General features: G+C 54.4%; 93 protein-coding genes, 1 pseudogene and 1 other annotated feature (1 of these 95 only partly in view). Of the genes and pseudogenes, 53 read left to right on the top strand and 41 right to left on the bottom strand.

From position 1 onward, the window contains the following. The 3 genes in view from potG to potI are tightly spaced (at most 12 nt apart) and all read left to right on the top strand, a layout consistent with a single transcriptional unit that may run on beyond the window. Nucleotides 1-1069, top strand: partial view of a putrescine ABC transporter ATP-binding subunit PotG gene (gene potG, locus ABRZ28_RS11950; RefSeq protein ID WP_319602790.1) — the 3' portion only. The gene continues 65 nt to the left of window position 1, outside the view; the window shows 1069 of its 1134 coding nt (coding positions 66-1134); the start codon falls outside the window, past its left edge; it ends in the stop codon at nt 1067-1069. Between the two features lie 12 nt (nt 1070-1081). After that, the gene (gene potH, locus ABRZ28_RS11955) at nt 1082-2047 is read left to right on the top strand and encodes a putrescine ABC transporter permease PotH (RefSeq protein ID WP_413556067.1); all 966 of its coding nucleotides are present in this window, start codon (nt 1082-1084) and stop codon (nt 2045-2047) included. Further along, a complete protein-coding gene (potI, locus tag ABRZ28_RS11960; RefSeq protein WP_319602789.1) occupies nt 2044-2889 on the top strand; it encodes a putrescine ABC transporter permease PotI in 846 nt (281 codons plus the stop codon). Before potH ends, potI begins: the two co-directional genes overlap by 4 nt. Here the strand turns inward: potI and ABRZ28_RS11965 are convergent. Further along, on the bottom strand, nt 2886-3068 hold the full coding sequence (locus ABRZ28_RS11965; RefSeq protein ID WP_330520395.1) for a hypothetical protein: 183 nt from the start codon (nt 3066-3068) through the stop codon (nt 2886-2888). The genes potI and ABRZ28_RS11965 overlap by 4 nt on opposite strands. Between ABRZ28_RS11965 and ABRZ28_RS11970 the strand changes: the two genes are divergently transcribed. Beyond that, nucleotides 3046-3465, top strand: a complete 420-nt coding sequence (locus tag ABRZ28_RS11970; protein ID WP_330520390.1) for a YbjO family protein — start codon at nt 3046-3048, stop codon at nt 3463-3465. The genes ABRZ28_RS11965 and ABRZ28_RS11970 overlap by 23 nt on opposite strands. Before the next feature lie 332 nt (nt 3466-3797). Beyond that, nucleotides 3798-4934 carry a 23S rRNA (uracil(747)-C(5))-methyltransferase RlmC gene (rlmC, locus tag ABRZ28_RS11975; RefSeq protein ID WP_330520349.1) on the top strand — a complete coding sequence of 379 codons (1137 nt, stop codon included), beginning with the start codon at nt 3798-3800 and terminating at the stop codon, nt 4932-4934. Between the two features lie 57 nt (nt 4935-4991). Here the strand turns inward: rlmC and artJ (ABRZ28_RS11980) are convergent, their stop codons facing one another. From artJ (ABRZ28_RS11980) to artP, 5 genes are all read right to left on the bottom strand, one after another. Then, nucleotides 4992-5723 (bottom strand): arginine ABC transporter substrate-binding protein, encoded by a 732-nt coding sequence (gene artJ / locus ABRZ28_RS11980; RefSeq protein WP_319602787.1) that lies wholly within the window; start codon nt 5721-5723, stop codon nt 4992-4994. 89 nt (nt 5724-5812) lie between these two features. Then, on the bottom strand, nt 5813-6481 hold the full coding sequence (gene artM / locus ABRZ28_RS11985) for an arginine ABC transporter permease ArtM (protein ID WP_319602786.1): 669 nt from the start codon (nt 6479-6481) through the stop codon (nt 5813-5815). Beyond that, on the bottom strand, nt 6481-7197 hold the full coding sequence (gene artQ, locus ABRZ28_RS11990; RefSeq protein WP_319602785.1) for an arginine ABC transporter permease ArtQ: 717 nt from the start codon (nt 7195-7197) through the stop codon (nt 6481-6483). Before artQ ends, artM begins: the two co-directional genes overlap by 1 nt. Before the next feature lie 11 nt (nt 7198-7208). Then, entirely contained in the window at nt 7209-7940 is a 732-nt protein-coding gene (gene artJ, locus ABRZ28_RS11995) for an arginine ABC transporter substrate-binding protein (protein ID WP_319602784.1), read from the bottom strand. A gap of 20 nt (nt 7941-7960) precedes the next feature. Beyond that, nucleotides 7961-8689: an arginine ABC transporter ATP-binding protein ArtP gene (gene artP, locus ABRZ28_RS12000; RefSeq protein ID WP_319602947.1), complete on the bottom strand. Its 729-nt coding sequence runs from the start codon at nt 8687-8689 to the stop codon at nt 7961-7963. Nucleotides 8690-9006: 317 nt separating this feature from the next. Between artP and ABRZ28_RS12005 the strand changes: the two genes are divergently transcribed. Both ABRZ28_RS12005 and ABRZ28_RS12010 read left to right on the top strand, forming a co-directional pair. Further along, entirely contained in the window at nt 9007-9330 is a 324-nt protein-coding gene (locus tag ABRZ28_RS12005; RefSeq protein WP_330520350.1) for a heavy metal-binding domain-containing protein, read from the top strand. 55 nt (nt 9331-9385) lie between these two features. Continuing rightward, nucleotides 9386-10225 carry an N-acetylmuramoyl-L-alanine amidase gene (locus ABRZ28_RS12010; protein WP_330520351.1) on the top strand — a complete coding sequence of 280 codons (840 nt, stop codon included), beginning with the start codon at nt 9386-9388 and terminating at the stop codon, nt 10223-10225. 83 nt (nt 10226-10308) lie between these two features. Here the strand turns inward: ABRZ28_RS12010 and hcp are convergent, their stop codons facing one another. Both hcp and ABRZ28_RS12020 read right to left on the bottom strand, forming a co-directional pair. Beyond that, on the bottom strand, nt 10309-11961 hold the full coding sequence (gene hcp, locus ABRZ28_RS12015) for a hydroxylamine reductase (protein ID WP_330520352.1): 1653 nt from the start codon (nt 11959-11961) through the stop codon (nt 10309-10311). 176 nt (nt 11962-12137) lie between these two features. Continuing rightward, nucleotides 12138-13037, bottom strand: coding sequence for a LysO family transporter (locus ABRZ28_RS12020; RefSeq protein WP_330520391.1), 900 nt, complete (start codon nt 13035-13037; stop codon nt 12138-12140). Nucleotides 13038-13210: 173 nt separating this feature from the next. On the opposite strand from ABRZ28_RS12020, the gene ABRZ28_RS12025 reads away from it, so the two are divergent. Further along, entirely contained in the window at nt 13211-14875 is a 1665-nt protein-coding gene (locus ABRZ28_RS12025) for an ATP-dependent endonuclease (protein WP_330520353.1), read from the top strand. 196 nt (nt 14876-15071) lie between these two features. Here ABRZ28_RS12025 and cspD read toward each other — a convergent pair whose 3' ends face one another. Continuing rightward, a complete protein-coding gene (gene cspD, locus ABRZ28_RS12030; protein ID WP_319602780.1) occupies nt 15072-15296 on the bottom strand; it encodes a cold shock-like protein CspD in 225 nt (74 codons plus the stop codon). Nucleotides 15297-15640: 344 nt separating this feature from the next. On the opposite strand from cspD, the gene clpS reads away from it, so the two are divergent. Together clpS and clpA are read left to right on the top strand one after the other, a co-directional pair. Beyond that, nucleotides 15641-15961, top strand: coding sequence for an ATP-dependent Clp protease adapter ClpS (gene clpS, locus ABRZ28_RS12035; protein ID WP_319602779.1), 321 nt, complete (start codon nt 15641-15643; stop codon nt 15959-15961). Between the two features lie 29 nt (nt 15962-15990). Continuing rightward, the gene (gene clpA / locus ABRZ28_RS12040) at nt 15991-18267 is read left to right on the top strand and encodes an ATP-dependent Clp protease ATP-binding subunit ClpA (protein ID WP_319602778.1); all 2277 of its coding nucleotides are present in this window, start codon (nt 15991-15993) and stop codon (nt 18265-18267) included. Nucleotides 18268-18527: 260 nt separating this feature from the next. Here the strand turns inward: clpA and infA are convergent, their stop codons facing one another. The 5 genes from infA to trxB form a co-directional block, all read right to left on the bottom strand. Then, nucleotides 18528-18746, bottom strand: coding sequence for a translation initiation factor IF-1 (gene infA / locus ABRZ28_RS12045; RefSeq protein ID WP_002211347.1), 219 nt, complete (start codon nt 18744-18746; stop codon nt 18528-18530). A 119-nt stretch (nt 18747-18865) separates the two neighbouring features. Further along, nucleotides 18866-19567, bottom strand: a complete 702-nt coding sequence (gene aat, locus ABRZ28_RS12050) for a leucyl/phenylalanyl-tRNA--protein transferase (RefSeq protein ID WP_330520392.1) — start codon at nt 19565-19567, stop codon at nt 18866-18868. 50 nt (nt 19568-19617) lie between these two features. Then, entirely contained in the window at nt 19618-21339 is a 1722-nt protein-coding gene (gene cydC / locus ABRZ28_RS12055; RefSeq protein WP_330520393.1) for a heme ABC transporter ATP-binding protein/permease CydC, read from the bottom strand. 22 nt (nt 21340-21361) lie between these two features. Beyond that, entirely contained in the window at nt 21362-23128 is a 1767-nt protein-coding gene (gene cydD / locus ABRZ28_RS12060) for a heme ABC transporter permease/ATP-binding protein CydD (RefSeq protein ID WP_330520354.1), read from the bottom strand. 216 nt (nt 23129-23344) lie between these two features. Next, nucleotides 23345-24307, bottom strand: coding sequence for a thioredoxin-disulfide reductase (gene trxB / locus ABRZ28_RS12065; RefSeq protein WP_319602776.1), 963 nt, complete (start codon nt 24305-24307; stop codon nt 23345-23347). 529 nt (nt 24308-24836) lie between these two features. On the opposite strand from trxB, the gene lrp reads away from it, so the two are divergent. The 6 genes from lrp (at nt 24837) to ABRZ28_RS12095 (ending at nt 33768) form a co-directional block, all read left to right on the top strand. Further along, a complete protein-coding gene (lrp, locus tag ABRZ28_RS12070; protein ID WP_172288140.1) occupies nt 24837-25331 on the top strand; it encodes a leucine-responsive transcriptional regulator Lrp in 495 nt (164 codons plus the stop codon). Between the two features lie 116 nt (nt 25332-25447). Continuing rightward, nucleotides 25448-28756: a DNA translocase FtsK 4TM domain-containing protein gene (locus ABRZ28_RS12075; protein ID WP_330520355.1), complete on the top strand. Its 3309-nt coding sequence runs from the start codon at nt 25448-25450 to the stop codon at nt 28754-28756. A 174-nt stretch (nt 28757-28930) separates the two neighbouring features. After that, the gene (lolA, locus tag ABRZ28_RS12080) at nt 28931-29542 is read left to right on the top strand and encodes an outer membrane lipoprotein periplasmic chaperone LolA (RefSeq protein WP_319602942.1); all 612 of its coding nucleotides are present in this window, start codon (nt 28931-28933) and stop codon (nt 29540-29542) included. A 7-nt stretch (nt 29543-29549) separates the two neighbouring features. Further along, the gene (locus ABRZ28_RS12085; protein WP_330520356.1) at nt 29550-30893 is read left to right on the top strand and encodes a replication-associated recombination protein A; all 1344 of its coding nucleotides are present in this window, start codon (nt 29550-29552) and stop codon (nt 30891-30893) included. Nucleotides 30894-30998: 105 nt separating this feature from the next. Next, nucleotides 30999-32294 carry a serine--tRNA ligase gene (serS, locus tag ABRZ28_RS12090; RefSeq protein ID WP_319602773.1) on the top strand — a complete coding sequence of 432 codons (1296 nt, stop codon included), beginning with the start codon at nt 30999-31001 and terminating at the stop codon, nt 32292-32294. A 322-nt stretch (nt 32295-32616) separates the two neighbouring features. Further along, nucleotides 32617-33768, top strand: a complete 1152-nt coding sequence (locus ABRZ28_RS12095; protein WP_319602772.1) for an MFS transporter — start codon at nt 32617-32619, stop codon at nt 33766-33768. A 72-nt stretch (nt 33769-33840) separates the two neighbouring features. Here the strand turns inward: ABRZ28_RS12095 and pflA are convergent, their stop codons facing one another. From pflA to ycaO, 4 genes are all read right to left on the bottom strand, one after another. Further along, the gene (pflA, locus tag ABRZ28_RS12100; RefSeq protein WP_319602771.1) at nt 33841-34581 is read right to left on the bottom strand and encodes a pyruvate formate lyase 1-activating protein; all 741 of its coding nucleotides are present in this window, start codon (nt 34579-34581) and stop codon (nt 33841-33843) included. A gap of 261 nt (nt 34582-34842) precedes the next feature. Beyond that, nucleotides 34843-37128 (bottom strand): formate C-acetyltransferase, encoded by a 2286-nt coding sequence (gene pflB, locus ABRZ28_RS12105; protein ID WP_319602770.1) that lies wholly within the window; start codon nt 37126-37128, stop codon nt 34843-34845. A gap of 56 nt (nt 37129-37184) precedes the next feature. Next, on the bottom strand, nt 37185-38042 hold the full coding sequence (gene focA / locus ABRZ28_RS12110) for a formate transporter FocA (RefSeq protein WP_319602769.1): 858 nt from the start codon (nt 38040-38042) through the stop codon (nt 37185-37187). A gap of 448 nt (nt 38043-38490) precedes the next feature. Next, the gene (gene ycaO / locus ABRZ28_RS12115) at nt 38491-40254 is read right to left on the bottom strand and encodes a 30S ribosomal protein S12 methylthiotransferase accessory factor YcaO (RefSeq protein WP_330520357.1); all 1764 of its coding nucleotides are present in this window, start codon (nt 40252-40254) and stop codon (nt 38491-38493) included. Nucleotides 40255-40503: 249 nt separating this feature from the next. Between ycaO and serC the strand changes: the two genes are divergently transcribed. The 5 genes from serC (at nt 40504) to ihfB (ending at nt 46194) form a co-directional block, all read left to right on the top strand. Continuing rightward, nucleotides 40504-41589 (top strand): 3-phosphoserine/phosphohydroxythreonine transaminase, encoded by a 1086-nt coding sequence (gene serC / locus ABRZ28_RS12120; protein WP_319602767.1) that lies wholly within the window; start codon nt 40504-40506, stop codon nt 41587-41589. A gap of 282 nt (nt 41590-41871) precedes the next feature. After that, nucleotides 41872-43161, top strand: a complete 1290-nt coding sequence (aroA, locus tag ABRZ28_RS12125) for a 3-phosphoshikimate 1-carboxyvinyltransferase (protein ID WP_330520358.1) — start codon at nt 41872-41874, stop codon at nt 43159-43161. A gap of 191 nt (nt 43162-43352) precedes the next feature. After that, entirely contained in the window at nt 43353-44030 is a 678-nt protein-coding gene (gene cmk, locus ABRZ28_RS12130) for a (d)CMP kinase (RefSeq protein WP_330520359.1), read from the top strand. Nucleotides 44031-44150: 120 nt separating this feature from the next. Then, nucleotides 44151-45824, top strand: a complete 1674-nt coding sequence (gene rpsA, locus ABRZ28_RS12135; protein WP_319602941.1) for a 30S ribosomal protein S1 — start codon at nt 44151-44153, stop codon at nt 45822-45824. 85 nt (nt 45825-45909) lie between these two features. After that, nucleotides 45910-46194 carry an integration host factor subunit beta gene (ihfB, locus tag ABRZ28_RS12140; RefSeq protein ID WP_009113215.1) on the top strand — a complete coding sequence of 95 codons (285 nt, stop codon included), beginning with the start codon at nt 45910-45912 and terminating at the stop codon, nt 46192-46194. A 116-nt stretch (nt 46195-46310) separates the two neighbouring features. Here the strand turns inward: ihfB and ABRZ28_RS12145 are convergent, their stop codons facing one another. From ABRZ28_RS12145 to hisG, 14 genes are all read right to left on the bottom strand, one after another. Further along, on the bottom strand, nt 46311-46958 hold the full coding sequence (locus ABRZ28_RS12145) for an aspartate/glutamate racemase family protein (RefSeq protein WP_330520360.1): 648 nt from the start codon (nt 46956-46958) through the stop codon (nt 46311-46313). A 34-nt stretch (nt 46959-46992) separates the two neighbouring features. Then, on the bottom strand, nt 46993-47688 hold the full coding sequence (gene pepE, locus ABRZ28_RS12150; protein ID WP_330520361.1) for a dipeptidase PepE: 696 nt from the start codon (nt 47686-47688) through the stop codon (nt 46993-46995). Nucleotides 47689-47707: 19 nt separating this feature from the next. Continuing rightward, entirely contained in the window at nt 47708-48382 is a 675-nt protein-coding gene (locus tag ABRZ28_RS12155) for an AroM family protein (protein WP_330520362.1), read from the bottom strand. 11 nt (nt 48383-48393) lie between these two features. Next, nucleotides 48394-49323 (bottom strand): DUF1177 domain-containing protein, encoded by a 930-nt coding sequence (locus ABRZ28_RS12160; protein ID WP_330520363.1) that lies wholly within the window; start codon nt 49321-49323, stop codon nt 48394-48396. A gap of 46 nt (nt 49324-49369) precedes the next feature. Next, nucleotides 49370-50998 carry an OPT/YSL family transporter gene (locus ABRZ28_RS12165; protein ID WP_319602760.1) on the bottom strand — a complete coding sequence of 543 codons (1629 nt, stop codon included), beginning with the start codon at nt 50996-50998 and terminating at the stop codon, nt 49370-49372. Between the two features lie 45 nt (nt 50999-51043). Beyond that, entirely contained in the window at nt 51044-51796 is a 753-nt protein-coding gene (locus tag ABRZ28_RS12170; protein ID WP_319602759.1) for an IclR family transcriptional regulator, read from the bottom strand. A 294-nt stretch (nt 51797-52090) separates the two neighbouring features. Beyond that, nucleotides 52091-52702, bottom strand: coding sequence for a bifunctional phosphoribosyl-AMP cyclohydrolase/phosphoribosyl-ATP diphosphatase HisIE (gene hisIE / locus ABRZ28_RS12175; protein WP_319602940.1), 612 nt, complete (start codon nt 52700-52702; stop codon nt 52091-52093). An 11-nt stretch (nt 52703-52713) separates the two neighbouring features. Continuing rightward, nucleotides 52714-53490: an imidazole glycerol phosphate synthase subunit HisF gene (gene hisF, locus ABRZ28_RS12180; protein WP_319602758.1), complete on the bottom strand. Its 777-nt coding sequence runs from the start codon at nt 53488-53490 to the stop codon at nt 52714-52716. Beyond that, nucleotides 53472-54209, bottom strand: coding sequence for a 1-(5-phosphoribosyl)-5-[(5-phosphoribosylamino)methylideneamino]imidazole-4-carboxamide isomerase (gene hisA / locus ABRZ28_RS12185; protein ID WP_330520364.1), 738 nt, complete (start codon nt 54207-54209; stop codon nt 53472-53474). The genes hisF and hisA overlap by 19 nt, the downstream gene beginning before the upstream one ends. Nucleotides 54210-54215: 6 nt before the next feature. Next, nucleotides 54216-54806, bottom strand: coding sequence for an imidazole glycerol phosphate synthase subunit HisH (hisH, locus tag ABRZ28_RS12190; protein ID WP_319602756.1), 591 nt, complete (start codon nt 54804-54806; stop codon nt 54216-54218). Further along, a complete protein-coding gene (hisB, locus tag ABRZ28_RS12195) occupies nt 54806-55873 on the bottom strand; it encodes a bifunctional histidinol-phosphatase/imidazoleglycerol-phosphate dehydratase HisB (protein WP_319602755.1) in 1068 nt (355 codons plus the stop codon). Before hisB ends, hisH begins: the two co-directional genes overlap by 1 nt. A gap of 15 nt (nt 55874-55888) precedes the next feature. Then, nucleotides 55889-56959 carry a histidinol-phosphate transaminase gene (hisC, locus tag ABRZ28_RS12200; RefSeq protein ID WP_319602754.1) on the bottom strand — a complete coding sequence of 357 codons (1071 nt, stop codon included), beginning with the start codon at nt 56957-56959 and terminating at the stop codon, nt 55889-55891. Next, nucleotides 56956-58281, bottom strand: a complete 1326-nt coding sequence (gene hisD / locus ABRZ28_RS12205) for a histidinol dehydrogenase (protein ID WP_319602753.1) — start codon at nt 58279-58281, stop codon at nt 56956-56958. The genes hisC and hisD overlap by 4 nt, the downstream gene beginning before the upstream one ends. Nucleotides 58282-58286: 5 nt before the next feature. Next, nucleotides 58287-59186, bottom strand: coding sequence for an ATP phosphoribosyltransferase (hisG, locus tag ABRZ28_RS12210; RefSeq protein ID WP_319602752.1), 900 nt, complete (start codon nt 59184-59186; stop codon nt 58287-58289). Between the two features lie 123 nt (nt 59187-59309). Then, nucleotides 59310-59431 (bottom strand) — a sequence feature (His leader region). Between the two features lie 191 nt (nt 59432-59622). On the opposite strand from hisG, the gene ABRZ28_RS12215 reads away from it, so the two are divergent. The 3 genes from ABRZ28_RS12215 (at nt 59623) to ABRZ28_RS12225 (ending at nt 63372) form a co-directional block, all read left to right on the top strand. Continuing rightward, nucleotides 59623-60450, top strand: coding sequence for an SDR family oxidoreductase (locus ABRZ28_RS12215; RefSeq protein WP_319602939.1), 828 nt, complete (start codon nt 59623-59625; stop codon nt 60448-60450). 277 nt (nt 60451-60727) lie between these two features. Further along, nucleotides 60728-61483 (top strand): flagellar brake protein, encoded by a 756-nt coding sequence (locus ABRZ28_RS12220; protein ID WP_319602938.1) that lies wholly within the window; start codon nt 60728-60730, stop codon nt 61481-61483. 524 nt (nt 61484-62007) lie between these two features. Continuing rightward, the gene (locus tag ABRZ28_RS12225) at nt 62008-63372 is read left to right on the top strand and encodes an APC family permease (RefSeq protein ID WP_330520365.1); all 1365 of its coding nucleotides are present in this window, start codon (nt 62008-62010) and stop codon (nt 63370-63372) included. Nucleotides 63373-63430: 58 nt separating this feature from the next. Here the strand turns inward: ABRZ28_RS12225 and sbcB are convergent, their stop codons facing one another. Then, nucleotides 63431-64858 (bottom strand): exodeoxyribonuclease I, encoded by a 1428-nt coding sequence (sbcB, locus tag ABRZ28_RS12230; RefSeq protein ID WP_330520394.1) that lies wholly within the window; start codon nt 64856-64858, stop codon nt 63431-63433. Between the two features lie 253 nt (nt 64859-65111). Here sbcB and ABRZ28_RS12235 point away from each other — a divergent pair, with 253 nt between their 5' ends. The 11 genes from ABRZ28_RS12235 (at nt 65112) to ABRZ28_RS12285 (ending at nt 76665) form a co-directional block, all read left to right on the top strand. Continuing rightward, nucleotides 65112-66065, top strand: coding sequence for a siderophore ABC transporter substrate-binding protein (locus tag ABRZ28_RS12235; RefSeq protein ID WP_319602936.1), 954 nt, complete (start codon nt 65112-65114; stop codon nt 66063-66065). Between the two features lie 21 nt (nt 66066-66086). Then, nucleotides 66087-67046 carry an ABC transporter permease gene (locus ABRZ28_RS12240; RefSeq protein WP_319602750.1) on the top strand — a complete coding sequence of 320 codons (960 nt, stop codon included), beginning with the start codon at nt 66087-66089 and terminating at the stop codon, nt 67044-67046. Then, a complete protein-coding gene (locus tag ABRZ28_RS12245; RefSeq protein ID WP_319602749.1) occupies nt 67036-68040 on the top strand; it encodes an iron chelate uptake ABC transporter family permease subunit in 1005 nt (334 codons plus the stop codon). Before ABRZ28_RS12240 ends, ABRZ28_RS12245 begins: the two co-directional genes overlap by 11 nt. Further along, nucleotides 68037-68795: an iron ABC transporter ATP-binding protein gene (locus ABRZ28_RS12250; RefSeq protein ID WP_330520366.1), complete on the top strand. Its 759-nt coding sequence runs from the start codon at nt 68037-68039 to the stop codon at nt 68793-68795. The genes ABRZ28_RS12245 and ABRZ28_RS12250 overlap by 4 nt, the downstream gene beginning before the upstream one ends. Nucleotides 68796-68895: 100 nt before the next feature. Beyond that, on the top strand, nt 68896-69213 hold the full coding sequence (gene tmaR / locus ABRZ28_RS12255) for a PTS system regulator TmaR (protein WP_048639190.1): 318 nt from the start codon (nt 68896-68898) through the stop codon (nt 69211-69213). A 273-nt stretch (nt 69214-69486) separates the two neighbouring features. Beyond that, entirely contained in the window at nt 69487-71766 is a 2280-nt protein-coding gene (locus ABRZ28_RS12260; protein WP_330520367.1) for a ComEC family protein, read from the top strand. A gap of 37 nt (nt 71767-71803) precedes the next feature. Beyond that, complete coding sequence (msbA, locus tag ABRZ28_RS12265; RefSeq protein ID WP_319602935.1) at nt 71804-73552, top strand: lipid A ABC transporter ATP-binding protein/permease MsbA; 1749 nt, start codon at nt 71804-71806, stop codon at nt 73550-73552. Then, complete coding sequence (lpxK, locus tag ABRZ28_RS12270) at nt 73549-74532, top strand: tetraacyldisaccharide 4'-kinase (RefSeq protein WP_319602746.1); 984 nt, start codon at nt 73549-73551, stop codon at nt 74530-74532. The genes msbA and lpxK overlap by 4 nt, the downstream gene beginning before the upstream one ends. Nucleotides 74533-74634: 102 nt before the next feature. Further along, nucleotides 74635-74817 carry a Trm112 family protein gene (locus ABRZ28_RS12275; RefSeq protein WP_048639188.1) on the top strand — a complete coding sequence of 61 codons (183 nt, stop codon included), beginning with the start codon at nt 74635-74637 and terminating at the stop codon, nt 74815-74817. After that, on the top strand, nt 74814-75566 hold the full coding sequence (gene kdsB / locus ABRZ28_RS12280) for a 3-deoxy-manno-octulosonate cytidylyltransferase (protein WP_330520368.1): 753 nt from the start codon (nt 74814-74816) through the stop codon (nt 75564-75566). Before ABRZ28_RS12275 ends, kdsB begins: the two co-directional genes overlap by 4 nt. Before the next feature lie 205 nt (nt 75567-75771). Further along, nucleotides 75772-76665, top strand: a complete 894-nt coding sequence (locus tag ABRZ28_RS12285) for a YcbJ family phosphotransferase (RefSeq protein ID WP_330520369.1) — start codon at nt 75772-75774, stop codon at nt 76663-76665. Between the two features lie 13 nt (nt 76666-76678). On the opposite strand, the gene elyC is transcribed toward ABRZ28_RS12285, so the two are convergent. After that, nucleotides 76679-77467, bottom strand: a complete 789-nt coding sequence (gene elyC / locus ABRZ28_RS12290; protein WP_319602743.1) for an envelope biogenesis factor ElyC — start codon at nt 77465-77467, stop codon at nt 76679-76681. Between the two features lie 227 nt (nt 77468-77694). On the opposite strand from elyC, the gene cmoM reads away from it, so the two are divergent. From cmoM to ABRZ28_RS12330, 8 genes are all read left to right on the top strand, one after another. After that, nucleotides 77695-78480, top strand: a complete 786-nt coding sequence (gene cmoM / locus ABRZ28_RS12295; RefSeq protein WP_319602742.1) for a tRNA uridine 5-oxyacetic acid(34) methyltransferase CmoM — start codon at nt 77695-77697, stop codon at nt 78478-78480. Further along, the gene (mukF, locus tag ABRZ28_RS12300) at nt 78477-79802 is read left to right on the top strand and encodes a chromosome partition protein MukF (RefSeq protein ID WP_319602741.1); all 1326 of its coding nucleotides are present in this window, start codon (nt 78477-78479) and stop codon (nt 79800-79802) included. Before cmoM ends, mukF begins: the two co-directional genes overlap by 4 nt. Then, the gene (gene mukE, locus ABRZ28_RS12305) at nt 79783-80511 is read left to right on the top strand and encodes a chromosome partition protein MukE (protein ID WP_319602740.1); all 729 of its coding nucleotides are present in this window, start codon (nt 79783-79785) and stop codon (nt 80509-80511) included. The genes mukF and mukE overlap by 20 nt, the downstream gene beginning before the upstream one ends. Next, the gene (mukB, locus tag ABRZ28_RS12310) at nt 80508-84947 is read left to right on the top strand and encodes a chromosome partition protein MukB (RefSeq protein ID WP_330520370.1); all 4440 of its coding nucleotides are present in this window, start codon (nt 80508-80510) and stop codon (nt 84945-84947) included. The genes mukE and mukB overlap by 4 nt, the downstream gene beginning before the upstream one ends. A gap of 582 nt (nt 84948-85529) precedes the next feature. Next, complete coding sequence (ldtD, locus tag ABRZ28_RS12315) at nt 85530-87164, top strand: L,D-transpeptidase (RefSeq protein WP_502880472.1); 1635 nt, start codon at nt 85530-85532, stop codon at nt 87162-87164. Between the two features lie 287 nt (nt 87165-87451). Then, nucleotides 87452-88000 (top strand): peptidoglycan L,D-endopeptidase MepK, encoded by a 549-nt coding sequence (gene mepK, locus ABRZ28_RS12320; RefSeq protein ID WP_330520372.1) that lies wholly within the window; start codon nt 87452-87454, stop codon nt 87998-88000. 69 nt (nt 88001-88069) lie between these two features. Then, a complete protein-coding gene (locus ABRZ28_RS12325) occupies nt 88070-88705 on the top strand; it encodes an MBL fold metallo-hydrolase (RefSeq protein WP_319602736.1) in 636 nt (211 codons plus the stop codon). Nucleotides 88706-88917: 212 nt separating this feature from the next. Beyond that, the gene (locus ABRZ28_RS12330; RefSeq protein WP_442878687.1) at nt 88918-90642 is read left to right on the top strand and encodes a type III effector HrpK domain-containing protein; all 1725 of its coding nucleotides are present in this window, start codon (nt 88918-88920) and stop codon (nt 90640-90642) included. 75 nt (nt 90643-90717) lie between these two features. Here the strand turns inward: ABRZ28_RS12330 and ABRZ28_RS12335 are convergent, their stop codons facing one another. The 4 genes from ABRZ28_RS12335 to pncB all read right to left on the bottom strand — a co-directional run bounded on the left by ABRZ28_RS12335 (nt 90718) and on the right by pncB (nt 97055). After that, nucleotides 90718-91908, bottom strand: a complete 1191-nt coding sequence (locus tag ABRZ28_RS12335) for an amino acid aminotransferase (protein WP_330520374.1) — start codon at nt 91906-91908, stop codon at nt 90718-90720. A gap of 879 nt (nt 91909-92787) precedes the next feature. Next, a complete protein-coding gene (locus ABRZ28_RS12340) occupies nt 92788-93879 on the bottom strand; it encodes a porin (protein WP_330520375.1) in 1092 nt (363 codons plus the stop codon). Nucleotides 93880-94171: 292 nt separating this feature from the next. After that, nucleotides 94172-95572: an asparagine--tRNA ligase gene (gene asnS / locus ABRZ28_RS12345; RefSeq protein WP_319602732.1), complete on the bottom strand. Its 1401-nt coding sequence runs from the start codon at nt 95570-95572 to the stop codon at nt 94172-94174. 277 nt (nt 95573-95849) lie between these two features. Next, complete coding sequence (pncB, locus tag ABRZ28_RS12350; RefSeq protein WP_330520377.1) at nt 95850-97055, bottom strand: nicotinate phosphoribosyltransferase; 1206 nt, start codon at nt 97053-97055, stop codon at nt 95850-95852. 233 nt (nt 97056-97288) lie between these two features. Here pncB and pepN point away from each other — a divergent pair, with 233 nt between their 5' ends. The 3 genes from pepN (at nt 97289) to ABRZ28_RS12365 (ending at nt 101959) form a co-directional block, all read left to right on the top strand. After that, the gene (gene pepN / locus ABRZ28_RS12355) at nt 97289-99904 is read left to right on the top strand and encodes an aminopeptidase N (RefSeq protein WP_330520378.1); all 2616 of its coding nucleotides are present in this window, start codon (nt 97289-97291) and stop codon (nt 99902-99904) included. Between the two features lie 298 nt (nt 99905-100202). Then, complete coding sequence (gene pyrD, locus ABRZ28_RS12360) at nt 100203-101213, top strand: quinone-dependent dihydroorotate dehydrogenase (RefSeq protein WP_330520379.1); 1011 nt, start codon at nt 100203-100205, stop codon at nt 101211-101213. Between the two features lie 176 nt (nt 101214-101389). Further along, nucleotides 101390-101959, top strand: a complete 570-nt coding sequence (locus ABRZ28_RS12365; RefSeq protein ID WP_330520380.1) for a cell division protein ZapC — start codon at nt 101390-101392, stop codon at nt 101957-101959. Between the two features lie 11 nt (nt 101960-101970). On the opposite strand, the gene ABRZ28_RS12370 is transcribed toward ABRZ28_RS12365, so the two are convergent. Further along, entirely contained in the window at nt 101971-103074 is a 1104-nt protein-coding gene (locus ABRZ28_RS12370) for a YcbX family protein (RefSeq protein WP_330520381.1), read from the bottom strand. A 97-nt stretch (nt 103075-103171) separates the two neighbouring features. On the opposite strand from ABRZ28_RS12370, the gene rlmKL reads away from it, so the two are divergent. The 7 genes from rlmKL (at nt 103172) to ABRZ28_RS12405 (ending at nt 112506) form a co-directional block, all read left to right on the top strand. Next, on the top strand, nt 103172-105289 hold the full coding sequence (gene rlmKL, locus ABRZ28_RS12375; protein WP_330520382.1) for a bifunctional 23S rRNA (guanine(2069)-N(7))-methyltransferase RlmK/23S rRNA (guanine(2445)-N(2))-methyltransferase RlmL: 2118 nt from the start codon (nt 103172-103174) through the stop codon (nt 105287-105289). A 5-nt stretch (nt 105290-105294) separates the two neighbouring features. After that, nucleotides 105295-107208: an ABC transporter ATP-binding protein gene (locus tag ABRZ28_RS12380; protein WP_330520383.1), complete on the top strand. Its 1914-nt coding sequence runs from the start codon at nt 105295-105297 to the stop codon at nt 107206-107208. Between the two features lie 61 nt (nt 107209-107269). Then, complete coding sequence (pqiA, locus tag ABRZ28_RS12385) at nt 107270-108541, top strand: membrane integrity-associated transporter subunit PqiA (RefSeq protein ID WP_319602723.1); 1272 nt, start codon at nt 107270-107272, stop codon at nt 108539-108541. Further along, nucleotides 108528-110171 (top strand): intermembrane transport protein PqiB, encoded by a 1644-nt coding sequence (pqiB, locus tag ABRZ28_RS12390; protein ID WP_319602722.1) that lies wholly within the window; start codon nt 108528-108530, stop codon nt 110169-110171. Before pqiA ends, pqiB begins: the two co-directional genes overlap by 14 nt. Next, nucleotides 110168-110731: a membrane integrity-associated transporter subunit PqiC gene (gene pqiC / locus ABRZ28_RS12395; protein WP_330520384.1), complete on the top strand. Its 564-nt coding sequence runs from the start codon at nt 110168-110170 to the stop codon at nt 110729-110731. Before pqiB ends, pqiC begins: the two co-directional genes overlap by 4 nt. A gap of 258 nt (nt 110732-110989) precedes the next feature. Further along, complete coding sequence (rmf, locus tag ABRZ28_RS12400) at nt 110990-111157, top strand: ribosome modulation factor (RefSeq protein WP_319602720.1); 168 nt, start codon at nt 110990-110992, stop codon at nt 111155-111157. Between the two features lie 515 nt (nt 111158-111672). Then, nucleotides 111673-112506 carry an MBL fold metallo-hydrolase gene (locus ABRZ28_RS12405; protein ID WP_319602933.1) on the top strand — a complete coding sequence of 278 codons (834 nt, stop codon included), beginning with the start codon at nt 111673-111675 and terminating at the stop codon, nt 112504-112506. A gap of 104 nt (nt 112507-112610) precedes the next feature. Here ABRZ28_RS12405 and artJ (ABRZ28_RS12410) read toward each other — a convergent pair whose 3' ends face one another. Both artJ (ABRZ28_RS12410) and ABRZ28_RS12415 read right to left on the bottom strand, forming a co-directional pair. Further along, the gene (artJ, locus tag ABRZ28_RS12410; protein WP_330520385.1) at nt 112611-113339 is read right to left on the bottom strand and encodes an arginine ABC transporter substrate-binding protein; all 729 of its coding nucleotides are present in this window, start codon (nt 113337-113339) and stop codon (nt 112611-112613) included. A gap of 82 nt (nt 113340-113421) precedes the next feature. Continuing rightward, nucleotides 113422-113505 (bottom strand): annotated as a pseudogene (locus tag ABRZ28_RS12415) (arginine ABC transporter ATP-binding protein ArtP); the annotation flags it as partial. Nucleotides 113506-114051: the final 546 nt, after the last annotated feature.

Raw genomic sequence — 114051 nt, forward strand, 5'->3', positions numbered from 1 at the left:
TCGTAACCTGACTAAATCATTCGATGGCCAGGCCGCCGTCGACGACGTGAGTCTGACTATTTACAAGGGTGAAATATTTGCGCTGCTGGGCGCTTCCGGTTGTGGAAAATCCACGCTGTTGCGTATGCTGGCAGGGTTTGAACATCCTACACAGGGCCAGATTGTGCTGGATGGACAGGATCTTTCTTTGGTCCCGCCTTACCAGCGCCCCATCAATATGATGTTTCAGTCATATGCGCTGTTCCCCCATATGACAGTGGAAAAGAATATTGCTTTCGGTTTGAAGCAAGACCGGCTATCGCGTTCCGAGATAAAAGATCGCGTGGAAGAAATGCTGACGCTGGTGCATATGCAGGAGTTTGCCGGACGTAAACCCCATCAGCTTTCCGGCGGTCAGCGTCAGCGCGTGGCGCTGGCGCGCAGTCTGGCCAAACGTCCCAAGCTATTGTTGCTGGATGAACCCATGGGCGCGCTGGATAAAAAACTACGCGATCGCATGCAGCTTGAGGTCGTCGATATTCTGGAGCGCGTCGGGGTGACCTGCGTCATGGTAACGCACGATCAGGAAGAAGCGATGACGATGGCCGGCCGCATCGCCATCATGAACCGCGGCAAGTTTGTGCAGATTGGCGAGCCGGAAGAGATATACGAGCATCCGAATACCCGCTTCAGCGCCGAGTTTATCGGTTCCGTCAATATGTTTGAAGGCGTGCTGACCGAGCGCCGGGATGACGAGTTGATTATACGCAGCCCCGGACTGGTTCATCCGCTGAAGGTCGATTCCGATGTATCCATCGTTGACGGCGTGCCGGTGTATATCGCGCTCCGGCCGGAGAAAATCATGCTTTGCGATCGGACGCCGGCCGACGGCTGTAATTTCGCCGTCGGGGAAGTGGTGCACATTGCTTACCTGGGCGACCTGTCGATTTATCACGTCAGACTGAACAGCGGGCAGATTATCAGCGCGCAGTTGCAGAATGCCGACCGCTATCGCAAAGGCTCGCCGACCTGGGGCGACGAAGTGCGGTTGTGCTGGGACGCTGATAGTTGCGTGGTGCTGACGGTGTAGCGGGGAGTGATAATGACAATGTTTTCTGGACATAACGCCGCCGTACCGCCGGAAGAGCAAAGAGGGCGATTCGCCCTGCTGATTGCGCGCTGGCGCCAGGAGCACGGCCGTAAGCTGGTGATTGCGTTGCCGTATTTCTGGCTGCTGCTGCTGTTTTTGCTGCCGTTCCTGATTGTATTCAAGATCAGCCTGGCGGAGATGGCGCGCGCGGTGCCGCCTTATACCGACCTGATTTCCTGGGCGGATGATAAGCTGGATATTTCGTTGAATCTGGCGAACTATCTGCAATTGCTCGGCGACCCGCTGTATGTCGATGCCTACCTGCAATCCTTGCAGGTTGCGGCGATATCGACGCTGGGCTGTCTGTTGATCGGTTATCCGCTGGCCTGGGCCGTGGCGCACAGCAAGCCTTCCACCCGAAATATTCTGCTGTTATTGGTTATTCTGCCGTCCTGGACATCGTTTCTTATCCGCGTGTATGCCTGGATGGGGATTTTGAAAAATAATGGTATTTTGAATAACTTTCTTTTGTGGTTGGGCGTTATCGATCAGCCGCTGGTGATTCTGCATACCAATCTGGCGGTGTATATCGGCGTGGTGTACTCCTATCTGCCCTTTATGGTCTTGCCGATCTATACCGCGTTAACGCGGCTGGATTATTCACTGGTTGAAGCCTCGCTCGACCTGGGCGCCCGGCCGTTGAAAACCTTTTTCAGCGTTATCGTGCCGTTGACGAAAGGCGGCATCATCGCGGGGTCGATGCTGGTGTTTATCCCCGCCGTGGGCGAGTATGTGATCCCGGAACTGTTGGGCGGACCGGATAGCATTATGATTGGCCGTATTTTGTGGCAGGAGTTCTTTAATAATCGTGACTGGCCGGTAGCTTCCGCGGTGGCGATTATCATGCTGCTGTTGCTGATTATGCCGATCATCTGGTTCCACAAGCATCAAAGCAAAACCGCGGAGGGCGAGCAATGAATAATCTGCCGGTAGTGCGTTCGCCGTGGCGCATTGTGATTTTGGTGCTCTGTTTTACCTTTCTCTACGCGCCGATGCTGATGTTGGTGATCTATTCCTTCAATAGCTCCAAGCTGGTGACGGTATGGGCGGGATGGTCAACGCGCTGGTATGCTGAGCTGTTCCATAATTCGGCGATGATCAGCGCGGTCGTCCTCAGCCTGACGATCGCGGCGGCCTCGGCCACCATGGCCGTGGTGCTGGGAACGCTGGCGGCGGTGGTGATGGTGCGTTTCGGCAGTTTCCGCGGGTCAAACGGCTTTGCATTTATGCTGACCGCGCCGTTGGTGATGCCGGATGTAATCACCGGGCTGTCCCTGTTGCTGCTGTTTGTCGCATTGGGGCATGCCATCGGCTGGCCGGCGGAACGCGGAATGTTCACCATCTGGCTGGCCCATGTGACGTTTTGCACCGCCTATGTCACGGTGGTGATCAGCGCGCGCTTGCGGGAGCTGGATCGTTCTATTGAAGAGGCGGCGATGGATCTGGGCGCCACGCCGTTAAAAGTGTTCTTCATTATTACGGTGCCGATGATTGCGCCGGCGTTGATCTCCGGCTGGCTGCTGGCTTTTACCCTGTCGCTGGACGATCTGGTTATCGCCAGTTTTGTTGCCGGGCCGGGCTCCACCACGCTGCCGATGCTGGTGTTCTCCAGCGTAAGGATGGGGGTTAATCCACAGATTAACGCGCTGGCTTCTTTGATATTGTTGGTCGTCGGCATTATTGGTTTTATTGCCTGGTGGTTTATGGCCAGGGCCGAGAAACAGCGTCAGCGTGATTTGCAGAAAGCCAGACGGGGTTAATTCGCCGCCGTTTGTTTTTTAGCTGCCGGCCTCGCTGTTAATAACAACGCCACCTTCGTCTGGTGGCGTTGTTGTTCTATATGAAGGGAGAAACTGGCGATTTTGTACAGTAAAAGCAAACGCATACCGCGAAAAAAATATGCGCCCGTGCCGGTAATGGTGGCCGGCATCGCCATCATTGCGCTCCGCGTTGTGGGAATTTTACTGCTGGCCTGGGAGTTGGGCCTGAGTGAACTGGGCGGATGGATAGCAAGCAGCGTGCAGCAATGGGACTCGGGGCTGATCCTGCTGCTGTCGCTGGCGGTGATCGGCACGGAAATCCGCTGTGGTTTGGCCGTACTGGCAGGGGCTAACTGGGGTCGTTGGGGATATGTGATCTGCCAGTGTCTGGTGGCGTTCTATATGCTGCTCGCGTCCTTGAGCGAACATTTTCCGGCGATATTCCATATTTCCGGCGATAATCACCTCGCGGTATTGCACCAGCTGTTATTACAGCAGATCCCCGATCTGCTGGTCATGATATTGCTTTTTTTGCCGCGCCGCTCCAGGCGTTTTTTTACTCGTCTTCGTCCCTGAGACTCGCCCTGCGGGCCGCCGCAAGCGGCGTTGAAAAACGCTCCAGGCGTTTTTTTACTCGTCTTCACCCCTGAGACTCGCCCTTCGGGCCGCCGCAAGCGGCGTTGAAAAACGCTCCAGGCGTTTTTTTACTCGTCTTCATCCCTGAGACTCGCCCTTCGGGCCGCCGCAAGCGGCGTTGAAAAACGCTCCAGGCGTTTTTTTACTCGTCTTCGTCCCTGAGACTCGTCCTGCGGGCCGCCGCAAGCGGCGTTTTTTTCTGCGGCGGAAATGACGGCGCGGTGGTGGTACAATCCGCGTCATTCTGTTTTCACCTGATAGTTAGATTTTTTATGCATTGTGCGCGGTATAGCGCGGGAACCTGTCGTTCCTGCCAGTGGCTGGAAAAAACCTATCCACAGCAACTCGCTGATAAACAGCAACATCTTACCGACTTACTACAGTCACGCCCGGTTGAACAATGGCTGCCCGTTTGTCCTTCGGCTCAGTCTGCTTTTCGCAATAAAGCGAAAATGGTGGTCAGCGGCAGTGTTGAGCGACCGTTGCTGGGCATGCTGCATCGCGATGGCGAGGCGGTCGACCTGTGCGACTGTCCGCTTTACCCGGACAGTTTCGCGCCGGTGTTTGCCGCCCTGAAGATATTTATCGCCAGAGCCGGGCTGACGCCCTATAACGTCGGCCGTCGGCGCGGCGAGCTAAAGTATTTGCTGCTGACGGAAAGCCGCTGGCGCGGCGCCTTTATGCTGCGCTTTGTTCTGCGCTCAGAAAAAAAACTCGACCAGTTGCGGGCGGCATTGCCCTGGCTGCAACAGCAGCTCCCCCAGCTTGAGGTGATCTCGGTCAATATTCAGCCGGTGCATCAGGCGATTATGGAAGGGGAGACGGAAATTATCCTCAGCGACGCGTCATCGCTGGCGGAACGGCTTAACCATGTCCCGCTCTATATTCGTCCGCAAAGTTTCTTTCAAACCAATCCGCAGGTGGCCGCCGCGCTGTACGCCACCGCCCGCGACTGGGTGGCGGAATTGAATATCCGCAGTATGTGGGATTTATTCTGCGGCGTCGGCGGTTTTGGTCTGCATTGCGCCTCGCCGACCATGCGCTTGACCGGTATTGAGATCAGCGCCGAGGCCATCGCCTGCGCGCGTCTGTCCGCCGAGCAGCTCGGTCTGACGCAACTCGCGTTTCAGGCGCTGGATTCAACGCAGTTCGCCGTCGCTAACGCCCGGATCCCGGATCTGGTGCTGGTCAACCCGCCGCGCCGGGGTATCGGCCGCGAGCTGTGCGACTATCTGAGCCGTATGGCGCCGGACTATATCCTTTACTCCAGCTGCAACGCCGAAAGTATGGTGAAAGATATGGACGTTATGACCAACTACCGTGCCGTACGGGTACAGTTGTTCGATATGTTCCCGCATACCGCGCATTATGAGGTATTGACGCTGTTGCAAAGAAACGCGCGGGACTGAGCGAGGGGAAAACGGTGAACTACGCGGTATGCGCTACCGCGTAGTGCAAGCGGGGATTTATTGCGGGAACCACTTATCGTTAATCGATTGGTACGTGCCGTCGGCTTTGATGGCCTCCAGCGCGTTATTCAGTTTTTCCAGCAGCGCCTTGTCATTCGGGCGAACGGCAATGCCTAACCCGGTTCCGAAGTACTCCGGATCCGTAACGTGTTGGCCGACGGTGGCCAGCGTCGGGTTGGTTTTGATCCACTCGTTCACCACGGCGGTATCGCCGAATACGCCGTCAATACGGCCGTTTTTCAGATCCAGCACCGCATTTTGATAGCTGTCGTAAGCCACGGTTTTCACTTCCGGATGCTTGTCGTTCATGTATTTTTGGTGGGTTGTACCGTTTTCCATACCGATACGTTTCCCCTTCAGAGCGGCAAAATCACTAAATTTGCCTTTCTGTGCGATAACCACCGCCGAGTTGGCATAGTAAGGCTGGGTGAACGCCACTTGTTTGCTGCGCTCCGGGGTGATATCCATCCCGGAAATCACCGCGTCATAGCGACGGAATTTCAGCGCGGGGATCAGGCTATCGAACGCCTGATTCGTGAATGTACAACTGGCCTGCATCTGTTTACACAGCGCTTTCGCCAGATCCATATCGAAACCCACGATTTCGTTATTCGCATCCAGAGACTCGAACGGCGGATAAGTCGCCGATGACGCGAAGCGGATGGTGTCTGCGGCTGCGGCGCTGAATGTCATCCCTGCCAGTAATGTGGCGATCAACAATTTTTTCATGTACATACTCCAGTCTGTTTCTTTTACTCGTACGGCGCGTTATCCGTACGGCAATGCCGGCTCAATGGCGGATACACCAGAAAACCCTGTCAGTTCCTGCGTTCAAACGCCAGCGCGCGTCGCTCGATCAAGCGCATCAGCAACGTCAGTATGCCGTTGACGCAAAGATAGATAACGCCCGCCGCGCCGAATACCATGACGTCATAGGTGCGGCCATACATCAGTTGGCTATACCCCATGACTTCCATCAGGGTAATGGTGTAGGCCAAAGAGGTGCTTTTAAACACCAAGACCACCTCATTTGAATAGGATGAAAGCGCCCGTTTAAAAGCAAACGGCAGCAGAATATGCAGCGTTTGTTTCTTCGACATGCCCAGCGCCGCACAGGATTGCCATTGCCCGTCAGGGATGGCTTTTATCGCACCATAGAATAGCTGGGTAGTGTAGGCGGCGCTATTGAGCGCCAGCGCGACCATGGCGCACAGCCAGGGTTGCGACAGCAGGCGCCATAGCCACGGAATTTGCTGAATAGCGGTAAACTGACCGGGACCGTAGTAGATCAGGAAGATTTGCACCAGCAGCGGCGTGCCGGTAAACAGCGTGATGTAGCCTTTCGTCAGCGCAGACAACACCGGGACTTTTAACGTCAGCACGATGGTCAGCAACAGCGACAGCGCCAGCGCCACGAGGATAGCCACCACGGTCAGCGTCAGGCTGGTGTGCAGACCTTTAAGCAGCTCAGGTATATAAGCGAGCATCAGGAAGGCCTCCGTTCAAAACGGGTGGTTCTCTGCTCAATGCGCTTGAGAACGTACTGGCTTAATAGCGTGATCGCTAAATAGACTGCCGCGGCAACCACATACCAGGTAAAGGGTTCCTGTGTCCGGGTGGCGATGCTCTTTGTCTGCAACATCAGATCGTTTACGCTGATGAGCGACACCAGCGCCGTGTCCTTCAGCAATACCAGCCACTGGTTACCCAGGCCGGGCAGGGCATGACGCCACATCTGCGGCATAATCAGGCGGATAAAAACGGCCGATTTGCTCAACCCCAGCGCCTGACCGGATTCCCACTGGCCTTGCGGTACGGCTTTCAGCGCGCCGCGCAGCGTTTGCGAGGCATAAGCGGCGTACAGCAGCGCCAGCGCGATAACGCCGCACAGGAACGGGCTGACCTCAAACGTTTCGATGTTCAATTGAATCGGTATCTGCGCCAGATACAGATTCAGGGTAAAGCCGTCCGCCAGCATCATCAGTAGCTGGGAAGAACCAAAATAGATAAACAGCACCACCAGAATTTCCGGCAGGCCGCGCAATAGCGTCACCAGCATCGTCCCACACCAGCCGAGCGCTCTCCACCGGGCGGTTTCCCAGACGGCGAACAGCATGGCGAGTATAAGCCCCAACGCCAGCGCGGAAAGGGCAAGGCCGACGGTCATGCCGGCGGCGCTTGCAATAGGTTGAAATTCAGTCATTGAGAGTCGGATTACTGCTGAAACCATTTTTGGTAGATGGTCTGATAGGTACCATCCTGCTTGATTTTGTCGAGGGCGTCGTTGAATTTTTTCAACAGCGCCTCGTTATTCTGACGAACGGCGATCCCCAGACCAATGCCGAAATAGTCTTTGTCCGTGACGTTGTGACCGACAGCCGACAGGTTGTCGTTCTGTTTCAGCCATTCATTGACCACGGCGGTATCGCCGAACACCGCGTCCAGACGGCCGTTTTTCAGATCCAGCACCGCGTTCTGGTAGCTGTCGTAGGGTACGGTGTTAATCTCGCGGTGTTTATCCATCAGGTATTTCTGGTGGGTCGAGCCGTTTTGCACGCCGACGCGTTTTCCTTTCAACGCGGCGACATCGGCGATTTTGCCCTTCTGGGCAATGAACAGCGCGGAGTTGTCATAGTAGGGCTGGGTAAACGACACCTGCTGCTGACGTTCCGGCGTAATATCCATTCCGGCGATAACGGCTTCAAAGCGGCGGAATTTCAGACCGGGGATCAGGCTGTCGAAAGCCTGATTGCTGAAAGTGCAGGTAGCCTGTATTTCTTTGCAAAGCGCGTTAGCCAGATCGATATCGAAGCCTTGAATGTTATTGGCGGCGTCGACGAATTCGAACGGCGGGTAGGAGGCTTCGGTGGCGAAACGGATGGTGTCCGCCGCGCTGGCGGAGGTGCCGACGGCAGCGAGCAGGGCGGCAACGATTAATTTCTTCATTGTTATTTTCCTATCATTAATCAGTGGGATAAATAGCCGGCAAACTCTTTGGTCTGGGGCCGGGAGAAATGACTGGCGTCGCCTTGCTCCACAATGCGTCCATTTTCCATGTACACCACTCTGCTGGCCGTTTTGCGCGCAAATTCAACCTCGTGGGTCACAATCGCCTGAGTAATGCCGGTTTGCGTCAGTTCCTGGATAATGCCGACCACCTGAGCGGTAATTTCAGGATCCAGCGCCGCGGTCGGTTCGTCGAACAGCAGCACCTGAGGCTCCATCATCAGCGCACGGGCAATGGCGACGCGCTGTTGCTGGCCGCCGGAAAGATGAAGGGGGTAACGATCGGCGAAATCATTCAAACGCAAACGGGTCAGCAATTTATCCGCTCGCGCTCTGGCCTCGTTTTTTCCCAAACCGAGTACGCGGCAGGGCGCTTCAATCAGATTTTGCGTCACCGTCAGATGGGGCCAGAGATTATATTGCTGGAAGACCATCCCCACGTTTTGGCGTAGTTCGCGAATCGCGTTTTCTGCGGGCGGCTGATTGAAATCAAACTGCTTGCCGGCGATGGATAACGTACCGGAGCGCGGCATTTCCAGCAGGTTGAGGACACGTAGCAGAGAACTCTTCCCGGCACCGCTGGGCCCAAGCAAAACCAGCGTTTCGCCCGCAGGACAGTTGAGTGAGATATCGAACAACGCCTGGTGTGCGCCATAAAAACAATTGATGCCGTCTAGTTGAATACTCATGCGTAAGAATTGAATAGCCATTGATGCCGCGAATGTTAACGTCGGCAGAATAGTTATGCAATCGCCGTAGGTTAAAATTTGCTGATAAGCGGTTTGTTGCTTAAATAATAGCACAAAACACTGGTTTCTCCGCTCACGGACGGACAGGGTCGGCGGTGACGGAAATTATCCGGTCAGATAATTTGCTTATGGCGAAAGCCGCTGCGCGCGATGACGAAAAGCGGCTATGTTAATACCGTCGGTTTTGATACAGCCGTTGCCGTCTAAACGCGCGTTAATATAGGCTGTTACGTTCATCCATCATGCAGGAGCTCATTATGCAATTATCTACCACCCCGAGTCTGGAAGGGTTCACCATTACGGAATATTGTGGCGTCGTGACCGGCGAAGCGATTCTGGGCGCGAATATTTTCCGTGATTTTTTCGCCGGCATTCGCGACATCGTAGGGGGGCGCTCCGGCGCTTATGAAAAGGAATTGCGTAAAGCCAGACAGATTGCGTTCAAAGAATTGCAGGAACAGGCGGCGGATCTGGGCGCCAATGCGGTGGTCGGGATCGATATCGACTATGAAACCGTGGGCAAGGACAGCAGTATGCTGATGGTGTCAATCAGCGGGACTGCGGTGAAAGTCCGCCGTTAATCAATGCGTTATCACTTCAGACAGCAAACTGGCGAGAAATCACAGTGGGAACGTCATGATCAAATGCCTCGTTATTCTGATGTCGCTATTGCTGGCCGGGTGCCAGTCGGCGTCTTCGTTGAAGGATCTGGGCCGTTATAAAGTCGATAGCGCGCATCATGCGCAGGCTCAGGAATCGCGTATCCGTTTTCTGGTGATCCACTATACGGCGGAGGATTTTTCCTCTTCGCTGAGTACGCTGACGGACGAACACGTCAGCGCGCATTACCTCATCCCGGCGCATCCGCCGCTTGATCAGGGTAAGCCGGTGGTATGGCAACTGGTGCCTGAATCGCAAGCCGCGTGGCATGCCGGGGCTAGCGGCTGGCGTGGATTTACGCGTCTTAATAATTCGTCGATTGGCATTGAACTGGAAAACGCCGGCTATCGACGCACGCTGACCGGCGTAAAATGGGCGCCGTTTCCCCCGCCTCAGATTGCGGTATTGACGGATATGGCCCGACAAATCGTTGCGCGTTATCAGATTGCGCCGCAAAACGTGGTCGCCCATAGCGATATCGCGCCGCTGCGCAAGTTGGATCCGGGGCCGTTGTTTCCCTGGGAGCAACTGGCGCGGGCGGGGATAGGCGCATGGCCGGACGCGAATCGGGTGACGTTCTACCTCCGGGGACGGAAACCGGACGAACCGGTTAACGCGGCGAGTCTGTTGAATAAATTGGCGCGCTACGGCTATCCGATGGCGAATGACATGACCGAACGCCAGAAACAGCAGGTTATCGCCGCTTTCCAGATGCACTTCAGGCCCCGGAATTATCAGGGGAGCGCGGATGCGCAGACGGAAGCGATTGCGGACGCGCTGCTTGAGAAATACGGCTCCGCTGCGGTAACCCGGTAACGGATGGCTACAGGCCGGCGCATCGCACTGGGCGATGTGCCGGCCTTGCAGCTTGCGCATCCGTCCGTGCGGCAGGCGGCGGCTCAGGCGGCCAGAATGTTATTCATGTCTTGTTCTACCGTGGTGATGGCGCGCATGCCGAACTTCTCATTCAGTATCGCCAGCAGATTTTCGCTCAGGAATCCCGGCGCCGTCGGGCCGGTATAGATATTCTTCACGCCGAGGGACAGCAGGGTCAGCAGGATGACGATCGCCTTCTGTTCAAACCATGACAGCACCAGACTGAGGGGCAGATCGTTAACGCCGCAGTCCAGCTTTTCCGCCAGTTTGACCGCCAGCATAATGGCGGAATAGGCGTCGTTGCACTGACCGACGTCCAGCAAGCGCGGCAGGCCTTCCAGCGTGCCGAAGTCCAGTTTGTTGAAACGGTATTTGCCGCAGGCCAGCGTCATAATCAGACAGTCGTCCGGAACCCTGACGGCGAAGTCGGTAAAATAGCTGCGCGTCTGACGGCTGCCGTCGCAACCGCCCACTAAAAAGATATGGCGAAGTTTCTTTTGCGCGACCAGATCGATAAGCGTGTCCGCGGCGCTCAGCAAGGTTTCCCGTCCGAAACCGACGGTAATCGGATGTTCTATCTCGCTGTAAGGGAACCCGGCCAACTGTCGCGCCTGATCGATAACCGGGCTGAAATCATCTCCCGCCAGGTGGTTGACGCCCGGCCAGCCGACAATGCTGCGCGTCCAGATGCGATCGCCGTAGTTGCCGACATTGGGATCGATAATGCAATTGGACGTCATGACGATGGCGCCGGGGAAGCCGGCGAATTCCGTTTGCTGATTCTGCCAGCCGCTGCCGTAGTTGCCGACCAGATGTTTGAATTTCTTCAATTCAGGGTAACCGTGCGCCGGCAGCATTTCGCCGTGCGTATAGACATTAACGCCGCTGCCTGCGGTCTGTTCCAGCAGCATGCGTAAATCCTTCAGGTCATGGCCGGAGATCAAAATCGCTTTGCCGGCGACGGGGCGGACGTTAACCGTCGTGGGTTGCGGATGCCCATACGCCTCGGTTTCGCCGCGATCGAGGATCGCCATCACGTTAAAATTCATCGTGCCGATAGCCATCGCGTTGTTCAGCAGCGTGTCCACGTCGGCCGGCCAGGTGCCTAACCAGGCCATAAAAGTGTGGTATTGCGTATAGATAGCCTCATCATATTGGCCCAGAACATGAGCATGTTCCATGTAGGCGGCGGCGCCTTTCAGACCATACAGACACAGCATACGCAGGCCGTGAATGTCGTCGCCGACGCTGGTTTTATCATGGTCCAGCGCAAAGTCGGCCGCCTGCCGCAACAGCGCCGGCATATCGTCGCCGGCCAGTTGGATCGCCGCCATAGGATGCGTGACGGCCACGCCCGAATCCAGCAAACGACAGCGCGTAGCCAGCGACTGACGCAACGTAATGGCTTCCCGCGCGTAGCCGATAATCCGCTGCGAGTCGAAGTTGACGTTGGTTAACGTGGAGAAAAAGGCGCGCGGGGCGAAGCTGTCGATATCATGATCGACGATACCCAACTGGCGGGCTTGCAGCGCCCAGGCGGATAGCCCTTGTAATACGGCGACCAGAAGGTCTTGCAGGTCGGAGGTTTCCGCGCTTTTGCCGCACATTCCCCGCGCGTAAGCGCAGCCATTTCCGGACGGGGTACGAATGGTTTGTTCACATTGCACACAAAACATCATCACATCCTTTTTTAAGGTGTATTAAAAATACATGTTTAAAAGCATAGAGGGTGACGACATATCGAAGAAGGCTTTTTTAATGCGACATGAGATAAATTTGATTTAGCGCAATTTCAATGCGTTGCAATGAAAATGAGTCTCAATTGCTCTTCGCCAAAAAGCGACCCGCGCGGCTATGCGGAAAAAAACGCCATCAGGATCGGCGCCGCCAGACTCAGCAGAAAACCATGCACAATGGCCGCCGGCACCATATCCAGCCCTGCGCTGCGCTGTAGCACCGGCAAGGTGAAATCCATGGAGGTTGCGCCGCACAAGCCCAACGCGCAGGCGCGGTGGCGCTGAATCAGCGCCGGGATCAGCATGATGGCCAGCAGTTCACGCAACAGATCGTTAAAAAAGGCCGCGCTGCCGATAACGGGGCCGAAAGCGTCGGTCAACAGAATGCCGGACAGCGAATACCAGCCGTAGCCGGAAGCCATCGCCAGCCCGGTTTTCCACGGTAAGTCGAGCGCCCAGGCGGCCAGCAAACCGCCGACCAGCGCGCTGAAGGCGACGACCAGCGCGACGATCATACCGCGACGATTCAATACGATCTGACGTAACGACATACCGCTGTTGCGTAGCTGTACGCCGACCAGAAACAGCAGCAGGATCAGCGCATATTCGCTACCCTTATTGGCATAAGACAGTCCGGGCCATTGGGTTAGTCCCAGTAAAAAACCGCCGAATACCACGCCGCACAGCTTGAGCGACTCCAGAAGCATCCGCAGCCGGGATGGCAGGGCTTCCCGTTGCTGAGCGCCATGCCAGGCATGGCGTTTTTCCAGTAACCACAACGCCGCCAGATTGACCGTAATGATGCAGATGGCGCAGATGAGGGTGTAGCGAAAAATCAGCAACAGATTACTGGCGATATTATCCAGAAATGCCAGACTGACGCCCATTAAAAACAGAATGATATAAACCATCCCGCTCAGCGCCTGATTGATTGTCTGCAATGTTTTTGGGGTTCGAAGCGTCACCAGATAACCGAGGAGAAGCGGCAATAAAATGATTAATAAGCCCGAATACATCACAGATTTGGCGTCCTTAGCAAGAAAAGCCGCAGGTGGGAGAGGAGAATGACATAATCTATTAAAATCAAACAAATTATCATCTTGAGCCAAGTATCGCTTGGCGGCGGAACTTATGCAACAGGGTGTTTTATTATGACGTCCGTATCAGCGGGACGACAAAGGAGAGGCGGATGTATCTGGAGAGTGTCGAGATTCTGGGATTTCGGGGCATCAATCGCCTGTCATTGACGCTGGATGATAGCACGGTGCTGATCGGCGAGAATGCATGGGGTAAGTCAAGCCTGCTTGACGCTTTATCTTTGCTGCTATCGCCGACGCTGCCGCTCTATCATTTCGACTTACAGGATTTTCATTTTCCGCCGGGGGATGAAACCAGCCGGGAACATCATTTACAGGTGATTTTCACTTTTTGCGAAACCGGGCCGGGGCATCATCTTGCGCCGCGCTATCGCACGCTGGAAGGGGTATGGGTCGAAGGGAATGGGGGATTGCGGCGGATTTTTTATCGCCTGGAAGGGGAGGTCGATGAGAGTCAGTCGGTGTGTACCTGGCGAAGTTTTCTCGACGCCGACGGACACCCGCTGGCGCTGAATAATATTGATGAACTGGCGCGCGAGGTGATTCGTCTGCATCCGGTGCTGCGTCTGCGCGATGCCCGCTTTATGCGGCGTTTACGTGCTGGAACCCTGGACGCGACCGTGGAGAACAGCAATGAAAAACTGGCTCAACAGTTTGAGACCTTGATGCGGGAACTGGCGCGGAATCCGCAAAAGCTGACCGATAAAGATCTCCGTCAGGGATTGGCGGCCATGCGCCAATTGCTGGAACACTATTTTTCCGAGCAGAACGCCGTCTTGCGCGAGCGGCGTCATCACAAGGATGCCCGGATTCACAACGGTAAGTCCTGGCGCGCGCTGGATAATATCAATCGTCTGGTTGCCGGGCCGAACAGCCGTAGCCGGCGCATTATCCTGCTGGGATTATTTTCCACCCTTCTGCAAGCCAAAGGGGACGTGGCGCTGGATCCGCACGCGCGTCCGCTGCTGTTGATCGAAGACCCGGAAACGCGATTGCATCCCATCATGTTGTCGGTGGCGTGGGGACTGTTGATGCAACTGCCGTTGCAGAAACTCAGCACGACCAACTCCGGCGAACTGTTGTCGCTGGTTCCGATGGAGCGGGTTTGCCGTCTGGTGCGCGAATCATCGCGCGTGGCGACCTATCGTATCGGTCCACAGGGGATGAATGCGGAAGACAGCCGACGTATCGCTTTCCATATCCGCTTTAATCGGCCTTCGTCGCTGTTCGCCCGCTGCTGGCTGCTGGTGGAAGGCGAAACGGAAGTTTGGATGCTGAATGAACTGGCGCGTCAATGCGGACATCATTTTGAGGCGGAAGGCGTTAAGGTGATCGAGTTTGCGCAGTCGGGACTGAGGCCGTTGCTGAAGTTCGCCCGTCGGATGGGCATAGAGTGGCATGTGCTGGTCGACGGTGATGACGCGGGGAAAAAATATGCCGCGACGGCGAAAAGTCTGCTGACCGCGCAGGGTGAGCGAGAACGGGATCACCTGACGGTTCTACCGGCGCTGGATATGGAACACTATATGTATCGCGCGGGGTTCGGGCATGTTTATCATCGCGTGGCGCAGCTTCCCGAAAAAGTGCCGTTATCAATGCATAAAATTATCGTTAAAGCGATTCACCGTTCATCAAAACCCGATTTAGCCATTGAAGTGGCGATGGAGGCCGCAACAATGGGGAGCGACGCGATCCCGCCGTTAATCCGCGGTATGTTTTCCCGCGTCTTGTGGCTGGCGCGCGGGCGCGCGGATTAAGCGCCGCCGCTTTCACAAGACGAGTGAAAAAATGAATGAGGCGGTTGGGCTTGATTTATTTTTCGCCGCCCCAAAATTGTTGTAAAGAGGGGAGTGTCGGGGCCGGAATAAAATGCCGGTCGATGAGACCAGCATTTAGAGGTATTAACCTGTGTAGAGGGTAAGAGGTTTTGGGGTAAAGCGCAGACAGTCGGTGTCAGGCAACGGTTTCTTCGCTGACCAGTGGCACGATCAGACTTGCATGATTACCTTTCGGTCCTTGGTGAACATCAAACCTGACAACCTGTCCCGCCTTTAGCGTTCGGTATCCGTCCATTTGAATTGTTGAGTAGTGAGCGAAGATATCTTCACCGCCACCTTCAGGACAGATGAAACCAAAACCTTTGGCGTTATTGAACCATTTAACAGTACCTGTCTCCATGCATGACATCCTTCGCAAGAGTATTTTTATAAGTAAGGTGAGGTTATTTGGTTTACGTGAATACGAATTGATTAAAACCTCATCAATTCAACACTACACTTTAGTTAAATCGATCCCGTCGTCAAGCGATCCCCATTCAAGGCCTGGGTCAGTTTGTCAAAATATGATACAGCTAACGCTATTGATGGCTTTTGCCGGGCGTCATGCAGTCGATTCGAGGGATAAAAGACGGTGAGTCCTGTCAGCGAACAATGATTTCAGTCACTGGATGGTAAAACAAAAAGCAGACGTGGTACTGTAAATATAACTCGGTACGATGATATTCAGATGATGTTGGATAGACAATGGGAAACGACAAGACGTGGTCGCAATCAGAGAACCTGACGGCAGATCAATACAAAGAAAAACTGCAACCGCCATCGATGTATAAGGTGTTGTTGAACAACGATGATTACACGCCGATGGAATTTGTTATTGACGTTCTGCAAAAGTTCTTTTCTTATGATATTGAACGTGCAACGCAACTGATGTTGACAGTTCATTATCAGGGAAAGGCGATCTGCGGCGTGTTCAGCGCTGAAGTCGCTGAGACCAAAGTCGTACAAGTCAATCGTTACGCCAGAGAAAATGAGCACCCGTTGCTCTGCACGCTGGAAAAAGCCTGAAGTCAGGCAATTTATTGGGGGAGGTGCCTATGCTCAATCAAGAACTGGAACTCAGTCTCAACATGGCTTTCGCCAGAGCGCGTGAGCACCGACACGAGTTTATGACCGTGGAGCATTTGTTATTGGCTCTGCTCAGTAATCCGGCCGCCCGAGAAGCGCTGGAAGCCTGTACGGTGGATTTAGCCGCGTTGCGTCAGGAGCTTGAAACCTTTATTGAACAAACCACGCCGACGCTGCCGCAGGGCGATGATGAGCGCGAAACTCAGCCGACGCTCAGCTTTCAGCGGGTGTTGCAGCGCGCGGTTTTTCATGTCCAGTCATCCGGTCGCAGCGAGGTTTCAGGCGCGAACGTGCTGGTCGCCATTTTCAGCGAGCAGGAATCTCAGGCCGCCTACCTGCTGCGCAAACACGATGTCAGTCGTCTGGACGTGGTGAATTTTATTTCGCACGGAACGCGTAAAGAAGAGTCCGGGCAGGCGCCAAACCCGGAAAATCCAGTCAATGAAGAGCAGACCGGAGGGGAAGACCGTATGGAAAACTTCACCACCAATCTGAACCAGCTTGCACGCGTTGGCGGGATTGACCCGCTGATCGGCCGGGATAAAGAACTGGAGCGAACCATTCAGGTATTGTGCCGTCGCCGTAAGAATAATCCGCTGCTGGTCGGTGAGTCCGGCGTTGGTAAAACGGCGATTGCGGAAGGGCTTGCCTGGCGTATCGTGCAGGGCGACGTGCCGGACGTGATGGCGGATTGCACGCTGTATTCGCTGGATATCGGCTCTTTGCTGGCGGGTACAAAATATCGCGGCGACTTCGAAAAACGCTTCAAGGCGCTGTTAAAGCAGTTGGAACAGGATCAGAACAGCATCCTGTTTATTGATGAAATTCATACCATTATCGGCGCGGGCGCCGCTTCCGGCGGTCAGGTCGACGCCGCGAACCTGATTAAACCGCTGTTATCCAGCGGCAAGATCCGCGTGATCGGTTCCACCACGTATCAGGAGTTCAGCAATATCTTTGAAAAGGATCGGGCGCTGGCGCGTCGTTTCCAGAAAATCGATATCACCGAACCGAGCGTGGAAGAGACGGTGCAGATCCTCAACGGATTGAAACCGAAGTATGAAGCGCATCATGACGTACGCTACACGGCGAAAGCGGTGCGCGCCGCCGTCGAGTTAGCCGTGAAATACATCAACGATCGTCATTTGCCGGATAAAGCGATCGACGTCATTGATGAAGCGGGCGCCCGCAGCCGTTTGGTGCCGATCAGCAAGCGCAAGAAGACGGTTAACGTGGCGGATATCGAGTCCGTGGTGGCGCGTATCGCCCGTATTCCGGAAAAAACGGTTTCCGCCAGCGATCGCGATGTGCTGAAAAACCTGAGCGACCGGCTGAAAATGCTGGTGTTCGGTCAGGATAAGGCGATTGAGGCGCTGTCCGAATCCATCAAGATGAGTCGGGCCGGGTTAGGGCAAGACCGCAAACCCGTCGGGTCTTTCCTGTTTGCCGGGCCGACAGGCGTGGGTAAAACGGAGGTGACGCTGCAACTGGCGAAAGCGTTGGATATCGAGCTGTTGCGTTTCGATATGTCCGAGTACATGGAGCGCCATACCGTCAGTCGTCTGATCGGCGCGCCTCCGGGCTATGTCGGCTACGATCAGGGCGGTCTGCTGACCGACGCGGTGATCAAACATCCGCATTCGGTGCTGCTGCTGGATGAAATCGAGAAGGCGCACCCCGATGTGTTCAACCTGCTGTTGCAGGTGATGGATAACGGCACCTTGACGGACAATAACGGCCGTAAAGCCGACTTCCGCAACGTGATCGTGGTGATGACCACCAACGCCGGCGTACGGGAGACCCAGCGCAACTCTATCGGCATTATCCAGCAGGATAACAGCACCGATGCGATGGAAGAGATCAAGAAGGTGTTTACGCCGGAATTCCGTAACCGCCTTGACGGCATCATCTGGTTCAACCATCTGTCTACGGACGTTATTCAGCAGGTGGTGGATAAATTCATCGTTGAGTTGCAGGCGCAACTGGATGCGAAAGGCGTATCGCTGGAAGTCAGCGACGAGGCTCGCGACTGGCTGGCCGAGAAAGGATACGACAAAGCGATGGGCGCGCGGCCGATGGCGAGAGTCATACAGGAAAACCTGAAAAAACCGCTGGCGAATGAACTGCTGTTCGGTTTATTGGTTGACGGCGGTTCCGTCAAGGTTGAACTGGATAAAGAGACTCAGAAGCTCACTTACGGCTTCCAGAGCGCCCAGAAGCGTAAAGCGGAAGGCGCCGTTCATTAGGCTCGCGGCACCTCCTCCCGGCCTCCCCTTGTCAGGGTGAGGTGCAACTCCCTCCTCTGACAAGGGGAGGGTTGGGTTGGGGTCAACCGGCAAGGCTCGATCAAGGGTGATGCGCAAGCATCGCCCTTTTTTACGCATAAAACGGTTGACGCCGACAGGCGAATTACCGCCCGAAACGCAAAAGCCCTTGCCGGTAACGGAAAGGGCAGCAGAGGTGGAACATCCTCGGATATCGCTGTTGTCAGCGACGGGCGAGCCGGTTAACGGCTGCGGAAGACAATGCGGCCTTTGCTCAGGTCGTACGGGGTCAGCTCTACAGTGACTTTGTCACCCGTCAGGATGCGGATATAGTTTTTACGCATTTTACCGGAGATATGAGCGGTAACCACGTGCCCGTTTTCCAATTCAACGCGGAACATGGTATTGGGCAGCGTATCAAGCACGGTGCCTTGCATTTCAATGTTGTCTTCTTTGGCCATCGAATCCTCTAGGTGTAACTACCTTTGTTTTTAACCGGCAAGATAATGCCGAAAAACCCACATTATGTAAAGGCGCGTTCATCAACTGATGATTATTTATAAACGGCCGCTGTCTATTATCACTGTGGCTGAGCCAACGTTTGCGGCTGCCAACAGCTATCAGCCACCGGGTTATCCCGTAGCTGAAAAAGAAATTGCAAAAAGCGATCACGGGGAATTTCGCACACGCCCAATGAAGCGGTATGCGCGTTCAGTACCTGACAGTCGATCAGATACCCGCCATGATGAATAAAATGCTGCTGAAATGTCAGCAGCGCATATTTAGATGCGTTGTCGGTGCGGCTGAACATTGACTCGCCGCAGAACAGGCCGCCTTGCGAAATACCGTATAGCCCGCCGACAAGCGTGCCATTCTGCCACACTTCGACGGAATGTGCTTGTCCTGACTGATGAAGTTCACCATAAGACAGAATAATTTCCGGGGTAATCCAGGTTCCGCCCTCACGTTCATCGGCACAAGCGCGAATCACGTCATGAAAGGCATGATTGATGGTGACCTCAAAATCGTGTTTGCGCAGAAACTTCTTCATGCTGCGGCTGATATGAAATTCTCCGGGAAACAATACCGCGCGCGGATTGGGCGACCACCATAAAATCGGTTCGCCGGGCGAATACCAGGGAAATATGCCCTGGCGATAGGCGGCTTTCAGCCGGGCGGGGGAAAGATCGCCGCCGATCGCCAGCAGCCCGTTTGGTTCGTCCAGCGCATATGCCGGGTCAGGAAAGCGGAGCGAATCGGCGGCAAGCTGATACAGTTTCATAATATCCGGATGATTGGTAAACGTCGGCCCGTGCAACAGGCCGCCGATGATTAAATGCGCTGGTGAAATTGCCAATAGCGCCCCTGCAATGCCATCAATGCATGATGATTTCCTTGTTCAACGATCTGCCCGCCGTCCATAACGCAAATTCGATCCATTGATTCTAACTCATATAGCCGGTGTGTAATCACAATCAGCGTTTTTCCTTCGCAGTGCTGCCGCAATAGCCGCAAAATACGCCGTTCGGTTTCGGCGTCCAGGCCTTCGGTCGGCTCATCCAGCAGCACCAGCGGCGCAGAGTGCAGTAACGCGCGCGCCAGACCGATACGACGCTGTTCGCCGCCGGAGAGCTGACGTCCGCCTTCGCCCAGCCAGGCATTCAGCCCTTCATTTTCCAGTAGTTTATCCAACCCCACCTGTTGTAACACTGTCGCCAGTCGCTCGTCGTGCGCATCGGGCGCGGCCAGCAGCAGATTGTCGCGCAGCGTGGCGCTGAAAATGTGGACGCGCTGCGGCACGACGCTCATCATGCCGCGCAGTTCATCTTCGCGCCATGCGCTAAGCGGATGGCCATTCAGCGTGATGTCGCCTTGCCGGCAATTCCACGCGCGGGTAATTAATTGCAGCAGGGTGGATTTACCGCAGCCGGTCCGGCCAAGCAGCGCCAGGTGTTCACCCGCGCGAATATTCAGCGAAATATCATTCAGCACCGGCAATGGCTGCTCCGGATAGGTGAAACTGAGGTTATTTACAGCAATCGCGGCCGTCGTAGATCGCGCCGGACCTTGTTCGGGGAAAGTGACTTCCGGCGGTTGCCGGATAATCTGGTCGATGCGGGCGGCGGAAGCGATAACCTGTCCCATATGTTGGAACGCGCCCGCTACCGGCCCCAGCGCTTCGAAAGCCGCCAGCGTCGCGAAGACAAACAGGGCGATCAACGCGCCGGGCTGCGCGTCTCCGCCAATGCCCGCGGCCGCCAGCCAGAGCATTAACGTCACCGTCATTCCGCTGCACAGCAGCATCAGCGCCTGAGCAAGTCCCGTCAGGTTGGCCTGCTGCTGCTGTCGCTTCAGCCAACGCGTTTCTAACAGCGTCAGTTGGCGGCGTGACGCGGCGAGGGCGCCGAAAACGGTCAATTCCGCCTGGCCCTGTAGCCAGGTCGTCAACTGAAGCCGATACTGAGCCCGTAACGCCGTGAGGTCTTGCCCGATGGACTGGCCTGCCCGGTAGAATATCACCGGTAGCAGCAGTAACAGCACCAGCATGATGGCGCACAGCGTCAGCGCCAGCGAAGCGTCCAGCCAGCTCAGGCCGTAAGTGACGATCAAAATGACCAACAACGCGCTGACAATCGGTGAAATAACGCGCAGGTATAAATGATCGAGCGTATCGACATCCGCGACCAGTCTGTTCAGCAGTTCCGCCTGGCGAAATCGTGCGATGCCGCCGGGCGACAAGGGTAAAATGCGCGCAAAGGTAAAGACGCGCAGATGCTGCAATACGCGGAATGTCGCATCGTGGCTGACCAGCCTTTCCGCGTAACGGCTGGCCGTACGGGCTATCGCCGCGCCTCTCACGCCCGCGGCGGGCAGCATATAGTTAAAAGTATATAGCCCGGCGATGCCGGCCAATGCCGCCCCGGCCAGGAACCAGCCGGACAGCGTAAGCAGCCCGATACTGGCCAGCAGCGTCACAATAGCCAGAATAACGCCCAGACTTAAGCGCCAGATATGGCGGCGATAAAGCAGCAGAAAAGGTTTTAAAACCTGCATGGCCGTTTTTTGAGGAGACATATCACAACACTCCCTGACGTTGGGTGATGAGCTCGGCAAAGGCGCCTGGCCGTGTGCTGAGCGTCTGATAATTCCCCTGTTGTATTAACTGTCCGTCGTTCATCACCCAAATCTCATCGTAATCGATAACGTCATTCAGTTGATGGGTGACTAACAACGTCGTCTGATGACGCGCGGCGGCGTTTAACGCCGCCATTATCCGCTGTTCGCTGTCGGCATCCAGACTGGCGGTCGGTTCATCGAGCAGTAACAGATTGCCTGGCTTGATGAGCGCGCGGGCTACCGCGATACGCTGCGCCTGGCCGACGGAAAGACGCGCCGCGCCATCGCCGACCAGCGTATCCAGACCCTGCGGCAGTTGCGGTAGAAACTCATGCACATAGGCGCGCTCAACGGCTTGTTGCAACTCATCCTCGGTGGCCTGCGGTTTGCCGAGCAAAATATTGTCGCGCAGACTTTGCTCCGGCAGATGCGGATTTTGTCCTACCCAGCTCAGCTGTCGTCGCCATGATGTCGATGACAGCGTATTCAATTCGATGCCGTTAACGCGAAGCGAACCGCGATAGGGCAGAAAGCCGAGCAGCACATTCAGCAAGGAACTTTTTCCTGCGCCGCTGATCCCCACCAGCGCAATTCGCTGGCCGGCGCCCAGCGTGAAGGTCAGCGGCTGTGTCAGCGGGGCGCCATCGGGCGCCAGAACGACCAGTTCGCTGGCCTGGATTTCTATCGCGCTATCATTACTGAATTCATGTTCGCCGAAACCGACCGTTTCGCCTTCCGCCGCCAGAAAGGTTACCAGTGACTCCGCCGCGCCGACGGCCTGGGCCTTCGCGTGGTAAAACGTGCCTAAGTCGCGCAGCGGTTGGAAAAACTCCGGGGCCAGAATTAAAACCAGAAATCCGGCGAACAACGTGACGCCTGCGCCGTAATGACCGAAATTCAGCTCTCCCAGATAGGAGAAACCAAAGTAAACGGCGACCACGGCAATAGATATGGAGGCGAAAAACTCCAGCACGCCGGAAGAGAGAAAAGCCATGCGCAGAACTTCCATGGTGCGGCTGCGGAAGTCTTCGGACGCGCTGCTGATTTGCGCCGTCTCCGCACGTCCCCGGTTAAACAGCCTCAGGGTTTCCAGACCGCGCAACCTGTCCAGGAAATGGCCGCTTAAGCGCGCCAGCGCCAGAAAGTTACGGCGGTTGGCATCCGCGGCGCCCATTCCCACCAGCGCCATAAAGAGAGGGATCAGCGGTGAGGTCAGCAACAGAATCAGGCCCGCCGCCCAGTTAATCGGGAAGATCGTAATCAGGATGAGCAGGGGAATCAGGGCGGCAAGATACATTTGCGGCAGATAGCGGGAATAGTAATCCTGCATATCTTCGATCTGTTCCAGAATCATGCTGGCCCAGCTTCCGGCCGGCTTGCCCTGAACCCAGGCCGGCCCTAATTGTTGTAGCCGATCCAGCACCAATTTACGGATTTGTCGCCGGACGGCCTGACCGCACATAAAGCCGACCTGTTCTCGTAGCAGGCTGTTCAGCGCTCGCAAGACAAAGGTCGCGGCCAGCAAAAGGAAAGAGGAAAGCAGGGAGTCACGCGGCGCGTGCTCGATAATCAAGGCATGCAGCAGAGACGCCAGCAGCCATGCCTGCGCGACAATAAGTATCCCACTCAAAAATCCCAGTAACAGTGAGAGGCGTAACCAACGTTGCGCCAGTTTGCTTTGTTGCTTCAACCAATGAGTGAGTTCTTGCTGTCTGTTTTTTTTCATCAGATGCCGGTTCGTTTTGAGTGCGGGATTGTTGATTGAAAATAACGCTTATATAACCGTTGCTTAACAACCACGGACTTCAATGCTCAGAATGGCGCCATGTTACCTCGACAAAAGCGCTCTGCAAACGAAAAGGCGGGAGATGATCAATTTTTGTGTCGCGTGCGGGGGAAATAGCCATCCGGAGAAAGGGCGCGCCCGGATGGCGAAGGCATGTTATTTGGCGGAGGCTAATCCATCCAGGTAACGTTCTGCGTCAAGCGCGGCCATACAGCCGGTGCCGGCGGATGTAATCGCCTGACGATAAATATGATCCATGACATCGCCGGCGGCAAAGACGCCGGGAATGCTGGTCTGGGTTGCGTTGCCGTGAATACCGGATTGCACCTTGATATAACCATTTTCCAGTTCGAGCTGATCGCCGAATACGCCGGTATTGGGGCTATGGCCGATAGCGATGAATACGCCGGCCAGTTCCAGCTCTTCAGTGGCGTCCGTGCGCGTGTCGCGCAGGCGCACGCCGGTTACGCCCATATCGTCGCCAAGAACTTCATCAAGCGTACGGTCGGTATGCAGGATGATATTGCCGTTTTGCACTTTATCCATGAGGCGATCTATCAGGATTTTTTCTGACCGGAAGCTGTCCCGGCGATGGATCAAATGAACCTCGGCCGCAATATTGGACAAGTACAGCGCTTCTTCAACCGCGGTATTGCCGCCGCCGACCACGGCCACTTTCTGATTGCGATAAAAGAATCCGTCGCAGGTGGCGCAGGCGGACACGCCTTTACCTTTGAACGCTTCCTCGGAAGGCAATCCCAAATAACGCGCGGATGCGCCGGTTGCGATGATCAAGGCGTCGCAGGTGTATTCATCGCTATCGCCAAACAGGCGGAACGGGCGCGTTTGCAAATCTACACGCTGGATGTAGTCGAAGATGATTTCGGTATTGAATTTCTCCGCATGGGCATGCATGCGCTCCATAAGCAGAGGACCAGTCAAATCTTCTGCGTCGCCCGGCCAGTTTTCTACTTCGGTAGTCGTCGTCAACTGACCGCCTTTCTCCAGCCCGGTAATGAGCACCGGCTTTAAATTAGCGCGGGCAGCATAAACTGCGGCCGTGTAGCCTGCCGGGCCTGACCCCAGAATCAATAACTTGTGGTGTTTAACGGTACCCATGAGTTCCTCATTTCACGATGACGGACAATAGCGGTGATTGTAAGGAAATTACCCGAGTAAAAAAAGCGTGTGGCGAAGTTGTTAGCTATTTGTTTAATCGCTGACGACGATGATGGCAATAAATGGCTGATAGATCAGCCATATTCATAAGTAAAATGACTGACAGCGCCCCGGAGCGCCGCTCTGCCTTATTTGATTTGGTACTTTCTTCTGATTTTAGTTGTTTTACTTTGACAATCCGCTGCGCTTTTGCGAAAACATCTGGGTAAGAGGAAATTTTTTGTATGTGAATAGTTGAAAGCTCGGCTTTTTATTCGTTGCCTGTCTGGCTGGTCGTTGCGCCACGGATAAATCGCTTTTGCCTGGTTTGATATTTTCCTATAGCGCATGGCGATAACGGATAGTAACGCAACGGGCTATGACGTTTGATATACAAAATAGACAGCGGGTCTTCTTTAGGGTGGCTCTGATACATTGAAGTCGGTCGGAGTGTAGCAGGAGCAGGGAAGAATGAAGAGAGACAATAATAATGGTAGAGACTAAAAAGCGGCCAGGAAAAGATCTCGATCGTATTGATCGCAACATCCTGAACGAATTACAAAAAGACGGGCGTATTTCCAATGTTGAACTTTCCAAACGGGTTGGCTTATCACCGACGCCTTGTCTGGAACGTGTGCGTCGCCTGGAGCGACAGGGCTTTATTAACGGCTACACCGCGCTGCTGAATCCGCACTATCTGGACGCCTCGCTGCTGGTTTTCGTTGAAATAACGCTAAACCGCGGCGCGCCCGATGTGTTTGAACAATTCAATTCAGCGGTGCAAAAACTTGAAGAAATTCAGGAGTGTCATCTGGTTTCCGGTGATTTCGACTATCTGCTGAAAACCCGCGTGCCGGATATGTCGGCGTATCGTAAGTTGCTGGGTGAAACACTGCTTCGACTGCCGGGCGTCAACGACACCCGCACCTATGTGGTGATGGAAGAAGTTAAGCAAAGCAACCGTCTGGTCATTAAGACCCGATAATTGCATGGGTGCAAAACCCGATAAATTCAGCTACACTCCTGTGAATTTATACAGTTTCAGCGCCGGGTCTTCCTCGGCGCTTTGTCATAACCTTTTACAGGCCCCTGGAGAGACTCTTGAGCCAGGAATATACAGAAGATAAAGTCATTACCCTGAGGAAACTCAGCGGTACCCGCCGTTTACTTGAAGCGATTTTGATCGTCGTGGCGCTGTTTGCCGTGTATATCGGCGTCGCGTTGCTCAGTTTTAGCCCGTCCGATCCCAGTTGGTCCCAGACCGCGTGGCATGAGCCTATCCATAACCTTGGCGGTGTGGCGGGCGCCTGGCTGGCGGATACCCTGTTCTTTGTTTTTGGCGTGCTGGCTTATGCCATTCCGCCGATTATGCTGTGCCTGTGCTGGTCGGCTTTTCGCCAGCGCGATAACCAAAACTCGGTTGACTATTTCACCTTTTCTTTACGCCTCATTGGTACGCTGGCGTTAATTCTGACGTCCTGCGGCTTAGCCGCGTTGAATATCGACGATCTCTACTATTTCGCCTCCGGCGGCGTGCTGGGGAGCCTGCTTGGCAGCGCGATGACGCCCCGTTTTAATAACATGGGGGCGACGCTGATTCTATTGTGCGTCTGGGCCGCGGGGCTGACGTTGTTTACCGGTTGGTCATGGTTGACGATTGCGGAAAAAATAGGGGCGGCGGTATTGGGCTGCCTGACGTTTATGTCCAACCGTTCACGTCATGATAGCGAGCCTGACGACCAGGTTCTGAACGAGGCCGAGCTTCCGGCGCATCAGTCTGCGCCGGTCGCATCCATAGATAACGAAGATGCTGTGTTGTTTTCCGCGCCGTCGGTGAACGATGCCGATCCCGAGGTGCGGGAAAACGCCGCTTCTGCGCCGGAACCGGCGACGGAATCAAGGCCGGCGGAGGGCGAAGCCCGGCATGAACCGACCGAGTCCGTACAGCCCGTCGCGCAACCGATTGATGCCGCATCAACGCTTAATCCGCCGTTGTATTCATTCGAGGTGCCTGAGTCAGCGCCGGCAACGCCTGACGGCGGCGCAGAGGCTTATCATCCCCACGGCAGCGCGGATACGCCGCCGATCGCGCAACCGCAGGTTGAACATCCTATCGATCGCTCGCCCGGCGCGGCGTCGGCTGAAGCCTCAGAAAACGCGAAGATGTCATTTACGGCCAATAATACGTTTATGCCGGCCTTCAGCGCTGATGAAGCAGGGAACCCACAGGTCAAACAGGGCGTCGGGCCTGAGTTGCCGAGACCCAATCCGGTGCGTATTCCAACCCGCCGGGAACTGGCTTCCTACGGCATCAAGCTGCCGTCGCAACGTCTGGCCGAGCAGCAGGCCAGAGCGTCGCAGATGAACAGCGATACCGCCGGCGACCCGGCGCATGATGAGGCGACGCCGGACGATATCGCTCAGCAGGAAGCGGCGCTACAGCAACAATATATTGAGCAACAGCGTCAGCGTTACGGCGAAGAATATCCTTTGCAGGAAGAAGACGAACAGGCGCTATTGCAGGCTCGACTGGCGGAAGATTTTGCCGCCCAACAGCAGACGCGTTATGACGCGAAGGAAGATCACGCCCAGAAGCATGAGCCGACGTTGGATCGTTCCGCCTTGTCTAATTTACCGGGCAGCCAGGTACTGGGTTTTTCGCCCCTGGCCGATTTGGTCGATGACGGCCCCAGCGAGCCCTTGTTCACGCTGCCTGAGCCTTCAGTACCTGTGCAAACGCCTCACAATGCGCCGACGGCGTCGCGTGTCGATGAAAGCGCTGACTTCCATCAGCCGGCGCAGGCGATGTCCGCGGCCGAAGATGCGGACTCTGAGGACGAACAGGCGCCGGCGGCGCGCCAATCGATAATGGATAGCCTTATCCATCCATTCCTGATGCGTAACGATCAGCCTTTGCAAAAACCGACGACGCCGTTGCCGACGCTGGACTTACTGACGCCGCCGCCGGCGAGCGAGGCGCCGGTGGATAATTTCGCGCTTGAGCAAACCGCGCGCCTGATTGAGGCTCGCCTGAGCGATTACCGGGTAAAAGCCGAGGTCGTCGATCATTATCCCGGACCGGTCATTACCCGCTTTGAGCTGGATTTGGCCCCTGGGGTGAAAGCGGCGCGAATTTCCAACCTGTCGCGCGATTTGGCGCGTTCGCTGTCGGTGGTGGCGGTGCGTATTGTCGAGGTGATACCGGGCAAACCTTATGTGGGGCTGGAGTTGCCGAACAAGCATCGCCAAACGGTTTACCTGCGGGAAGTGCTGGATTGCGCCAAATTCCGCGATAATTCTTCGCCGCTGGCCATCGTGCTGGGTAAAGATATCGCCGGGCAACCGGTGGTGGCCGATCTGGCGAAGATGCCGCATCTGCTTGTGGCCGGTACCACCGGTTCCGGTAAGTCGGTCGGCGTTAACGCCATGATCATCAGTATGTTGTACAAGGCGACGCCGGAAGAAGTTCGCTTTATCATGATCGACCCGAAAATGCTGGAGCTTTCCGTTTATGAAGGTATTCCGCATCTGTTGACGGAAGTCGTCACCGATATGAAAGATGCCGCGAATGCGTTGCGTTGGTGCGTCGGTGAAATGGAACGCCGCTATAAACTGATGTCGGCGTTAGGGGTGCGTAACCTTGCCGGGTACAATGAGCGGGTAATGGAAGCGAATGCGATGGGGCGTCCGATCCCCGACCCGTTCTGGAAGCCGGGCGACAGTATGGACATGACGCCGCCGGTTTTGGAGAAACTGCCTTATATCGTGGTGATGGTCGATGAATTCGCCGATCTGATGATGGCGGTAGGCAAGAAGGTTGAAGAGCTTATCGCCCGTCTGGCGCAGAAAGCGCGTGCCGCCGGTATTCATCTGGTGTTGGCGACCCAGCGGCCTTCGGTGGATGTGATTACCGGTTTGATTAAAGCCAATATCCCGACCCGCATCGCGTTTACCGTATCCAGTAAGATTGATTCTCGCACCATCCTCGATCAGGGCGGGGCCGAATCTTTGCTGGGAATGGGGGATATGCTATACATGGCGCCCAACTCGTCGATACCGGTGCGCGTACACGGCGCTTTTGTCCGCGATCAGGAAGTTCACGCCGTCGTGCAGGATTGGAAAGCCCGCGGACGACCCCAATATATTGACAATATCGTCAGCGGCGGTGATGACGGAGAAGGCGGCGGACTCAGCCTGGATGGCGATGAAGAGCTGGATCCGCTGTTCGATCAGGCGGTGGCGTTTGTGGTGGATAAGCGCAGAGCGTCTATTTCCGGCGTGCAGCGCCAGTTCCGCATCGGTTATAACCGCGCCGCGCGTATAGTCGAACAGATGGAGGCGCAAGGCATCGTCAGTTCGCCCGGACATAACGGCAACCGCGAAGTGTTGGCGCCGCCGCCAGTGGAATAAAGATAATAAGGGCTGCGTTTGCAGCCCTTATGCAAAGAAGCGTAAAAGCGGTCATTAGCAGACAATTCGCCTATCGCTGCCGGAGTGGGTTCAGCTAAAGTATTGACTACGCAGCGAGTCTGATTTCTTCACAGCGATTGCTGTGATGTCGGTAAATTCAAAGGATTTTGTATGATGAAGAAATGGTTGGTCGCCTGTTGCCTGGCGTCAGGAATAACATCCACGGCGGCGTATGCCGATGCCGCCGGTGATTTGCAAAGCCGACTCAGTAAAGTGAACAGTTTTCATGCCAGCTTCAGTCAAACGGTAACGAGCGCTGACGGCGCCGCCGTGCAGGAAGGCGAGGGCGAACTGTGGTTAAAGCGGCCTAATCTATTTAACTGGCAAACGACATCGCCGGATGAAAGCGTATTGGTCTCTGATGGTAAAACGCTCTGGTTTTATAATCCGTTTGTCGAGCAGGTCACCGCCACCTGGTTAAAAGATGCGACCGGCAATACGCCATTTATGCTGATTACGCGTAATGACGCCAGTGACTGGCGTAACTATGACGTGAAGCAAAAGGGTGATGATTTTGAGCTAACGCCAAAGTCGGCCACCGGCAATCTTAAGCAGTTTTCCATCAGCGTAACCAACAACGGCACCATTAAAAAGTTCGTCGCCACCGAGCAGGACGGGCAACGTAGTACCTATGTGCTGAAAAATCAGCAAAATAGCGCAGTTGATTCGGCAAAATTTACGTTTACCCCGCCGCAAGGCGTCGCGTTGGACGATCAGCGTCAGTGAGGTCCAGGTGAGTAATCTGTCACTTGATTTTTCCCGTAATGAGTTCCAGCCGCTGGCCGCGCGTATGCGGCCGGCCACGTTGGATCAATATATTGGTCAGCAGCATATTCTCGGCGCCGGCAAACCCTTGCCGCGAGCGATTGTCGCCGGCCAACTCCACTCCATGATTTTGTGGGGACCGCCAGGAACAGGGAAAACGACGCTGGCAGAATTAATCGGCCATTACGGTCAGGCTGACGTTGAGCGTATTTCGGCGGTGACGTCGGGAATCAAAGAGATACGCGAGGCCATCGAACGGGCGAGACAAAATCGTCATGCCGGGCGCCGGACGATCTTGTTTGTCGATGAAGTTCACCGCTTCAATAAAAGTCAGCAGGATGCGTTTTTACCGCATATTGAAGACGGCACCATAACATTTATCGGCGCGACCACCGAAAACCCCTCTTTCGAACTCAACTCGGCGCTGTTGTCCCGCGCCCGCGTCTATTTGCTGAAGGCGTTGACCGCGGCGGATATTGAGCTAGTGCTGCAACAGGCGATGAATGACAAGGAGCGGGGATATGGCGCTCAGAATATCGTATTGACGGATGAGACCCGGCGGATGCTTGCTGAGCTGGTGAATGGCGATGCCCGCAGAGCCTTGAACAGTCTTGAAATGATGGCGGATATGGCTGAGGTTGACGCAAAGGGCATCCGCACCCTAACGCCGGAGCTGCTTAAGGAAGTGTCCGGAGAGCGCAGCGCCCGCTTTGATAACAAAGGCGATCGCTATTACGATCTGATCTCCGCGCTGCATAAATCGGTGCGAGGCTCAGCGCCCGATGCCGCGCTGTACTGGTACGCGCGCATCATCACCGCAGGGGGCGACCCGCTCTATGTCGCCCGTCGTTTGCTGGCCATCGCTTCCGAGGATGTCGGCAATGCCGATCCTCGCGGCATGCAGGTGGCCATCGCCGCCTGGGACTGCTTTACCCGCGTCGGTCCTGCCGAGGGCGAGCGGGCGATTGCCCAGGCGATTGTGTATCTGGCCTGCGCGCCGAAAAGCAATGCGGTGTATACGGCGTTCAAGGCGGCCTTGCATGACGCGCGTGAAAAGCCCGATTATGACGTACCGGAACATCTGCGTAACGCGCCCACTCGCCTGATGAAAGAGATGGGGTTGGGAGCGGAGTATCGTTACGCCCATGATGAACCCAATGCTTACGCGGCCGGTGAGAGCTATTTCCCGCCCGAGATGACGGACGTGCAGTACTATACGCCGTCGCCGCGCGGGCTTGAGGGAAAAATTGGCGAAAAGCTCGCCTGGCTCGCCGCTCAGGATCAAAATAGCCCGACAAAACGCTACCGCTGAACTAAGCGTTGCGGTAAGGTTAGCGAGGTATTTCTGACTCCCGGCCGTGTAACATGCGCCGTGTACGACAACATTCCATTTGATAATCATAAGCACAGGATTAGCATGCTCGATCCCAATTTACTGCGTAACGAGCTAGACGCAGTCGCCGAAAAACTACAGGCTCGTAGAGGCTTTACACTGGACGTTGATACGCTGCGCAAGCAGGAAGAACGCCGTAAAGTTTTACAGGTAGAAACCGAAAATCTACAGGCGGAACGTAATTCCCGATCGAAAGAGATTGGCGCAGCCAAAGCCCGTGGTGAAGATATTGAACCGTTGCGCCGCGAAGTTAACGCGTTGGGTGAAAAACTGGATGCCGCCAAATCAGAATTGGATCAATTGCAAGCCGAGATCCGCGATATAGCTCTGGCTATTCCCAATTTGCCGGATGACGCGGTTCCTCTTGGTAAAGATGAGAATGACAACCAAGAGGTTAGCCGCTGGGGCGAGCCTCGCCAGTTTGATTTCAAGGTACGCGATCATGTGGAACTCGGCGAGATGGCCGCCGGGGTTGATTTTGCCGCCGGCGTCAAGCTGGCAGGCGCCCGCTTTGTCGTCATGAAAGGACAGGTCGCGCGCCTGCATCGTGCGCTGTCTCAATTTATGCTGGATTTACATACCCAGCAGCACGGTTACCAGGAAACCTATGTGCCTTACCTGGTTAACCATGAGACGCTGTACGGTACCGGACAACTGCCGAAATTCGGCGAAGATCTATTCCACACCAAACCATTAAGCGAAGAGGCGGATACCAGCAACTATGCTTTGATCCCTACTGCTGAAGTCCCGCTGACGAATCTGGTGCGCGACGAGATTCTGGAAGAAGAGTCGCTTCCCCTGAAAATGACGGCGCACACGCCCTGTTTCCGTTCGGAAGCCGGTTCTTACGGCCGTGACACGCGCGGTCTGATTCGTATGCACCAGTTCGACAAAGTCGAGCTGGTACAGATTGTACGGCCGGAAGATTCCATGCAGGCGCTGGAGGAATTAACCTCGCAAGCTGAAACCGTGTTGCAGTTGCTGAAACTGCCGTATCGTAAAGTGCTGCTGTGTACCGGAGATATGGGATTCGGCTCCTGTAAAACCTACGATCTGGAAGTCTGGTTGCCGGCGCAGGATACGTACCGCGAGATCTCTTCCTGTTCCAACATGTGGGATTTCCAGGCTCGACGTATGCAGGCGCGTTGCCGCAGTAAGAGCGATAAGAAAACCCGTCTGGTCCATACGCTGAATGGCTCCGGTCTGGCGGTAGGCCGTACGCTGGTCGCGGTGTTGGAAAACTATCAGCAGGCCGATGGGCGGATTGAAGTACCCGAAGTGCTGCGGCCCTATATGGGCGGCCTGGAATTTATCGGCTGATACCCGTGTTTTGTCCCCTAAAAAAAGCGCCTGACGGCGCTTTTTTTTATAAAAAGACACGGCAATATTTTTTAATCAAGAACGCGATCTTTTTACCTCCCAAAAGGTACCTCGACGTTATCTCTTTAATGAAATCTATTTAAAATCATTGAGGTAGATATGGTCTCTCATTCCTGCTTATTACTTTGTAATTCTGTTTGATTAATTATTTAAATCAATGCGGAAATAAACATTTTTTATCCGAATAAACCTGGATTGACTTTTAAATACGCAGTGGCATGATGCGCTCATTCTTTCCGGTTGCATGGTTAACCATTTCATTATGTCTGCTTACTCTCGCCCAGTGCTGTTATTGCTCTGCGGCCTTTTGCTGTTGACGATTTGTATCGCCGTGTTGAATACATTGGTGCCAATTTGGCTAAGTTATCAGCAACTTCCTACCTGGCAGGTTGGGCTCGTTGGGTCATCTTATTTCAGCGGGAATCTGGTTGGGACATTATTGGCCGGCAAGTTAATCAAGCATTACGGATTTAATCGCAGTTATTATTGCGCCGCATTGTTATTCGGCGTCGCGACGATTGGATTGGGCATTTCCGTCGATTTATGGAGTTGGTTATTCTGGCGTTTTCTGGCCGGCATCGGTTGCGCGTTAATTTGGGTTGTGGTTGAAAGCGCATTACTCTGCAGCGGTTCTCCCTCGCACCGCGGACGGCTTTTAGCGTCCTATATGATGGCCTATTACATTGGCAGCGTCGTCGGGCAGTTATTGCTTGGCGTGGTGTCGACCGAATTGCTGAGTGTTTTGCCCTGGGCCGTGGCGTTGATCATCCTGGGGATGCTGCCGTTACTGTTTGCGCATATTCCGGGGCCGGTGACACAAGAACGCAAAGTGCATGTCTGGAAGATGCTGGTCGATCGCCAGGCGCGTTTAGGCGTACATGGCTGCGTGATTTCCGGCGTCATTTTGGGATCGCTATATGGATTAATGCCGCTCTATCTTTCTCATCAGGGAATGAGCGACGCGAGAGTAGGGTATTGGATGGCGCTGCTGATCAGCGCGGGTATTGTCGGCCAGTGGCCTGTCGGACGCATGGCTGACCGCTATGGACGCCTGCTGGTTTTGCGGGTGCTGACTTTCGCTGTGATTGTCGGCTGTCTTGCCATGCTGAGCGTTAGTCATTATGCAATGGCGCCGGCTTTATTTATTTTGGGATGCTCCGGCTTTACGCTGTATCCCGTCGCGATGTCCTGGGCGTGCGAAAAAGTTCGGCCGGATGAACTGGTGGCGATGAATCAGGCGCTGCTGCTGAGCTATACGCTAGGCAGCCTGGTCGGCCCCAGCCTGGCGGCGATCTTGATGCAAACCTATTCCGATCGCCTGTTGTTCGTGCTTATTGCGTTAGTGTCGCTCTGTTATCTGGTCATTTTGTTGAAGAAGGCCGGTCACCATCCGAAACCTCTGGCTACCGCCTGAGGACATAATAATAAACCGGCCAGCGTTTTCGCTGGCCGGTTTATTTTGGTCGGATGCTTGTCGCCTAACGCATCAATACATTACTTTGTGTCCGTAACCTTCCAGGATGGATTTTACGCGATCCATCGTGTCGGCTTTCGGCGGCTTCACGCCATCCAGTTTGTATTCCTCTCCCATCGCAATCCATTTGTGTTTACCCAACTCATGGTAGGGGAGCAATTCTATTTTCTCGATATTTGACATATCCTTGGTGAACTCACCGAGCATGTGCGCGGATTTATCGTCATCAGACCAGCCGGGAACAACAACGTAACGTATCCAGGTACGCTGGTTGCGTTTTGCCAGATAACGGGCAAAATCGAGGGTGCGGTGGTTAGAAACCCCCACCAGATTCTGATGAATGTCATCGTTCATCTGCTTCAGGTCAAGCATGACCAGATCGCTGACGTCCAGAAGTTCATCAATCACCGGTTCATAACGACGAACAAATCCGTTGGTATCCAGACAGGTATTGATGCCTTCCGCGTGACAAGCGCGGAACCAGTCACGTACGAATTCGGCCTGTAAAATGGCTTCCCCGCCGGAAGCGGTGACGCCGCCGCCTGATGCGTTCATGAAATGGCGATAAGTCACCACCTCTTTCATTAGCTCTTCTACCGTAATTTCCTTACCGGCATGCGTATCCCAGGTATCCCGATTGTGGCAGTACAGGCAGCGCATAAGGCAACCTTGAAAGAACACGATAAAACGAATTCCGGGGCCATCGACGGTACCGCAGGATTCGAAAGAGTGGATGCGACCAATTACTGACATTGCAGGGTTTTCTCCAGGTTTGACCGAACAATAGCGGTCTTTGTAAGCGCAGTCATAAGAGAACGGACGCTATGTTTATCACGGTGAGTGAAGAAAACATCGTCCGGCTGATGCTGCGAATCTGTTTTGCCAGCCATCTACCGTGCTATAGCGGGCTGGCAAAACAGATTTTAATGCGACGATTTTAACGTTATGCGGGCGAGAAAAAGGCTCCACATACGTGGAGCCTCTATTTTACGCCTTTTCAAACAGTCAGGGAAATTAGATTGACTGAGTGAAAGTACGGGTAATCACATCCTGCTGCTGTTCTTTAGTCAGCGAGTTGAAACGCACTGCGTAGCCGGATACGCGGATGGTTAACTGCGGATATTTTTCCGGGTTTTCCATCGCATCAAGCAGCATTTCGCGATTCATAACGTTGACGTTCAGATGCTGACCACCTTCAATATTGGCGGTTTCATGGTGGAAGTAACCATCCATCAGACCGGCAAGGTTGGCTTTACGCACATCGTCATCTTTACCCAGCGCATTCGGAACGATAGAGAAGGTATAAGAGATACCATCTTTCGCGTAGGCGAACGGCAGTTTGGCAACGGAAGTCAGAGAGGCGACAGCACCTTTCTGGTCACGGCCGTGCATTGGGTTGGCACCAGGTCCGAACGGCGCGCCGGCACGACGACCGTCAGGCGTATTACCGGTTTTCTTACCGTATACCACGTTGGAAGTGATGGTAAGAACAGACTGGGTCGGTACCGCGCCACGGTAAGTATGCAGCTTCTGAATTTTCTTCATGAAGCGTTCAACCAGGTCGCATGCCAGTTCATCAACGCGCGGGTCGTTGTTGCCGAACTGCGGGTATTCGCCTTCGATGTCAAAGTCGACAGCCAGGCCGTCTTCGTCACGGATAGGTTTAACTTTGGCGTATTTGATGGCGGACAGGGAGTCGGCGGCAACGGACAGACCGGCGATACCACAAGCCATGGTGCGATAGACGTCACGGTCATGCAGCGCCATCAGTACGGCTTCGTAGCTGTATTTGTCATGCATGTAGTGGATGACGTTCAGCGCGGTGACGTACTGTTTGGCCAGCCAATCCATGAAGTGGTCCATACGTTCCAGAACTTCGTCGAAGTCCAGGTATTCGCTCTTGATCGGTGCGGATTTCGGGCCGACCTGCATCTTCATTTTTTCATCCACGCCGCCGTTGATGGCATACAGCATGGTTTTAGCCAGGTTGGCGCGGGCGCCGAAGAACTGCATTTGTTTACCCACAACCATCGGGCTCACGCAGCAGGCAATGGCGTAATCGTCGCTGTTGAAATCAGGACGCATCAGGTCATCGTTTTCATACTGCAATGAAGAAGTGTCGATGGACACTTTCGCCGCGAATTTTTTGAAGTTCAACGGCAGTTTTTCAGACCACAGAATGGTCATGTTCGGTTCCGGAGACGGCCCCATGGTGTACAGGGTGTTCAGGAAACGGAAGCTGTTTTTGGTAACCAGCGTACGGCCGTCCAGGCCCATACCGCCCAGGGATTCGGTCGCCCAAATCGGGTCGCCGGAGAACAGTTCGTCATATTCAGGCGTACGCAGGAAACGAACCATACGCAGCTTCATGACCAGGTGGTCAATCAGTTCCTGAGCTTGTTCTTCATTGATTTTGCCGGCGGCCAGATCGCGTTCGACGTAGATGTCCAGGAACGTAGAAACACGACCGAAGGACATGGCGGCGCCGTTTTGCGATTTCACCGCGGCCAGGTAGCCGAAGTAAGTCCACTGTACCGCTTCTTGCGCATTAGCGGCCGGACGAGAGATATCGCAGCCGTATTTGGCGGCCATTTCTTTCAGTTGACCAAGCGCGCGGTGTTGTTCGGCGATTTCTTCGCGCAGGCGGATAGTGCCTTCCAGATCTTCACCGTCTTCCAGTTTAGATTGCAGAGAGGTGAACTGGGCGAATTTATCTTTCATCAGGTAGTCGATACCGTACAGCGCAACGCGACGGTAGTCACCGATGATACGGCCGCGGCCGTAGGCATCCGGCAGACCGGTCAGCACGCCGGATTTACGGCAGCGCAGGATATCCGGCGTATAAACGTCGAATACGCCCTGGTTATGGGTTTTACGGTATTCGGTAAAGATTTTTTTCAACTGAGGGTCCAGTTCGCGGTTATACGCTTTACAGGAACCTTCAATCATTTTGATACCGCCGAATGGGATCAGCGCACGTTTCAACGGAGCATCGGTCTGAAGACCTACGATTTTTTCCAGGCTCTTGTTGATATAGCCGGCATCGTGAGAGGTGATGGTCGATGCCAGGTTGGTATCGAAATCTACCGGCGCATGAGTGCGGTTTTCCAGCTTAACGCCTTCCATAACCTTATCCCACAGCGCAGTAGTCGCTGCTGTGGCGCCAGACAGGAAGGATTCGTCACCTTCATACGGCGTGTAGTTTTTCTGAATGAAGTCACGAACGTTAACTCCATCCTGCCATTCACCTTTGCTAAAGCCTTGCCATGCGTTGGCCAATTTTTCATTCAGATCGGTCATTTTACACCTACCTTTGATATGGATTTTTTAAATCCGACGTTGCGGCTGATTGCACGTTAGTGCTTGTCTCCGCCGCGCAAATAAATTACCCAGTATGTTAAACCTACTAAAAAGCCACCGCCAATAATGTTTCCTATGGTAACTGGAATCAGATTATCGTTAATAAAGTGGCTAATCGTTAAATGTTCAAACTGGGAGGGCGCCATTTCAATCGCCTGCCAGAATTCCGGCGTCGCGAAGTTTTTGATTACAATGCCCATTGGGATCATAAACATGTTGGCGATACTGTGTTCGAAACCACTGGCGACAAACATGCCGACCGGTAAAATCATCGCAAACATCTTGTCAGTCAGACTATGGCCGGAATAACTCATCCACACGGCCAGGCATACCATCAGGTTTGCTAAAATCCCCAGGCACAGAGCTTCGATAAATGTATGTTCAAGCTTGTGCTCGGCGGTTTGCAGAATATTGAGTCCCCATGCGCCATTGGCGACCATGTGCTCGCCGGAGAACCAAATCAGGGCGACAAAGAAAAGCGCGCCAACCAGGTTGCCGATATAAACATTGACCCAATTACAGGCTAGCTGTTTCCAGGTTATACGTCCACTGGCTTTGGCGATGACGGTCAGCACGGTGGAAGTGAATAAATCCGCGCCGCAAACGACGACCAGCATTAACCCCAGCGAGAAGCAAATACCACCGATGAGTTTGGCGATACCGAAGGGTATCGTGGCCGTGCCGGTGGTGGCGGTAATATAGAAGACGAATGCAATCGAGATAAAAACGCCCGCGGTGATTGCCAAATAAAACGTTACCCACGGTTTTTTTGTTGCTTTATAGACACCGGCGTCTTCAGCGACTTTCGCCATTGCTGCCGGTAATAGCAGAGTGAAGGGGTTGTCAGCTTTCACACTAACTCTCCTTAAAATTTATCAGCGTCGAGATACTAGCAAAGCGGTATAAAGCAAAATTTGACATGGATCATATTGCGCGAAACTAACCCGGGGGTATGGTGGTGCAATATTCGGGTTTTTCCTGTTATCTCATTGATTTTTATAATAAAAAATATTTTAAATATTATAAAATTATTTGAATTTCATGGGGCGCGCAGGCTGAATCATCGTTAATTAATATCATGCCTTGTAGAATTTAAGTGCGCTATTTTTGATGTAATTTAATCATTTTTTTACCATTTAGTAACAAGTGAGTTTTATTTTGTCCGCGTATCGGAACAGCATTATTTTCAAAGCACAATAACCCTTTGAATGAAGGGTTATTGTTGCGCTGATTCAGGAAAACGGCCTATCGTCCTGCGATCTTGAAAAATAGCCAGGCGAATAGACCTGGTGTCCGTCGATGCTATTTTGCCTGCCAGTCGCGGCTTTTCGCGCGTTGTAGCTTCTCATAGGCCGTCAACAATGCCTGATGAGCCGGTAGGGCGGTAAATGCGTCGTCGATGGCAAAGAGTCCGTAGAAACTTTGTTCGCCGGCGATTGCCGCGCTGGCGGCGTCTACCGCTTCACGCCCGTACATTTTGACGAAGGCGTCGTAATACTCGGCGGGATCGCGTTCCGGCTCCAGCGCCAGTTGCAAGAGCGTTTGCAAACAGCGGTAATAATTGCTGCGCTGCGGGTTGAAGACCGAACCGTTGAAATCCTGCGTCCATTCCGCCCAGGTCAACGCCTGTTCCAAATCGCCGCCTGCCAGCGCCAGCATCGATTTCAACTCGCCGATGCGCAACGTGAACCAGCCATTATCTTTACCGGTGGCGATGCCGAGCAGTTCGCGTACCCGCGTGAAATCATCAAAGCCTTCATCATCCAGTTGCTGCAACAGGGCAAGATACGCTTCTTTTTCCCACTGACTATCCGGTAACGCCAACAGCGTTTCGCGCAGATGCGCGCCCATACTGTTATTGGCTAACAGCAGATCTTCAGCAGGATAGATATCGGACATGCCGGGAACCAGAATACGGCAGGCGTAAACGGCGAGGTGCTGATAGTCGGCAATGTACACTTCTTTATCTTCCTGCCGGAAAATGGCCATCAGTGTGGCGAATTCCTCTTCCGTCGTACCGCTGAAGCTCCAGTCTACAAACGCATAATCAGCCTGACGCTTGAACATATCCCAGGAAATCAGACCGCTGGAGTCGATAAAGTGGGTTTCCAGATTGGCATGTTCCGCAACTTCGTCCACATCAAAAGTCGGCGGGGTGAAAACATCCAGATCTTTCAGCCCGCGGCCTTGCAGGAGTTCGGTTACCGTACGCTCCAGCGCTACGCCGAAATCCGGGTGCGCGCCGAATGAAGCGAAACAGGTGCCGTTCGCCGGATTAAACAGCACAACACAGATGACCGGATATCGACCGCCGAGAGAGGCATCGTAAGCGAAGATGGGAAAACCTTCTTCTTCCAGCGTGGCAATGGCTTCCACTACGCCCGGATAGCGATTCAACACCGCCTGCGGAATCTCCGGCAGACTGATTGATTCCGCGATAATCCGATTCTTGATACTGCGTTCAAATACTTCGGACAGCCCCTGGACGCGAGCCTCATTAGGCGTATTCCCCGCGGACATCCCGTTGGATACGTACAGATTGCCGATAATGTTCATGGGAATGTAGACCGCCTGCAAATCGGACTGGCGGATGAACGGCAGCGCGCAGATACCACGAGCGGCATTGCCTGATTGCAGATCGATCAAATCGCTGGCGGCGAGTTCTTTTTCCGCATCGTAAAATTCACGCAGGCGCGCATCCAGAATCCCGTCGGGCAGCGTGTCGTCCGCCGGAATGGGAAACCATTTTTCATTGGGATAATGCACGAAATCGCTTTGTGCGACGGCTTTGCCAAGATAGAAATCCGCAAAGAAATAGTTGGTCGACAAACGTTCAAAATACTCGCCCAGCGCCGAGGCCAGCGCGGCTTTTTTACTGGCGCCTTTGCCATTGGTGAAACAAAGCGGGCAATCACGATCGCGAATATGGACGGACCAGACGTTAGGAACAGGGTTTAACCATGAGGCTTCTTCGATGTTGAACCCCAGATTTTGCAGTTGTTGTTGAAAACGGGCGATGGAGTCTTCCAGGGCGGCGTCTTTGCCTGGGATGAAGGTTTGAGTCATGGTTTTCACTTTTGCAGGTTTGAATAAGAGGTGCATGATACGGGCTTTTCGGCGCAGACTCTATTCATTCTATAACAGCTTGATAACATGGATGGGATGTCATCGCTCATCAGAGGTTTTGTGGAGCAAAACGCAATAAGCATTGCAGCCATGGGTGTCGAGTGATAAAACCGATAGCAGGGTAAAACAGTGCGTCTTGAACCACTGTGATAGAATAATCGCTGTTTTTTTTAGATGTGGTGAGGGGAAATGACTCAGGTTTTTAATTTTAGCGCCGGTCCAGCCATGCTGCCGGTTGAAGTATTACGTCGGGCTGAACAGGAACTGTGCAATTGGCATGGACTGGGTACATCGGTAATGGAAATCAGCCATCGCAGTAAAGAATTTATGCAGGTTGCCGCCGAGTCCGAGCAGGATCTGCGCGATTTACTGAAAATCCCTTCCAATTATAAAGTGCTTTTCTGTCACGGCGGCGCCCGCGCGCAGTTCGCAGCGGTACCGCTCAATCTGTTGGGCGATAAAACGCAGGCCGATTATATCGACGGCGGTTACTGGGCGCACAGCGCCGTTAAAGAAGCGGAAAAATACTGTACCCCGAATGTCGTGGATGTGAAAACGCGGGTGGATGGCTTGCGCAGCGTAAAACCGATGAGCGAATGGGTGCTGTCCGATGATTCCGCTTTTGTTCACTATTGCCCTAACGAAACCATTGACGGCCTGGCGATCGAAGAAGAGCCTGATTTCGGCGATAAAGTCGTGGTGGCCGACTTCTCTTCCAGTATTTTATCCCGTCCCATTGATGTCAGCCGCTATGGCGTGATCTATGCAGGCGCGCAGAAGAACGTGGGTCCGGCAGGGCTGACGCTGGTGATTGTCCGTGACGATTTACTGGGTAAAGCGCGCCGTGAGTTGCCCTCTATCCTTGATTATCAGATTCTGGCCGACAATGGTTCCATGTTTAACACGCCGCCGACCTTTGCCTGGTATCTGTCCGGCATGGTGTTTAAATGGCTGAAAGAACAGGGCGGCCTGGTTGAAATGGAAAAACGCAATCAGGACAAGGCCGACCTGCTTTATCGCGCGATTGATAACAGCAGCTTCTATAGCAATGATGTGGCCGTGACAAGCCGCTCCCGCATGAATGTGCCTTTCCTGCTGGCTAACGCCGAGCTGGACAAAGTCTTCCTTGAAGAAGCGCAGGCGGCCGGTCTGCACGCGTTGAAAGGACACCGTGCCGTCGGTGGGATGCGCGCGTCTATCTATAACGCCATGCCGCTGGAAGGCGTTAAAGCGTTGACCGACTTTATGGCGGATTTCGAGCGCCGCCACGGCTGATGGCTGGCGGTAAAAAATCGGTTATTGGCAATTGATACAGAAACCCCGGTATAACCGGGGTTTCTCAGACTGTTGACAAAGCCTATAATATGACATTGTCATCCTCCGCTACACGCAGTCATTCCCGCGGTAGTAGGCGGGAATCGCCTACTGAAACCGTAAACCTCCATTGGCTGATTCCCGCTTTCGCGGGAATGACGGGTTTGGAAAGGTTTGTCATCAACCACAGAAACCCCGGTATAACCGGGGTTTCTGTGTTCACGTTTGGAGAATAAGTTTCACATGCAGGAATCCCTGACCCTACAGCCGGTTAAATTAATTAACGGCACGATTAATCTCCCCGGTTCAAAAAGCGTGTCGAATCGTGCGCTTTTGCTGGCAGCCTTGTCTGAAGGGACAACGCGGCTGACGAATCTGCTCGATAGCGATGATGTCCGCCATATGCTGAATGCGCTCCAGGCCTTGGGCGTGACTTATCACCTTTCCGCCAGCCGCACCCAGTGTGAAATCATTGGGTCAGGCGGCGCGTTGCGCGCGCAGAAACCGCTTGAACTGTTTCTGGGCAATGCCGGCACGGCCATGCGCCCGCTGGCTGCGGCGTTATGCCTGACCGAGGGCGATATTATTCTGACGGGAGAACCCCGGATGAAGGAGCGTCCGATCGGCCATCTGGTTGATTCCCTGCGTCAGGGCGGCGCGAAAGTGGATTACCTGGAGCAGGAAAATTATCCGCCTTTGCGCCTGCACGGCGGCTTTCAGGGCGGTGAAATCAGCGTCGACGGCAGCGTTTCCAGCCAGTTTTTGACCGCGTTATTGATGGCGGCGCCGTTGGCTCCTCAGGATAGCCATATTCGCATTCAGGGTGATTTGGTCTCCAAACCTTATATCGATATCACGCTGAACATGATGGAAACGTTTGGTGTGCAAGTGCGCAACGACAATTACCAGCAGTTCTACGTCTCCGGTCGTCAGCAATACCGTTCCCCCGGCGATTATCTGGTGGAAGGCGATGCCTCTTCCGCATCTTATTTCCTGGCGGCGGGAGCCATCAGAGGGGGGACGATCCGTGTCACCGGCGTGGGGCGCGCCAGCGTTCAGGGCGATATCCGCTTTGCCGACGTGTTGGAAAAAATGGGCGCCAGGATCCGCTGGGGCGATGATTATATCGAATGTCAGCGCGGCGAACTGCACGCGATTGATATGGATATGAACCATATTCCCGACGCCGCCATGACGATTGCGACGACGGCGCTGTTTGCGCAAGGCGGAACCACCACGTTGCGCAATATTTATAACTGGCGGGTAAAAGAGACCGATCGTCTTACCGCGATGGCCGCCGAGCTGCGAAAAGTCGGCGCGCAGGTCGAGGAGGGGGAAGACTATATTCGTATCACGCCGCCCGCTCATCTGACGTCCGCTGCCATTGAAACCTATAATGACCACCGTATGGCGATGTGTTTTTCGCTGGTCGCGTTATCGGACACGCCCGTTACGATCCTGGATCCAAAGTGTACCGCCAAAACCTTCCCTGATTATTTTGAACAGCTTGCCCGACTGAGCGAATTGGCCTAGTCATGCGTCATCAAGGCGCGGCGTTCGCCGCGTCTCTGCTTGCCAAAATCCGTTCTCGCCTATCAGGCGATGTCTTATTTTTCCTTTTCAGTCCGGCATTAACATGACGTTTCTTATCGTTGATGCGTATAATGAGGCATCGTAATGTCGTGAATGACATCAACGGAATTCCTTGTGTACAGGAGAGAGAAATGACGGTGACTGCACCGGTAATTACGGTTGACGGACCGAGTGGCGCGGGAAAAGGGACGTTGTGTAAGGCGCTGGCGGAAGCACTACAATGGAATTTGCTGGACTCCGGGGCGATCTACCGTGTTCTGGCTCTGGCGGCCTTGCACCATCAGGTGGATATTCAATTGGAAGAAGCGCTGGTTCCTTTGGCCTCCCACCTGGACGTGCGTTTTATTTCCGACGACGGGCAGCTAAAGGTGATTTTAGAAGGCGAGGACGTCAGTAACGAGATCCGCACCGAAGACGTCGGCAATACCGCCTCGCAGGCAGCGGCTTTCCCCCGCGTTCGTGAAGCGTTATTGCGGCGGCAGCGCGCATTTCGTGAAGCGCCGGGACTGATCGCCGACGGCCGTGATATGGGAACGGTGGTGTTCCCGGATGCGCCGGTAAAGATTTTCCTCGACGCCAGCGCGGAGGAACGCGCGCAGCGACGTATGCTACAGTTGCAAGCGCGGGGTTTTAGTGTTAACTTTGAACGTCTTTTGTCTGAGATAAAAGAACGCGATGAGCGCGATCGTAATCGACCCGTTGCACCGCTGGTGCCGGCAGCTGACGCGCTGGTGCTGGATTCAACGGAAATGACGATTGATGAAGTGATTGCCCGAGCGCTGGCATATGCCCGTAAAGCGCTCGCTTAGTCATATATAAACCAATGAATTTTTACCTCGCTGTAAGGACGAACAGCGGGGCATGTTAAACAACCCCATCGAGCAGGATGCCAGATGGACGTTAAATTGAAGACTCCTAAGATTATCAACATGACAGAATCTTTTGCTCAACTCTTTGAAGAATCCCTGAAAGAAATCGAAACCCGTCCTGGTTCCATCGTTCGTGGTGTTGTTGTTGCTATTGATAAAGATGTTGTGCTGGTTGACGCCGGTTTGAAATCTGAATCAGCTATTCCGGTAGAGCAATTTAAAAATGCCCAGGGCGAACTGGAAATCCAGGTCGGCGATGAAGTAGACGTAGCGCTGGACGCTGTTGAAGACGGCTTCGGCGAAACCCTGCTGTCTCGTGAAAAAGCTAAACGTCATGAAGCATGGCTGATGCTGGAAAAAGCTTACGAAGAAGCTGCGACTGTTACCGGCGTTATCAACGGTAAGGTTAAAGGCGGCTTCACCGTTGAGCTGAACGGCATTCGCGCGTTCCTGCCAGGTTCTCTGGTAGACGTTCGTCCGGTCCGCGATACGTTGCATCTGGAAGGCAAAGAGCTTGAGTTCAAAGTGATCAAGCTGGATCAGAAACGCAACAACGTTGTGGTTTCCCGCCGTGCGGTTATCGAATCCGAAAACAGCGCTGAACGCGATCAATTGCTGGAAAACCTGCAAGAAGGCATGGAAGTCAAAGGTATCGTCAAGAACCTTACCGACTACGGTGCATTCGTTGATCTGGGCGGCGTCGACGGCCTGCTGCATATCACTGATATGGCTTGGAAACGTGTTAAACATCCGAGCGAAATCGTCAATGTGGGCGACGAAATCACTGTTAAAGTGCTGAAATTCGACCGCGAACGTACGCGTGTTTCCCTGGGCCTGAAACAACTGGGCGAAGATCCATGGGTTGCTATCGCGAAACGTTATCCGGAAAGCACTCGTCTGACTGGCCGCGTAACCAATCTGACCGACTACGGCTGCTTCGTTGAAATCGAAGAAGGCGTTGAAGGTCTGGTACACGTTTCAGAAATGGATTGGACCAACAAAAACATCCATCCGTCCAAAGTTGTCAACGTTGGCGACGTAGTGGAAGTTATGGTTCTGGATATCGACGAAGAACGTCGTCGTATCTCCCTGGGTCTGAAACAATGCAAAGCCAATCCGTGGCAGCAATTTGCTGAAACCCACAACAAAGGCGACCGCGTTGAAGGCAAGATCAAATCCATCACTGATTTCGGTATCTTCATCGGTCTGGATGGCGGCATCGACGGTCTGGTTCACCTGTCCGACATCTCCTGGAACGTGGCTGGCGAAGAAGCCGTGCGCGAATACAAGAAAGGTGATGAAATCGCCGCTGTTGTATTGCAGGTTGACGCAGAACGCGAACGTATCTCCCTGGGCGTGAAGCAACTGGCTGAAGACCCGTTCAATAACTACCTGTCTCTGAACAAGAAAGGTGCTATTGTTACTGGTAAAGTTACGGCAGTTGACGCCAAAGGTGCTACAGTTGAATTAGCTGACGGCGTCGAAGGTTATCTGCGCGCTTCTGAAGCTTCTCGCGACCGCATTGAAGATGCAACGCTGGTATTGAACGTTGGCGACAGCGTTGAAGCGAAATACACCGGTGTTGATCGTAAAAACCGCGTTGTCAGCCTGTCCGTTCGTGCCAAGGACGAAGCCGACGAGAAAGACGCTATCGCTTCTGTTAACAACAAGCAGGAAGAAGGTAACTTCTCCAGCGCTATGGCTGAAGCTTTCAAAGCAGCGAAAGGCGAGTAATAACGGTGGAGTGGGCAACCCCGGTTGCTCACTCTTGAAACGGTAGTAAGTTATCGTGGCGATTTCCCACGCACTTGGAGGAACCATGACCAAGTCTGAACTTATTGAAAGACTTGCTGGACAGCAATCTCATATCCCGGCCAAAACGGTTGAGGATGCAGTGAAAGAGATGCTTGAGCAGATGGCCACAACATTGGCCGAAGGTGATCGCATTGAGATCCGTGGGTTCGGCAGTTTTTCACTTCACTACCGTGCACCACGCGTTGGGCGTAATCCGAAAACGGGCGAGAAAGTTGAGTTGGAAGGCAAGTATGTCCCTCACTTCAAGCCGGGTAAGGAATTGCGTGACCGCGCCAATATCTACGGTTGATTCAGCCTTTAGGGTTACCGTAGTTTTGCCTGCAAGATGATTGATAAAATGGCACCTGAAAAGGTGCCATTTTTTATGTCTATTGCGAGTACCCGCTTATGCGAAAAGCGTCGGTATCAAGACGCTGGCGGCGCGCCTAACCACTCGACGGCGAACATCCCCGCGGCGCTGACGGCATCAATGGCTACGCAGCCTATTTCTTTCCTGATACGCGGCGCCAGCGCGATAGTCGATAGCCCGGTGCAGGAAAAGGCGATCACTTTTGCGCCGTCGCGGTAGAGTTGTTGCGCACAGGCAAATGCGCTTTCTTTGCCTTCCGGGGTAAGCAAATCGGTCGTTTGCGTCACGCCATCCGGTCGCGCATAAGCGACATCTTCTCCCAACAGCCGGCGAAAGGGCGCGGGCGCCTGACTGCCGATGCCGATAACCGCGACGGGCAAGCCAATATTGGCGGCGATGCGGGCGCAGGCGCTGCCTGCGGCGATCACCGGTATTGCGACGGACTGACGAAGCTGTTCCAACCCCGGATCGGCGGCGCAGCTCAGAAAGATGGCACGGCATCCTTGCTGCTGATAAGACTGGCCGAGCGCAATGATCTTGGGAACCGCGACGGTCTCGCTGTCGCGATCGAAAATACCGTGGTATTGATCGGGAATGCAGCGGCTTATGGATGGCAAACCATATTCCTGCTGTAAAAGGCGTCCGTGCTCTTCAAGCAGCGACCGATCCTGCGTAGTGAGTACGCGAATAATGCCGAGCGTCATGATGGTCTCTCCTGAGAAGCGTAAGCATCTGAATTTATGATAACCGGATCTCGCCGCAATCCAGCGTTTCCGGCGCTTGCTGCGCCCTGAACAAGGTGGCCGGGTGGGGGCCGTCCAGACGGATTCGTTTATCGTCAACCGTCAGCCAGTCGCCTTCGGGCAGGCCCACGATGGTGATATCGGGTTGCGCTATTAGCAGCTCGGCTAAGCGCTGATTGCGCGTTTCGCCCTGATGTCCGACAGGGAGTTGATTGGTGTAATGCGGATTGATCTGAAAATCGATCAGGCGCAGCGCATCAAATCCTTGCGGGTCGGTAATGGGCATGTCGTTGGTGGTGCAGATGGTCGGGCAGGCGAGGTTGGCTCCTGCGCTCCAGCCGATATAGGCCGCTCCCTGTTGAACGCGCTGACGGATTGCCGTCAGCAACCCGCGTTCGCGGCAACATTTCAGCAGATTAAAGGTATTTCCGCCGCCGACGATGATGATATCGGCATTGATTACGGCCTGGCGAGGATCTGCCGCGGTGTGAACCGGTGTGATGGCGATATCGATGGCGGATAGCGCCTGGCGCACTTTTTTCGTGTAGTCGTCCCAGCTTATCGTCACGCCGGCAAAAGGAATAAACAGCGCGTGCTTGCGCGTCTTAACCGCGGCGCGGATCGCATCCTGCGCATGTTGCAGATAGCCTTGCCCCGGCAGGCTTGAATTACTGAGCAGTAATAGTTGCATTCGATATTTCCCGTCTTGATTAAATTAGCCCGGCGACCAGGCGGGCGATAAGCGCATTGGCGAGCAATACCGGCAAGCCGGCGGCCTCGGCCACCAGCGTCCGGTGCCGCTCGGTATACCCCATACAATCCATAATGATGACGTCTGCCTGCCGCTCTTTTAACGAAAGCGCCGCCCGCACCAATTCATCCTGACTACCGTTATAGGGCGATACCGCCGCGTAAACGGGCGGATGTTGCATATCGCGCCATTTTTTCCCTTCGCTGACTATCTGTTTTTCCAACGGCACGAGGATGCCGGCCCGGCGTTGGCCGATAAGCGTCGCGGCGACGGGCGGCACCAGCCTGTCCGGTTCAATCAGCCAGGACTGCCGGCAACTGAGGCCGTGAAACTCGCCGGTGCAAAGCAAGAGGATCAGCGTGCAGCCCTGTTGCTCCAGTTCGAGCAGCTTCTGTCGCACCGCCTGATCTACGGCGTTTTTACCCAGAATAACGGCGCTGCCATCCAGCAGCCGACTGGTCAATAGCGCCTCATCCGGTTGCGGCGCGAATTGCCGCTCAATGGCCGCCTGATCTAAACCGTCCAGCACTCCGGCATGGATACAGCGGGTTCCGGCCGGCAGAAGCGACGTCAGTATGGGCGTAATATCGGCGCGAGGAGCCTGACCAATCGTTAAGGTACCGAGCAGAGGCATCGTCATCTCCTTTATTGGCGTTTTTGCAAATGGGCCAGCGAGCCATAGAGTTCGATCAGACGATCATATTCCGCCTGGTCGAAGAACTGGCAGGTATTGCGGGTAAATTCCTTGGCGACTTCCACCACGAATTTCGCCGTCGCCGCGATATCGACCTCATGGCTGGCGCCGGTTCCGCAACCGGGGACGGCGCTTTCTGTGGTGATGGCCACGCCGACCACCGGCGCGCTGGTGGCGATGGACGGTTGCAGGATGCTGTTCAGATGAAATACGCCGTTGCCGTAAGGCGTAATATCCTGTGTGGTGATCGGGAAGGTGACCGGCGCTCTGCCGCTGGTCATTTCCATAATGCGCAGTAAATCTTCGGAGATGCGTAGAATGTAACCCTGTTTCACCGTGGGAGAAATGGCATATCCCTTATGATTGATAATACGGTTGCCTTTGGTGGTATCAATAGACAGCACCGCGTCCATTTCCGGTATCACTTCCTGCGCGTTCATGTCTTCGGTATCTACCGGCGAGTCCATGAAGTCTACCGGTTCGTGCGGGCGGGTCGGCGCGTCGGGACAGATATGCGTGGTGATAATCACATCGCCCGGCAGCGTATCGCCTTGCGTTTGCATATGGGCCAGTTTTAATGCGGCGGCAATCGCCGCGACGGCGCCATCGCCGTCGGACACCAGACCGATGCGTTCGGGACGCGCGCCGATACCGCCTAATCGGCCCACAATGCCGATTGTGCGGGCTTGACCGCCTTTGCGCTTGCCGTCGCTGCCGGGGATCACGATTTTAACGAAATCCGTTTTCCCTTTTTCCCCTTTGAACTCCGTAACGCTGACGTCGACGGCCGGGTAGGCGGACAGCAGTTCAACGACGGTTTTTCCGCTGGCGGCGGCGCTATCAAGGGCTTCGAATGCCTGTAACGTTTGTAAAAGACTCATCTTACTCTCTCATTTAATTAGTTATACAACGTATAGAGGGTTATGGTTATTTCCCGCTGATTTTGCTGGAAAAAATGGAACTGAAGAAATTAAATATCGCGTCTCCGGCAATCAAACCGGCGGCGAAAACCTCCATCCGGTTACGCATTTTTTCTCCGCCGATCTTGATAATCAGTAAGCGTAGCGCAATCCCCAGCAGTACGGCCCAGCCGGCCAGCGGGTTGGCGATCAGCAGCCCGGTAGCCAGCAGCACGCCCAACTGGCGCCGGGAGCCTCCCAGCCATTGAATCAGCGCGCCCGGCACCGCCCAGATCATCAGCGAGGCGGCGATATCCCTGGACACGCCGGCCTGAATGGTCGCCACATACACCTTGGCGACAGGCGGAACCAAATTATTCTGGAAGTAGCTTTGATAGGAGAAGTAGACCACCGGAATGGCGACAAGGAAGGCAATCAGCGCGGCAAACAGCTGCTGACGACGGCCTTCCAATTCAAAGGCGGCATCCGCGCCGTTGTTGCGCAGGATGAAGCCGGCTTTCAGGTCGTAACCCATATCGGCGAAGGCCGGGCCGGTGGCGACGGAAAAAGCGCACAGAACGGCGAGTCCCACCAGCGGGAAGCCGATCATCATGCCGATGATCAGCGTAATCAGCGCCACGGCGAAGGCCGGGAACCAGCCGGAATGCATCGCCGCCAGTCCGACAATCAGCTCATGAATAAAGGCGGCAAAGGCGGCGTAGGCAATGAACGCCGCCAACATGCCCACCGACATTTCGCTGTACAGTCCGCTGCCTGCCGCAATCAGCATCGCCAGGACAATATAACCAATCGCGCCCAAACGGATGGCGCTCAGAATGTGCCGGCGGTCGTCATTGGCGGCTTTGAGCGCGTCGGCTGATAAGGTGGTCTGGGTGTTTTTCCGGCCGCGAATCAGCGCGATAACCTGAAAAAGCGCGACAATACCGGCGCCGATCATCATGCCGTGAGGAATGTAATTTTTATTAATATCGACGCCCAAAATAGGCTGGCTATAGCCACGCAACAGCAGGCCGACGCCAAACATCGTCAGCGCCCAGATATTGCCGATAAAAGCCGTACCCAGTGCGGACATCGGTAATTTAAACCAGGAACCGATGGCGCCAATGGTCACGCCGGCGCTGAGAATAGCGGCCTGACTGCCGCCCTGATCGCCGGCCTTGATCGATTCTGCCGCCGCCACGCCGGGCGGCCAGGTGCCGCTAGCCGGAAATATCGACGTATTAAACATGCGGTAAAGCAGGTAGGCGTCCAGCAGCATGGCCAGCGCGACGCCGATAAACACCGGAAGCACCAGGTCGGGTCTGCCGAACAGCCAGATCACGCCGATCGGCAGCAACAGGCTATTGGCCGCGCCAAAGGTCGCGGATGAGATCGCAGACTGAGCCAGATTCTGAACGTGAATCGAACGGAAGCGGCGCAACAGCTGTAGCGGAATTCGGGCAATGATCATGGCTATCAACGCGCCGATAATCGAGGTATTGGGGGTCACCCCCAGCGTGGTCAATAGCTGAATGCCGATGACCGCGCCAAACAGACTCAAAATAACGAGAAACACCAACGTCAGTGGATTAAAACAGCTGTGATGTCGTTGTTTCTCTTTCCCCTGCTGCTGGTGGAGGGATGAATGATCTGACATGGAATATCGCTCCTAAGGTTTAAATAACCCGCTTTTATCGCGGGCTTACTGTAGCCAGTACGGATCGCCATATTTTTTACCAATCAACATGGCCGCATTGGTTAACTGTTTGGCTAGCTGTTGTATTTCCTGCACATTCGCCATGCTGGCCGGAAACGTCAGGCAAAATGCGATGGCTTCGCCGCTTTGCGGATTTTTTACCGAGCAACTGATCGAGGCGGTGCCGGAGACCGCTTCGTTAATCGCGGAAGACCAGCGCTGTTGCTTCACCGTCTGGAGCTGTTCCTGAAGACGATCGAAAGGGATCTGCTCTTTACTTTCCGGCGCCAGCGTTTCCGCAAAATAGGCCTGTAGCTGCGGGTCGCTGTAGCGGGAAAGCAGCGAGCGCCCGGTGGATGTCGCCCACGAAGGAGAGCGGGTGCCGGGATGGGTAATAACCTGCAATGCGTGTCGACCGGGAATAACCCGCAAGACCAGAATATCCGCCCCGTCCAATACCGAAAGGTAGCCGGTATGGCCGGTCGAAAGACACAACGCGCGCAGCGCCTGTTCGATATCGTCCGTCAGGGAGGAGGTGCGATGGGCCAGATAGGCCACTTCCAGCAGCATTAATCCAGGGCTATAGGTCGAGCTGTGTGAGTCCTTGCTCAAAAAGCCGGTTTCACACAGCTGCTTCAGCACTCTGGAGGTCGTGCTTTTAGGCAGTTGTAAATGCGTAATCACGTCACTGGCGGTAATGCCGCGTTTGAGTTGACTCATTAAGTTCAGGATGGCGGCGGTGGTATTTAATATGCTCATAACGGGTCTCATAAAATGGAACCGAGTTCCTTTTTATAGAACAAAGCAGGTTTTATGCCACGATTTTGGTTTGCGTGATTATTGTTTGATTGCTAATGAAAAACGGTATTCCGGGGGCGGTCAGCTTGTCTGTTCGGCTGAAAAATCTCATTCGATATGCGCACCAATAGAGTGCCATGCCCTGTTTTGGGCGCTTATCTGCACTGGTATGGCGCAAGTCGGGAGGGGAAAATGAACAAGGGCTATCGGGGCTGGGGAATAGGGCACTCTGCCGACAGAGCGCCCGCAAGAGGGTTATTGGTGGCGTTCGCGCAAACGATTAATGATGGTCGCCAACGAGAGATCCTGATCCTGCAATAACACCAACAGGTGGTACATCAGGTCGGCGGCTTCATTGGTCAATTCTTCGCGGTCGTGGACGGTCGCCGCCAGCGCGGTTTCCAGTCCTTCTTCACCGACCTTCTGGGCAATGCGTTTCGTGCCGCTGGCATACAAACGCGCGGTATAAGAACTGGCCGGATCGGCGCTTTTGCGTTCGCCCAGCAGTTGTTCCAGCTCATACAGGAACAGCCATTCGCTGGCCGCCGGGGAGAAGCAGCTGTTCTTGCCCAGGTGACAGGTCGGGCCGATGGGGTTGGCCAAAATAAGCAGGGTGTCGTTATCGCAATCCGGCGTGATAGACACGACGTTGAGGAAGTTGCCGGAGGTCTCTCCCTTGGTCCATAAACGCTGTTTGGTGCGAGAGAAAAACGTCACTTTGCCGCTGTCTTCGGTCGCTTTCAGCGCTTCCTGATTCATATAACCCAACATCAGGACTTCGCCGGAAACAGCATGTTGCACAACCACGGGCATCAGTCCGTCGGTTTTTTCCCAGTCCAGTTGGTTTCTTTGTTCGTCGTTTAAAATACGCTGTTCGCTTAACACACCCGAATCTCCACGCCTTGTTGCTTAAGATAGTGTTTTAGTTCACCAATATTAATGATCTGCTTATGAAAAACCGACGCTGCGAGCGCACCATCAACCTGAGCATCCTGGAAGGCAGCCAGGAAATGCGCCATGGTGCCAGCGCCGCCGGAAGCAATCAGTGGAACCTTGCATACTTCCCGAACCAGCTTTAACTGATCTAAATCATAACCGTTGCGTACGCCGTCCTGATTCATCATGTTCAGAACGATCTCTCCGGCGCCGCGTTTTTGTACTTCTTTTACCCAGTCCAGGGTTTCCCAGGTCGTGACTTTGGTGCGGGTTTCATCGCCGGTGTATTGATTAACCTGATAGCGGCCGGTCGCCGCGTCATGCCAGGTATCAATCCCTACCACGATGCACTGTACGCCGTAACGATCGGCCAGACGGCTAATCAAATCAGGATCGGCCAGCGCCGGCGAGTTGATGGAAATTTTATCCGCGCCGAAAGACAGAATCTGTCCGGCCTCTTCCACGCTTTTTATGCCACCGGCCACGCAGAAGGGGATGTCGATGACTTCCGCCACGCGCGATACCCAGCTTTTATCGACCACGCGGCCGTCGGATGAGGCGGTGATATCGTAAAAGACCAGTTCATCCGCGCCTTCCTGGGCGTAGCGCTGCGCCAGCGGGACGATGTCGCCGATAATTTCATGGTTGCGGAACTGTACACCTTTGACGACCTGTCCGTCACGTACATCCAGACAGGGAATTATCCGTTTTGCCAGCATGAAATGGCCTCCGCTACGTTAAATTTACCTTCCAGCAGCGCGCGTCCGACGATCACGCCCTGTACGCCGCTACCGCGCAAGTTGGCGATATCCGTCAGATTGCCGATGCCGCCGGAGGCCTGAAAGGCGACCTGCGGGTAGCGCTGGCAGACTTCACGGTAGAGTTCGACATTCGAGCCGCTTAACGTGCCGTCCCGCGAGATATCGGTACACAGCACGTGCTTCAGACCAAACGACAGGTATTGCTCGACGGTCTGTTCCAGCGTGGCCTCCGAGTTTTCCTGCCAGCCGCTGATGGCGACCTGTTTGACGCCGTCGGCATCGATGCGCACGTCCAGCGCCAGCACCAGCGCGTCGGCGCCATAGCGGGTAAACCATTGTTGTACCCGTTCCGGCTGTTTGACGGCCGTGGAGCCAATGACCACGCGCGTTGCGCCGGCGTCCAGCAGCGCCTCCACATCTTGCTCGGTGCGGATGCCGCCGCCGACCTGAACCGGCCGGCTTACGCCGGACAGCAGCGTTTTCAGCAGCGGAATCTGACGCGCGGCGGGATCTTTCGCGCCGGTCAGATCAACCAAATGCAATACCTGAGCGCCCTGCTGCTGGTAATCCTGCAACCGGGGCAGGGGATCGCTGCCGTACTGGCGCTGTTGTCCATAATCGCCCTGATGCAAACGGACAACCTGTCCGTCAATCAGATCCAATGCGGGAATAATCATGACGATTTACATCTCCAGAAAGTTTTTCAGCAACTGCGCGCCGGCCGCGCCAGAACGTTCGGGGTGAAACTGCACGCCGAAGAAATTGTCTTTTTCCACGGCGGCGGTGAACGCTTCGCCATAGTTTGCCTGCGCAATCGTGTTCGGACAGACCGGCATGGCGTAGCTATGGACGAAATAGAAGTAAGCGTCGTCTTCAATGTCGCGAAACAGGCGGTGTCCGGCTTGCGGCAGCACCTGATTCCAGCCCATATGCGGCAGCGGCAAACCCTGCTCTTTCATTAGTTTGACCGGGGTATCGACAATCCCCAACGTCGGGACGCCGCCGTTTTCGTCACTGGACGTTCCCAGCAGTTGCATACCGAGGCAGATGCCCAGCACCGGTTGGGTGCAGGCTTTAATCAAATCGATCAGGTCGCGTTCGGCCAACTGATCCATCGCCGCCTGCGCCGTGCCGACGCCGGGTAAAAACAGCTTATCGGCGTGCAGTACGACGTCGGCCTCCCGGCTGACGATCGGCTGATAGCCTAAACGCTGGACGGCATAGTTGACGGAGGAGAGGTTGGCGCAGCCGGTATCCAGAATGACAACCTTCATCACAGTACTCCTTTTGAACTCGGCAGAGTATCGCCCTCAACTTTGATCGCCTGCCGCAGCGCCCGGCCAAAGACTTTAAACAGACTCTCGACGCGATGGTGGTCGTTACGGCCTTTGGTTTTCAGGTGCAGGGTACAAGCCATGGCATAGGAGAGCGAGCGGAAGAAGTGTTCAACCATTTCGGTGCTCAGATCGCCCACGCGTTGATAGTTGAACTCAGCCTTATATTCCAGATGCGGCCGACCGGAGATATCCAGCGCGCAGCGCGCCAGACACTCATCCATCGGCAGCACGAAGCCGAAACGACCGATGCCGCGTTTATCGCCCAACGCTTTGCTTAGCGCTTCTCCCAGCGCCAGCGCGGTATCTTCCACCGTATGGTGATCGTCGATATACAGGTCGCCTTTGACTTCAATGTTCATGCGAAACCCGCCGTGGGTGGCGATTTGGTCCAGCATGTGATCGAAAAAGCCGACGCCGGTATTGATTTTGCTGCCGCCTTCCTGATCCAGCCAGACGTCGACATCAATGGCGGTTTCACGCGTGATGCGGCTGACATGGGCGTGGCGGTTGCGTTTCGTCAACTGGCTGGTGATGGTATTCCAGTTCAAACCTTCACGCTGATAGCGCAACCCGGTAATGCCCATGTTTTGGGCCAGTTGCAGATCCGTTTCCCGATCGCCGATCACATAGCTGTTTTCAGCATCGATAATGCCGGCTTGCAGATATTCCGTAACCAGCGCCGTTTTCGGTTTACGGCATTCGCAGTCGTCGGTCGGGAAGTGCGGACAGATCAGCACTTTTTCAAAGCGAACGCCTTGCGAAGTGAAAATCTGCATCATCAGATTATGCGGCGGATCGAAGGTTTCCTGTGGGAAACTGGCCGTGCCGAGTCCATCCTGATTGGTGATCATCACCAGTCGGAACCCCGCTTTTTGCAACGCCAGCAGGGACGGAATGACCTCCGGTTCAAACGCCAGCTTATCCAGGCGATCAACCTGAAAATCTTCAGGCGGCTCGGCAATCAATGTTCCGTCACGGTCGATAAAGAGGTATTTCTGGCTCACATTGGCTCCTTGGGATTAAGCGGTGGTACCGGGCAATGACTGCAAGGCGGCGATGACGCGTTCGCATTCATAACGGGTGCCGATGGTGATGCGTAAGCAATCGGCCAGTCCGGGCTGTTTGCTTTGATCGCGCAGAATGATGCCTTGATCCCACAGCGTCTTGAACGCCTGACTGGATGGCGTAAAACGCACCAGCAGATAGTTGCTTTCGCTGGGAAACACGGTTTCCACGCACGCCAACGGCGCTAACCGTTCGGCCAGCCAACTGCGGTTTTCCAGCACCTCGGCCACGTTGCGGCGCATTTTGGCGATGCCCTGGGCGCTCAGCGCCTGACCGGCGATATCGGCGACCGGCAAAGAGAGCGGATAGGGCGCAATCACCTTCAGCAGCAATGCGATGACATCCGCATTCGCCAGCGTAAAGCCGCAGCGCAGGCCGGCCAGCGCAAAGGCTTTTGACAAGGTGCGCAGAATGACCAGATGAGGATAGTCCGACAGCCAGCCGATGGTGGAAGATTGCGGGCTGAACTCGATATAGGCCTCGTCGACGACGACCAGCGCCTTGCCCTGCGTCAAATCCAGCAGGCGACGCAGGTCTTCCTGTTTCACCAGATTGCCGGTTGGGTTGTTCGGGCTGCAAACATACACCAGCTTCACGCCGTCCAACTGTTGTTCGATGGACGCCATGTCCAACTGCCAGTCTTCGGTACTCTGCGCCGTACGCCGCTCCACGCCGAAGGTTTCGGCGCTGACCGCGTACATGCCGTAGGTCGGCGGGCAGAACAGAATGGCGTCTTTGCCCGGCTCGCAAAACGCGCGGATCAGCAACTCAATACCTTCGTCCGCGCCGCGACTGACCAGAACCTGTTCCCGCGGCAGCCCGGCATAGTCGGCATAGCGGTCAATCACCAGCCGCGGTTGGCATTCCGGGTAACGGTTCAAGGTGGAAAGCGTCAGTTGATACTCAGGCGCCTGTGGATATTCATTGGCGTTTAACCACACATCGCCGCTGCCGCCCAGACGGCGGGCCGACTGATAGGGCGTCAGCGCGCGTACGTTGGCGCGAGCCAGCTTTTCAATGCTCATGCTTGCTCCTTCAATGCGGCGACACGCAGGGTGACCGCATTTTTGTGGGCGGTGAGTTGCTCGGCCTGCGCCAGCGTTTCGATGGTGGGCGCCAGTTGCAGCAACCCTTGCGGCGTCAACTGTTGCACCGTCATGCGCTTCTGGAAATCGGCCAGCCCCAGACTGGAGTATGTCGCCGTGTAACCGTAAGTCGGCAGAACGTGGTTGGTGCCGGAAGCGTAATCGCCGGCGGATTCCGGCGACCAGTCGCCGAGAAAGACTGAACCGGCGCTGGTAATCTGATCGACCCATTTTTCCGCATCGCGAGTCTGAATAATCAGGTGTTCCGGCCCGTAGCGGTTACTGATTTCAATACATTGCGCCAGATCGCGCGCCACAATCACCCGGCTGCCGGACAGCGCCTGACGGGCGATATCGGCGCGGGAAAGCAGTTGAAGCTGTTGTTCTACCGCGTCGGCGACGGCTTTGGCCAGCGTCGCATCCGGCGTCAGCAAAATAACCTGCGAGTCGGGGCCGTGTTCCGCCTGGGAAAGCAGATCGGCGGCAACGAATGCCGGGGTGGCGCCGCTGTCGGCGATCACCAGCACTTCTGACGGGCCGGCGGGCATATCAATCGCCGCGCCGGCCAGATCCTGACTGACCTGACGTTTGGCTTCGGTGACGTAGGCATTGCCGGGGCCGAAAATTTTATCGACCTTGGGTACGCTTTCGCTGCCGAAGGCCAGCGCGGCGATCGCCTGGGCGCCGCCCAACTGGAACACTTCCTGAATGCCGCACAGCTGCGCCGCATAGAGAATTTCATCGGCGATGGGGGGAGGCGAACACAGTACAACACGTTTGCAGCCGGCGATACGCGCCGGCGTACCCAGCATTAATACCGTTGAAGGCAGCGGGGCGGATCCGCCGGGGATATATAATCCGACGGTGGCGATCGGCCGGGTCAACTGCTGGCAGCGCACGCCCGGCTGTGTTTCCACATCGACCGTCGGCAGCCGCTGCGCATTGTGAAACGTTTCAATATTACGCACCGCCGTCGCCATCGCCTGTTTTACCTCGTCGTCCAGACGTTCGGACGCGGCGGCGATTTCTTCCGGGCTGACGCGAATCTTATCAACCTGCACTTTATCAAACTGAGCGCTGTATTCACGCAGGGCGCTATCGCCACGGCTTTTTACGCCGGCCAGGATATCTTCGACGATCCGGGTGATGCGATCCGATGCCGAAATTGCCGGGCGAGTCAGTAACCGGCGCTGTTCCTGCGCGGAGCAAGTCTGCCAGTCGATAATGGTATTAAAGCTGTTTAGCGTGTTGCTGTCTGCCATTGCTATCACTCCATCATTTTTTCAATCGGCAATACCAGAATAGAGCTGGCGCCGAGCGATTTCAGTTTTTCCATGGTTTCCCAGAACAGGGTTTCGCTGCTGACCATGTGCATGGCGACGCGGCTCTGGTCGCCGGCCAACGGCAGGATGGTGGGGCGTTCCGCGCCCGGCAGCAGGGCAACCACTTCATCCAGACGTTCGCTAGGCGCGTGCAGCATAATGTATTTGGATTCGCGAGCCTGAATCACGCCCTGCATACGGGTCAGTAATTTATCGATTAGCTGCTGTTTTTCCGCCGGCATTTCACCGTCGCGCTGGATCAGACAGGCTTTGGAACGGTAGATGACCTCAACTTCGCGCAGGCCGTTCGCTTCCAGCGTCGCCCCGGTGGAAACCAGATCGCAAATCGCATCGGCCAGACCGGCGCGCGGCGCGACTTCGACGGAACCATTCAGCAGGCAGGATTTGAAGTTGATATCTTTTTTGTCGAGGTATTGTTTAAGCAGATGCGGGTAGGAGGTGGCGATTCGTTTGTCTTTCAGGCATTCCGGTCCGCTATATGCTTCGTCCAGCGGCACCGCCATGGATAAACGACAGCCGCCGAAGTCCAGACGACGCAGCGTAAAGTAGCGCGGATCTTCGCCTTGCGCCCGGCGGTTGAGCAGTTCTTCCTCCAGTACGTTTTCGCCGATGATCCCCAAATCAACCACGCCGTCCATTACCAGCCCCGGAATATCATCATCACGAACGCGCAGAATATCGATAGGCATGTTTTCGGCGAATGCGATGAGACGCTGTTGATGTAAGTTGATTTTAATACCACAGCGCGCCAGCAGTTCTCGTGAATCATCGCTCAGACGACCTGACTTCTGCATTGCTATCCGTAAACGTGTTTTGTCCAGCATGGAAACCTCATTAACCTGTCAAATTAAAAGCTACTTAAAAGTAGGGCCATAAAAAAACGTCGGGAACGTTTTTTAACGTTGCATGGTAACGGCCCGCAGGGTGGCGCGCCGGGAACGCGCGCCATAAAAAAACCCTCGGAAGTCAATCTTCCGAGGGCTCTCTTTGCGTTCTGCGCCACTGGAAGATTAAAACGTCTTCCAGCACCAATCGCCTGAAAGACTAGTCAGGGTGATGGTGATGATGGTGGTTAAACAGAACGTTGGTCATAAAATATCTCTTGGCTGCATCAATATATTCACTGTCTGGCGAATAACCTAAACCATGTGCGGGTATCAGCGCAACTCTTTTTTACATTTCATCGCTCGATGGGGCGGGTGGAGCGCCGCAGACTGTGGGTGTAAAATGTATTATGCGGCGGATGTGGGAGAGCTAATGATGAAAAAAGTAGCGATTATCGGTCTGGGTTGGTTGGGGATGCCGCTGGCATTGGCGCTGAACGGACACGGCTATCGGGTCGTGGGCAGTAAAACGACGATCGACGGCGTTGAGGCGGCTCGTCTGAGCGGGATTGAATGCTATCCGCTCCGACTGACGCCGGAACTGGAATGTGACGCGGAGGCGTTAAACGCCTTATTGCAGGTTGATGCGTTGGTGATCACGCTGCCCGCCAGCCGCACGGCGCAAGGGGGCGATAATTACGTTCTGGCGATACAGGCGCTGGTGAATTCGGCGCGGGTTTTTCATGTGCCGAGAATTATCTTCACCAGCTCGACATCCGTATATGGCGAGACCACCGGCACGGTGCGGGAAAATTCGCCGCTGCAACCGGTATCGGTCGCCGGCAAGGTTTTGATGTCGATTGAACAGTGGCTACAGCATTTACCCGATACCTCGGTGGACATCCTGCGGCTGGCGGGACTTGTGGGCATCGATCGCCATCCGGGCCGCTTTCTGGCGGGGAAAACCGGGCTGAGCGGAGGCGGACTTGGCGTCAATCTGGTTCATCAGGAAGATGTGCTGTCGGCAATCCAGTTATTGTTAAAACTGCCGGGCGGCGGACACCTGTATAATTTGTGCGCGCCGGAACATCCCGCCAAACAGGATTATTATTCCAGCCAGGCGCGTAAATTGAATTTAACGCCGCCGCAGTTTGCCGCGGAACACGATGAATCGGCAGGACGTTTGGTCGATGGGCAACGCATCTGTCGCGAACTCGGTTTTGAATATCAGTATCCGGACCCGATGACCATGCCGCTGGAGTGACCTCCGGCGGCGCGCGGCCCTGATTATCCGACCTTCGTCGTATGGCCTTATCTCTGTATCGTCTCGTTAAAATATTTTTTCTGCGCAGTTAGCCTAAAATTGGATGCGGCGCTGCCGATACCGTCTGGAGGACCTGTATTATTTGATTTCGCTGCCGCAGGGAGATAAATCCAATAGCGGAACGGTTTGCTGCGCGTCCTATTGGGCAAAGCCAGTCATTTAGGGACGCCGATGATTTGCAAGATGGCCGGAATAAATCATTGGCTGCATGGTGGAGATAACAGTTGTGGATGAAAATTTGAAAGAGCAGTTTGTAAAGCGTAATAAACTGGCTATTTGTGCCACGCTACGTGAATTAAAGAAAAATGACACAACCGTCATGGTCCATCATTCCCGTGGACAGTTCATCAGTAAAATTCTTGACGTATTACCCGACAACGATGTTTTTATTTTTGATCTCGGCGGCATCGAGCAGGAAAGTAGTCGGGCATCGGAAGCGGGAATGCTGGCGTTTATCGCCGAACCGGCCGGGGCAAGGGTCGAGTTTAAAGCAGAGATTATTAAAACCATTGATTTCCAGGGACTACCGGCTTTCAGTGCTTATATTCCCGCACAGCTTTATCTTATTCAACGCAGAAGCTATTTCCGCATCAACACGCCGTTTTGGCCGCCGCTGTTGTGCCGGGGCGAGCTTCCGGACGACAGCGAGTTTCAATTCACGATTAAGGATCTCTCGCTGGGCGGGTTAAGCCTGTGTACCGATCGGGACGTCAATGGCCTGTTAACCGCGGGAGACCTCATCCGGGATGTGGAGATGGATCTTAATGATTATGGCAATTTCCGCCTGGATTTGCAGTTTGTCGGTCAGTCGACGATTAAAGACCTTGATAATAAAGGCGACGTGAAGATCACTCAGCGCTTGAGTTTCCAATTTCCGTCGCTGTCCGCCGCCCAGGAGCGTGATTTGCAACAGGTTATTTTCGAGCTTGAAAGATTACAGATTGAGAAGAAGAAAAAATTTCAGGATCTGTGATTATTTTCCCGTTGTCGTGCCGATAGCATAACCGGTTGCGCGAGCGAGACCGAGCGGGCATAAAACCGGCGATAATAATGCGATAGACAATAAAATCGGCATCAGGTCTCGCCAAATCTTGTCAGACGGGGGGGACTGGTGCAGAATACGCGCCTTGCAAAATAACCGACGCCTAATCGCGTCGGTTATTTTTTTGCATTTATGTCTACAACGAAGAGGCCGGATAACGATCCGGATAGATAATTCTGCTTGTGTGTGCCAGTGAGCCACGGTGAGGAAAGTAAAAATGGGGCAATCAGTAAATTTCGTGCCGGTGCCCGCCGGCTTGTGCGGCAAAAGCATTGATTATGGCGCTATTCACCGGTCGTCATGTCTGTCTGGCATGGTTTCAGCAATCTCATCTCATCGTTATCCAGGCGTAGCCTGTTCCAGTTATTCGAGGTTTATCTCTTCCCCGTCCAGACAATGTCGCGCCGTATGTATGACGGCTCGCGCATCGGTCATGGGTAAAGGGGAGGTAAGCCATGTCGCTTGATACTCGCGTTTCATTCTCGGCTCGCGCTCAATTAAGTAAAAACCTCACGTTATGGCCGGTGGTCATGATGGGGCTGGCTTATTTGCAACCGATGACGATTTTTGACACCTTCGGCATCGTTTCAGGGTTGACCGACGGACATGTCGCCACCGCCTATGCCTTTGCGTTAGCCGGTATTTTGTTTACCGCATTGAGCTACGGTAAATTGGTTCGTCGTTTCCCGTCCGCCGGTTCGGCGTATACCTATGCCCAGAAAGCCATCAGCCCCCATATTGGTTTTATGGTGGGCTGGTCGTCGTTGCTGGATTATCTGTTTATGCCGATGATAAACATCCTGCTGGCGAAAATTTATCTCGCCGCGATTTTCCCCGGCGTACCGTCCTGGATTTTCGTCGCGGCGCTGGTTGGGCTGATGACGCTGTTTAATCTGCGCGGCATCAAGGTTGTCGCCAACCTGAATTCAATCATCGTGGTTGTTCAGGTGGCGATTATGGCGGTGTTTCTGGGACTGGTGATCCACGGGGTTTCTCAGGGCGAGGGGAGCGGGACGCTGGTGAGCGCCAAACCTTTCTGGTCTGACAATGCGCACGTCGTGCCGATGATAACCGGGGCGACAATACTCTGTTTCTCTTTTCTGGGTTTTGACGGCATCAGTTCGCTGTCGGAGGAAACGAAAGATGCGGGCCGCGTCATTCCGAAAGCGATTTTTCTTACGGCGTTAATCGGCGGCGTGATTTTTATCGTCGTCTCCTACTTCTTACAGCTTTATTTCCCGGATATCTCCCGCTTTAAAGAGCCGGAAGCCTCGCAGCCGGAAATTATGCTGTACGTCGCTGGCAAATTTTTCCAGTCAATCATTTTGGTATTCTCCTGCGTGACGGTTCTGGCGTCAGGTATGGCGGCGCATGCCGGGGTGTCGCGTCTGATGTACGTTATGGGGCGCGACGGGGTTTTCCCCGAGCGCTTCTTTGGCTACATCCATCCGAAATGGCATACGCCGTCGCTGAATGTGTTGCTGGTCGGCGCGATCGCGCTGTCCGCCGTCTCTTTCGAACTGGACACGGCAACCGCGCTGATTAATTTTGGCGCGCTGGTGGCGTTTACCTTTGTGAATCTGTCGGTAATATCACAGTTTTATATTCGCGAACGCCGCAATCGGACGCTGAAAGAGACATTCAGCTACCTTATCTTACCGGTGCTGGGGGCGCTGACCGTCGGCGCGCTGTGGGTCAATCTGGAAAAAAGCTCAATGACGCTTGGCCTGATTTGGGCTGCGATTGGCTTGCTTTATCTGGCGTTCGTGACGCGCAGTTTCCGCCAGCCGGTGCCGCAGTGTAGCGAAGATCCGGTTTAAACATCGCAGTAGGCTAGTTGGAAAGCGGAGACATTATTCTCCGCTTTTTGACGAAAGATCAATTCGCCAGTTCTTGCGCATAGGCAAAAAGCGCTTTAAGCAGATCGGTCTTTTGCTTATCGCCTTCATAGCGCTGATACAGCGCATCCAGCTCTGCGAAGTAATCCTGTAAACGTTCGCCGGTAAAAACTTCCCGCCGATGTTGTAACCAGCGCTGCTGTTCGCCGTCGTCCAGCGTGTTGGGATAATTGCGGGCGCGATAGCGGAACAGCAACGGCTCCAGCCGATCGTCCACAAACTTCAGATCCAACGCCGGCAGGTTCTGCGGCGCGGTTTCCTGAATGATTTTCATCGCCATACGGTCGGCGTCGCCGAAAAAACCGTCATAAATCCGCAAATCGACATCGTCGGGAGCGGCAAAAGCCGGCGCGTCGGCAAACAGCGCCACGACTTTTTCTCTGATCTGACTGTTTTGACGCAGCAGCGTCAGATTATCCAGACAATGCTGACGATCGATACCCAGCCGCAGCGCGTCTTCGGGCCGCAGCGTGCTGGCGGGCGCAAGCACCGGACACTTATTGATATGCACCAGCTTGATGGGAACGGCGCTTTGATTTTCCGTCAGTCGATCCCGGCGGGTATACAGACGTTCGCGCAATGCGTCGGCATCCAGTTCCAGCAGGGGAGTCATGTCGCCGGCCAGATCGCACATGATGACGGCGTTGCGATTATCCGGATGCCATGCCAGCGGCGCCACCCAACTGGTGTTGCCTCTGGCCGCGCCGAACATGCCGGAAACGTGCATCAGGGGTTTCATTTGCGGAATATCGATCAGGGCGCTGACTTTATTTTTATTGCGCAACTGGAACAAATAATCGAAAAGTTTGGGTTGCGCTTGTTTCAGCAATTTTGCCATGGCGATGGTGGCGTAAACATCAGACATGGCGTCATGCGCATGTTCATGAGCGATGCCGTTGGCCTTGGTCAAATGCTCAAGACGGAAACTGGGTAGCCCCTCATCATTTTCCGGCCATTCGATCCCCTCGGGCCGCAGCGCATAACAGGCGCGCAGCGCATCCAGCAAATCCCAGCGCGAATTGCCATGCTGCCAGCTATAGGCATAGGGATCGTAGAAATTACGATAAAAAATATTACGACTGACTTCATCATCGAAGCGGATATTGTTGTAGCCCATGATACAGGTGCCGGGCTCGCTGAACGCCGCATGAATCCGGCGGGCGAATTCAGCTTCATTCACGCCTTTGGCCAGGGCGGCCTGCGGCGTGATCCCTGTTATCATGACCGCTTCCGGTTCCGGCAGATAATCATCCGTGGGTTTGCAATAGACGACCAGCGGTTCGCCGATGATATTGAAGTCCATATCGGTTCGTACCCCGGCAAACTGCGCGGGCCGGTCGCGGGCCGGATGTTTACCGAAAGTTTCATAATCATGAATAAAAAACGTGGGTTGTGTTTTATCGGCCATAGTGACATTGAGCTGCATGTTTGTTCTGCGCGCCGGGTTCGGCAGCAACCAGTTGGTAAACGTCAAGGATATCATTGAATCCGTTTTCTGTGGCGCTTTCCTGACGCAGGTCAAATTCCTTACCAGCGTAATTGCTAGGCAGGCGCATTATCCTCGGTTACAATTATTTCCTTTGAATGCGAATGATAATTAAGTTGTTTATTGTCTGGCGTTTTATTCTGGATGATAACCACTGGGAGAAAAAATAATGCAGATGAACGTGGCTTTTGCGGTGAGAACGACATTTTTGGCGTCAATATTTGCGCTGTCTGGTTGCGATCAGTCGGTTTCATCAACGGAAAGCGCGAAAACGATAAGTATTGAGCATGCGCAGGGAACCACTCAGGTGCCGCTGCATCCGCAAAAAGTCATTGTTCTCGACCCGGCCATTTTGGATACGATGGATGCCCTGAAAATCGATGTCGCCGGCGTGCCGCAGACCAGCTCGCACCTCCCTGAATATCTGGCTAAATACCGGGGCAGCGAATATCTCAATGCCGGCACCCTGTTTGAACCTGATTATGAAGCGCTGAGTAGCGCCAAGCCCGATCTGATCATCGCCGGCGGGCGCGCCACCGACGCTTACGACAAGTTGAGCGGCATTGCGCCCACCATCTCGCTGAACGTTGATGCAAAACAGTTTATGACCAGTTTTAGCCAGCGGGTGGAGCAACTGGGATCGATCTTCGGTAAAGAGGAAGAGGCAAAGACGCAGTTGGCGGCGTTTAAACAGCAGATCGCCCAGACCCGGGAAAAAGCCGCCAATGCCGGGCCTGCGCTGGTGCTGATGGTCTCTGGCGGAAAAATGTCGGCCTACGGTCCGGGTTCCCGCTTTGGCTTTATCTTTGACGAACTGGGATTTAAACCCGCCGCAGAGTTTCCTGACGCGGGCGTCGGGCGACATGGGAATGTCGTGACCTCGGAATTTTTACTCAGCGTGAACCCCGAGTGGCTGTTTGTGCTGGATCGCGATAACGCCATCGGGCGGGCGGGCGCCGACGGCGAGTCGGCACGGCAGGTGCTGGATAATCCGCTGATTCATAAAACCAACGCCTGGCAACAAAACCATATTGTCTATCTGGATTCCACCTCGATTTATATTTCAGCCGGGCTGCAAAGTTATAAAAATCTGATTGCGGATGTGAATAACGCATTGGATAAAAAATAGCGGCGGATTGTGGCAGGAATAATGAAATCTCTCTATTTTTCGCTTGGCATCATACTGCTGGCGGCGATGATCGTCGCCAGCCTCTTTCTGGGCGCCGGCCGCGTAAGCCTACAGGCGGTCTGGACCGATCAGGCCATGCGCGATATTTTCTTTATCAGCCGCGTACCCCGAACGCTGGCCTTGCTGTTGGCGGGAAGCGCCATGAGCGTGGCCGGTTTGATCATGCAACTGCTGACCCAAAACCGTTTTGTGGAGCCGTCGCTGGCCGGTACGACCCAGTCGGCGGGATTGGGGCTGTTGGTCGTGATGGTGCTGGCGCCGTCAGCCCCGGTGTTTGTCAAAATGGTGGTCGCCAGTCTGTTTGCGTTGGCCGGTACGCTATTGTTCATGCTGCTGCTGAGACGCATTGTGCTGAAATCCGCGCTGGTCGTGCCGCTGGTGGGCATCATGCTGGGCGCGGTTATCAGCGCGATCACCACCTTCGGCGCCATGTATTACGATTTGTTGCAGGCGCTTGGCAGTTGGGAGTCCGGGGATTTTTCCGGCATCTTGCAGGGGCGTTATGAACTGCTATGGCTGGTCGGTTGCCTGACGCTGGCCGCCTGCTGGATCGCCGACCGCTTTACCGTGGCGGGAATGGGACGGGAATTCTCGGTCAACGTCGGACTTAACTATCGGCAGGTTATGCTGATGGGGCTGTCGATCGTCGCGGTCATCAGCGGCGTGGTGGTCGTTGTGGTCGGGGCGCTGCCTTTTCTCGGTCTTATTGTTCCTAATCTTATCAGCATGTTATTGGGTGATAACGTGCGTAAAACCATTCCGTGGGTTTGCCTGCTGGGTGGAGGCTTGGTCCTGCTGTGCGACATCATCGGCCGGGTGATTCGGTATCCTTTTGAGATACCGGCCAGCGTCATTCTGGGTGTTATCGGGGCTGTTGTTTTTCTTCTCCTGCTGTTAAGTAAAAAACGCCATGTCAGTTAACAAAGCGAATTCGGCCGCGCCGATCACGACCGCCACGCGACCTGGACTCTCCTCCCGCGCGCGTTTATTGCTGCTTTGCCTGTTGGCGCTGGGCGCGATGGCGATCTTTATGACCATCAACCTCGGCAGCAATCTGCGCTACATCCTGACGCATCGAGGATGGGTGCTGGCCACCATGCTATTGGTGGCGTTTGCCGCCAGCGTATCGACCGTGTTGTTTCAGACGGTCACCAATAACCGCATCCTGACGCCTTCGATTATGGGATTCGAAGCGCTATTTATTTTGATTCAAACCGCCATGATTTTCGTTTTCGGCTCACAGGGCGTACCCGATCTGGGCGTTCAGGGGAAGTTTTTTCTGGAAACGCTGCTTATGGTGTTGTTTTCCGCGGTGCTATATCGCTGGTTATTCACCGGTAACCGCAACAATCTGCATCTGGTGCTGTTGGTGGGCATTATCTGCGGCACGCTGTTTCGCAGTATCGCCAACCTGATGCAACGGTTATTGGAGCCCAGTGAATTCGCCATTTTGCAGGGGAGAATGTTCGCCACCTTTACCCGTGCCGCCCCTGAATTGATTGGGCTTTCGGTTGCGATCTCGGCGGTCGTCGGCATCGTGATCTGGCGTATGCGTTTCCAGTTCGATGTGTTGGCGCTCGGGCGCAATACCGCCATTAATCTGGGGATGAATTACAAACGCAGCCTGACGGTGATTTTACTTTTAGTCTCGGTATTAGTCGCCATCTCGACGGCGCTGGTCGGGCCGTTGACCTTTCTGGGCTTCATGGTGGCCAATCTGGCGTATCTGATTATCGGTTCCAGCCAGCATCGCTTTTTGCTGCCCGCGGCGTTTCTGCTGGGCATTATCGCGCTGGTCGGCGGACAACTGGTGCTTGAGCATCTGCTGCATATGTCCGGCGCGTTGTCCGTCGTCATTGAGTTTATCGGTGGTTCACTGTTTATTCTGTTGTTGCTTAGGAAGGTTTCCCTGTGATTGAAATCAGCGATGTAACTAAAACGTACAATAATGTGGCGGTACTGAAAGAGGTGACGGCCACCATTCCCCGCGGGGGCGTGACTTCAATTATCGGTCCTAACGGCGCAGGAAAATCGACGCTTTTATCCATCATCAGCCGTTTATTGGCGGCCGATCGGGGGCGGGTCAGCGTCAACGGCATGGATGTGACGACGACGCCCAGCGATAAGCTGGCGACCTGTCTGTCGGTATTGCGGCAGGAGAACCAGTTTACCAGCCGGTTAACCGTCGCCGATTTGGTGGGATTCGGCCGCTATCCCTATACCAAAGGGCGCCTGAACGCCGACGATCGCGAACGTATTGAGGCGGCGATGGCGTTTCTCCATCTGACGGAGTTCAGAGATCGTTTTCTGGATGAATTGTCGGGCGGTCAGCGACAGCGCGCCTACGTCGCGATGGTGCTGTGTCAGGACACGGAATATGTGCTGCTGGACGAACCGCTCAATAATCTGGACATGAAGCACGCGGTGGCCATGATGAAACAAATTCGCCGCGCGGCGGATGAGTTGAACAAAACCATCGTGCTGGTCATCCACGATATCAATTTCGCTTCCGCCTATTCGGACTACATTATCGCCATGCGTCAGGGACAAATTATCTATAACGGCACGCCGGAAGAAATCATGGTTTCCACGGTGCTTGAAGATATTTTCGACACGCAGGTCGCGATCGAACAGGTTCATAATCAGCGCATTGCCGTGTATTATCGGTAATTAATGGATTCCGAATAAAACCATCTTGTCGCAGATAGCTGCTAACCTGTATGGTTAGCATATATCGAAATCTGTGTTTGACTTAAGTAAGGGTAGAAAAATGGATAAGGATACTAAGCCTTGTTTCCAGGATGTACTGGAGTTTGTTCGCATGTTCCGTCGTAAAAATAAACTACAGCGTGAAATTATTGATAACGAAAAGAAAATTCGTGATAACCAGAAGCGTGTTTTACTGCTTGATAACCTGAGCGACTACATTAAGCCGGGGATGAGCATTGAAGATATTCAGGGGATCATCGCCAGCATGCGCAGCGATTATGAAGATCGCGTCGACGATTACATCATTAAAAACGCCGACCTGTCGAAAGAGCGTCGCGAATTGTCCAAGAAATTGAAAGCCATGGGTGAAGTGAAATAACCCAGACGGTAATATTGCCGCCATACAGTCAGGGATCGCACAGGCGGTCCCTTTTTGTTTCTCCGCCAGATATTTTTCCGCCGCTTCCCTGACGGCATCCGTTTATCGACAAGCATCAGAGCCGCTGCGCATGCTCTCTGCCCGATGACTGAAACCGCTCGTTTTTATTGCGTAACGCCTTCCAGCGAGAGATTTTACCCCCGCACGGAAAGCCGATGATGTAGCAAGATAACTCATCCGAACCTTGAAAGGGCCGTGCCGCCGTTGCGCTACATGAATAGAATCTCCGCAAGCGCCGTTGCCGTCGCCGCGATCCTCGGTATTTTGCCGCTGTTGATCCTGCCGCAGCTCCCGTCGTCAAGAATGCTGTGGGGCGGGATGCTGCTGGCGGCGGCGATGGGGCTGAACGTCCGCCGCTATGGGGTGCGCATCACGGCGATTGCGTTGTTCGGCTTTTGTTGGGCGGGATTAAGCGCGCAAACGCTGCTCGAACACATCGACCAGATGACGCGGCAACCGGTCAACGCGATAGTGACGATCGCCGGCATACGCTTTGCCGGCGTTGATGAGCCTCAGGCGATGGTTAAACTGGAAAAAATAAACCAGCGCCGGGTCTTTCCGCCGCTTTATGCCAGAGTGACGTTGTCACATGAAATGCGGGACTGGTGCGGCGGACAACGCTGGCGGATCGTCGCCGGTTTCCGTCCCGTACACAGCCGCCTGAATGAGGGCGGATTTGACAGCCAGCGCTGGGCCGTCGCGAAGCGCCAGCCGCTATCCGGCCGGATTGCCTCCGCCCAGGTTATCGATTCATCCTGCGATCTGCGCCAGCGCATCATTTCTCATGCGGAACAGCGGATAACGGCGCTGCCGTGGCGCGCTATCCTGTTGGCGCTGGCGTTCGGCGAAATGAAAATCGTCAGCCCGGAAAGCAAAATCCTGCTTCAGAAAACCGGCACCATGCACCTGATGGCGATCTCCGGTCTGCATATCGCCCTTGCCGCGCTCTTTGGCTGGGGTATCGCAAGGGCAATCCAGTATTTTCTGCCGGCGCGGGCGATTGGCCATCGCTTCCCGTTATTGATCAGTTGGCTGATGTCTTGGGCGTATGTGTGGCTTGCCGGGGGCAATCCGCCGGCGGTCAGAGCGGCGCTGGCGCTCAGCGTATGGATCCTGCTGCGGGCGAAAGGCGTGATATGCGCGCCGTGGCAGGTGTGGCTATGGTGTATCGCGCTTATTTTGCTCTGCGATCCCCTCAGCGTTTTGTCAGACAGCTTTTGGCTTTCCTGCCTTGCCGTCGCTTCACTGATTTTCTGGTTTCAGTGGGCGCCATTGCCGCAACGATGTCAGCGCGGCGTTTACTGGTGCTGGCTGCGTTGGCTGCATTTGCAAGCGGGAATGACGCTGCTGTTGATGCCGCTGCAACTCGGCATGTTTCACGGCGTCAGTCTGACTTCGCTGCCGGCCAACCTGTGGGCAATCCCCATCGTTTCATTCATTACCACGCCGCTGGTGCTGTCGGCGTTGCCCCTGATGTACATCGCCGATCTGGATTATGGGCTGTGGTGGCTGGCGGATGTTTCGTTGAGAGCCGTGTTTGCGCCGCTGGCATCGATGCAGGCCGGGTGGGTCGATCTCGAATCTTCCCTGCTGGTCGGCAGCGTTGCCGGCTGGCTGGGCGTGGTTATCTGGCGCTTTGCCTGGTGGCGATGTCATCCCGTCAGCATCGTCAGCCTCATCATGCTGCTGCTGGTTTTCAGAGTGAAAGACGAACAACCGAACTGGCGGGTCGATATGCTGGATGTCGGACACGGGCTGGCGGTGGTGGTTGAGCGCAATGGCAAGGCCCTGGTGTACGATACCGGCAATCGTTGGGACGGCGGCGATATGGCGAGCCGGGAAATCTTGCCCTATCTGCGTTGGCGTGGGTTAGCGGTGGAAAAAATCATTCTCAGCCACAGCCATATGGATCATGTCGGCGGTCTGGATACGCTAAAAACGGTATTTCCGGCCGCGGAAATATTCAGCTCTTTCCAACAGGCCGGCCATTATCCCTGTCGGCGCGGCGAGGTTTGGGTTTGGCAAGGCCTGACATTCACGGTATTGTGGCCGGAATCGCTGGTGGTCAGAGCGGAGAATAACGATTCCTGCGTGATTCGCATCGATGATGGCAAATATCGCGTGTTATTGACCGGCGATATCGAGTCGGCGGCGGAGCAAACGCTGGTGAAAGGGCAGAGAAATGCGTTGACTGCTGATTTGTTACAAATTCCCCATCACGGCAGCGGCACGTCGTCTTCGCCGCCGTTTATCCGGGCGGTGAATGCCGGGGGCATTGTCTCTTCCAACGCGCGTTATAATCCGTGGCGACTGCCGGCGGCAAAAGTAGTGGCGCGCTATCGCCGCTATGGCTATGAGTGGCTGGATACGGCGACGTCGGGACAGCTGAGCGCGCGTTTTTTCAACGATTACTGGCGCATAATACGTTTCAGGGAGCAAATATCGCCCCGCTGGTATCATCAGTGGTTTGGCGTAAAGCGGGATAATGAGTAAAATAGGCGGCTATTTCTTATTGGCTCAGGTTTATTGCATGCTGAATGATAAAGATCTCTCCACCTGGCAGACGTTTCGTCGCCTATGGCCGATGATCTCTCCTTTTAAAGCGGGGCTGTTTGCGGCCGCGATCGCGCTGGTTGTTAATGCGGCCGGCGATACGTTAATGCTGTCTCTGCTTAAGCCGCTGCTCGATGAAGGTTTTGGCAAGACCGATCGCTCGGTTCTGGTCTGGATGCCGTTAGTGGTTATCGGTCTGATGCTGATGCGTGGCGCATCAGGTTTTGTTTCAAGCTATTGTGTGGCCTGGGTGTCCGGTAAAGTGGTGATGGCGATGCGCCGTCGCCTGTTTAACCATATCATGGGGATGCCGGTTACCTTTTTTGACCAGCAATCAACGGGTACGCTGTTGTCCCGCATCACTTATGACTCCGAACAGGTCGCCGCATCATCGTCAAACGCGTTGATTACGGTGGTCAGGGAAGGCGCTTCAATCATCGGTCTTTTCATCCTGATGTTTTATTACAGTTGGCAGTTATCGATCATCCTGATCGTCATCGCGCCGATTGTCTCCATCGCTATTCGTCTTGTCTCCAAGCGTTTCCGTGAAATCAGTAAGAATATGCAGAATACCATGGGGATGGTGACCACCAGCGCCGAGCAGATGCTGAAAGGTCACAAAGAGGTCTTGATTTTCGGCGGACAGAAAGTGGAAGCGGAGCGCTTTGATAAGGTCAGCAACCGTATGCGTCGTCAGGGGATGAAACTGGTGTCCGCTTCCTCCATTTCCGACCCGATCATTCAGTTGATCGCGTCGCTGGCGCTGGCTTTTGTTTTGTATGCGGCCAGCTTTCCAAGCGTGATGGAGACGTTGACGGCAGGGACGATTACGGTGGTTTTCTCATCAATGATTGCGCTGATGCGGCCGTTGAAATCCCTGACTAACGTGAACGCCCAGTTCCAGCGGGGGATGGCGGCTTGCCAGACGCTGTTCGCCATTCTGGATATGGAACAGGAAAAAGATACCGGCAAGTTGGAAATCGAGCGCGCCAAGGGCGATCTGGAATTCCGCAATGTCGAGTTCGCCTACGCCGGCAGAGAGAATCTGGCGCTGAAAAACGTCAGCCTGCACATTCCGCCGGGTAAAACCGTCGCGCTGGTCGGTCGTTCAGGCTCCGGTAAATCCACCATCGCTAATCTGATTACCCGTTTTTACGATATCCAGTCCGGCGAAATTCTGCTGGATGGACACGATCTGCGGGAATATACGCTCGCCTCGCTGCGAAATCAGGTGGCGCTGGTGTCGCAGAATGTGCATCTGTTTAATGACACTATCGCCAATAATATCGCCTACGCCAGTCATGAACGCTATAGCCGGGAAGAAATCGAACGGGCGGCTCGTATGGCGCACGCAATGGATTTCATCAGTAAGATGGAAAACGGCCTGGATACCATGATCGGTGAAAATGGCGTGTTGCTCTCCGGCGGACAGCGGCAGCGTATTGCCATTGCGCGCGCATTGTTGCGCAACTGTCCTATTCTGGTGCTGGATGAAGCGACCTCGGCGCTGGATACCGAATCGGAACGCGCTATTCAGTCGGCGCTGGACGAATTGCAAAAAGATCGCACCGCGCTGGTTATCGCACACCGTCTGTCTACCATTGAAAAAGCCGATGAAATTTTGGTGGTGGAAGATGGCCGCATTATCGAACGGGGCGGCCATGACGAGCTGTTGGCGAACAATGGCGCTTACGCCCAATTACATAAAATGCAGTTTGGCGAATGATTGAGCGCATCTGGTCGGGGCGCTCGCCGCTTTACCGGCTGCTCATCCCCTTGTCGCTGTTATACGGGCTTATCACGTTTGTGATACGCCAAAGCTACCGCCGGGGATGGCGCAAAAGCTGGCGAGCGCCGGTGCCGGTGATTGTGGTGGGCAATCTGACGGCCGGCGGGAATGGTAAAACCCCGCTGGTTATCTGGCTGGTGGAACAGTTACAGCGCAGAGGCTACCGGGTAGGGGTGGTTTCCCGCGGCTATGGCGGCAAAGCGGATCGCTATCCGTTGCTGGTCGCCGACGATGTCACCACGGCGCAGGCGGGCGACGAACCGGTGCTGATTTATCAACGTACCGGCGCGCCGGTCGCGGTGGCGCCGGTACGTCGTCTGGCGGTGGAAGCATTGCTGGCGCGTTACCCGCTGGATGCGGTGATAACCGATGACGGGTTACAGCACTATGCGCTGGCCCGCGATATCGAACTGGTGGTGGTGGACGGCATCAGGCGCTTTGGCAATGGCTGGTGGCTGCCCGCCGGGCCAATGCGTGAGCGGGAAAGCCGGTTAGCGTCCGTGGATGCGGTGATCGTCAATGGCGGAACCGCCCGCGGCGGCGAGATCGCGATGCGTCTGACGTCGGGAATGGCGATAAATCTGCTCTCCGGTGAGACCTGTTCGCTCAAACAGTTACAAAACGTCGTGGCGATGGCGGGCATTGGCTACCCCCGGCGTTTTTTCACCACGCTGCGCGACGCCGGCGTGAGCATTGCGCGCGAAGCGGCCTTTGCCGACCATCAGAGTTATCAGTTTGAGCAACTGGAGTCACTGACCGACGACGATCAGCCGCTGCTGATGACGGAAAAAGACGCGGTCAAATGCCGCTCATTCGCCCGTCGGAATTGGTGGTATCTGCCGGTGGATGCGGTATTGTCTGAACCTCAGGCCGCACAGCTGCTGAGTCGGCTGGAGGCGGTGCTGGCGAAGCGTTAGGACGGCCGGCGTTTATTCGTTATACCGGCAGATTTCGAGCCGCCGCCGCGGGGCTTGAAAGATGAGGAAATATAATCTTGTTAGCTTCTTGATGGAGGAAGCATGGATCACCGTTTACTCGAAATTGTTGCTTGTCCCGTCTGTAACGGGCGGTTGTATTTTAATAAAGAAAAACTGGAGCTGATATGCAAGGTCGATGGTCTGGCCTATCCGGTGCGCGACGGTATTCCCGTGTTGCTGGAGCATGAAGCGCGCAAGTTAGGGGCTGACGAGATCACACAATGAATTTCAATGTCATCATCCCCGCGCGTTTCGCTTCAAGCCGGTTGCCCGGTAAACCGCTGGCGGATATCAACGGGAAGCCCATGATTGTGCATGTGATGGAGCGTGCGCAGGAGTCGGGCGCCCAACGCGTGATTGTGGCGACCGATCATCCGGATGTGCAGGCCGTGGTGAGTCAGGCGGGCGGAGAAGTGTGCCTGACCCGTACCGATCACCATTCCGGAACCGAGCGGCTGGCGGAAGTGATTGAGCGCTACGGCTTTCCCGACGATGAAATCATTGTGAACGTTCAGGGCGACGAGCCGTTGATTCCGCCGGTAATCGTTCGTCAGGTCGCTGAAAACCTGGCGGCCTGCCGGGCGGGTATGGCAACGTTGGCCGTACCGATTGAAACCAGTGAAGAAGCCTTCAATCCCAATGCGGTGAAAGTCGTGACCGATGCGCAGGGATACGCGCTGTATTTTTCCCGTGCGACGATCCCCTGGGAACGCGAGCGCTTTGCCCGTAGCAAAGATACTATCGGCGATCACTTTTTACGTCACATCGGCATCTACGCTTATCGGGCGGGGTTTGTCCGTCGCTATGTCAGTTGGGCGCCCAGTCAGTTGGAGCAAATTGAGCTGCTGGAGCAGCTTCGGGTCTTATGGTACGGCGAGAAAATTCACGTCGCGGTGGCAAAAGCGATCCCCAGCGTCGGGGTGGATACGCCGGAAGATTTGGCCCGCGTGCGTGAAGTCATCGCCCGGCGATGATTTTTCTGTTGGCGGCGTTCGTCGCCAACAACGTCAGCGCTTCATGAGTCCGCATCCTCAGCGCATTTTCTTCGTTATCGTCCTCTCTGGCGTGACCGCCATGGTTTCTGATCCGCCTTTCTTTGATCTGTATTGAAGAAATTACCGTTGGCTAATCGCATGATTGACCGTTAAGCGATTCTGCTAAGCAGAGGTCTGGCTATTTATGGAACAATTGAAAGCTGAATTAAGTACGGTGCTGGGCGAAAGCCTCAGCCGCCTTGAGCGGGTAAGCGAGCAACCTTACGCGCATTTGTATGCGTTGTATGATAAGGAAGGCAATGCCATTCCCTTGCTGGCCAAAAGCTATGTCTGTCAGGGCGTGGCGCAGCAGGAAGCGTATAAACTTTCGATGCTGGCGCGCGAAGGAGACGTTCGGCTTCCGACGGTATACGGTTTGGTGATCACCCAGCAAACGCCCTACAAAGAGCTGTTGTTGATCGAACGTTTGCGCGGCGTTTCCGTTGAAGCGCCGACCCGCACGCCGCAGCGTTGGACATTGCTGATGGACCAAATCGTGGAAAACGTGCTGGCCTGGCATCGTATCGATAGTCACGGCTGCGTCGGAACCGTCGACAGCACGCAGGAAAATGACTGGTTCAGCTGGTATCAACAGCGTCTGGAAGTGCTGTGGTCCACATTATTAAATATCAACGCGCACTTGTTGACGCAACAGGATCGCAGTCTGCTCTTTCGCTCGCGCCAGTGTCTGCCTTCATTATTCGATGATTTCAACGATAGCTGCGTGCTGGTACACGGTAATCTCTCTTTGCGCAGTATGCTGAAGGACTCGCGCAGCGATCAACTGCTGGCGATGATTAATCCCGGGGTGATGCTTTGGGCGCCCAGAGAGTACGAACTGCTGCGGCTGTGCGAGTCGGGCATGCCGGAGCAACTGTTATATCATTACCTCAGTAAAGCGCCTGTCGCCGAGTCATTCGTTTACCGTCGCTGGCTGTACGTTATCTGGGAAGCGGTCGCGCGCTATATCCATACCGGACAGTTGGATCGGTTACTGTTCGACAGAGCTTCCCGCGAACTCTCTCCCTGGCTGGAATAGAGCGCCGTACGCCTTATTGCGGCGGGCTATCCTGCGCGGGTTTGACGCCTTTCAGACGTTGCCAGATTCGTCCCAATGTTTCGTACCATGCCCGCTCGCTGTGGGAGAGCCAATAGGCTGACGGCAATATCTTTTCCCACGGGTTGAGCGCCGTGGTGATGGCCATTTGATTGGCCGGCGCCGGGATGGGGTTCAGCCCCTGAGCCTGGAAAAAACGCATCGCACGGGGAAGATGGCTGGCCGACGTCACCAGCAGAAACGGCTGCCTGCCGACCACTTTTGCGGTGCTGGCGGCTTCTTCTTCCGTGTCCCTTGGCGTATCCAGCGTCAGGATATCCTGCGCCGGGACGCCCAGGCTCTCCGCCACCAGCGCGCCGGCTTTCGCGGTGGTGACCGGGTTGCCTTGCGCCGCGGCGCCGGTAAAAATCATTTTTGCGCCAGGGTTGGCGTGATATAGCCGAACGCCTTCGGTAACGCGCGGCAGGCTGTTATTGATGAGGTTGGAACTCGGCGCCCAATCCGGGTTATAGGTATATCCGCCGCCCAGCACCACAATGTAATCCACTTTGGTCTGGCCCGGCCGCCAGGTCGGATAGCGCGCTTCCAGCGGGAACAAAAACCGATCGGCGACGGGCTGGACGCTGATCAACGTCAGCGTCAGCCAACTGACTAACATCAGCGTCTTACCGCCGCGTTGCCAGCGAGTGAATCCGATTAACAACAGGCCGATCCCCATCAATAGCAGCAGCATTGGCAGAGGCTGCAACAGACTGCCGATAACCTTTTTCGCGATAAACAACATAAAATTACGTTCCTTTTGGATGAAAAAACCGCATCCGGGCAAATATCATCGGGTAAGACGATTTATTCTAAGCCAGCCTGTGCCAAAATAGCAGCTTCACCAAAGCCCGGCGCGCTGAATGTCCGCGCGTTTTTTTATTCGCGATATACGTAATAATTCGAGTCGCAGGCTAGCCGACGACTTGAAGTATGACAGGTATAACCATCATGATGCGGAAAGCTTGACCGATGCAGGATCGCAATTTTAACGATATCGCTGAAAAGTTTGCCCGGAATATTTATGGCACCACTAAGGGGAAGCTGAGGCAAGCGGTGTTATGGCAGGATCTCAGCGGTCTGCTGGCGCAATTTCCCGATCGGCCTTTAAGGATTCTGGATGCCGGCGGAGGCGAGGGGCATATGGCCTGCCGCCTGGCCGCTTTAGGACATCAGGTATTGTTGTGCGATTTGTCAGATGAGATGATTCAGCGCGCCAAAAATGCCGCGGCGGCGCAAAATGTGAGCCGGAACATGCGTTTTGTACAATGCGCCGCCCAGGATATCGGTCAGTATATGGAAAGGCCGGCCGATCTGATATTGTTTCACGCGGTGCTGGAATGGGTGGCTGAACCCCGGCAGGCGCTTAAAATATTGTATGATTGTTTGTCTCCGGGCGGCGTTTTATCCCTGATGTTCTATAACCAGCATGGCTTGTTGATGCGTAATATGGTGTTGGGTAATTTTGCCTATGTAAACGCGGGGATGCCGAAGCGTAAGCGGCGATCGCTCTCTCCCGATCACCCGCTGGATCCGCAGCAGGTCTATGGCTGGCTGGAGGCGTTGGGGCTGTCCATCAGCGGTAAAACGGGTGTCCGGGTGTTTCATGACTATTTGCAGAATAAGCAGCAGCAAAGTGATAATTTCGCCGAGATTCTTGAGCTTGAACAGCGTTATTGCCGGCAGGAACCCTTTGTGAGTCTGGGGCGTTATATCCATGTCATGGCGCACAAAACCCATTTGAAGGATGCATTATGAGTGATTTTTCCCAGACTGTACCCGAACTGGTCGCCTGGGCACGAAAAAATGATTTTTCCCTTTCACTTCCCACCGAACGTCTGGCGTTTTTGCTGGCGATAGCGACACTGAACGGTGAACGCATGGATGGTGAAATGAGCGAAGGCGAATTGGTTGACGCTTTTCGCCATGTCAGTCAGGGATTTGATCAAACCAACGAAACCATCACCGTGCGCGCCAACAATGCGATTAATGATTTGGTGCGCCAGCGATTGCTTAATCGCTTTACCAGCGAGCTGGCGGACGGCAATGCCATCTATCGCCTGACGCCGCTGGGTATCGGGATTACCGATTACTATATTCGCCAGCGTGAGTTTTCGACGCTGCGCCTTTCCATGCAGCTTTCCATTGTGGCGCAGGAGCTCAGCCGGGCGGCGGACGCGGCCGAAGAGGGCGGCGATGAGTTTCACTGGCACCGCAATGTGTTTGCGCCGCTGAAATATTCCGTTGCCGAGATTTTCGACAGCATTGATTTATCCCAGCGCCTGATGGATGAACAGCAGCAGGGCGTTAAAGACGATATCGCGGCGCTGCTGAATCAGGATTGGCGCGCGGCCATCACCAGCTGCGAACTGCTATTGACGGAAACCTCGGACACCCTGCGCGAATTGCAGGATACGCTGGAAGCCGCCGGCGATAAATTACAGGCCAGTTTGTTGAGCATACAGGATGCGATTCTGAATAACCCGAACAACCTGGAGTTTGTTGATAAGCTGGTCTTCGATCTGCAAAACAAACTTGATCGCATCGTCAGTTGGGGTCAGCAAACCATCGATCTGTGGATTGGCTACGATCGTCATGTGCATAAATTTATCCGTACCGCGATTGATATGGATAAAAACCGGGTGTTCGCGCAACGCCTGCGCCAGTCGGTACAAAGTTATTTTGACCATCCCTGGGCGTTAACCTTTGCCAACGCCGACCGTTTGCTGGATATGCGTGATGAAGAGTTGGCGTTGCGCAGCGATGAAGTGACCGGCGAATTGCCCGACGAGCTGGAGTATGAAGAGTTCAGCGAGATGCGCGAGCAGTTGATTGCGCTGGTGGAGCAGGCGCTGCATAAATATAAAGAGCGGCAGATACCGCTTAATCTGGGCGAGGTGATGCGCGAATATCTGACGCAGTATCCTCGCTCACGACACTTTGATGTCGCCAGAATCGTGGTCGACCAGGCCGTTCGCCTGGGTGTGGCCGAAGCAGATTTCACCGGATTGCCCGCGCTATGGCAGGCAATCAATGATTACGGAGCCAAGGTACAGGCCCATGTCATCGACAAATATTGAACAAATCATGCCAGCCAGACTGGCGAAAGCGTTGTCGAATACGCTGTTTCCGGCGCTGGACAGTCAACTGCGCTCGGGGCGTCATATTGGACTGGAAGAGCTGGAGAACCATGCCTTTCTGATGGATTTTCAGGAAGAGCTGGAAGAGTTTTACAGCCGTTACAATGTGGAACTGATTCGGGCGCCGGAAGGTTTTTTTTACCTGCGGCCGCGTTCAACCACGCTGATCCCCCGTTCGGTGCTGTCCGAGCTGGATATGATGGTGGGGAAAATTCTCTGCTATCTGTATCTCAGTCCGGAACGTCTGGCGCATGAAGGCATCTTCAGCCAGCAGGAGCTGTATGAGGAATTACTCGGTCTGGCGGACGAAAATAAATTGCTGAAGCTGGTGAATCAGCGCTCAACCGGTTCCGATCTGGATCGGCAGAAGTTGCAGGAAAAAGTGAGAACCTCCCTTAACCGACTGCGGCGGCTGGGCATGATCTATTTTATGAGCAGCGATAACAGCAAATTCCGCATCACCGAATCCGTGTTTCGCTTCGGCGCCGACGTGCGCAGCGGCGACGATCCCCGGGAAGCGCAACTGCGGATGATTCGCGATGGTGAGGCGATGCCTGTCGAAAACAGCCTATCGCTGAAAGACGAAAACGATGAGAACGGTCGTACCGATGATATCTCGTCAGAGGGTGCTGAGGATGAACAGGAATGATTGAACGCGGTAAATTTCGCTCACTGACGCTGGTTAACTGGAATGGTTTTTTCGCCCGCACGTTTGATCTGGATGAGCTGGTCACCACCTTGTCCGGAGGAAACGGGGCCGGGAAATCGACGACCATGGCCGCGTTTATTACGGCGCTGATCCCCGACCTGACCTTGTTGCATTTCCGCAACACGACCGAGGCCGGCGCGACCAGCGGTTCGCGCGACAAAGGTTTGCACGGCAAGCTGCGCGCCGGGGTGTGTTACTCCACCCTTGATGTGATTAACTCCCGTCATCAGCGCGTGCTGGTGGGCGTGCGGCTGCAACAGGTGGCCGGGCGCGATCGTAAAGTGGACATCAAACCCTTCACCATCCAGGGGCTGCCGACGGCGGTACAGCCGACGCAGCTTCTGACCCAGGTGGTCGGCGAACGTCAGGCGCGCGTTCTCTCTTTGCCGGAGCTGAAAGAGCGGGTCGAGGAGATGGAGGGCGTCCAGTTCAAACAGTTCAACTCCATTACCGATTACCACTCGCTGATGTTTGATTTGGGCATTGTTCCGCGCCGGTTGCGTTCGGCTTCCGATCGCAGCAAGTTCTACCGGCTGATTGAGGCGTCGCTGTATGGCGGGATATCCAGCGCCATTACCCGTTCCCTGCGCGACTATTTGCTGCCGGAAAACAGCGGCGTGCGTAAAGCCTTTCAGGATATGGAGGCGGCGCTGCGTGAAAACCGCATGACGCTGGAAGCGATTCGCGTCACCCAATCCGATCGTGATTTATTCAAGCATTTGATCTCTGAAGCGACCTCGTATGTCGCCGCCGACTACATGCGTCATGCCAACGAGCGCCGGATTCATCTCGACAGCGCCCTGGAACTGCGGCGCGATCTGTTCGGCAGCCGGAAGCAATTAATTCATGAACAGTATCGCCATGTGGAAATGGCGCGCGAGCTGGAAGAGCAGAGCGGCGCGGAAGGCGATCTGGAGACGGATTATCAGGCCGCCAACGATCACCTGAATCTGGTGCAGACGGCGATGCGTCAGCAGGAAAAAATCGAGCGCTATAACGCTGATTTGGAAGAACTCAGTTATCGGCTGGAAGAGCAGAATGAGGTCGTTGAAGAAGCGCGAGAGCAGCAGGCGGAAAATGAAGCGCGGGCCGACGCCGCAGAGCTGGAAGTGGATGAACTGAAAAGTCAGCTTGCCGATTATCAGCAGGCGCTCGACGTGCAGCAAACCCGCGCGATCCAGTATCAGCAGGCTCAGCAGGCGCTGGAACGCGCCCGCACGTTATGCCGGTTGCCGGATCTGACCGTGGACAACGTGGATGAATGGCTGGAAAGCTATCAGGCGAAAGAGCAGGAAAGCACCGAAGTTCTGCTGATGCTGGAACAAAAGCTGAGCGTTGCCGATGCCGCCCACAGCCAGTTTGAAGAAGCCTATCAGCTGGTGACCCGCATCGCCGGCGCGGTCAGCCGCAGCGATGCCTGGCAGGCGGCGCGCGATCTGCTGCGCGAGAGTTCATCGCAACGTTATCAGGCCGAACGGGTACAGCCGCTGCGTATGCGCTTAGCGGAACTGGAGCAGCGCCTGCGCGAACAACAGGACGCCGAACGGCTGTTGCAGGATTTCTGTAAACGCAACGGGCAGGATTATCAGCCGGAAGATCTGGAGTCGCTTCAGCAGGAGTTGGAAGCGCGAATCGAAACGCTCTCGGCGCTGGTCGCCGAGGCCGGCGAACGCCGCCTGGCGCTGCGTCAGGAACTGGAGCAGATTCAGCAGCGCATTCAGCAATTGACCGCCCGCGCCCCTGTCTGGCTGGCGGCGCAGGAAGCGCTGACGCAGTTGAGCGAACAAAGCGGCGAGACGTTCGAAGACGGTCGTCAGGTCACGGAGTACATGCAGCAACTGCTGGAGCTGGAGCGCGAAAAGACGGTCGAGCGCGATGAAATCGCATCCCGCAAGCGGCGCGTGGAAGAACAGATTGAGCGTCTCAGCCAGCCCGGCGGTTCCGAAGACCCCAGACTGAATGCGCTGGCCGAGCGTTTTGGCGGCGTATTGTTGTCGGAAATTTATGATGACGTGACGCTGGATGACGCCCCTTACTTCTCGGCGCTGTATGGCCCTTCCCGTCATGGGATCGTGGTGGCGGATCTGTCGCTGGTGCGCGAGCAACTGGCGGGGTTGGAGGATTGCCCGGAAGATCTGTATCTGATCGAGGGCGATCCGCAATCGTTCGACGACAGCGTTTTCGCCGTCGAGGAACTGGAAAAAGCGGTGGTGGTGAAGGTCGCCGAACGTCAGTGGCGTTATTCCCGCTTCCCTGACGTCCCGCTGTTCGGCCGCGCCGCGCGCGAAATGCGGCTGGAAAGTCTGCGCGACGAGCGTGAAACCTTAGCCGAGCAGTACGCCACGCTGTCGTTCGACGTGCAGAAAACGCAGCGGTTGCATCAGGCTTTCAGCCGTTTTATCGGCACGCATCTGGCGGTGGCGTTTGATGACGATCCTGAAGCGGAAATGCGTACGCTGAATTCGCGCCGCGGCGAGCTTGAACGGGCGATCGCCAATTTCGATAGTGAAAATCAGCAACAGCGGCAGCAATACGATCAGGCGAAAGAGGGCAGCGCCCAGTTAAACAAACTGATCCCGCGTATCAGCCTGTTATGCGACGACAGTCTTCAGGATCGGGTGGAAGAGATTCGCGCCGAGCTGGATGAAACCGAAGAGTCGGTGCGTTTTATCCAACAGCACGGCGATACGCTGGCGAAGCTGGAGCCGATGGTGTCGGTGTTGCAAAGCGATCCCCAACAGCATGAGCAGCTTCAGGAAGATTATGCGCAGGCGCTGAACGCGCAGCGTCAGGCCAAACAGCAGGCGTTTGCGTTAACCGAGGTGATGCAGCGTCGGGCGCACTTCAGCTATACCGACTCGGCGGGGATGCTGGGGGAAAACGCCGATCTTAACGACAAGCTGCGCCACCGTCTGGAACAGGCCGAGGCCGAACGGAGCAGGGCGCGTGAACAACTGCGTCAGCATCAGACGCAACTGACCCAGTATAGTCAGGTGCAGGCGTCGTTGAAGAGCTCGTATGACGCCAAATGCGACATGCTGAAAGAGTTGACGCAAGAGCTTCAGGACATCGGCGTTCGCGCCGATGTGAATGCCGAGGCGCGCGCGCGTCAACGGCGTGACGAATTGCATACCGCCTTGAGCAATAACCGGGCGCGCCGCAATCAGTTGGAAAAACAGATCACCTTCTGTGAAGCGGAAATGGATAGCTTGCAGAAAAAATTACGCAAACTTGAGCGTGATTATCATCAGATGCGCGAACAGGTGGTCACGGCGAAAGCCGGTTGGTGCGCCGTTATGCGGCTGGTCAAGGACAATGGCGTCGAGCGGCGTCTGCACCGCCGTGAATTGGCCTACATGGATGGCGACGAGCTTCGCTCCATGTCGGATAAGGCGCTGGGGGCGCTGCGTCTGGCGGTGGCGGATAATGAACATCTGCGCGATGTGTTGCGTCTTTCCGAGGATCCTAAACGACCTGAACGTAAAATTCAGTTCTATATCGCGGTCTATCAGCACCTGCGTGAGCGTATCCGTCAGGATATTATTCGCACGGACGATCCGGTTGAAGCCATCGAACAGATGGAAATCGAACTGAACCGCTTGACGGAAGAGCTGACGGCGCGTGAACAGACGTTGGCCATCAGTTCGCGCAGCGTGGCGAACATTATTCGCAAGACGATTCAGCGCGAGCAAAACCGTATTCGCATGTTGAACCAGGGGTTGCAATCCGTCGCGTTCGGTCAGGTTAAAAGCGTGCGCCTGAACGTGAATGTGCGTGAAACGCATACCACATTGTTGAACGTGTTGTCCGAACAGCAGGATGTGCATCAGGATCTGTTTAACAGCAACCGGCTGACCTTCTCCGAAGCCCTGGCGAAACTGTATCATCGGCTGAACCCGGAAATCGATTTGGGCCAGCGTACGCCGCAAACTATCGGGGAAGAACTGCTGGATTACCGCAACTATCTGGAGATGGAGGTTGAGGTTAACCGCGGCGCCGACGGTTGGTTACGGGCCGAAAGCGGCGCGTTGTCGACCGGGGAAGCGATTGGTACCGGTATGTCGATTCTGGTGATGGTGGTGCAGAGCTGGGAAGAAGAGTCCAAGCGGCTGCGGGGCAAAGATATTTCACCCTGCCGCTTACTGTTCCTTGATGAAGCCGCCCGTCTGGATGCGAAATCCATCGCGACGTTGTTTGAACTTTGCGATCGTCTGGAAATGCAACTGATTATCGCCGCGCCGGAAAACATCAGTCCTGAAAAGGGTACGACGTACAAACTGGTTCGTAAGGTTTATCAGAACAATGAGCACGTTCATGTTGTCGGGCTGCGCGGCTTTGCCGGCGAGGCCGCCGAGATACAGGATCAGGCGTCCTGACCTGTATTAACCAGACTTTGTCCGTTTAAAGCCGCTTTTTTAAGCGGCTTTGATTTTTATTGCGGCTGCCTGATAAATAATTTTAGCCCGCCATATCGGCAAATAAAATGTCGTAATACGCGCAGGGAAATAGATAAAGTCCTTTTTATCGCGCCGGATATTTCGTTGCGCCCTAAATAATGCGTTTTTGTGGAAAAACCGTACAGAGGCCGTCGAAAAGAGGACGACGGCGGGCGAGTAAAATAATCAGAGGACAATAGAGGCAAAAAAATCTTTCTCTTTATATACTGGCAGAAAGAGCGGTAACAGAGTTCAGACTGGCAAGATGGTCATTGCCGAGTATGATGGCATGGAAATATCGCCATTTTAGAAAAATAATCATTTTCTCTGCAATATTTGAGCGGAACAGTTTTATTTCCGCCATCGAAATGGCTTGTCGTGGAAGACATTGTGGTTAATGGGTACAGGGGATAATGGATGTTGTTATACAAACGAAAAACGCAAAGGCTACTGTGGGGTGTTGGTTGTATTTGGGTTTGTAGCCTGCTTCCTTCGTTTTCAGTGCTGGCAACATCACCCGAGATGTTATCTGGTCAATCTAAAAATGTGGGTTCCGTTTCTGTCGAGAATAGTCGAGCGACGTTGTTAACCGCGTTGCCGCAAGGCGTTATGCCTCACTATCTCTCCGAATTGTCATCATTATATGCATTACATCATATGCAGCCGATGTGGACGGACAGTCAGGCGGTGCAACAGCTTCAGCAGCAGCTGGCCGAGCTGGCGATTTCCGGCGTGCAACCAAAGTTCACCGCATGGGTGACCTGGCTGACCGATCCGCAAATCACCGGATTTGCGCGTGATATCATCTTGTCCGATGCCATGCTGGGCTATTTGCAGTTCGTTTCCGGCGTGGAAAATAACGGTAATAACTGGTTATACAGCAACACGCCTTATCGTTTGCAATCACCGCCGGCCAGCGTCGTCAACCTGTGGCAACAGGCTGTCCAAACCGGCGAAAGCGCGGCGTATATCGCTTCACTGGCGCCGCGGCATTCTCAGTATGCCAAAATGCATCAGGCGCTGAAGAACATGCTGGCGGATAACCGCCCCTGGCCGACGTTAAATCTGTCTGAAAGCCTGCGTCCGGGGCAATCCAGCGCGTCGGTTCCCGTATTGCGCGAGATTCTACAGCGTTCGGGCATGCTGGCGCCGGCCGACCCTGCCGCCTTGTCCGGCGAGGATACGGTAGCGGCGGCGAATCAGCCGCAGGATATCGCGCTGGCGGACGATCTGCTTGTCGCGCCGGAAAATAGCTACAGCGGCGAACTGGTGGCGGCGGTAAAACGTTTCCAGCATTGGCAGGGGCTGGATGACGACGGCGTTATCGGCAAGCGCACGCGCGATTGGTTGAATGTGTCGCCGCAGACGCGCGCCACGCTGTTAGCGCTGAATATCCAGCGTTTACGCCTGCTGCCGGACAATGTGCATACCGGCATTATGGTTAACATCCCCAATTACTCCCTGATTTATTATCAGGACGGCTCGGAGCGGCTGTCGTCCCGCGTTATTGTCGGTCAGCCGCGGCGTAAAACGCCGTTAATGAGCAGCTCGCTGTATAATGTGGTGGTCAATCCGCCGTGGAATGTGCCGACGACGCTGACGCGTCAGGACATTATTCCTAAAGTCGTTCGGGATCCGGGCTATTTGCAGCGTCATGGTTACACCGTGCTGGCGGGCTGGAGTCAGGATGCGGAGGCGATCGACCCGACGATGATTGACTGGTCCACGGTGTCGCCGGCGAGTTTTCCTTACCGTTTGCGTCAGGCGCCGGGAGCAAACAATTCCCTGGGACGTTATAAGTTCAACATGCCCAACTCCGATGCGATCTATCTGCATGATACGCCGAACCATAATTTGTTTCAGCGCGATATTCGCGCGTTGAGCTCCGGCTGCGTTCGCGTCAATAAAGCCGCCGAACTGGCAAATCTGTTATTACAGGATGCGGGCTGGAATAATGCCCGTATTTCTTCCACCCTGGAACAGGGCAATACCACCTACGCGTCCATTAAACACCGGATCCCGGTAAGTCTTTATTATTTAACGGCTTGGGTGGCGGATGATGGTAAGCCTCAATTCCGAACAGATATTTACAATTATGATGATACGGCAAGGTCAGGAACGCAGATTCTGCCGAAGGCCGGGCTATTATTACTGTAACTATTGAAAATTCCGGCAATTAGCGAAACCAACCGTTAGCGGGTTAGGCGGGGAATCATTGCGATCCCCCGCAACCCCTTGGCTAAAGCGGGTTGACTCACTTTTGATAGACGGTTAAGGTGCAAGACAGTGCGTTTTTATTCCTTTATTGCCCGTCATACTTCAAGTCGCCCGTGCGCTGGCTGGTCGAATTCGTCGCTGACGAATTGGTCCTTTATTGCCGCCTGCCGGTATCTTGAATTATTCAGGGCGCAGATACCGTTCTTTTAGTCAGGGTAACCCGTTCTATGGAAGACATCGACAATCATCGCCGTAAATGGCTTGCGCTGGGTGGTGCAGCATTGGGTCTTGCGCTTCTTCCCAGCCAGGCATTCGCGACTTTATCTACTCCCCGCCCACGTATTTTGACGCTGAATAACCTTAATACCGGAGAGCGCATCAAAACCGAGTTTTTTGATGGCCGTCGTTATAATAAGGAAGAGCTGTCGCGGCTGAATCATTTTTTCCGTGATTATCGCGCGAATAAAGTGAAAGTTATCGATCCGCAACTTTTCGACCAATTATACCGACTACAGGTGATGCTGGGGACGAGCAAGCCAGTACAGCTGATTTCCGGATATCGCGCGATAGATACCAACAATGAACTGCGGGCTCATCGCAAAGGCGTCGCCAAGCAAAGTTATCATACCAAAGGGCAGGCGATGGATTTCCATATCGAAGGCGTCCAGCTTGCCAACCTGCGTAAGGCCGCGGTAAAAATGCGCGCCGGCGGAGTCGGTTATTATCCGCGCAGTAACTTTGTGCATATTGATACCGGTCCGGTGCGTACCTGGTAAGCCAGGAAATTAAAGAATATGTCATTATTCAGGTCACCCTGATTTGGCTATGAGGTTATTTGGAGTGGTATGAAGTATCAAATCGTCCCCGTTACGGCATTCAGCCAAAACTGCACGCTATTATGGTGCGAGAATACCCACGAAGCGGCCATCGTCGATCCGGGCGGGGAAGCGGAGAAAATCAAACAAGCAGTCGCCCAGGCGGGAATTACCGTTAAGCAGATTTTGCTTACCCACGGCCATTTGGATCACGTAGGCGCAGCGGCTGAGCTGGCTGAATTCTATCAGGCGCCGATCCTGGGGCCGCAGGTTGAAGATGAGTTTTGGCTGGACGGACTGCCGGCGCAGAGTCGCATGTTTGGCTTAAGCGACTGTCAGGCGCTCAAGCCTACCCGCTGGTTAAAAGAAGGGGATGAGGTCAAGATCGGCGACGTAAAGCTGGCCGTGTTGCATTGTCCTGGCCACACGCCCGGGCATATTGTCTTCTTTGACGCGGCGTCGCGTCTGGCGCAAGTCGGCGATGTGATCTTTAACGGCGGCGTAGGGCGCAGTGATTTTCCCCAGGGCGACCATCAGGCGCTGATTGCATCGATTCGCAACAAACTCTTGCCGCTGGGCGACGATGTCGCCTTTATTCCCGGTCATGGCCCGATGTCGACATTGGGTCAGGAGCGCAAGACCAACCCGTTTCTCAGGGGATTGTAGTTACCTGCAATGATTAAGTCGCTTAGGCCCGTCAGCTGGCTTAAGCGGCTGGCCTGATGCTATTCATTCTCCGCGAGTTTGCGCCAACCTATTTTCCCCATCCCGGTATTTGCCGCCATCCGCCTGCCTGAGCGATTACTGAAAACGCAACGGGAACTCACCGCCGTGTTTTATCACCCAGAGAATACGGGCGTTATTGGTTAACAAGGAGAATGGATGTGGTAAATCGAATCAATGGCAGCGGTAATGTCTGGCCGGGCGTGCCGGTTAATACGCATGACGTCGCTGCGCCATTGGCCCGCACGACGTCTGCGTCGGGGGGGAGCATTGAGTTTGGTCAAACTGTTCACTCGCCGGCTTCGTCTGTCAATGTTCATCCAATACGCCATCCGGTTACATCGGCGCCCGCGGAGAAAACGCATTTACCCCGCGCCGGCGCAGAGCAAGTCATCGACGGCGGCTTTCTCGATCAATCCCGCTACAGCATTACAAAAGCGTTGAATAAGTGGCAACCCCTGGTCGGCGACTTACCCGAAGGAGAAAGGGGCGCGGCGGCGCAAAAGTTGAACCGCCCGCTGGCGGCGGCGCAGATGCTGCTCGACGGAGGCGCGGATGCCGATAAGGCGATGGCGTACATCCGTCAGAATCCGGCGTTGCTGACCGCGTTGGATACCGGCAGGGATGGCGGCAAAGCGGATGGTTTTATCTCTCGCCGGGATATCAAAAGTTTTATTAAAAATATGGAGAAACGGGCCGGCGATGCGCGGGATAGTCTGCGGGAATATAACGAGGCCTACCCTGACGCTGACGCACAGTCACGACGGCTGGCTCAGTCGGCGGCGATGCTATTGGCCAATGAGCCGCTGATTCAGGCGGCCGATGCGGCGAAATCATCCGCCAATGCGCAACCGATGGAGAATAAACGCACCTCAACGTTGACCGATCTTCAGGCTATTGTGAATGATAATCCGACTTTGTCGCCGTTGTTGCATTCGGCGGCCAAGCTGTGGTCGCACCCTGGGCTGTTTGGCGAGCTTGAGCACGGCGATGTGAAAGGCGAGAAACTGGCCCGGGTGGCGCATGACGGTAAATTAATGTGGCACGACATCAAAAGCTGGATGAAAGATCAGGCGCCGACGAATGCGCAACAGGCGGCAAGCACTTTTCATAATGCCGCCGCGCTGGGATTGGCGACGAAAACGGATATCTCCGGCCTGGATGAGGATGTTTTTGCTCAGCCTGCGCACTACAACGCCGATCAGAAAGCCGCTACCTTGATCAAGCTCCAGCAGACGCTCGACCAGGTGATTGCCGGACGGCAATATCGTGATACGTCGCAGACGGAGCAGGAGTTGCAGCAGCATATTGAGACACTGCAACAGGATAGCGACGTCATCCGCCATTTCGAACAGAACGTACCTCAGGCGTCTTTGCGGCTGCAACTGTCCGACCCCGAATTGTCTCAGGCGTTATTAGCGGACCCGTCGGCCTTTTTGACGTCGCCAAATGATTCGCCGCTGTCGTCAACGCAGAAAGAGACCGAGCGTCCCGGAATAAAAAGCGCGCTGGACATGGCGGGAAACGGTCTGCATAAAGCCGTTAGCTTTAGTCAGGCATCCATGCACACCACCGATCTGACCAAAGCCGCAGGTAATAAAGTTGTAGTTGGGCTGGTTGAGCGCGCGGGGGCGGCGGTGGCCGGTAAAGTTGTCGGCGCAATCGCCGGCGAGGCCGCGGGGGCCGCCGCCGCATCCGCGGTAGGGGCGGCGGCCGGTCCCGTCGGTTGGGCTGTGAGCGGGGCGCTTGCGCTGGGAATGGGGATTGCCGATCTGGTCGGCTTTTTCAACGCTAAAAGTAAGTTAAGGCATCGTCGTGCGGATTTCGCCCGCACGGTGAATCCCGTTTTGGAGCAATTCAATATTAGCAAGCCGCGCTGAATAGCCTGCGTACCGGAACCCATAAATAATAAAGCCAGCGTCAAAGCCGGCTTTATTCATGCTTATCTCAATACGTTATAGCACGGCGACAATGGCTTCACACAGCGGAGCCATATTTTCCGGCGTCATGCCCGCCACGTTGATACGCCCGGAGTTTACGGCATAAACGCCGAAATCGTCGCGTAAACGTAAAACCTGCTCTTTATTCAGGCCGCTGAAGGAGAACATACCGTTCTGATTGATAATGAACGAGAAGTCCTGTTTGGCCCCTTTCTCCTGTAGCGTATTGACGAACAGCTGACGCATCCGTTGAATGCGTTCGCGCATGGCCGTCAGTTCCTGCTCCCAGATGGCCCGCAGCGCATCATTAGACAGGATAGTGGCGACAACGGCGGCGCCGTGCGACGGCGGATTGGAGTAATTGGCGCGAATGACCGCTTTCACCTGGCTGAAAACTTTATCGGCGGTGGCCGTATCGGCGGCAACCAAAGTACAGGCGCCCACGCGTTCATTATACAAACCAAAGTTTTTGGAGTAAGAACTGCAAACGATCAGCTCTTTATGCCGCTCGGCAAAGATCCTCAGGCCTTGCGCATCTTCTTCCAGCCCGTGGGCAAAGCCCTGATAGGCGAAATCAAACAGCGGCAACCAGCCTTTGGCAACGGAAAGCTCGGCCAGTTGCGACCACTGTTCCGCGCTGGGATCAATACCGCTCGGGTTATGGCAACAGCCGTGGAACAGTACGACATCGCCCGCCTGGGCCGCCGCGAGGCTGCTTACTATGCCATCGAAGTCCAGCGCGTGGTTGGCGGCGTCGTAGTAGCGATATTCACACACTTCCAGACCGGCGCCGGAGAAAATATTTTTATGGTTCGGCCAGCTTGGATTGCTGATCCAAATACGTTTTGCGCTGGTTTGTTTGGCCAGAAAATCGGCGGCCACGCGCAAGCCGCCGGTACCGCCCGGCGTTTGCGCGGTGCGGGCGCGTTTGTCGGCGATGATGCTGTTTTCTTTGCCGAACAGCAGTGCTTGCGTGCATTGACCGAAGGCGGGCAGACCGTCAATGCTCAGATAGTTTTTGCTGGTTTCGTTTTCTAATAGATATTGTTCTGCTTTTTTCACGCTGGTTAACACCGGCGTTTTACCCGTTTCATCTTTATAAACACCAATACCCAGATTGATTTTATGCGGACGCTCATCGGCGCGGAAAAGATCGGCCAACCCAAGAATGGGGTCGGCAGGTGCGGCAGAGATATTTTCAAACATTGATTATGTATTCCATAGCATGCAGAGGGGTTAAGCACGAATTTCCAGATTAACGCCAGTAAAAGGCTTTGCCAACCGCTGGGCTAAAAAAAATAAAAGAAAGGGAATCTTGGTATCTGCGCCATTCTCGCAACCCTCCATTCCGCCATCCCCACGGCCCTCCATTCCGTCATCCCCGCGGCGGTAGGCGGGGATCGCTTGCTGGAACCGTGGGTAGTCATTAAGTGATTCCGCCTACGCGGGCATGACGCTGGTGGGAGTCCCGTCATGCCCGCCAGCACCCCGTCATGCCCGCTAGCACCCCGTCATCCCCGCAGCCCTCCATCCCGTCATCCCCGCAGCTCTCCATTCCGTCATCCCCGCGGCGGTAGGCGGGGATCGCTTGCTGGAACCGTGGGGAGTCATTAAGTGATTCCCGCCTACGCGGGAATGACGCCGGTGGGAGTCCCGTCATGCCCGCGAACACCCCGTCATCCCCGCAGCCCTCCATTCCGTCATCCCCGCGGCGGTAGGCGGGGATCGCTTGCTGAAACCGTGGGTAGTCATTGAGTGATTCCCGCCTACGCGGGAATGACGCCGGTGGGAGTTCCGCCATGCCCGCGAACACCCCGTCATCCCCGCAGCTCTCCATCCCGTCATCCCCGCGGCGGTAGGCGGGGATCGCTTGCTGGAACCGTGGATAGTCATTGAGTGATTCCCGCCTACGCGGGAATGACGGAAGGGGGTGATCGGCGGGGATCATAGCCAGTGCTATAGCGTAACGAGCGCTGGTGGAGGAAAATTTATCAGCACTGTTTGGTCATACAATAAAAAAGCAGCGCCGAAGCGCTGCCTTTACGATGCATAATGAACGGTCAGACCGTTACATACATAATCAACTTAGAACTGATATTTCAGACCAACAAATACTGCGTCGTCGTCGCTGACGCCGTATTTGTTATCGCTGTCAATCAGGTTGATTTTGTAGACGGCATAGGTGTTGATATTCTTGTTGAACGCATAATCAGCGGACAGGGCAACATATTTGCTGCTGTAATCGTCAATTTGAGCGGTGTCGTTATCTGCTTTCGCCTGAGAATAGATGATCGACGGCGTCAAGCCGAAGTCAAAGTTGTAGGCAGCGCTGACTTCGAAGAATTTGGTTTTATCCGCCCATACGCCACTGTAAGCGGCCAGGTTGCGGGACTGACCATAAATCGCAGCCAGGTAAACGCTGTTGGCATCGTATTTCACGCCGCCGATGATGGTGTCGGCTTTCTGACCGGAAACGTCCCCTTGAGTGTGCGAAGCGCGATCAACGGAAGCATAGGTGGCGATGACGCCCAGACCGATATCGGAGTCATAGCTTACGGAAGTACCCCAGCCGTCGCCATGAGGAGTGTCTTCTTCAAAATCTTGGAACGCAGTACCGTTATTAAAACGAATACTGGAACCAGCAGATTCATCTTTTTCAACATACTGCAAACCAAAGTTCAGGCCGTCCACCAGACCGAAGAAATCAGTGTTGCGGTAGGTCAACACGCCGCTGGAACGGTCGGTCAGGAAGTGGTCGGTGCCGCCGAAGTCGCCGCTGTAGTTCGGCAGGATATCGGTGTAGTCAATCGCGCCGCGCAGGATACCGGCATTACGCCCGAAATCCAGAGAGCCGTAATCGGCGAATTTCAGACCGGCGAACGCCAGACGGGTATCAACACCGTTGTGATCGTTTTTAGTCGCGCCAAACTGTAATTCATAACGACCATAGCCGGTCAGTTGATCGGTGATCTGAGTTTCACCGCGAACACCCAGACGAGCACGGGTTTTATCAGAGTTACCGTCGCCGTTATCCTGGTCTACGAATTCATAACGAGCTTCTGCACGACCGTAAACATCCAGCTTGTTGCCGTCTTTATTGTAAACTTCCGCTGCATTTGCTGCACCAGCTGCTAACAGAGCCGGGATTACCACTGCAAGAATATTGCGCTTCATCATTATTACCCTCATTGGTGTTATTAGGACACCTGCCACTGCCATAAATAATTCTGGGGAACTATTCCTGAAAGTTTGGTGTCGTCCTGTGTCTGAACGCAGTTTTCCATTCACAGGCTCGTTAATCTACCTCGAAAATGATACTAACTTCGTAATCGGGTAACAAATAGAAAAAATGTATTTCAAAATGTAAAAAATAGGGAACTTTGTGAGAAATCTCTAAGTTTAAAAAAAAGAGCCGAAATTCTCGGCTCTTCTTTTCTACATATTTGTTTTACTTATATTAAATTTTTATTTAGAAACTGGCGTTCCTCGGTGTACGCGGGAAGGGGATAACATCGCGCACATTTTGTACGCCTGTAACATAGGCAACCAGACGTTCGAAGCCCAACCCGAAACCTGAGTGCGGAATGGTGCCGTAGCGACGCAGATCGCGATACCACCAGTAGTCTTCTTTATTCAGTCCCATCTCTTCCAGACGACGATCGAGCTGCTCCAGACGCTCTTCACGCTGGGAACCGCCGATAATTTCACCGATGCCCGGCGCCAATACATCCATGGCGGCGACCGTCTTGCCGTCGTCGTTCATCCGCATGTAGAACGCTTTGATGTCTTTCGGATAATTTTTCACCACCACCGGCGCTTTGAAATGTTTTTCCGCCAGATAACGCTCGTGTTCGGAAGAGAGATCGACGCCCCAGTAAACCGGATTTTCGAATGTCTGGCCGCAGTTAAGCAGAATCTCAACCGCATCGGTGTAATCGACCTGGGCGAAATCGGAGTGGATGAAGCTTTCCAGCCGGCTGACGGCTTCTTTATCCACGCGCTGGGCAAAAAACGCCATATCATCGGCACGTTCATTCAGCACGGCCTGGAATACATATTTCAACAGATTTTCCGCCAATCCGGCGATATCGTCCAGCGAGGCGAAAGCCACTTCAGGTTCAATCATCCAGAATTCCGCCAGATGACGGCTGGTGTTGGAGTTCTCGGCGCGGAAAGTCGGTCCGAAGGTATACACTTTGGAAAGCGCGCAGGCGTAGGTTTCGCCATTCAACTGACCGGAAACCGTCAGAAAGGCTTCTTTACCGAAAAAGTCCTCGCTGAAATCCACTTTTCCCTGCTCGGTACGCGGCAGGTTTTCCAGATCGAGCGTGGAAACCCGAAACATCTCGCCGGCGCCTTCGGTATCGGAGGCGGTGATCAGCGGCGTCGACACCCAGAAGTAACCATTTTCGTTAAAGAAACGGTGGATCGCCTGCGCCAGCGTATGGCGAACGCGAGCTACGGCGCCGATAAGATTGGTGCGGGGACGTAAATGCGCCACTTCGCGTAAATATTCGATGCTATGGCGTTTGGCCGCCATCGGGTAGGTATCGGGATCGTCAACCCAGCCGATCACGTTGACCGCGGAAGCCTGTAATTCGAAACTCTGTCCTTCGCCGGGGGAGGCGACCACCTTGCCCGTGACTTCAACCGAGCAGCCGGTGGTCAGATGCAGAACATCTTCTTGATAATTAGAAAGATTATTATTAACTACCGCCTGTAATGGATTAAAGCAGGAGCCGTCATAAACGGCAACAAAGGAGATACCGGCTTTAGAATCTCTCCGGGTACGTACCCAGCCGCGCACGGTGACTTCGCTGTCAACGGCGACACGGCCTTGCAGTACGTCGACTACAGGCACTACGCTCATAAAATTCTCTCTTCAATTAATAAGGTTTAAAAACGTCACGGCCCCAATCGATCGTTGGCCGTTGCCGCCTTGCCTTCTCGGCGATCCCCGCCCACGCAGGCATAACGCGCTAAGCGATCGGCGGATTAACGGTTGTCAGCGACCGGAAATATTGGGGTTTTGCTATGTTACTTGCCGTCAGGCAGGACACAAGTAGAAATCGCCGGAATGTCATAAGTTTTATGCATTCCGGCGGCAGTGGGTCAAAGATTAAACAGCCTGGAGGTATGTGCGGCGCTTAACTGGCCTTTCTGATGCGCGGTAAGTCAAACGCTTTGCGTAATTCGGAGACAAAGGCCTGATCCTGACAAATGGTTTTACCGGGGCTGTCGGAAAGCTTCGCCACCGGTTTACCGTTGCACTCCACCAGTTTAATGACGATATTCAACGGATTTACGCCCGGAATATCACAGGTCAGCCGCGTGCCTATACCGAACACCAGATTGATCCGCCGCCAGAAATGGCGGTAGATATCGAGGGATTTTTCGAGGTTTAAATTATCGGAGAACACCAGCGTTTTGCTTAACGGGTCGATGTTCAAACGCTGATAATGCGCGATGGCCTTTTCGCCCCAGTCGATGGGATCGCCGGAGTCATGGCGTAGTCCCTGGTAAGCATTGGCGAACGGATAGTCGAAATCACGCAGGAATGCATCCATCGTAATGCAATCCGTCAGCGCGATGCCTAATTGATCGGGGTATTCGTGCAGCCACATCTGCAAGGCGGCGCGCTGGCTGTTGGCAAGCTCCTGACTGATGCGCTGGTGAGCCTGAAACCACTCATGAGCCTGCGTGCCGACGGGCGTCAATGCTAACCGGTGGGCCAGGTCATAGTTGCTGGTGCCGATTAAATAAGGAAACTCGGCCTGCAACGTACCGACGATCGCTTGCTGTACCTCACGGGAGAAGCGGCGACGAGTGCCGAAATCCATCAGTTTAAAATGGCGGGTATCGATATCCGCGCTGAGGGTGCGAAAGCGCGCCAGCGTTTTTTGCAATTGCTCGATCGCCTGCTCAGGGCCGACCTGGGGCGAACGATTGCGATGCACGACCTCGCTAATCACGGCCAGCAAGGGGACTTCCCATAAAATCACTTCGCGCCACGGTCCGGCGATGCGGATATCCAGTTGTCCGTGGTGATTTTTGATGCTGACCTGCTGTGGATCGAAACGGAATTGACGCAACCAATCGAGATAATCCTGCTCAAAGAAAGGCAGAGAGGAAAGATAGCGATATTCGTCGTCGCTCAATGCCAGGAAACGCATCAGCGCCACCTGCTCGGTTATCTCTTCAGCATAGATTCCTAACAATTCGTCACTGCGGCAGCGGAATTCCGCTGCGACATCGACATGATAATAATGGTGGTACACCGCCTGTTGCATATGCAGCTTATAGGCGTCGGTATCCAGTAACGACGTTAGAATCGGGGGAGAGTGTAAAGTCATAATGCGTTACAGCATCCTCGTTAGACGTATGTCCATCGTCGGGACAATCGGCAAGGTTCGATCAGTATACCTTGCTTCTGCAAATAATACCTTATCACAACATATTGGGGTGCCTAACGCGAGATTCAAACGTGCTCTGTCGGGATTATTATTCTCATTATTTTGTCGTGGTAACATTGACGTAACAGGCATAGACTGGGTTCCTGAAGCTTATGACGAGGTGAAAACTTTATATGAATCAACAGCCACAAGTGAAATATCGCCAAGATTACCGGGCGCCGGATTACACTATTACGGACATTGCGCTGAATTTCGACCTGCATGCGGAGAAAACCAAGGTAAAAGCGGTGAGCCGGGTCGTGCGGCAAGGCGAGCCGGGCGCGCCGCTGAAGCTGGATGGCGAAGGCCTGACGCTGCTGAGTCTGCATGTTGATGGCTCGTCATGGCCCCATTATCAGGAATTGGATGGCGGGTTATTGCTGACGCAGTTGCCCGCCGAGTTCACGCTAAGCATCGAAACGGAAATCAATCCGGCGGCCAATAGCGCGCTGGAAGGGTTGTACCAGTCCGGCGAAGCGCTGTGTACGCAGTGCGAGGCGGAAGGTTTCCGCCACATTACCTATTACCTCGATCGCCCGGACGTGCTGGCGAAATTCACCACCCGCATTACCGCGGACAAAGCGCGTTATCCCTACTTGTTATCTAACGGCAACCGTATCGCCCAGGGCGATCTGGATGATGGGCGCCATTGGATCGAATGGCAGGATCCTTTCCCGAAACCCTGCTATCTGTTCGCGTTGGTCGCCGGGGATTTTGACGTTTTGCAGGATCGTTTTACCACCCGTTCCGGCCGCGATGTGGCGCTGGAGCTCTATGTCGATCGCGGTAATCTGGATCGCGCCGGTTGGGCGATGACATCATTGAAAAATGCCATGAAGTGGGATGAAACCCGCTTTGGGCTGGAGTATGACCTCGACATTTACATGATTGTCGCGGTGGACTTCTTCAATATGGGCGCGATGGAAAATAAAGGCCTGAATGTCTTTAACTCCAAATACGTGCTGGCGAAGGCCGAAACCGCAACGGATAAAGACTACCTGAATATTGAAGCGGTGATCGGTCACGAATATTTCCACAACTGGACCGGCAACCGCGTCACCTGCCGCGACTGGTTCCAGCTCAGTCTGAAAGAAGGTCTGACGGTTTTCCGCGATCAGGAATTCAGTTCGGATCTGGGATCGCGCCCGGTTAATCGGATCGATAATGTCCGGGTAATGCGCGGGGCGCAGTTCGCCGAAGACGCCAGCCCGATGTCGCACCCGATACGACCCGATCAGGTGATAGAAATGAATAACTTCTATACGCTGACCGTGTATGAAAAAGGCGCGGAAGTGATCCGCATGATGCATACCCTGCTGGGCGAGGAGAAATTCCAGGCAGGCATGCGCCTTTATTTTGAACGTCATGACGGCAGCGCGGCGACCTGCGACGATTTTGTGCAGGCGATGGAAGACGCTTCCGGCGTGGATCTCGCGTTGTTCCGCCGCTGGTACAGCCAGTCAGGCACGCCGGTGCTGACGGTCCGCGACGACTACGATGCGCAGTCCCGGCAATACACCCTGACCGTCAGTCAGATGACGCCGGTAGGCGCCGACAAACAAGTAAAACAGCCGCTGCACATCCCGCTGGATATCGAACTGTATGATGAGGGCGGGCAGGCGATCCCGCTGCAAAGCAACGGCGAGACGTTGTCTTCGGTGTTGAACGTCACCGAGGCGCAACAAACCTTTGTTTTCGATCAGGTGCCTTGCCAACCGGTGCCTTCTTTATTGCGTGAGTTCTCCGCGCCGGTAAAACTCAATTACGCCTGGAGCGACGATCAACTGACATTCCTGATGCGTCACGCCAGCAATGCATTTTCTCGCTGGGACGCGGCGCAAAGCCTGTTGGCGAACTACATTCGTCTGAATGTGGCGCGCTATCAGCAAAAGCAGCCGCTTTCTCTGCCGATGCATGTCATCGATGCTTTCCGCGCGATCTTGCTGGATGAGAATCTGGATCCGATGCTGGCGTCGCAGATCCTGACGTTGCCGAGTGAAAATGAAATCGCCGAACTGTTTGAGATCATCGATCCTGTCGCCATTGCCGCCGTACGCGATGGCCTGGTGCGGGCGATGGCGAAAGAAATGGCGGATGAATGGCTGGCGGTTTATCGCAACAATCAGGTGCCGCAATACCGCATCGCGCATGAGGACATCGGCAAACGCGCGTTGCGCAATGCGTGTCTCTACTATCTGGCGTTCGGCGACGCCGCCCAGGCCGACAAGCTGGTGGCCGCGCAGTATCAGCAGGCCGATAATATGACCGACTCGCTGGCGGCGCTGTCCGCGGCGGTGAGCGCGCAGTTACCGGCGCGGGATGAACTGCTGCGCCGTTTTGACGATCGCTGGCATCAGGATGGGTTAGTCATGGATAAATGGTTTGTCTTGCAGGCGACCAGCCCGGCGGCCGATGTGCTTGCGCGGGTGCGCGCGCTGTTGCAACATCGTTCGTTCAGTTTGAATAATCCAAACCGTTTGCGTTCGCTGATCGGCGCCTTTACCGCATCCAACCCTGCGGCGTTCCATGCGCAAGACGGCAGCGGCTATCGCTTCCTGACGGAGGTGCTTACCGACCTCAACACGCGCAACCCGCAGGTCGCCGCGCGCCTGATCGAGCCGTTGATCCGTTTAAAACGCTATGACGCCGGACGCCAGGCGCTGATGCGTCAGGCGCTGGAGCAGTTAAAAACGCTGGATAACCTGTCCGGCGATCTGTTCGAGAAAATCGGCAAGGCGTTGCAGGATTAAAGCAGGGTTCGATATTGATCTCTACGCAAGCCCTTTGGTCTGCGTTAGATCATTGACCAAGTCGCCATGGGTGATAACGAATTCAAATCCGTGATTCCCGCGCAGGCGGGAATCAGCCGATGGCAGCCAATGGTTTCAGCGAAAGCTCCCCGCCTGCGCTATTCCTGCCCGAGAAGGAATAGCGCAAGCCTCCGTGCGCAATCGTTTTACTTTCCTGCCTGATGGAATTACCATTTCCGCCCAACGCTAAAGAGTATTCTGACTTTATTTATTTGCGATTGGGATCTCAGGAGACGATATGTTCTATCCCGTTATCAGGAAAGCCTTATTTCAGTTCGATCCAGAACGAGCACACGAACTGACCTTCCAACAATTACGCCGTATTACCCACACGCCTTTTGAATTTCTCGTCCGACAATCAGTTCCCACCAAACCCGTAAACTGTATGGGACTGTCATTTAAAAATCCGCTGGGTCTGGCCGCCGGTCTGGATAAAGACGGCGACTGTATCGATGCGCTGGGCGCCATGGGATTTGGTTTCATTGAGGTGGGTACCGTCACGCCGCGTCCGCAGGCCGGCAATGATAAGCCGCGACTGTTCCGTATTGTTGAAGCGGAAGGATTGATTAATCGGATGGGATTTAATAATCAGGGCGTCGATTACCTGGTTGAGAATGTAAAAAAATCACGCTTTGGCGGCGTATTAGGGATCAATATCGGCAAAAATAAAGATACGCCGGTCGAGCAGGGGAAAGACGATTATCTGATCTGTATGGATAAGATCTATGCGCATGCGGGTTATATCGCAATAAATATTTCTTCACCCAATACGCCGGGATTGCGCAGCCTGCAATATGGCGAGGCGTTGGACGATCTTTTACTGTCTATAAAGAATAAACAGGCAGAGTTAAATGAGAAATATCAGAAATATGTCCCGGTAACGGTGAAGATCGCGCCGGATCTTTCTGAAGCGGAATTGATCCAAATAGCGGATAGTTTAGTGCGCCATAATATTGATGGCGTGATTGCCACCAATACCACGCTCGATAGAAAACTGATCCAGGGATTAAATCACTGCGGGCAGACCGGAGGATTAAGCGGTCGTCCTTTACAGTTGCAGAGCACGGAAATTATCCGTCGCTTATCTCAGGAATTAGCGGGCCGTCTGCCGATTATCGGCGTCGGCGGGATTGATTCACTGATTGCCGCCCGTGAAAAACTCGACGCGGGCGCGACGCTGATTCAGATATATTCCGGTTTTATTTTTCGTGGACCGGGCCTGATTAAAGAGATCGTTACACATATTTAATCATTTCGCTGATTCATTTATCTCCGGGGGTTTATTTATTCCCCCGGCTAGTCTATATTTTATCCGTTTTCGTGCATAAATTTATCAACACCTGCCGGGTTTTTATTGCAGCATTTTGCAATCAGCCGTTTCCGATATTGGTGTAATCGACAGTAAGAAACGAAGGGTAGAATAATATGAAGTTAAAACCTGACGATAATTGGCGCTGGTATTTTGATACTGAACACGATCGGCTGATGTTGGATCTTGCCAATGGCATGTTATTCCGTTCTCGCTTTCCGTCTAAAATGTTAACGCCGGATGCGTTTAATGAAAGCGCGTTCTGTGTTGAAGATGCGGCGCTGTTTTTCACCTATAACGAGAAATGCCGCAAGATGGCGTTGAGCCGGGATCTTCAGGGCGAATTAATATTGAATGCGCTGGTCGCCTGTCGTTTTCTTAAACCGCTGATGCCCAAGAGTTGGCATTTCGTACAGCAGCCTTCAAGTAATTCCTTTACCCCGCAAGCGGGTGACATTGTGCAGGCGCAATTAACGGAAAATCATGATACGGCCTGTTTTTTGGTCGCGGAAGCGAGCGATAAAGCCAGCCTGTGTTTGCTGGCGCAGGAACACCTTGAGCTTAATAACAAAAGAATGATCCTCGGCGATGCGATAAAAATCATGCATGACAGATTATTACCGGTCGCTATCGAGGATGCCGATAATCAGGGCGTATCGCCTGTACGGTATGCCAAAGTGGTTTAACATCGACAAGCTTAGCGCAGGCTGATATCGCTTTTCGGTATGCAGCTACAGGCGAGGATTTCGCTATTTTCGCCGATTGCGTTTTTCTTCAGCGGTGACACTTCGCCACTGACTAAAGTCAGCTTACAACAGCCGCAAACCCCGGCGCGGCAGGAATAAGGAATGCGAATTCCCTGTTGCTCCAGCTGTTCCAGCAGGATTTGCTGATTATTTCCCGGCAGGCTTTTTCCCTGATACTCAATAACGACTCTTTGTTCGTCTTGCCGCGGGGCGGGAAGAGATTCATCCGTTTTGCCGCCGCCATAGATTCTGGGTGGTTTGCTCGCCAGCACTTCCAGCGTATCGCCAACCCGAATCAAACCGGTATTGCGGGCAATCAGATTCTGACCAAAATCAATATCGCCGTTTTCCGCGGTGCGAAACGACCGTAGCGTCGTCAGCGGCTCGCCCGCGGGATGTTTTTTGCCGCGCTCAAGACTGACCGTGGTCAGAACGCAGCGGCTACAGGGTTTAACCACATCGAAAATCACGTCGCCGATGCGAATGGTCCGCCAACTGTCTTCGGCAAACGCCGCAGCGCCCGCGATGGTCAGATTAGGGCGGAACTGTGCCAGGTTGATGCCCGCCGGACAGCGTTGGCGAAGCAACTGGAAAGAGGCTTCATTGATCAATAAAAAAGGGTAGCCGTCGGCAAAAGAGAGCGGCACCTCAGGATGTTTGTTTACCCGACGGGACGGTTCGTTGCCTACCCAGCGTAATTGCACCTGGCGCTTGAAATAGCGGCTTAGCCAATGATTGATAACATCGGGGGCGATTTGCGCCGTAAAGTGGTTGCCCCAGACTTCCGTTGGCTGCGGCGCGCTGATGAAATCCGTAAAGCGGATGCCGGCGCTTTGACCGTCAGGGGCTGAAATAAACAAACCGTCCGGCAGCAACGCCGGGGTGAACAGCACCATCTGGGGATACTGGCGGGCGGTGATAAAGGTTCCGTCGGTTTCCGTGATCATAAAGGCGCGGTCATGCGCCAGACCGCTCGCAGACGCGAGGGCATGGGACAACTGCAACCCGCGCATGGATTTTACCGGATGAATATAAAGCCGCGTGACGCCAATCACCTTGTACTCCTTGTGGAAGTAAAACGGCAACTTTATGACAAGCGTCACGGATTAGCTATAATGCGCCTCAATTTTCTTTATTGGTGATATCGACGATATGAATGCTCTGTTTGCCAGCACGGCCCGTGGTCTGGAAGAATTATTAAAAAGTGAGCTTGAAGCGCTGGGCGCTCAGGCCTGTGCCGTGGTGCAAGGCGGGGTGCATTTTCAGGGTGATAATCGCTTACTGTATCAAAGCCTGCTGTGGAGTCGGCTGGCATCGCGTATTTTGCTGCCGCTGAATGAATTCAAGGTACACAGCGATCTGGATTTGTATCTGGGCGTGCAGGCGATTGACTGGTCGACGATTTTCAGCGTGGACAAAACCTTTGCCGTGCATTTTACCGGCACCAATGAAGAGATCCGCAATAGTCAGTATGGCGCTTTAAAAGTAAAAGACGCGATTGTGGACAGCTTCAGCCGCAAGACAGGGCAGCGTCCCGATGTGGCTAAACAGCAGCCCGATATCCGCATCAATGTTTTTTTACAGCGTGATACCGCCAGTGTGTCTTTGGATCTCAGCGGCGAGGGGTTGCATCAACGCGGTTATCGCGATCGGGCCGGACTGGCGCCGTTGAAAGAAAATCTGGCTGCGGCGATCGTCTTGCGCTCAGGATGGCGGCAAGGCACGCCGCTGGTCGATCCGATGTGTGGTTCCGGCACGTTGTTGATTGAAGCCGCGATGATGGCCGCCGATCGCGCGCCCGGTTTGCATCGCACCCATTGGGGATTTAACGCCTGGCTACAGCATGACGCGCAGCTGTGGCGCGACATCACCACGGAGGCGCAGCAACGCGCGCGCCAGGGATTGCGGGATACGACTTCCCGCTTCTTTGGTTCGGATAACGATCGTCGGGTGATTGACATTGCCCAAGCCAATGCGCGTCGCGCCGGCGTGGGCGAGTTAATTACGTTCAGCGTAAAAGACGCCGTGCAGTTGCAAAATCCGTTGCCGGCAGGGCCGGAAGGCACCATCGTCAGCAACCCGCCGTATGGTGAACGCCTGGAGAGCGAACCGGCGCTGATCGCGCTGCACAATATGCTGGGGCGCAAGATGAAAAGCGAGTTCGGCGGCTGGCAGTTGTCGCTGTTCAGCGCCTCGCCGGAATTGCTCAGCTGCCTGCAATTGCGCGCCGAGCGTCAGTTCAAAGCGAAAAACGGCCCGTTGGACTGCGTGCAGAAAAATTATCAGTTGGCGGAGAGTCAGGGGAGCGGCGGCGGACAGATTGCGGAGGATTTCGCCAACCGCCTGCGTAAAAACATGCGCAAGCTGGATAAGTGGGCGCGCCAGCAGGGTATCGAATGCTACCGCCTGTATGACGCCGATCTGCCAGAATACAATGTGGCGGTCGATCGTTACGCCAGTTGGGTCGTGGTGCAGGAGTATGCGCCGCCGAAAACCATCGACGCGCAGAAAGCGCGTCAGCGCCTGTTCGACGTCATTAATGCCACGCTGAGCGTGCTGGAACTGCCGTCGAATCGGTTGATCCTGAAGACGCGCGAGCGTCAGAAAGGGAAAAGCCAGTATGAAAAACTGGCGCAGAAAGGCGAATTTTTGCTGGTAGAAGAGTATAACGCCAAGCTGTGGGTCAATCTGACGGATTATCTGGATACCGGGTTGTTCCTCGATCACCGTATCGCCCGCAAAATGCTGGGCGAAATGAGTCAGGGCAAAGATTTTCTCAATTTGTTCGCCTATACCGGCAGCGCCAGCGTGCATGCCGGATTGGGCGGGGCGCGCAGCACCACCACCGTGGATATGTCGCGCACCTATCTGGAGTGGGCGGAAAAGAATCTGCGGGCCAACGGTCTGACCGGGCGTCAGCACCGGCTGATCCACGCGGACTGCCTGTCGTGGCTGCGCGAGGCCAATGAACAGTTTGACGTGATTTTCATCGATCCCCCGACGTTTTCCAACTCCAAACGGATGGAAGATTCGTTTGACGTCCAGCGCGATCATCTGACGTTGATGAAAGATCTCAAGCGCTTGTTGCGTCGGGGCGGGACGATCATGTTTTCCAATAATAAACGCGGATTCCAGATGGATATAGCGGGATTGACGGCGTTAGGTCTGACGGCGAAAGAGATCACCGACCGTACGCAGTCACAGGATTTTGCCCGTAACCGTCAAATTCACAACTGCTGGCTGCTAGAGCATGCCGGCGAGGAAAAGTAATAGCGATGTCATTAATCAGTGTATCGGGCGCATGGCTGTCATTCAGCGATGCCCCACTGTTGGATAACACGGAACTTCATATTGAAGAAAACGAACGCGTTTGTCTGGTCGGCCGCAATGGCGCGGGCAAGTCGACGCTGCTGAAAATACTGGCGAAGGAAATTCCGCTGGATGACGGGCGGATCACCTATGAGCAGGATTTGATCGTCGCCCGGCTGCAACAGGATCCGCCGCGCGATGTCGCCGGCACTATCTTTGATTTCGTCGCCGAGGGCGTGGCCGCCCAGGCGGATTATCTGAAAGATTATCACGCCACGCTGCGTCTGGTTGAAACCGACCCCAGCGAAAAGAATATGAATCAGTTGGCCAAGTTGCAGGATATCCTGGAGCATCAGGGACTGTGGCAATTGGAAAGCCGCATTCATGAGGTGCTGGAACAGTTGGGACTGAAGGCCGATGCGCCGCTGGCGTCGCTGTCCGGCGGCTGGTTGCGTAAAGCGGCGCTGGGGCGAGCGCTGGTCAGTTCCCCCAGGGTGCTGCTGCTGGATGAACCGACCAACCATCTGGATATCGAAACCATCGACTGGCTGGAAACCTTCCTGAAAACCTTTCAGGGCAGCATTGTGTTCATTTCCCATGACCGTTCCTTTATCCGCAATATGGCGACCCGCATTGTCGATTTAGATCGCGGCAAGCTGGTGTCGTGGCCGGGAAATTACGACAAGTATCTGGCGGGGAAAGAAGAAGCGCTGCGGGTGGAGGATCTGCAAAATGCGGAGTTCGATCGCAAGCTGGCGCAGGAAGAAGTCTGGATCCGTCAGGGGATTAAGGCCAGGCGCACGCGAAATGAAGGCCGGGTGCGCGCGCTGAAAGCGATGCGCCAGGAACGTTCGCAGCGTCGGGAAGTCATGGGCTCGGCGAAAATGCAGGTGGAAGAAGCGGCGCGCTCCGGGAAAATTGTCTTTGAGCTGGAAGATGTTGATTATCAGATCGATAATAAAGTATTGATCCGCAATTTCTCGGCGCAGGTACAACGCGGCGATAAAATTGCGCTGGTCGGGCCGAACGGCTGCGGTAAAACCACGCTGCTCAAGCTGATGCTGGGCGAACTGGCGCCGACCCGCGGTCGAATTCACTGCGGCACCAAACTGGAAGTGGCTTATTTCGATCAGCACCGGGCCGAGCTTGATCCTGAGCGTACCGTGATGGACAACCTGACGGAAGGAAAACAGGAAGTCATGGTGAATGGCCGTCCGCGTCATGTGCTCGGTTATTTGCAGGATTTTCTGTTTCATCCCAAACGGGCGATGACGCCAGTCAAAGCCTTATCCGGCGGGGAGCGCAACCGTTTATTGCTGGCGCGTTTGTTCCTGAAGCCCAGTAATTTGCTGATCCTCGATGAACCCACCAACGATCTGGATGTGGAAACGCTGGAACTGCTGGAAGAGCTGATCGACGGTTATCAAGGGACGGTGTTGCTGGTGAGCCACGATCGGCAGTTTGTCGATAACTCGGTGACGGAATGTTGGATCTTTGCCGGCGACGGCAACGTCTCCCGTTATGTCGGCGGCTATTATGACGCCCAGAGGCAACGCGCCGAATCGACGCCTTTGCGCACCGTTGCCGAAGCGTCGGCGTCATCGTCTTCGCCCGCCGACGGACGAACCGCACAGCCCGCTAAACGCAATACGGCTAAACTGAGCTATAACCAGCAGCGCGAGCTGGATCAGTTGCCGTTGCAAATAGAACAGCTGGAACAGCAGATAGCAGAGCTGCAAACGCAAATGAATGATCCTGACTTCTTTAGCCGCCCGCATGCAGAAACACAGCAGGTGCTGACCGCATTGGCTGAAACTGAAAAAATGCTGGAATCCTGTTTTGAACGCTGGGAGTTACTCGAAGCGCAAAAAAACGGTTAATTTTGCAATAGACGGCCTGCGCGCGCTGTAAGCGGCGTCAGGCCAAAGGAGGCGGCTGGCAGTGTGTTCCCATGACCATCATCAACATGATGACTATATGCTGTGTCCGCAGTGCGACCTGATGGTCGAACTGCCGCGATTGTCGCATGGTCAAAAAGCGGTTTGTCCTCGTTGTAAAACCGCATTAACCAGTAAGCAGGCGGAACCGCGGAATCGGCCGCTTGGTTACGCATTCAGCGCATTATTTATGCTGCTGGTGGCCAACTTGTTCCCCTTCGTGAATATGCGGGTCGCCGGGATAACCAGTGAAATCACGCTGGGTGAAATCCCTAAAGTGATGGCGGCGGAGGATTATGTCAGCGTCGCGACTCTCTTCATGCTGTTTGTGCAGCTTGTTCCCGCCTTGAGCATGTTGACGGTGATTTTGCTCTGCCTGCATGCCTCGTTGCCGTTGCCATTGAAAAAAATCATGGGCAAGGCGCTGTTTCTGCTGAAAAGCTGGGGCATGGCGGAGATTTTTCTGGCCGGCGTGCTGGTCAGTTTCGTCAAGCTGATGGCTTACGGGGATATCGGCATCGGCACCAGCTTTATGCCTTTTATGCTGTTTTGCGTGTTGCAATTGCTGGCGTTTCAAAGCCTGGATCGCCGCTGGCTATGGAATGATATCGCGCCGCCGCCGGCGTTGCCGGCGCTGCCGCGCACGGGCGACAGCGGGCTGTCGCAAGGACTGCGATCCTGCCCGTGCTGCACGGCGATACTCCCTGCGGATCAACGGGTTTGCCCGCGTTGCCGCAGCCGCGGATATGCCCGCAGGAAGCATAGTTTACAGTGGACGATGGCGCTGCTGATCACCTCGATTATGCTTTATATTCCCTCGAATCTGATGCCTATCATGGTGACGGAATCGCTGGGAAATCAGACCGGATCGACGATTATGGCGGGAGTGATCCTGCTGTGGGGTACTGGCTCATATCCGGTGGCGATGGTGATTTTTATCGCCAGCATCATGGTGCCGACGCTGAAGATGGTGGCGTTAGGCTGGTTATGCTGGAGCACGCATGGCAGAGAAAAACGCGATCGCGAGCGTTTGCACGTAGTGTATGAAATCGTGGAGTTCGTCGGCCGCTGGTCGATGATCGATGTATTTGTTATCGCCGTGCTGTCGGCTCTGGTGCGAATCGGGCGACTGATGAGCATTTATCCTGCGATCGGCGCCGTGTTGTTTGCTTCCGTGGTGATTCTGACTATGGTTGCTGCTATGACATTTGATCCCCGGCTACTGTGGGATCGCCGTGAAGTTTTTCATAAGGAGTCCTCCGTTGACGAAAGATAAATACGCCGTTGCGGATGTAGAAACGATTAAACGCTGGTCGCCGGTCTGGATTGTTCCCATCGTTACGGTGCTGATTGGCGCGTGGATATTATTTTATCATTTCAGCCATCAGGGGCCGCAGGTTACCCTGATCACCAGTAATGCCGAAGGCATCGAGGCGGGGAAAACGACGATCAAAAGCCGCAGCGTCGAGGTCGGCGTGGTGGAAAGCGTCGAACTGAGCGACGACCTCCACCGCGTGGAAATCAAGGCGCGTCTGCATGATGATATGGATAAGCTTTTGAAGGAAGATTCGGCGTTCTGGGTGGTGAAACCGCAGGTGGGACGCTCGGGAATTTCCGGTCTGGGTACCTTGCTGTCAGGCGTTTATATCGAGATCCAGCCGGGTTCGCACGGCGAAGAGAAAAAGGAATTCAGGCTGCTTGATACGCCGCCTTTGGCATCTCCCGATGCCAAAGGCATTCGTATTGTTCTTGATAGCGAACAGTCAGGTCAGTTGAATGCCGGCGACCCGGTGTTGTTCCGCGGCTATCGGGTGGGGACGGTTGAAACCAGCGAGTTTGACCCCAAGGCGCGTAAAATTCGCTATCAGCTGTTTATCTCCGCGCCTTACGACATTCTGGTGACCAGCAATGTCCGTTTCTGGAAGGACAGCGGCGTCGCGTTCGATATGTCCGCCCAGGGGATGCGGGTGGAGATGGGGTCGTTAGCCACGCTGTTCAGCGGCGGCGTCAGCTTTGATGTGCCGTCAGGCTGGGAGCAGGGCGAGGTCGCCAAGCCGCTGGCCGAATATACCCTGTTTGACGATCAACATAGCATTCAGGATTCCCTGTATACCGAATACAAGGAGTACCTGATGTTTTTCAACGAATCGGTACGCGGTTTGCAGCCGGGCGCGCCGGTTGAATTCCGCGGCATTCGGTTGGGGACGGTAGCTCAGGTGCCGTTTTTCACCAAGGATCTGAAACAGGATATTGATAACGATTACCGCATCCCGGTGCTTATTCGCATTGAACCGGGCCGTTTCGCCAAGGATCTGGGCAACGACTTCAACTTTGAACAGCATCTGTCCCAGTCTCAACCGCAGGGATTACGGGCGGCGTTAAAAAGCGCCAATATGCTGACCGGCTCGCTGTTTATCGATATTGATTTCTATCCGCGGGAAAAATCCAACGGCAAGCTGGTCACCATCGACGGCTACCCGGTGCTGCCGACCGTGAGCGGCGGACTGACGCAGATTCAGCAAAAGCTGATGGCGATATTGGATAAGGTTAATGGATTACCGTTAAATCCGATGGTGAATCAAGCGACGCAAACGCTGGCGGAAAGTCAGGCAACGCTACGGGAAATGCAAAAAACGCTGGCTTCGCTGAATAAGATCACCGCCAGCAAGGCCATGCAGGATTTGCCGCAGGATATGCAGAAGACCTTACTTGAACTGAATCGCAGCATGAAGGGCTTCCAGCCCGGCTCGCCGGCCTACAATAAGATGGTGGCGGATATGCAACGCCTGGATCAGGTTCTGCGTGAACTGCAACCCGTACTGCGTACCTTAAATGAAAAGAGTAATGCTCTGGTGTTTGAGGCATCGGGCAGTGAAGATCCTCAACCGAAAAAGGCAAAACAATGATGAAAGGATGGACTCTGGCGCTGGCGCTGCTGCTGAGCGCCTGTAGCGGCAACTCGCAAAAAACCTATTATCAGTTACCGTCAACGCCTGACGAGGTTGCGTCGGTTGAGAAAACGGCGACCGGTCAGCAACTGTGGCTGGAGCACGTCAGCGTGGCGGATTATCTGGCGAGTTCGGGTTTGGTTTACCAGACCAACGATGTGCAATACGTTATAGCCAGTAATAATTTGTGGGCCAGTCCGCTGGATCAACAGCTTCAGCAATCGCTGGTGGCCGATTTAAGCCGTGGGATGCCGGGATGGCTGGTAACGACGCAGCCGCAGGGCGGCGAACAGTCGGTGCTGAATGTGTCGGTAACCGCGTTTCACGGGCGTTATGACGGCAAGGTGGTGATCGGCGGCGAGTGGGTGCTGAATCATCATGGCCGGGTGTTCAAGCAACCGTTTCATGTCGTGCTGCCGCAGTCCGAAGATGGTTATGACGCGTTGGTAAGAACCCTGTCTCAGGGATGGCGGCAAGTTGCTCAATCCATCGCCCGGCAAGTCGCCGCCGCAGATTAATCCCCGTCCTTAACGGAGCCTCTGAGAGGGTAGGTGAAGTAGCCTATCTCTTTCAGAGGCTTTATTTTTTTGTTCTTTTCCTTGCGCCGGCGCTGCTGTTTGCTTTGGGGAAAATTCTTATTTTAGTTCATAAATGTGACATTGGCGTGAATTTTGCGCCTTGATCTTTGGCGTCGTAATGGCTATTCATAAGCTGTGATTGCCTAGAAAGTAATCACTGTTTTTTTTCCACCAGATAAATAATGAGGGAAATAAGGCATGAAGAGACAGAAACGCGATCGCCTCGAAAGGGCTCATTCACGTGGTTATCAAGCAGGTATTTCCGGCAGACCAAGGGAGCTTTGTCCCTATCAATCTTTAAATGCGCGGTCTTACTGGTTGGGAGGCTGGCGCAAGGCCATGGAGGACAAGGCGGTAACGGCTTAACTCGCCTTGTCGTTAAACAGGGAGTAGCCTCCGCATTGGCGGGGGCTTTTTTTATGGTGCGCCTTGACGGGCGCTGTCCTCTGATTTTGCTGGTCAAAGGGCTGCCTGACGGTTCGGCCATTAATAATGACAAAATGACGACAATATCACGCGTTTTTTTGCTGAGAGACGAAAACGTTATTCAAATTACCGACAGAAAAACTATTCATTCTGGATAAAGAGGGCTATAACCGAACCGAATTGGCATGTATAGTGAATAGGGAACTTTAGGTTTTATTGCTGTTGCATTCGAATTTAAATGCGATAGAACGCGGGTAAAAATGATGAACACGCATGTAGGGATTATCGCCATTTCGTATATATATATGCGAATTTCGGGATACGCTGTTCAATTTTTCGCTGTCGAGTTGTTCTAAATGGCGGGTTCAGTAACGTGTTGAAGTAACAGGTTTTTTAACTGATTAAATTCGTACTGTTATATTTATTGGCTATATACTTATAATTGAAATTCGATGATGAAAATAACGATTCTGGTCGACAATAATACATTAATTGATACCTATCTGATTGGCGAGCCCGGCGTTTGCTATCTGATAGAACAGGAAGGGAAAAGTATTCTCTTTGATACCGGCTATTCAGACGCTTTTATTCTCAATGCGCTCTCTATGGGGATTGATCTGCGTAAGTTAGACTATATCGTGTTTTCTCATGGCCACAATGATCATACCTGGGGGTTAATGCATTTAATCCAGTATTACAATAAAATCAATTTCCTCCCTGAAAAAGAGATACAGATTATTGCTCATCCCGAAGCGTGGTTTAAAAAATGTGAAAATAAAAACGTCATTGGAAGTTTGCTGACGCCGGATTCATTACCCCCTTTTTTCAACGTTATTAACACAACGGAACCTTTTTGCCTCGGCGACGAACTGTTCTTTTTAGGTGAAATTCCGCGGCTGAACCCTTTTGAAGCGCAAGAAACGATCGGTGAATGTCGCGGCGTGGACGGCAAATATGTTTCTGATTCTGTGCGTGATGATAGCGCCCTGGCGTATAACGGCAAAGAGGGGCTGGTGATTATTACGGGATGTTCGCATTCCGGCGTCTGTAATATTATCGATTACGGCATGACCTTTTTCAAACAGGAAAAAATACAATCTGTTATCGGCGGCTTCCATCTTTTGAACGCGGAGAGGGAACAGCTTGATTTTACCGCCCAATTTTTTTCCTCATTGAATGCTCGCGTTATTTATCCCTGCCATTGCACCGATCTCGCCGCGAAAATAGCTTTATCAAAGACCGCAAATGTTGCGGAGGTCGGCACCGGATCCGTATTTGATTTTTATTGAATAGCGTTTCCAACTGGGGTTTCCCTGACGACAAACAATCAGGCCGACGGTTATCCCGGCGGCGCTGAGGAAAAAGAGGGGGTTAGTCATGGTGTATCGGATTACTACGGGAACCACTTTTCATAGATGGCCTGGTAGCGGCCGTTCTGTCTAATTTTATCGAGCGCGACATTGAATTTGTTCGCCAGTTCCTCGTTGCCCTTGCGAACCGCGATACCCAGACCGATGCCGAAGTAGTCTTTATCGGTGATTTTATCGCCCAGGGCGGCGAGCGTCGGGTTATGCTTCAGCCATTCATTGATCACCGCGGTATCGCTGAAAACGGCGTCCAGACGACCGCTTTTCAGATCCAGCACGGCATTTTGATGGCTGTCATAGGGTACCGTGGTGATATCGGCGTATTGTTCCTGTAGATATTTCTGGTACGTGGTGCCATTTTGCACGCCGACGCGTTTGCCTTTCAGCGCATCAATAGCGGGATATTTACCTTTCTGCGCGATGAATAACGCCGAGTTATCATAATACGGCTGGGTAAAGCTGACCTGCTTCTGCCGCTCCGGCGCGATGTCCATGCCGGCGATAACCGCATCAAAACGGCGATAATTCAGACCGGGAACCAAGCCGTTGAATGCCTGATTGGTGAACGTGCAGGTGACCCGCATCTCTTTACACAGCGCATTCGCCAGGTCGATATCAAACCCTTGTATTTTATTATCGGCATCAATAAATTCGAATGGCGCATAAGAGGCTTCCGTCGCGAAACGGATGGTTTCGGCGGCGCCGACAGAGAGGCTGTATCCCGCCAGCAAGGCGGCGAAAATCAATTTTTTCATTATTATCTTCCTGATAGCAATTAATATGATAAATAATCGGCGCATTCTGCTGTCCGAAACCGGGGAAACTTTCGGAATCGGTTAATACCCGCGTATCCCCTGACGGACAGAGTAAATTAATATCAAATAGCGCCTGATGCGCGTTATAGAAACAGTTAATGCCGATTCATTAAATGCTCATGCGCGAGAAATAAACAGGCATCAATATCTTTATAACGGCAAAAAAGTATTTCTATAATCAATACGTATTGTAATTTACTAATAATCTATTTTTATAGTTATATTTCAGTTGAGTATTTTCGTTTTCCGAATAAGCGAATGGTTTTGTCGGGCGGAGAATAAATCAGACGGATAATTGCTGATTTCTTTATTCAGCAGTCGCGGCAGAGGTAAAATAGAACGAGACTTGCGGCGGGATTGACTCGCGCCTTTCGTGGCGCTCGCCCTGCGGGCCGCCGTTGGCGGTCCAAAACGGCGTTCCTGCCGTTTTGTCGAGCCCTGACGAGGTTTCTTATCAGTCCATCAACGTATAAAAGAAAACGCCCCTGACTTGCGTCAGGATTGACTCGCGCCTTCCGTGGCGCTCGCCCTGCGGGCCGCCGTTGGCGGTCCAAAACGGCGTTCCTGCCGTTTTGTCGAACCCTGGCGAGGTTTCTTATCAGTCCATCAATATATAAAAGAAAACGCCCCTGACTTGCGGCGGGATTGACTC

It is taken from the genome of Brenneria sp. g21c3 (genome assembly GCF_040240345.1).
GTDB lineage: Bacteria > Pseudomonadota > Gammaproteobacteria > Enterobacterales > Enterobacteriaceae > Brenneria.

What these genes read in the sequence shown, in the direction of transcription:
- potH (WP_413556067.1), top strand. Translation starts at nt 1,082, where the DNA reads ATGACAATGTTTTCTGGACATAACGCCGCCGTACCGCCGGAAGAGCAA.
- potI (WP_319602789.1), top strand. Translation starts at nt 2,044, where the DNA reads ATGAATAATCTGCCGGTAGTGCGTTCGCCGTGGCGCATTGTGATTTTG.
- ABRZ28_RS11970 (WP_330520390.1), top strand. Translation starts at nt 3,046, where the DNA reads ATGGTGGCCGGCATCGCCATCATTGCGCTCCGCGTTGTGGGAATTTTA.
- ABRZ28_RS11965 (WP_330520395.1), bottom strand. Translation starts at nt 3,068, where the DNA reads ATGATGGCGATGCCGGCCACCATTACCGGCACGGGCGCATATTTTTTT.
- rlmC (WP_330520349.1), top strand. Translation starts at nt 3,798, where the DNA reads ATGCATTGTGCGCGGTATAGCGCGGGAACCTGTCGTTCCTGCCAGTGG.
- artJ (WP_319602787.1), bottom strand. Translation starts at nt 5,723, where the DNA reads ATGAAAAAATTGTTGATCGCCACATTACTGGCAGGGATGACATTCAGC.
- artM (WP_319602786.1), bottom strand. Translation starts at nt 6,481, where the DNA reads ATGCTCGCTTATATACCTGAGCTGCTTAAAGGTCTGCACACCAGCCTG.
- artQ (WP_319602785.1), bottom strand. Translation starts at nt 7,197, where the DNA reads ATGACTGAATTTCAACCTATTGCAAGCGCCGCCGGCATGACCGTCGGC.
- artJ (WP_319602784.1), bottom strand. Translation starts at nt 7,940, where the DNA reads ATGAAGAAATTAATCGTTGCCGCCCTGCTCGCTGCCGTCGGCACCTCC.
- artP (WP_319602947.1), bottom strand. Translation starts at nt 8,689, where the DNA reads ATGAGTATTCAACTAGACGGCATCAATTGTTTTTATGGCGCACACCAG.
- ABRZ28_RS12005 (WP_330520350.1), top strand. Translation starts at nt 9,007, where the DNA reads ATGCAATTATCTACCACCCCGAGTCTGGAAGGGTTCACCATTACGGAA.
- ABRZ28_RS12010 (WP_330520351.1), top strand. Translation starts at nt 9,386, where the DNA reads ATGATCAAATGCCTCGTTATTCTGATGTCGCTATTGCTGGCCGGGTGC.
- hcp (WP_330520352.1), bottom strand. Translation starts at nt 11,961, where the DNA reads ATGTTTTGTGTGCAATGTGAACAAACCATTCGTACCCCGTCCGGAAAT.
- ABRZ28_RS12020 (WP_330520391.1), bottom strand. Translation starts at nt 13,037, where the DNA reads ATGTATTCGGGCTTATTAATCATTTTATTGCCGCTTCTCCTCGGTTAT.
- ABRZ28_RS12025 (WP_330520353.1), top strand. Translation starts at nt 13,211, where the DNA reads ATGTATCTGGAGAGTGTCGAGATTCTGGGATTTCGGGGCATCAATCGC.
- cspD (WP_319602780.1), bottom strand. Translation starts at nt 15,296, where the DNA reads ATGGAGACAGGTACTGTTAAATGGTTCAATAACGCCAAAGGTTTTGGT.
- clpS (WP_319602779.1), top strand. Translation starts at nt 15,641, where the DNA reads ATGGGAAACGACAAGACGTGGTCGCAATCAGAGAACCTGACGGCAGAT.
- clpA (WP_319602778.1), top strand. Translation starts at nt 15,991, where the DNA reads ATGCTCAATCAAGAACTGGAACTCAGTCTCAACATGGCTTTCGCCAGA.
- infA (WP_002211347.1), bottom strand. Translation starts at nt 18,746, where the DNA reads ATGGCCAAAGAAGACAACATTGAAATGCAAGGCACCGTGCTTGATACG.
- aat (WP_330520392.1), bottom strand. Translation starts at nt 19,567, where the DNA reads ATGAAACTGTATCAGCTTGCCGCCGATTCGCTCCGCTTTCCTGACCCG.
- cydC (WP_330520393.1), bottom strand. Translation starts at nt 21,339, where the DNA reads ATGCAGGTTTTAAAACCTTTTCTGCTGCTTTATCGCCGCCATATCTGG.
- cydD (WP_330520354.1), bottom strand. Translation starts at nt 23,128, where the DNA reads ATGAAAAAAAACAGACAGCAAGAACTCACTCATTGGTTGAAGCAACAA.
- trxB (WP_319602776.1), bottom strand. Translation starts at nt 24,307, where the DNA reads ATGGGTACCGTTAAACACCACAAGTTATTGATTCTGGGGTCAGGCCCG.
- lrp (WP_172288140.1), top strand. Translation starts at nt 24,837, where the DNA reads ATGGTAGAGACTAAAAAGCGGCCAGGAAAAGATCTCGATCGTATTGAT.
- lolA (WP_319602942.1), top strand. Translation starts at nt 28,931, where the DNA reads ATGAAGAAATGGTTGGTCGCCTGTTGCCTGGCGTCAGGAATAACATCC.
- serS (WP_319602773.1), top strand. Translation starts at nt 30,999, where the DNA reads ATGCTCGATCCCAATTTACTGCGTAACGAGCTAGACGCAGTCGCCGAA.
- ABRZ28_RS12095 (WP_319602772.1), top strand. Translation starts at nt 32,617, where the DNA reads ATGTCTGCTTACTCTCGCCCAGTGCTGTTATTGCTCTGCGGCCTTTTG.
- pflA (WP_319602771.1), bottom strand. Translation starts at nt 34,581, where the DNA reads ATGTCAGTAATTGGTCGCATCCACTCTTTCGAATCCTGCGGTACCGTC.
- pflB (WP_319602770.1), bottom strand. Translation starts at nt 37,128, where the DNA reads ATGACCGATCTGAATGAAAAATTGGCCAACGCATGGCAAGGCTTTAGC.
- ycaO (WP_330520357.1), bottom strand. Translation starts at nt 40,254, where the DNA reads ATGACTCAAACCTTCATCCCAGGCAAAGACGCCGCCCTGGAAGACTCC.
- serC (WP_319602767.1), top strand. Translation starts at nt 40,504, where the DNA reads ATGACTCAGGTTTTTAATTTTAGCGCCGGTCCAGCCATGCTGCCGGTT.
- aroA (WP_330520358.1), top strand. Translation starts at nt 41,872, where the DNA reads ATGCAGGAATCCCTGACCCTACAGCCGGTTAAATTAATTAACGGCACG.
- cmk (WP_330520359.1), top strand. Translation starts at nt 43,353, where the DNA reads ATGACGGTGACTGCACCGGTAATTACGGTTGACGGACCGAGTGGCGCG.
- rpsA (WP_319602941.1), top strand. Translation starts at nt 44,151, where the DNA reads ATGACAGAATCTTTTGCTCAACTCTTTGAAGAATCCCTGAAAGAAATC.
- ihfB (WP_009113215.1), top strand. Translation starts at nt 45,910, where the DNA reads ATGACCAAGTCTGAACTTATTGAAAGACTTGCTGGACAGCAATCTCAT.
- ABRZ28_RS12145 (WP_330520360.1), bottom strand. Translation starts at nt 46,958, where the DNA reads ATGACGCTCGGCATTATTCGCGTACTCACTACGCAGGATCGGTCGCTG.
- pepE (WP_330520361.1), bottom strand. Translation starts at nt 47,688, where the DNA reads ATGCAACTATTACTGCTCAGTAATTCAAGCCTGCCGGGGCAAGGCTAT.
- ABRZ28_RS12155 (WP_330520362.1), bottom strand. Translation starts at nt 48,382, where the DNA reads ATGCCTCTGCTCGGTACCTTAACGATTGGTCAGGCTCCTCGCGCCGAT.
- ABRZ28_RS12160 (WP_330520363.1), bottom strand. Translation starts at nt 49,323, where the DNA reads ATGAGTCTTTTACAAACGTTACAGGCATTCGAAGCCCTTGATAGCGCC.
- ABRZ28_RS12165 (WP_319602760.1), bottom strand. Translation starts at nt 50,998, where the DNA reads ATGTCAGATCATTCATCCCTCCACCAGCAGCAGGGGAAAGAGAAACAA.
- ABRZ28_RS12170 (WP_319602759.1), bottom strand. Translation starts at nt 51,796, where the DNA reads ATGAGCATATTAAATACCACCGCCGCCATCCTGAACTTAATGAGTCAA.
- hisF (WP_319602758.1), bottom strand. Translation starts at nt 53,490, where the DNA reads ATGCTGGCAAAACGGATAATTCCCTGTCTGGATGTACGTGACGGACAG.
- hisA (WP_330520364.1), bottom strand. Translation starts at nt 54,209, where the DNA reads ATGATTATTCCCGCATTGGATCTGATTGACGGACAGGTTGTCCGTTTG.
- hisH (WP_319602756.1), bottom strand. Translation starts at nt 54,806, where the DNA reads ATGAAGGTTGTCATTCTGGATACCGGCTGCGCCAACCTCTCCTCCGTC.
- hisC (WP_319602754.1), bottom strand. Translation starts at nt 56,959, where the DNA reads ATGAGCATTGAAAAGCTGGCTCGCGCCAACGTACGCGCGCTGACGCCC.
- hisD (WP_319602753.1), bottom strand. Translation starts at nt 58,281, where the DNA reads ATGGCAGACAGCAACACGCTAAACAGCTTTAATACCATTATCGACTGG.
- hisG (WP_319602752.1), bottom strand. Translation starts at nt 59,186, where the DNA reads ATGCTGGACAAAACACGTTTACGGATAGCAATGCAGAAGTCAGGTCGT.
- ABRZ28_RS12215 (WP_319602939.1), top strand. Translation starts at nt 59,623, where the DNA reads ATGAAAAAAGTAGCGATTATCGGTCTGGGTTGGTTGGGGATGCCGCTG.
- ABRZ28_RS12225 (WP_330520365.1), top strand. Translation starts at nt 62,008, where the DNA reads ATGTCGCTTGATACTCGCGTTTCATTCTCGGCTCGCGCTCAATTAAGT.
- sbcB (WP_330520394.1), bottom strand. Translation starts at nt 64,858, where the DNA reads ATGGCCGATAAAACACAACCCACGTTTTTTATTCATGATTATGAAACT.
- ABRZ28_RS12235 (WP_319602936.1), top strand. Translation starts at nt 65,112, where the DNA reads ATGAACGTGGCTTTTGCGGTGAGAACGACATTTTTGGCGTCAATATTT.
- ABRZ28_RS12240 (WP_319602750.1), top strand. Translation starts at nt 66,087, where the DNA reads ATGAAATCTCTCTATTTTTCGCTTGGCATCATACTGCTGGCGGCGATG.
- ABRZ28_RS12245 (WP_319602749.1), top strand. Translation starts at nt 67,036, where the DNA reads ATGTCAGTTAACAAAGCGAATTCGGCCGCGCCGATCACGACCGCCACG.
- tmaR (WP_048639190.1), top strand. Translation starts at nt 68,896, where the DNA reads ATGGATAAGGATACTAAGCCTTGTTTCCAGGATGTACTGGAGTTTGTT.
- ABRZ28_RS12260 (WP_330520367.1), top strand. Translation starts at nt 69,487, where the DNA reads ATGAATAGAATCTCCGCAAGCGCCGTTGCCGTCGCCGCGATCCTCGGT.
- msbA (WP_319602935.1), top strand. Translation starts at nt 71,804, where the DNA reads ATGCTGAATGATAAAGATCTCTCCACCTGGCAGACGTTTCGTCGCCTA.
- lpxK (WP_319602746.1), top strand. Translation starts at nt 73,549, where the DNA reads ATGATTGAGCGCATCTGGTCGGGGCGCTCGCCGCTTTACCGGCTGCTC.
- ABRZ28_RS12275 (WP_048639188.1), top strand. Translation starts at nt 74,635, where the DNA reads ATGGATCACCGTTTACTCGAAATTGTTGCTTGTCCCGTCTGTAACGGG.
- kdsB (WP_330520368.1), top strand. Translation starts at nt 74,814, where the DNA reads ATGAATTTCAATGTCATCATCCCCGCGCGTTTCGCTTCAAGCCGGTTG.
- ABRZ28_RS12285 (WP_330520369.1), top strand. Translation starts at nt 75,772, where the DNA reads ATGGAACAATTGAAAGCTGAATTAAGTACGGTGCTGGGCGAAAGCCTC.
- elyC (WP_319602743.1), bottom strand. Translation starts at nt 77,467, where the DNA reads ATGTTGTTTATCGCGAAAAAGGTTATCGGCAGTCTGTTGCAGCCTCTG.
- cmoM (WP_319602742.1), top strand. Translation starts at nt 77,695, where the DNA reads ATGCAGGATCGCAATTTTAACGATATCGCTGAAAAGTTTGCCCGGAAT.
- mukF (WP_319602741.1), top strand. Translation starts at nt 78,477, where the DNA reads ATGAGTGATTTTTCCCAGACTGTACCCGAACTGGTCGCCTGGGCACGA.
- mukE (WP_319602740.1), top strand. Translation starts at nt 79,783, where the DNA reads ATGTCATCGACAAATATTGAACAAATCATGCCAGCCAGACTGGCGAAA.
- mukB (WP_330520370.1), top strand. Translation starts at nt 80,508, where the DNA reads ATGATTGAACGCGGTAAATTTCGCTCACTGACGCTGGTTAACTGGAAT.
- ldtD (WP_502880472.1), top strand. Translation starts at nt 85,530, where the DNA reads ATGTTATCTGGTCAATCTAAAAATGTGGGTTCCGTTTCTGTCGAGAAT.
- mepK (WP_330520372.1), top strand. Translation starts at nt 87,452, where the DNA reads ATGGAAGACATCGACAATCATCGCCGTAAATGGCTTGCGCTGGGTGGT.
- ABRZ28_RS12325 (WP_319602736.1), top strand. Translation starts at nt 88,070, where the DNA reads ATGAAGTATCAAATCGTCCCCGTTACGGCATTCAGCCAAAACTGCACG.
- ABRZ28_RS12330 (WP_442878687.1), top strand. Translation starts at nt 88,918, where the DNA reads ATGGATGTGGTAAATCGAATCAATGGCAGCGGTAATGTCTGGCCGGGC.
- ABRZ28_RS12335 (WP_330520374.1), bottom strand. Translation starts at nt 91,908, where the DNA reads ATGTTTGAAAATATCTCTGCCGCACCTGCCGACCCCATTCTTGGGTTG.
- ABRZ28_RS12340 (WP_330520375.1), bottom strand. Translation starts at nt 93,879, where the DNA reads ATGATGAAGCGCAATATTCTTGCAGTGGTAATCCCGGCTCTGTTAGCA.
- asnS (WP_319602732.1), bottom strand. Translation starts at nt 95,572, where the DNA reads ATGAGCGTAGTGCCTGTAGTCGACGTACTGCAAGGCCGTGTCGCCGTT.
- pncB (WP_330520377.1), bottom strand. Translation starts at nt 97,055, where the DNA reads ATGACTTTACACTCTCCCCCGATTCTAACGTCGTTACTGGATACCGAC.
- pepN (WP_330520378.1), top strand. Translation starts at nt 97,289, where the DNA reads ATGAATCAACAGCCACAAGTGAAATATCGCCAAGATTACCGGGCGCCG.
- pyrD (WP_330520379.1), top strand. Translation starts at nt 100,203, where the DNA reads ATGTTCTATCCCGTTATCAGGAAAGCCTTATTTCAGTTCGATCCAGAA.
- ABRZ28_RS12365 (WP_330520380.1), top strand. Translation starts at nt 101,390, where the DNA reads ATGAAGTTAAAACCTGACGATAATTGGCGCTGGTATTTTGATACTGAA.
- rlmKL (WP_330520382.1), top strand. Translation starts at nt 103,172, where the DNA reads ATGAATGCTCTGTTTGCCAGCACGGCCCGTGGTCTGGAAGAATTATTA.
- ABRZ28_RS12380 (WP_330520383.1), top strand. Translation starts at nt 105,295, where the DNA reads ATGTCATTAATCAGTGTATCGGGCGCATGGCTGTCATTCAGCGATGCC.
- pqiC (WP_330520384.1), top strand. Translation starts at nt 110,168, where the DNA reads ATGATGAAAGGATGGACTCTGGCGCTGGCGCTGCTGCTGAGCGCCTGT.
- rmf (WP_319602720.1), top strand. Translation starts at nt 110,990, where the DNA reads ATGAAGAGACAGAAACGCGATCGCCTCGAAAGGGCTCATTCACGTGGT.
- ABRZ28_RS12405 (WP_319602933.1), top strand. Translation starts at nt 111,673, where the DNA reads ATGAAAATAACGATTCTGGTCGACAATAATACATTAATTGATACCTAT.
- artJ (WP_330520385.1), bottom strand. Translation starts at nt 113,339, where the DNA reads ATGAAAAAATTGATTTTCGCCGCCTTGCTGGCGGGATACAGCCTCTCT.